This is a genomic window from Leisingera sp. ABM4_060, assembly GCF_056158765.1.
This window is the reverse complement of the sequence record NZ_JBSWTX010000001.1, coordinates 2,501-117,843: the sequence shown is the minus strand read 5'-3', so window position 1 is coordinate 117,843 and position 115,343 is coordinate 2,501. Positions and strand designations below refer to the sequence as shown.

Here is a 115,343-nt window from a genome sequence, read left to right as displayed (position 1 = left end):
TCAGCAGGATGCTCTCCTTGCCGCGCTGCGCGTGGATGCCGAAGACGACGGTGTTCCAGGGGTCCACCGACGGCTCCACCGCCTGCACCAGCGTCACCTCGGCGCCGTAGCGCGCCAGGGTCGAGCCGATGGTCGGACCGGCGATCACATTGGTGAGGTCGACGACCTTGAGCCCGTCGAGCCAGCCCCTGCCCTCCCAGCCGCCGGAACCGCCGCGTTCAGGCTCCGCCAGGAGTGCCGCCAGATCGGCCTCCACAGCGCTGGACTTCTGCGCCGCACCCTCGTCGCCGGACAGCCAGGCCACATTGCCCATCTGCCGCATGGGCCCGTGTCTGGCGTCCTCCACCTGCAGGATCAGGCCAGAGGCCAGGGCGTGCGGGTCATGCAGCCATTCTTTGGTGAAACGCTGCGCCGTGGCGGGGGCTTTGGCGGTGCCGAACAGCGCCTCCCACTCATGCGAGGGTTTGGTCAGAAAGGCCTGTTTCATCGCCGTGGAGACACGTTCGCGGTCGGACGGCCCCACCGGGTAGTTGCGCATCGACCACTCGGCGGGCCAGTCCTTGGTGTCGAGATAGGCGGAGAAATCCGGCAGTTCATCGGCCAGCGCTTTCAGCCCCAGGGTCTCCAGCACCCGGCGCGGGTGGGTGGCGACCGAGCCGCTCACCACATAGAAACCGCGTCCGTCGGCACAGGTATAGGTTCGGTAGAACGGGTCGAGGAACTCCGACAATTCCTCAAACGCCAGGTTCATCGGCAAGCCTTCGGCTGCGCGGCGGTCCAGCTCCACCTCGCGGGGGGATTTGTAACGCTCGGGATAGTGCTCGATCTGCTCGCAATTATAGACCAGCCCCTCTAGCAGCGCGGCCGCCAGCGGCACCTCGATATGGTCGCCGCCGTTCTGTTCCCGGGCGTTCAGCGCGAACAGCACCGACATTGCACCAAAGCTGGCGCCATAGGCCGAGGCCAGGGTCAGCGGCGAGAACGAGGGGTTGATGCCCATGAGGCGACGGTTCAGCCCCATGTCGGTGAACTGGCCGGTGTACGCGGCAATCACCGCCTCCCACGCGGGCAGGTCCGCGAGTTCCGCATCGGTGGAGGCAAAGCCCGGCAGCGACAGGTACACCAGCTGATCATTGGCAGCGCGCAGCACCTGCGGTCCGAGGCCGAGGCGGTCCATCACGCCGGGGCGGAAGTTCTCGATCACCACGTCGGCACGTTTGGCAAGCGCGATGGCGGTGGCGCGGCCCTCGTCCGATTTCAGGTCCAGTTCCAGCGTCTGCTTGCCCCGCGACAGCATGTCGAAGGCCGGGCCGTCAAAGCCGGTGCCGCCGGGCGGGGTGATGCGGATCACCTCGGCGCCCATGTCGGCCAGCATCATGCCCGTCAGGGGGCCGGCCAGGTAATGGCCGAAGTCAAGAACGCGAATGTGGGAGAGAGGGCGCTGCGGCATGGGGTGGTCTCGCCTGTTGTCCGTTGAAAGGGTAAGTCCGGCCCAGATTATCTTTGCACCCGCCAATATCCACTGGTCAAAACCGCATGGCCTCCCTAACATTTCCTGATGGAACGCTCGATACGCCCCACTGCCGGATCGCTGAATGCCCTTTTGGTGCTGGAGGTGGCGGTGCGCCATGCCAGCCTGTCGCGTGCCGCGGCGGAGCTGGGGCTTAGCCAGCCTGCGGTCTCGCGCCATATCAAGGCGCTGGAAGACCGGCTGCGCCAGCCGCTGTTTGAGCGCAACAACAACCGGATCACCCCCACCGCCAATGCCGCCCGGCTGGCCGATGCCATTGCGCTGGGGCTGGGCCATGTGGATCAGACATGGACCGAAATTCTCGCGGCTCCGGACACCGGCGAAGTCACGCTGGCCTGCACCTTTGGCTTTGCCGACCAATGGCTGATGCCGCGGTACTCGGACCTGCGCGCTTACCTGGATGGCAACAGGGTGCGGGTGGTGACCACCGACCAGCTGGGCGATATCGACCTCTCCCAGCTGGACGCTGCGGTGGTCTGGGATCCGTCCCGGATGCCCGACCGCCCCTATTTTCCGCTGATCCCGGCTGAAGCGTTCCCCATCTGCAGCCCCGGCTTCCTTGAGGCGCATCCCGAAGCAGCCACAGATATCTCGCAATTGCCGCCGGAGCTGTTTTTGCATTTCGACCCGGGCTTCCTGACCTGGCAAAGCTGGTTTGAACAGGCGGGCCTTGCGCCGCCGCAATTCGGCACGGCAGCCGAATTTGACGCCTACCCGTTCCTGCTGCAATCGGTGCGCCGCGGCGAAGGCATCGGCCTGGGATGGACCGGCATTGTCGACAATGCGCTGGCCTGCGGCGAGATCGTGCGGCTGGGGCCGACGGTGTCGGACCGCGCCCACAGCTATTTCCTGCAGCACCGGATGCCGGGCAGCAGCGGCAGCGCGCTGGAGCGGATGCTGAAATGGTTCAAGCTGGAGGCCCAGGTCGGCTAGGCGGAACGGAAGAGGGCCGGAGGATGTCTCCTCCGGCCCTTTTTGTGCTTTTGCTGCCAAGCTGGCTTTATTCGGCAGGTGCGCCTTCTGCGGCCTTCTCACGCTGACCGTCGCGGAACAGCGCCTTGGCCAGCGACACGCACATCAGGCCCATGACCATGGTGAAGGGCAGCGCGCCGATGATCATCGCGCTTTTCAGCGCTTCCATCGGATCGGCGCCGCCGTTCTGCTTGCCTGCGAACAGCAGGGTGCCGATCACCGCGGTCAGGATCAGGCCCCAAACGATCTTGTGCTTGTTGCCGATGTTCTGGTCGCCGCCGGACATGATGGTGTTCATCACCAGGATGCCGGAGTCCGCCGAGGTGACCAGGAAGGTCATGATCAGCACCACGCACATGATGGTGATGCCGGACAGCAGGCCGCCGTCGATCATGCTTTGCAGGGTCACGAACAGCTTGGCGGTGTTGGAGGCGCCGATGATGGCACCCTCGGCCGCGCCGTTCAGTTCCAGGTCGATGGCGGTGCCGCCCAGGATGGTCATCCAAGCAAAGCAGACCAGCGCCGGTGCGAACACACAGCCGATGATGAACTCACGCACCGAGCGGCCGCGCGAGATGCGCGCCAGGAACAGACCCACGAAGGGCGAGAACGCGATCCACCAGGCCCAGTAGAAGGTGGTCCAGCCTGCCTGCCAGCCGAACTGGCGCTGTGCTTCACCGGCTGCGTAGGATGCTGCCAGAACGTCGTCGGACAGGGCAGCCGCTTCGCCTTCGAGGCCGGACTTGAAGCCGTCGAAGGAACCCCAGGCGTTGGTTGCACCGCCGCGCAGGGCGTCGGCATAAGGTGCTGCTTCCGCCGGAAGCGCTGCTGCGAAGTCAGCCGCCGATTGCGGGCCGTAGGCGCCGAAGCTCAGCGAGGTGAAGTGCAGGATGTAGTCCACGAGTGCCGAAGCGTAGGAGCTCATGGCGAACGCAAAGGAACCGAACACCACGAAGGTCAGCAGCAGGATGATCGACAGAACCAGGTTCAGGTTCGACAGATACTTCACGCCGCGGCCCACGCCGGAGACAGCCGAGATGATCGACAGGCCCATGATCGCAAACAGGCCGGCCAGCAGGCCAACGGTGCCCGGTGCAGGCGCGTCGCCGCTCATGTCCATCATCCATTCCATGCCGGTGATGGCATAGACGCCGTCAACGAACTGGGAAACCCCAAAGCCGATGGTCACGGAGACGCCCAGGATGGTGGCAACAACACCCAGCACGTCAACGACGTGGCCCAGGAAGCCGTTCATCAGCTTGCCGAACAGCGGCGTCAGCGCGGTGCGGATGGTCAGCGGCATGTCGCGGGTATAGGCGTAGTAGGCCAGCGACAGGCCGGTCACCACGTAGATCGCCCAGGCGTGAAAGCCGTAGTGCAGGAACGTGTAGCGGAAGCCCGACTGCACGGCTTCTTCGGTGTTGGGCGCAACATCCTGCGCCAGCACCACCGGGTTGGAGCCCCAGAGGCCCAGCGGTTCAGCGGTTGCAAAGACCATCAGGCCAACGCCCAGGCCGGCGCCGAACATCATCGAGAACCAGGAGAAATCCGAGAACTCCTTGCCCTGGCCCGGGCCACCCATGATCCGCTTACCGGTTTGCGGCAAGGCTGCGACCACAAACAGGAAAAAGGCGAAGAAGCCGACGATGATGATGTAGAAGGCGTTGAAATCCTCCAGGATCCGCCAGTTCAGGCTGCCCAGCACGCCGGTGGCGTTTGCCGGCCAGACCAGCGCCCAGAGAACCAGCGCAACCATGATCCCCTTGCTGAGCAAGGCAATCTCCAGGCTGTGCCCTTGATAAAACCCGCTTGGAGACGTCTTGATCTCCAAGTCGGTAAACGGTTGTTTTACTGACATGCGTTTCCTCCCATTCGCACGTGCCGCACCGGGGTGCGGGATTTCCGGCGGTCTTGCGGAACCGCCGGGGTTGGCGTCAGCCCAGCAGGGCCTTGATCTTTTGCAGCGTTGCCGCGTTGACCGCGACGCCCTCTTCACGGGCCAGCAAGCGCTTTGCCCGCCGCCCGTCTCCGGGCAGATGTGCGCCGGCCTGGCCGCGCACCGCTTCCACGATCCCGGCCAATCCGGCACCAAAAGCGTCATTTGATGTCGCTGACGGGTCGATTGCGATGAACATTTGGCCGGTTTTCGGCGGGCCGCCTGCCGTGCCCGAGAAGGGCGAGGCGTTGATGCCGAGGGTTGCGCCGGTCAGCGCGGCGGCCAGGACTTCGGTCAGCAGCGCAACGCCCACACCCTTGTAGCCGCCCGAAGGCGCCATCGAGCCCTTGAGGCCCGCATCCGGGTCGGTGGTCGGGTTGCCGTCGGCATCCAGCGCCCAGCCCAGCGGGATTTCCTTGCCCTCGCGGGCGTGTTTCATCACTTCGCTTTTGGCGATGGTGCTGGCGCTCTGGTCGATCAGCAGTTCCGGCTCGCCGTCTTCGCCGGGCACTGCGATCGAGAACGGATTGGTGCCAACCACCGGTTTCTTGCCGCCCGAGGGCGCGATCGAGGCCGGTGCGTTGGTGAAGCCCAGGCCGACCAGCCCGGCACGCGCCAGGCGGGCGGTGTGATAGCCCAGAACACCGCAGTTATAGCTGTTGCGGATGGCCAGAACCGCGATGCCCTGCTCGCGGGCGGCGGGGATCAGCGCCTCAAAGCCCTGGTCGATGGCGGAATGGGCAAAGCCGGTGGCAGCATCCACCGCCACCACGCCGGGACGCGGGCGTGCCAGTGCCGGAACCGCCTGCCCGTCCACCTTGCCGCATTGCACATGCTCGGCATAGATCGGGATATAGGCCAGGCCGTGGCTGGCGACGCCATCCGCCTCGGTCGCCGCAGTGGCAACCGCCAGCGGCCGGGCGTTGGCCTCGGAGGTGCCGGCAGCGACCAGGGCGCGGAAGGCGATATCCTCGATCTCGGCGAGGGACAGGGTTTTGGTTTCGGTCATATCGGGGCCTCTTCAGTCGTTGTCGGACAGACCGGCACCCGCGCCGAGACGGCGCGACTCCTCGGTCGCCGGAGCGTAGGTTTTATGGGCAAAACGGTTGAGCACGGCCCAGGCCGCCTCATCCGGTTCCGCGCGGGTGTGGAGCGGGCGGGCGGCGGTCACGCTGCCTGCTGCACGGACGGTCAGGCTGGCAGCGGCCTCCGCAAGGGTGCCTTCGATCTGCAGCGCGCTGCCATCGGTCACCGCCTGGAACCCCTCGCCCTCTACCGCGACGCAGGTGCCAAGCCGGCGTGCAGCCAGGGCCGCAAAGGGCAGGATCATTGCAGGCTGTGCAACCGGCCCCATGGATTGCGGTGCCTCTTGCAGGCGCCCGGCACAATCCGACAGCGCAGCGCCGGTGGCCAGCGGGCAGAGCGGCGCGTCAGCCGTCCAACCGCCTTGCAGGCTGTGCGGCGCGTGGGCCGTCAGCTCAGCGGCAAAGCCCGCGTCCAGCAGCCCGGCCAGCACCGCAGCACCGTCCAGCCCCTGCGCGCAGAGCCAGCGGGTGGCCTTGGCGGCTTCCTCAGCCAGGCCCCAATCGTATCCGGCCCCGCGCGCGGCGCGTTTGGCGGTGGCTTCCACTTCGTTCAGCGCATAGCTCATTGGTCTGCCTCCGGGTACACCCACAGGTCCGCATTGGCGGTGGTCAGATCGTCGGGGTAAGGCGCGCCCGCATACATGCAGATCCGCACCCAGCGGTCCGAGCGCGGGTCGAAATGGGTGGCGCCGAAGAACGAGAGTTTCGCCCGCAGCATGTCGATCGGCAGCACCCGGTCGCTGATGGTGTTGCTGCGGATTTCGCCGTAAGGCGCCACTTGGCTCATCTGCGCCCGGCGCACGGTGTGGCGGTGTTCCGGGTGGCGCAGCAGGAAGGCTGCAACGGGTTCATCCCCGTCCCAGTCCGCCAGCGCCGCGTGCGCCAAGGCAGCATCGCGGGCCGGGGCCAGCGGCTGCTCATATTCTGAGATGGGCTCTTCAAAGCGTTCGCCCATGCGGGGTTCCAGCTTCTCTTCGGAGACATACCAGGCGCGGGCACAGTTTTCGCGCTCCGCCCAGTCCAGATCCAGCGCCCAGGCAAAGCTGCCCTCGATCAGTTGCCGCACCTGTGCAACAGGCATTGCGCCGTCGATGATGAAGGCATCTTTGTTGGCATCGGCCATGCAGTCAGCGAGATCGTCGACCAGCCCCGCATAAGGTTCCAGGATCAGCGAGGCCGCCAGTTCCTGGCCCTCCAGGCTCAGCTCGGCCTCGCTCCAGCGGATCAGCCGGTCCCAGGGGTGATCGTTCAGCAGATCATCTGTGGCGACCCAGGCCGCCAGCGCCTCAAGGTCCTTGTGCAGGCTTGCCAGCTTCTCGATCTGCACCGGATGTTCGGAACGCCAGCGCGCAGCCGACAATTCACTCCGCCGCAGCATCCGGCGGAAGCAGGCTGCTTCGTCAGCCGATGCGGTTTCGACCGAACGCACCCGGGCAATCGCTTCTTCGCGGGCCATGATCCAGTTGTTGAACAGCACCGGGTGGTTGACGATGTAAGGCGCCATGCCAAGGCCGGTGGAATTGCCGATGCCCAGCCGCCGCGCGGTTTCCGGCGCCAGCGGCACGGCATTATCGCCGCCCTTGGCACGGGCCATGTACTCGACCAAATCGCGGACAAAGGCGCGGGTCAGGAAGACAGAGAGCATTTCGGCCTGGAACGGCGCGTTCAGCTCTTCGCGGCCGGCAATCACCTCGCGGTCTGCGGCGCCCAGCTTGCCTGAGCCATAGACGGCGGTGGTGCGCATCAGATAGCCGACAGCCTCCACTTGTTCCGGGTCCGGCTGCCGGCCCTGCGACAGCGCGTCGACAAAATGCGCCCAGAGACGCACAGAACGGTTGGCGCGGGAGACGGACAGGGATTTCTCGTTGACCCGGCCTGCCTCCTGGTACGGCACATTTTGCGAGAGCCGCTCAATATCCGCATCCGTGGGCACCCCGTCAAACAGGGTAAAGGTCGCATCCCAAGCCGTGGCAATCACCCGGTCCGAGCGCATTTCCGGCGGCAGGTCGTGGGCGAAGGCAATCAGGGAATAGGTCCGCGCAGGGCCGGTGGCGGTATAGACTGCCACGCCGACGCCCTTGGCATCAATATCGAACTTGGGCCGCGCAAAGCTCCAGTTTTCCCGGGCCATGCGCCGTGTCAGCACCCGCATGAAGCTGAGGCGGCACTGATGCAAGGAACCGAGCCGGCTGAGGCGCATCACCTGCGCCGGATCCCGTCGTGATATTGTTGTCTGCGCGGATGTTTCCATGACCTATCCCTTTGGGCCAAAGTTTTCGGCAAAGAACCGGTACCAGTTCCTGCCCATGATGCCGCTGACCTCGTCATCGTTCATGCCCGTCGCGCGAAGGCCCTCTTCGATGTTTCCAAAGTCGCGGTTGTCCTTGAACCAGCTTGGCATTTCCGGGAAACCCGGAGCGGCGGCCGATCCTTCGCCGTAATCGATTTCCTTGCTCCAGCGGCCGACGCGCATCCATTCCACGACGCTGTCGGGCTGGTCCTGGCAGAGGTCGGTGCCGATGCCGAGGTGCTGCACGCCGTATTTGTCGGCAGTGCGGGCAATCATCTCGCAGAAGCTTTGCAGGGTGCAGGCGCCCTTGTCCTTGAGGTGGTGCGGATAGACCGAGAAGCCCAGCATGCCGCCATGGCCGGTCACCGCGCGGATCACATCGTCCTTCTTGTTGCGCAGCGCGGGCGACCATTCATGCGGGTTGGCATGGGTGATGGCGATGGGGCGGGTGGAAATCTCCGCCGCCTCGATGGTGGAGCGGTCGGCGGAGTGGCTCATGTCCACCACCAAGCCCACCCGGTTCATTTCCTTGATCACCTGGCGCCCCATGCGGGTGATGCCGGGGTCCTCGGCCTCGTAACACCCCGTGGCCAGCAGCGACTGGTTGTTGTAGGTGAGCTGCATGAAACGCGCACCCAGGCTGTGCAGGATCTCGACCAGGCCGATGTCATCCTCCATCGGCGAGGGGTTCTGGAAACCGAAGAACACCGCGGTGCGCCCCGTTTCGCGGGCCTTGTCGATGTCAGAGGCCCACTGCCCCTTCATGATCAGGTCCGGGTACTGCTCGAACCAGCGGTTCCACTTCTCGAAGTTCAGAACCGTCTCGCGGAAGTTTTCGTGATAGGCGATGGTGACATGGATCGCGTCCACGTTGCCCTCACGCAGCTGGCGGAAGATCTTTTCCGACCAGTTGGCATATTGCAGGCAGTCGATACGGTATCCGGTCATTCATGCACCTCGGTTTTCAAATCCAGCGCCCGGCCTCTTTCAGGCAAGGGGCAAGTGGCGCCCGCCCCGGGGGAGAGGCAGGACGGGCGCTTCGGTAAACTGGCAGGCCGGCTGCACGGCGCTGCCAGGGTTCCTTGATCAGACCGGCTTGCCGGCGCTGATGTAGGCGGTCTTGACGGTGGTATAGAATTCCGCCGCCGCCTTGCCCTGCTCACGGGGCCCATAGGAACTGTCGCCGCGGCCGCCGAAGGGCACGTGGTAGTCGGTGCCTGCGGTCGGCAGGTTGACGGTCACAACACCGGTGCGCGCATTGCGGCGGAAATGGGTGGCGCGGGCCAGCGACTGGGTCACGATGCCGGAGGTCAGGCCGAAGTTGGTGTCATTCACCACAGACAGCGCTTCGTCATAGCTGCCGACCTTGATCACAGAAGTCAGCGGCGCAAACATTTCCTCGCGGTTGATGCGCATGTCGTTGGTGGTGTTCAGGAACACGCCCGGGGACATGTAGAAGCCCTCATGCGGCATCTCCAGGCGCTGGCCGCCGCAGGCCAGTTCCGCGCCTTCGGAGGTACCCAGATCGACATAGGCCAGGTTTTCGTTCAGCTGCTGCTCACTGACCACCGGCCCCATCTGCACGCCCTCTTCCAGCGCGTGGCCCACTTTCATCGCCTGTGCGCCCGCCACCAGTTTCTCAACAAAAGCGTCGTGCACGGCTGCGTGGACCACGAGCCGGGAGGAGGCGGTGCATTTCTGGCCGGTGCCGCCAAAGGCGCCGCCCAGCGCCAGGGTGACGGCCAGATCCAGGTCGGCGTCATCCATCACGGCCAGCGCGTTCTTGGAGCCCATCTCCATCTGCACCTTGGTGAGGTTCTGGATAGCGGCAGCCGCAATGCCCTTGCCCACCGGCACCGAGCCAGTGAAGGAGATCGCGTTCACCTTGGGGCTTTCGACCAGGCGCTGGCCGATAGAACGACCGGACCCCATCACCAGCGAGAACAACCCTTTGGGGATGTCCTGGCGCTCGATGATCTCGGTCAGGGCGACGGCAGAAGCCGGGGTGATGTTGGCCGGTTTCCAGACCACGGCGTTGCCATAGCAAAGTGCGGGCGCGATTTTCCAGGAGGCGGTGGCGGTCGGGAAGTTCCAGGGGCTGATGATCGCCACCACACCCACCGCCTCGCGGCGCACGTCTACCTCGATATCGGGCCGCACGGAGTCGGCGTTTTCACCGATCTGGCGCAGGCACTCGGCGGCGTAATAGGTAAAGAACTGGCCGGCACGGTAGACTTCGCCCTTTCCCTCAGCCAGCGGCTTGCCTTCTTCGCGCGACAGCAGCGTGCCCAGTTCCTCGGCGCGCGCCATCAGCTCGTTGCCGATGTTCATCAGGACCGCCTGTTTGCGCTCCAGACCGTAAGCCGCCCATTCGCGCTGCGCGACTTGAGCCTGATCCAGGGTCGTTTCCAGCTGATCGGCGCGGGCCTGGGCAAACATGCCGACCAGGTCGCTCAGATCCGACGGGTTGCGGTTTTCGATTTCGCTTTCGCCAGCCAGCCATTCGCCGGCAATCAGGTTCAGTTTGGTCACGGTACGGGCCCCAGATGCTGAAATTCAGGTTTGCAGCAGGATGGACTTCCGCCCCCGCATCAGTCAAACTCAATAAACTGAACGCAATTTCAATATTTCTGAAGTCATGGCCCTGAAGATCGAAATGCTGCGCGCCTTTTGCACCGTGGCGCAGACCGGCAACCTCTCCGAGGCGGCCAACAGGCTGGGGCGCACCCAGTCTGCTGTCTCGATGACACTGAAACAGATGGAGGACCATCTGGGCAAGAAGCTGTTCGAGGGCGAACGCAAGAACCAGCTGTCGCCGCTGGGGGAGCAAGTCTTTGAACTGGCGCAGAAACAGGTGCGCCAGTTCGATCAGACCGTGCAGAGCATCGAAATGGCAGCGGAGGCGATCCACGGCCTGATCCGCATCGTCTCGGTGCCGTCGGTCGCAGCGCTGGTGTTTCCATCGGTGCTGGAGCACATGACGGAACGCTACCCGGGCCTGAAGGTCGAGCTGCGCGATACCGACACCCAGCAGGTGCTGGACGCGCTGGCCGAGGGCAAGGCGGATATCGGCATCGCCTCGGGCTATCACCCGGTGAACGGCGTCAAGGCGGTGCCGCTGTTCGAGGACCGGTTCGGGCTGGTCTGCTCCACTGACCACCCGCTGGTGCTGCAGGAGCACCCGCCGGTGATTGCCGATATCACTGGTGCGTCTTTCGTCCGCAATGCGCTGTGCGATCTGATCCGGAACGAACGTTTTGTCGCGGCCAGCGGCTCAGCCGATGTGACGATCCACAACACCCACTCGCTGATCACTATGGTGCGGACCGGCAAATGGGTGACGGTGCTGCCGCAGACCGTGGCCCGTTTCATGCCGGAAACCACCGCCTTCCGCCCCATCGCCGACCTGCCGGACAAGCGCGAGGTGTATCTGTACCAGCGCGAACGCAGCCGCTTTGCGGCGCTGACAGAGGAATGCTGCGCCTTTATCCGGTCCTGCGATCTGTCCACGGACCTGCCGGCCTGAGGTACAGCAGTTTAGTTCTTGGCTGCCCGCAACCGGGCCGCAATACTGTCCAGCCCGTCCGTCAAAGCTCTGCTGCCACCTGCGCTGTCGAAAACCCGGAACAGCTGTTCGTTCAGCCCGCCCGGGGTTGAGTGCCCTTCACGCAGGGCGCTGAAACTGCTGCCGGTATCTGCCTCAGCCCGCTTTGCCAGCCCGCTAAAGACACCCGTCAAATAGGCCTGTGCGCCCTCTTCGGAGCAGCCTTGCGCCGCCAGCCAGCCCGCCGCGGTTTCCAGCACGCCGAAATAGGCACCCATCAGGGCGCTGGCTGCGGCATAGGCGTCAAATTCCTCAACTGTCTTTGCCGTGACAGCCGTTCCTAGCCCGGCAAACAATCCGGATAGCACCCGGTCCCGCGGGTACAGCACCGTCACCCCGCGCCGCTCAGCCACTGCGGGCAGCGGTATGGCGCGGGTGAGCTCCACCTCCGCACCGATCCACTCGCGCAAACGCTCATGAGTGACGGTTGCAATCAGGCTGACCACCTTCTGACCCGGGCGGAAGGTCAACGGCCGCAGCACCTCCTCTGCCACTTGCGGCAGCACCGCGAGGAACAGAATGTCCGCCTGATCCGCAATCTCCTGATTGTCCGCTGACACTTGCACCTGAACTGAGGCCGCCGCCAGCCGGGCAGAGACCGCGCGGCTGCGCTCGGACAGCAGGAACTCATGCGCAGCATCTTCCTGTTTCAATAGGCCTGTTACGATGGCTTCGGTGATCACACCGGTACCGATAAAGCCGAATTTCATGCCCCTGCCCTCCTCAAATCCGTCCGGTGGTGCCGCGCATAATTGGCTCCAGCTCACAGCACAGTTTGAACGCCTCCGGCGCCTCTGAGGTGATATAGCTGGTGAAGCGTTCGCCTGCGAGTGTGCCGATGGTTTCCGCTGGGATCCGCACCGTGGTGAGGCCCGGCTCGATGTCCGCCGAGCCTTTGAAGTCGCCGATCCCCATGATGGACAGTTCATCCGGCACCCGCAGCCCGCATTTCTGCGCCCCGTAGAGCGCGCCCTGGGCGATCACGTCATTGCCGCAGAGCAAGGCTGTAGGGCGCGACGGGCCGGATAGCAGCTCCAAGGCCGCCTGCTTGGCCTGGGAAACACTGTAGGGGGCCTCGGATTTCCGCTCGCCGGGCACGGAAATACCATGGGTTTCAAGCACTTCCATTGCCGCCGTCAGCCGGTGCCGGGCCCGGTCATTACCGCGGGTGTCGGGAAAGATCAGACCAATGTCGCGGTGGCCCAGCCCTAGCAGATGCTCTGCCGCCATTCGGCCCGCCTGCCGGTTGTCGGCGCCAACGCAGGGCAGCTCCGCATCCTCCGCGTAGTTCCAGATCGCCATAGCCGGGGTTTCCTGCTGTGCGATCAGCCGGGCGGTGGCGTCGGAATGCTCCAGCCCGATCAGCGCCACCCCGTCGACCCGGTGCTCCATCAGCTTGCGCACCATCGCGTATTCCCGGTCCAGATCATAGCCATGCGAAGCCAGCAGCAGGGTAAAGCCGGCCCGGTCAATGGCATCCGAGAACGCCTGGATCACCTCGGCGAAAATCGCGTGGTTGATGGTCGGCACCACCAGCCCGATGGTGCCCGAGCGTTTGCCATGCATCATCTGCGCCGCGCGGTTGCGGACATAGCCCAGTTTCTGCACCGCGCGGGTGATCTTCTTGCGAGTCGCGGGGCTGACCAGATCAGGGTGGTTGAAGGTGCGCGACACTGTCGAAGGCGACACTTTGGCCGCCTTTGCCACCGCGATGATATCCACGTTACCCTTTTGTTTTGGCGCCATAATCCCCCCTCCTCCGGCAAGATTTATGAAAACGTTTGCAATACTATTTTCATGGCCTAACCTGTTTTGTCAACAAAAGCAAAAGCGCGATCAGCCGGGTTGGGAGGCCCCGAATGGACTTCATATTTTACTTCGGAGACGTATTCTCACCGCTGTCATTCCTGCTGCTGCTGGGCGGCACGATTGGCGGGCTGATCCTAGGGGCAACCCCGGGGCTTTCCCCCACTATGGCAGTGGCCCTGCTGATCCCCTTCACCTTCCACTTGGAGGCGGTTCAGGGCCTGATCCTGCTGGGCGCCGCCTATACCTCCACCGTGGCGGGCGGCGCGGTCAGTGCGATCCTGCTGAAGATCCCCGGCGCGCCTGCAAACATTGCCACCACGCTGGACGGCCACAAGATGGCCAAACAGGGCAAAGGCGCCAAGGCTTTGCAACTGTCCTTCCTCGCCTCGGCTGTGGGCGGCATCTTTGGTGTGCTGCTGCTGATCTTCCTGACGCCGGTTCTGGCGGAGTGGGCGTTGGCCTTTGGCCCCTCGCATCTGTTCTGGCTGGCCATCCTAGGTGTCACCGTGATCGGCTCGCTGGACTCGGCCTCGGTGGTCAAAGGCCTGCTGTCCGGCTGCATCGGGCTGTGGCTCGCCACAATCGGCTTTGACGACATCATGGGCGCCCAGCGCTTTATCTTCCACCCGTCGCTGGGTGGCGGCATCAATATCATTGCGGCGCTCATCGGCCTGTTTGCCATTCCGCAGGTGCTGACCATGTTCGCCAAGGGCCGCCGTGCACAAGGCGCTGAGGTGATCGAGGTGCAGAAACACTCGGTCCTGGACGCCACCCGTGAGCTGCTGCGCCGCCCGCGTGCCCTGGGCATCGGCACCATCACCGGCTCCATCATCGGGCTGATCCCCGGTGTGGGCGGCCAGATTGCCGGGCTTGTGGCCTATGACCAGACCAAGAAATTCTCCTCGGAGAAGGAGAAATTCGGCCAGGGCCACAGCGAAGGCGTGATCGCCGCGGAATCCGCCAACAACGCCATGGTCGGCCCCTCGCTGGTGCCGCTCTTGACCCTGTCGATCCCCGGCAGCCCCACCGCCGCCGTGCTGCTGGGGGGCTTGCTGATCCACGGCATCTTCCCGGGCTCCGACCTCTTTGACAATCACCCGGATGTGGCCTGGACCTTCATCAACTCGATGCTGGTCGGCCAGGTTCTGATGTGCCTGTTCGGTCTCTATGTGGCGGGCCTCGCCGCCCGCGTTGCCCAGGTGCCGCAATCGGTGATGGCTGCCATCGTGCTCGCCCTGTCCGTCTTTGGCGCCTACTCGGTGCAAAGCTCTATGGGCGACGTCTATGTCATGGCCTGCCTTGGCATCGGCATGTATTTCCTGGAGCGTTTCGGCTTCTCCGCCGCGCCGCTGGTGCTGGGGCTGATCCTGGGCCCGATCGCGGAATCGAACTTCATCCAGGGCGGCATGATTGCGGATGCCACCGTCGGCAAGGCCAGCTACTTCCTGTCCGGCGGGCTGAACATCTTCCTGATCGCCGTGGTCGTCGCCTCCATCGCCTACTCGGCCTGGATGGAGCTGCGGACCCGCCGCCACACCACCAAAGAGGAGGCGCAAGCATGAACCGGTCTCAGCATGTTCTTGGCTCCGGCCTGGTCTTTGCCGTCGGCATCTGGGTCGCCTGGGTCAGCTATACGCAACAGCCCGCCGAAGCTTTTCTGTTCCCGCGCCTGATCGCCTCGGTCTTTGTGGTGCTGGCAGGCTGGACCTTCGGCAAGGCGGTTCTGGGCCTCAGCAAGGTCGGTTCCGGCATCTCGCGCACCTTGTTTCTGAACATGGTGCCGGGGCTGGCCGTGATGCTGATCTATGTCTTCTGGGCCGCCAAGGCGCTGGGGTTCTACACTGCCACCGCCATCGCCTTTTTCATCCTGCTGTCGCTCTACGACCCCGCACCGCATTCCGAAGGCAAGACCTGGGTCAAGCGGGCGCTGATCACCGTGGTGTTCGTGGCGGTGATGTACGGCCTCTTTGCCAAGCTGCTGAGCGTCTACACCCCGCGTGAAATTCTGTTCTGACCGGCTTGAGAACGGTCCGAAACCAATAGGGAGGAGAAGAAAATGAAGAAACTGATTGCAAGCGCCGCCATAGCGCTGATGGGCCTGGCGAGCATCGCCATGGCTGAGGACTACCCGGAACGCCCGATCATGATGATGGTGTCCTACGGCGCCGGCGGGGCCACCGACTTCCAGGCCCGGATCGTCACCATGACTGCCGGCAACGAGGACGCGCTGGGGATGCCCATTGCCATCATCAACAAGCCCGGTGCAGGCGGCCGTGTCGGCTGGAACTGGTTTGCAACCCAGGCCGAGGCGGACGGCTACACACTGGCGGCCTACAACGTGCCCCATTTCATTGCCCAGTCGATCAAGGGCGGCGTATCCTATTCCGCAGACAGTTTCGAACCCATCGCCAACTGGGGCGCTGACCCCGCTGTCTTTGTCGTGGCGGCTGACAGCCCGTTCAACTCGATGGCGGATGTGGTCGCCCATGCCAAGGAGAACCCGGGCAAGCTGACCTTCTCCGGCGCCGGCCTGTTTGTCGGCCACCACATCGCTGCGCTGCAGATCGAAAAGGCAGCTGGCGTGAAGATGGCCTATATCCCCACCAAGGGCGGCGGCGCGGCGGCGATGAAGGCCGTCATCGCCGGTGAGGTGATGGGCGGCATCAACAACCTGTCCGATGCCTTCCGCGCGCAGGAAGCCGGCAACGTCAAGATCCTCGGCGTCGCCGACCTCGCCCGTTCCGACTTTCTGCCCGACGTGCCCACCATGCAGGAGCAAGGTCTGGACGTGGACAATTCCTCGGTCAATTTCCGCGGCGTGATGGTGCCCAAGGGCACCCCGCAAGAGGTGATCGACGCGCTTGCCGCTACCGTGCCTGACATGTTCGCCAATCCGCGCGTTGCCAAGAAGATGCAGGCCGGCGGCTCGCCCATGCACATCATGACCCGCGATGAGGTCAAGGAGATGTGGGCCGCGCGCGAACAGACGCTGAAGGAACTTCTGGCCGGGCTCTGATCCCCACCCCTCCGGCCGAAACCCTCCGGGGCAGCGCCCCTGCCCCGGACAATCAATCGAGGAAAGACATGACCGCTCAGGACGCACTCGCCTCCGGCATCGCCGAGGTGGAACAGATCGTGGCGCGCGCCCGCACCGCCCAGCAGGCTTTCGAAGCCAGCGGCAGCCAGGCGCTTTATGACAAGGCAGCTTTGGCGGCAGGCTGGGCCATCATGGAACCCGCCCGCAACCGGAGCCTGGCCGAGCTGGCAGTGGAAACCACCGGCCTCGGCAATGTGGTGGACAAGATCACCAAGAACCACCGCAAGACGCTGGGCCTGTTGCGCGACATCGCCGGGGTGCAGACACACGGCATTGTCAGCGACGACCCGGAAACCGGCATCACCGAGATCATGCGCCCCATCGGCGTTGTTGGCGCTGTTGTCCCCTCGACCAACCCGGCCGCCACACCCGCCAACAACATCATCAACGCGCTGAAAGGCGGCAATGCCATCGTCGTGGCCCCCTCGCCCAAGGGCGTCGCCTCCTGCGAGTTGCTGCTCTCCTACATCCATACGGAGTTCGCCAAGCTGGGATTGGACCCCGACCTGGTGCAGATGATCCCCGCGCCCGGCTCCAAGGCCAAGACCCAAACGCTGATGGAGGCCGCCGACCGGGTGATCTGCACCGGCAGCCAGAACAACGTCCACCGCGCCCAGTCCTGCGGCACCCCCGCCGTGGCGGTCGGCGCCGGCAATGTGACCGTGATCGTGGATGAGACCGCGGATCTGGCCGAGGCCGCGGCCAAGATCACTGCTTCCAAGTGTTTCGACAACGCGACCTCCTGCTCCTCGGAAAACTCCGTTGTGGTGGTGGATGCGATCTATGACCAGTTCATTGCAGCGCTCGCCCGGGAAGGCGGCGCGCTGGTGCCTGAAGCCGAGGCCGGCGGCATCATCGCCAAGCTCTGGCCGGAGGGACACCTGAACCGCGAAGTCATCGCCCAGGACGCCGGCAAGATGCTGGCCGCGCTTGGCCTGGATGGCAAGGTTCCCGCCGACACAAAGTTCCTGGCGGTGGAAACCAAGGGCATCGGCCCGGACCACCCGCTGTCCGGCGAAAAGCTGAGCCGTATCCTGGCTGTCTACCGGGCCGCGGATTACGCAGAAGCAAAAGCCACCGCTGCCTGTATCCTTGACTATCAAGGCGCAGGCCACTCCATCGGCATCCACACTGCTCTGGACGAGCGCGCCGTCGAGATGGGCCGCGAAATGCCCACCTGCCGGGTGATCGTCAATCAGGCGCACACCTTTGCCACCGGCGGCGCCTTCACCAACGGGATGCCGTTCTCGCTGTCGATGGGTTGCGGCAGCTGGGGCGGCAATTCGATCGACACCAACCTCAACTGGCGCCACTTTGTGCAGAGCACCAAGGTCGTGCGGGAAATCCCCTCCCGCGAACCAGCGCTGGAGGAGATATTCTCCAGCTACTGGGCGGAGGCGGGCCAATGATGGAGCCGCCCAAGGGAACCATCCGCGACTGGCTCGACACACGCGCAGAGGAAGGCGGCACCGGCTTTGTCTTCCCTGACGGCGCGCCGGATCTCTGCTGGCAAGAACTGCGCGATACCGCCCGGGACATCGCCCGCGCGCTGACTGCCAAGGGCATTGCCAAGGGCGAAAGCGTCGCCATCCTGCACCCGAACGGGCGCGAGGCATTGGAATGCCTGTTCGGCGTGCTCTACGGCGGTTTCCGCGCCACCATGATCAACCTGGTCGCAGGCAACAGCGCCGTCGCCTATGCCCTGCAGCACAGCGGCGCCCGCATTGCCTTTGTGCACGCCAGCCAGGCCGAACTGTTCGAGCAGACTGCCGATCCGTCCATCCTCTCCCCATTGGACAGGCCGGCAGCCCCTGGTGGTCCGCCGGCAGGGCTGCACCCGCTCTCTGCCGGCGACCACGCTTTGCTGATGTACACCTCCGGCACCACCGGCCAGCCCAAAGGCGTGGTGCATACTCACGCGAGCCTCTTGGCGGGCGGCTGGACCACAGCCGTGGCACATAAGCTGAACCCCCAGGACCGCGGCCTCTGCGTGCTGCCGATCTACCACATCAACGGGCTCTGCGTGACGGTGATGGGCGCGCTGATCTCCGGCGGCTCGCTGGCGATGTGCGAACGCTTCTCTGCCAGCCGCTTTTGGGCCCACGCGGGCTGGTCGCAAGCCACTTGGTTCTCGGTGGTGCCCACCATCATCTCGCACCTGTTGCATTCGGAACTGGACCCGGTCGACAGCACCCGCGCCCGCATCCGTTTCGGCCGTTCGGCGTCCTCGGCGCTGGCTCCGGATGTGCAGCGTGCGTTTGAGGACCGCTTCGGCATTCCAATCATCGAAACCATGGGCCTGACTGAAACCGCCGCCCAGATCCTATCGAACCCTTTGCCTCCCGGCACCCGCAAAATCGGCTCCCCCGGGGTCGCCTATGGTAATGAAGTCGCCATCCTCGACGCAAACCAGCACCCCGTAACCGATGGCAGCGAAGGTGAACTGGCGGTGCGCGGGCCCAATGTGATGCTGGAATATCTCAACAACCCCGAAGCCACCGCCGGAACCTTCACACCGGATGGCTGGCTGCGCACCGGCGACCTGGGGCGGATCGACGCTGACGGTTACGTCTTTGTCACCGGGCGCCTGAAGGAGCTGATCATCAAGGGCGGCGAAAACATCGCCCCGCGCGAGATCGACGAAGCGCTCTATTCCCATCCCGATGTGATTGAAGCCGCCGCCTTTGGCCGCCCCTGTGCAAGCTATGGCGAGACAGTGGAGGCGGCAGTGAAAATCCGTGCGGGCTCCAGCCTGACGCCGCTGGAGCTGATCGAGATCTGTCACAGCCAGCTTGGCAAGTTCAAATCGCCGGACGAGGTGCATTTCCTGGCAGATCTGCCCAAGGGGCCCTCCGGGAAAATCCAACGAAACAAAATCCTCGGTGCGATCGAAAACCGCTGATGGCCCTTAGAAAAAGGTCAGCGCCCCTGCCCCAATGTTTCGCGCGCGAAACATCCGGTCAGCATTGCTGACCGGTCCGCCGCGCCGCAGCGCGGCGCCGGGCCCAACCGGTGACGGGGTTCCAAAGGAACACCGGAACCGGGCGGGAGCGCTTCCTTTCAGTTGTGCCGGAAGACCTCAGTCCAGCCCCTCATAGCGGGCATTGGCTTCCTGCAGCGCGGCTTTCAGCCCCTTCTCGACAGTCAGCTTTGAAAACGCCTCATATTCCGGCACCGGCTGCGCCCCCAGGATGGCAACCTGTTCCAGGTAATAATCGGTGGCGGTCTTCAGCCCCTGCATCTCATAGACCCGGTTGAGGTACATCTTGTGCATCCGCTGCATCTCCCGCGGCATCCGCGCCATCAGCAGCGCCTTTTTCTGCGTCGCTTCCTTCAGCTCCTCCAGCGGCACCACATCGGTGATCAGCCCCATCTCCTTGGCTTCAGCCGCAGTCAGCTCACGCCCCGTCAGCAGCAGGTCCTTGGCGGTCTTCATGTTGACCAGCCATGGCAGGAACATGCAGTGGCCGGAAATGCCATAGCGCACCTCGTTATAGCCGATGCGGGTATCATCGGAGGCAATGGTGATGTCGCAGAACAGGCTCAGCTCAAACCCCTTGCCGATGGCGATGGAGTTCACCGAGGCAATCACCGGCTTGGTCACCCGCCAGGGCGTGGTGAACTCATCAAACTGCTTGAAGTAATGGGCGCGGTATTCGTAGATCGAACTGCGGTCCTCCTCCGCATCCTCATCAAGGTCATGCCCGGCACAGAAGCCGCGGCCTGCGCCCTGGATCACGATCACATTGACATCGTCATCGGCATCGGCGCGCTCCAGCCCGGCTTGCAGTTCGGCAATGAGTTTCAGGTTCATCGCATTCAGCTTTTCCGGCCGGTTCAGGGTCAGCCAGCAAATATGGTCGGCGTCGACCTCGTAGATCAGATGGGTGTAGTCGGTCATGGCTCAGCCTTTCAAGGTCAGGACCGCGTCGGCAACCACCGCGCGGGTTTGGGTGAGCAGCAGCGGGTTCACTTCCAGCTCTGCAACTTCAGTATGTTCAAAGGCGAAGGCGCAAAGCGCTTCGATGGCATCCAGGGCTGCGGTCAGGTCCGCCGCAGGCCGGCCGCGGTAGCCAAGGATCAGCGGCGCCAGTTTCAGGCTTCGCAAAGCCGTTTCGATATCCGCACGCGGCGCGGGCAGGATCAGGGTGGCGGTGTCCTGCATCAGCTCCACCGCGATTCCGCCAATGGCCAGCGTCAGGGTGCAGCCGATGTCCGGCACATGGCGGATGCCAGCCAGCAGCTCTCCAACAGGGTCCTGTATCATTTCCTCGATCAGGAAGCCTTCTGCTTCAAGATTTTGTTCAGCGAGGCGGTCTGACATGGTGCTGAGGGCAGCAGGCAGGTCATCCGGCGCAATGTTCAACGCCACGGCGCCTGCCTCGGTCTTATGCAGCAGACCCGGCACAATGGCTTTCACCGCGCAGGTGCAGGGGATCTCCGGCAAGCCGTCAGTGCCTTGCACCACCCACTGGCGCGGTACATCGAGACCACTCTCCGCAAGCCAAGATTTGGCCTCCGCTTCACTCAGCGCCCCGTCCGGCGGCAACGCCGGGCTGCCCCCGTCCGCCCCCCCGGGCGGGGGCAATACCCCCACCCGCGGCCGGGGGCCGCCCTCAGCACACATGAGCATCGCCTCGGGATCCTTTCTCTCCCGCGTCGCGCCATAGCGCGCCGCATGAGCAACCGCCCGCAACCCGTCCTCGATCCCCTGCAAAGGTGCCATGCCGCTGGCGATCATCCGCTCCCGCACCGAACGCGGCAGCGCCTCGGCCAGGGTATTGACAAAGGCCGCCGGGCGGTTCCCCTTGGCCGCGGCCAAAGCGCCGGTGGTGGCGTCCCAGGTCGACATGTCCCAGCCGCCTTCGGGCGGGTAGCACATCACCTGGGCAAAAAGGTCATAATCATCCCGCGCAAAGGCCTGGTAGATCGGCAGCTGATCGCCTCGCGGCCAGCCATGGGCATCGGAGATATCCAAGGGGTTCGCCGGGCCGACATAGGCAGGCAGGACCGCATCAAGCGCGGGCGCGGTCTCAGCCGAGGGCGGTACCATCTGCAGCCCCGCCTTTTCAGCAATATCGCCGCCCAGCACCGCATAAGAGCCTGATGAGGTGATAAATCCTGTCTTCATGCCTTTGGGAATGGGGGTGTAGCTCAGCATCTTGACGGTTTCGATGGCTTCTGAGGGCGTCGTCGCCTCGATCCAGCCGAAGCGGCGGAACAGGGCCGAAGCGACCTGCGCATCCCCTGATAGAGAGGCAGTATGGGATTGTGCTGCCCGAGTCCCGGCCTCGCTACGCCCGCCCTTGATCGCAACAACCGGGATCCGGTTGCGCGCTGCCTTGGCGGCGGCCTGCGAGAGTTTCGCAACGTCAGCAATGCCCTCGAAATAGACGTTCACCGCGCTCACCCGGGCATCATCCAGCACCGCGTCCAGCATGTCGGCAACGCTCACCATCGCCTGGTTGCCGAGCCCGATCATATAGGCGATGGGCTGCGAACGGTCGGCGCAGCCAAGATCGCTCAGGTAGGCGCCGCCGTTGGAGATCACCGCCACGCCTTTCTGCGGTGCGTGATTGCCGAAGTGATCCATCATGAAGGCGCTGCCATCCAGGAAATTGGCAATCCCCGGACAATTAGGGCCGATCACCGGCATCTCTCCGGCGGCCTCGATCATCTCTACTTGCCGCGCCGCGCCATCGGCGCTTTCGGAGAAGCCGGAGGTGATGCAGACCACCCCGCCGCAACCGTTCCCGGACAGGGCGCGCACGGTTTCGATGACCGCCTCCTTGGGGATCACCAGGATGGCGAGATCCGGCACCCAAGGCAGGTCCGCCGCTGACGGCACGCAGGCCAACCCGGCAATTTCTGCCCGCTTGGGGTTCACCGCCATGGCCTCGCCAGTGAAGCCATTGGCCTTCATGTATTCGATTGCGGGGGCAATGCCGCCGCCGCCGAACCAGGCCACGCGGGCCGGGTTCAGCATCCGTTTCAATCGCTCTGCCTTGGTCACAGGCTGTACTCCGCCACTGGTTCGCCCAGCACGTCCGGGTTGACCTCAACGCCAAGGCCAGGCGCGCAATCATCCGGCACTTTCACCCGGCCGTTAACCACCGGGAACGGGTTCTTCACCACCGGCACCGCGGGCAGGTGGTAGTCGTAAAGGCCAAAGGTTGCCGCCGCAGGCAGCCCCTGCGCCAGGTGGGACACAGCCGCCAGGGTCAGACCGGTGCCGTAGAAATCCTCAATCCGCATCGGGATGCCCAGGCGCAGGCCGGTTTCTGCCAGATGGCGGTGCTCGGAGATGCCGCCGGTGCAGCCCATCTTGAGCACCGCGGCATTGATCACCCCATCCTCAGCCGCGCGGATAAAGCTGTCCTGATCCTCGATCGCCTCATCCAGCATCAGCCCCAGCCCCGTGTGGCGGGCAACGGTGCGGCATTGTTCATAGGTCTCGCAGGGCTGTTCGATCAGCGGCGCCAGATCGCGGACCAGCGGCATCACCTGCATTGCCTGATCGACGGTCCAGGCGCGGTTTACATCGAACCAGCAACGCTCATCCTCGCGCATGGCCCGCTGACAGGCACGGATGCGGGCGATCTCCAGCTGCGGGCTGCCGTGGCCGATCTTGATTTGGAACAGCTTGTAGCCTTGGGCGCGGAACTCCTCGATCTGGGCCACCTGCTCCTCAGGCGAGGCGGTGTTCACCAAGCACAGAACCGGCATGTCCTCAACCACGCGGCCGCCCCAGAGGTCGACCAGCGGAAGGCCGCGCGCCTTGCCCGCGAGATCCCACAGCGCCATGTCGATCACCGATTTCGTCGGCTTGTGGCCGCGCATGGCAAAGCGGATGTCTTCCATCCGGGCGCGGTGGTTCAGCGGGTCCTGCCCCAAAAGCGCCGGTGCAATCAGCTCAAGCCCCGCGCGGGCAGATTGCGGCGAGGTCGGCAGGTAGTAGGAGGGTGCGGTCATGGTTTCGCCCCAGCCAGACACGCCTTCGTCGGTGTCGACCCGCAGCACGGTGGTTTCCAGCGGGATCTCCATGTTGAGGGTCTTGGTGTAGCGGGTCTCGACCCCCCATTTGTCCAGCACCACGCGATAGACGGTGAGTTTGGTGATCTTCATGTCAGGTCCTCCCCGGACGCGTCCTGTGGCGGGATCAGCACCATGCTGCCCACATGGTGTTTCTGCAGGAATGCCTCCTGCGCGGCAGCGATTTCAGACAGCGGCCGGGTGGCCGCCACAGCTGGTTTCAGCCCGCCCGCGTGCAGGATCTCGATCAGCCGCGGGAAGGTCTCTTGCAGGTAGGCGGTGGAGCCGAAGAAGCTGAGGTTCTTGAGGTAAAGCGTGCGCAGATCGAGAGTCACATTCGGCCCGGCAATGGCGCCTGCGGTGACATAGCGCCCGCCGCGCCTCAAGAGTGAGAGGTACTCGGCAAAGCGCTCTCCGCCCACCACATCGGCGATCAGGGTGAATTTTCGCCCCTCCGTTGCGGCCAAAGCGGCGCCTGCGTGATTTTCAGCGTCCCGGCCGATCACATGATCCGCGCCAATGGCCCGCACGTCCTCCGCTTTAGAGGCACTGCAAACGGCCACCACTTCGGCACCGCAATGCTTGGCGATCTGAATGAGGAAAGTGCCAACCCCGCCGGAGGCACCGGTGATCAGTACCACGTCGCCGGCCTTGAGGCCTGCCATCAGCATCATGTTCATCGCGGTGCCGCCGGAACAGGGCAGCGTCGCCAGCTGCGCGTCCGTGAACGGCAAGTCATCTGCCACCGTTACCGCATTGCGGGCGGGCAGCCGGGTGAACTGGGCAAAGGCGCCGTCGTGCTCCGAGCCCAGAAAGCCTGCATTCTCCAGCCACTCCGGGTCTTCCGGGTCATAGATGTACGGCGCGCAAACCACACGCTCGCCAATGCGGGCCGGGTCCATTCCCTGCCCCACAGCGGCGATGCGGCCGACGCAATCGGCCCCTTGGATGCGCGGGAAACGAACGTCCCCGGCCCAGTCCCCCATGCCGCCCTTATCGACACCAAAGCCCGCCTGCCCGCCGGCTTCGGTGGTGCCGTCGCCGACACCTGAGTTATACCAGCCGGTGCGGGTATTGATGTCGGTGTTGTTCATGCCTGCGGCAGTGACGCGGACCAGCACTTCACCCGGCCCCGGCTGAGGCACCGGGACGTCGGTACGGTACTGCAAGCAATCCAGCCCGCCATAGCCGGTCAGATGCACCGCCGCCATTTGTTTGGGGATCATGACTTTGCCTCCTGCTCTGCTTCCGCCCGGAACTGGCGCTGGAGCGTGCGGATGCGCGAATGCAGGTCGTCGCGGTCGGCGTAGATGCCCTCGATGAACCGCGTGCCGCCCTTGGCGTCATACCCGGCCCGCCCGTGCAAAGCGCGGCGGTTGTCGAAGGCCAAGAGGTCGCCAGGTTCATAGCGGAACACCATCTCGTAACGCGGATCCTGCGCCCGGGCGCAGAAAGCGCGGTAGGCCTTGTAGGCGCGGGCCTGCACTTCCAAGGGCGCCTTCAGCGGTCCACGCAGGAAGGTGTTGTAGCGCACGCCGGTGATGTTGCCCCTTGCATCGGTCTCCACCACCGGGCCGCGGGCGCGGTAGTCCGAGCGCCGGGCGCGGTTGCTGTATTCCCAGACATCCGTCACCAGCGAGTGGAAATGCTCTGGCTCCTCCTCCCGCATGTCCTCGGCGACCTGGTAGGCGTCCACATAGATACCCTCGCCTCCCGTAGTGGTGTTGTCCCGTGTGTAAAGAAACTGCAGCCCGTGCGGGGTTTCCCGGGTCGGCATGTCGATATGCTGCAGCAGCTTGTCCGGGGTGAAGGCCTGGCTGTCGGGGTCGTCCTTGATCTCCAGCACATACTGGCGGCCGAAGTTGCTTTCGCGGACTGGACCGATGCGGGTGACGATCTCCTCCAGCAGCCCGTCCCGCTGCGGCAGCCCGCGCAGCCGGGCCACGCCATAGTCGCGCAAGGCCTCCAGCCATTGCAGAAAGACACGCGGGTTTTCCAGCGCCTCGGGGCCATCAAACGTCAGCGGCTCCATCAGATCCTCGCCCCGCCACAGGATTGGCGGTGCAGGCTCCTCCTCGCCGAACCAGGCGGTGCCGCGCAGCCAGCCGGGATGATAGGCGCTGGCGGTGCCGTCGGAGAAGTGCACTTCCACCGCGCCGCTGCCCAGGATCGCCGCGGCAGTGATCGCCACCTCCGCCGCAATCCCGTTCGGAGAGATACACATCTCCCGCGCCTTGGGATGGATCGTCGCCGGATCGGGGCTGTTTTCGCGCAGCAGCAGCACGTGGTGCCGGCTGGTCAGGCCATCCGACCAGGCCACCTCCAGCGCCTCGCCCGTGTGGTGCAAACGCCCGGCAGTGTGGTCGATCGGCCAGACGTCAAAATCCGGTGTCCAGGGCAGCTCGGTCATGTTCTCTCCTCCACTGCCAAAGGATGTTAGGAACAGTGCAGCAAAACCGCTTGACCTGTTTTAGCGATTTTCTAACGTAAATTGACAAACTGCCGCGAGCCGCCATGCCCCAAGCCGACATTGTCCTGACCGGAAACTTCCCGATCCTGTCGCTGACGCTGGTGACCGAACCGCTGCGGGTGGCCAACCGCGAGAGCGCGGGTACGCTGTGGCGCTGGCGGTTCCTGTCGGTGGAGGGCGGTTCCCTGACCAGTTCCAGCGGCATTGAAATCCCCACCGAAGCGCTGGACAGCAACAGCGCAGACGTGGTGCTGCTGCTGTCATCCTACCACCCTGAGACAGCAGTCGCCGGGCCATTGCTCAGCTGGCTCAAACGGCGCGCGCGCGAGGGCGCGGTAATGGGCTGCGTCGACACCGGGGCGCTGATCTTTGCCGAGGCCGGGCTGCTGCGCACCCGCCCGGCCGCGGTGCATTTCGAGGCGCTGCGCGGCTACCGCGAGAAATTCGGCGGGGAAATGTTTGCCGACCGGCTGTTCGATGTCTCCGGCAACCGCTGCTCAAGCGCCGGAGGGGTGGCCACCTTCGATATGACTCTGGGGCTGATTGAGCATTTCAACGGGCGGCAGCTGGCGGACCGGGTGGCCGAAATTCTCACCTACCGGCCAACCAAGCACGGCGGGCCGCAGCAACGGCTGCTGACCGATACCTCGCTGGCGCGGCTGGACCGCAATCTGGCCAAGGCGGTCGACCTGATGATCGCCACCCTTGACCAGCCTATTCCCATTGCGGTGATCGCCGCCCGCGTCGGCGTGCCGCTGTGGACCCTGGGGCGGCTGTTCAAGCATCACCTGAAAGAGACGCCGGCAGGCTATTACCGCAACCTGCGGCTGGCCGAGGCGCGCAACCTGCTGCTCAATTCCAGCCTGCGCATCGGGGAGATCTCCAGCCTCTGCGGCTTTGAAAACCCCGAAAGCTTTGCCCGCGCCTACAAGCGGAAATTCGGCAAGTCAGCTTCCGCCGCGCGAACTGCACAGCCGTCGCCGGGGACCGCGGCGGAGGTCCTTGGCAGCGGCGGCTGTCAGGAATAGCTGGCTGCCGGTGCGCCCAGTACGCCGAAATCCGGGACGATCCCCAGACCGGGCGCATCCGAGGCGGTCATCTTTCCGTTCACCCGCTGCGGTGCCCCCGAGGCAATCGTCACCGTGCCATAGCTGTTGAAATCGGTGGCCGAGAAACAGAACTCCTCCGGCGTTGAGCGCGCCAGATGGGCAATCGCCGCGGTGGTGATGTCACCGCCCCAGGTGTCCTCGATGGTCATCGGAATGCCGGAGGCGACACAGAGGTCGCGCATCAGCTTAGCCCGGGTCAGGCCGCCGACCTTGGAGATCTTGAGGTTGATCACGTCCATTGCATCCTCGGAAATGCCGCGCACCAGCATGCCGGCACCGTCGATCACCTCATCCAGCACAAAGGGCAATCCGGTGCGGCGGCGGATCGAGACGCTTTCCTCGTAGGTGGGGCAAGGCTGCTCGATATAGACATCAAGATCCTGCACCGCCGCGACGACCCGCGCCGCCTCGTGCCGGGTCCAGCCGGTGTTGGCATCGGCCACCAAAAGGTCCGACGGTTTCAGCGCGGCGCGGGTGGCCCGGATGCGGTCAATATCGTCATTGGCCGCGCCGCCTACTTTGAGCTGGAACTTGGTGTAGCCCTCAGCCGCATAGCCTTCGATCTTGGCGGCCATCTGCTCCGGGCTTTCCTGGCTGATCGCCCGGTACAGGGAAATCTCGCCCTGGGCAGCGCCGCCCAAAAGGGTATAGACCGGCTGGCCGGTGGCCTTGCCCAGCAGGTCCCAGCAGGCGATGTCAACCGGCGCCTTGGCATAGGGGTGGCCGCGCAAGGCCGCATCCATCCGCCGGTTGATGCCGCCGGTATTCAGCGGATCCTGCCCGATCAGATGCGGCGCCAGTTCCTGCAGCCCCGCCCGGACGCCCAGCGCAAAGGACGGCAGATAAGCCGAGCCCAGCGGGCAGCATTCGGCATATCCGGTCAGCCCCTCATCGGTTTCGATGCCGACAACCGTGCTGTCGAAGACGTCGATATAGTTGCCATTGGACCAGCTGTAGCGGCCTTCCTTCAGCGGCAGGTCAACCTGCCAGACCTTGATCGCGGTGATTTTCATGAACGTTTCCTCACTTCACCTTGGACAGGAATTTCTGCAGATGCTCCGACTTCGGAGCGCCGAACAGCTCTTCGGGCGGGCTGATTTCCTCCATGATGCCCTGGTGGAAAAACGCCACCCGGTCCGAGACTTCGCGGGCAAAGCCCATCTCGTGGGTGACGCAGATCATGGTCATGCCCTCCTCGGCCAGCAGCCGCATGGTGTCGAGCACCTCGCCCACCAGTTCCGGATCCAGCGCCGATGTGGCCTCGTCGAACAGCATATAGCTGGGCTCCATCGCCAGGGCGCGGGCGATGGCCAGGCGCTGCTGCTGGCCGCCGGACAGGGCCGAAGGGTAGTTGTTCAGTTTGTCGCCCAGGCCGACATGCACCAGCTGTTGCTCGGCAATTTCGCGCGCCCGGGCCTTGTCCAGCCCGCGCACGATGCGCGGCGCCAGGGCCACGTTTTCCAGCACAGTCAGATGCGGGAAGCTGTTCCACTGCTGGAACACCATGCCCAGGTTCTGGCGCAGCGTATTGACGTTGGTGCCCTTGCCATGCACGTCGGTGCCGTCCACCAGAACACAGCCCTGCTGGATCATCTCCAGCGCGTTGATGCAGTACAGGAGTGTGGATTTGCCGGAGCCCGAGGCGCCGATGACGCTCAGCACCTCGCCTTTCTCCACATCCAGATTGATGCCTTTCAGCACATGCAGAGCGCCGAAATACTTATGCAGATCGCGGATTTCGATCATTGGGTCCACCTCTTTTCAAGCCGCGCGGCGTAGTGGGAAATCGGGTATGACAGGGCAAAGTAGAACGCCCCTGCGATGGCCAGGATCAGGAAGGTTTCCTGGGTGCGGGTAATCAGGATCTGGCTGGCCTTAAGCAGTTCCACATAGCCCAGCACCGACACCAGGGCGCTGTCTTTCATGACGCCCAGCGCGACGCCGATCCAGGCCGGGAACACGGCGCGCAGGCCGATCGGCCAGACCACATACCGCATGTCCTGCCAGTAGCTCATGCCAAGGCTGCGGGCGGCGCGGCGCATCGGGCCGCCGACCGCCTCGATGCCCGCCTGCGCCACTGTGGCCACATTGGCCGAGGTGTAGACGATCAGCACGATCAGCCCGGCCTCGAACGGGTTCAGCCGCAGGCCGATCATCGGCGCGAAGTTGAAGAACAGCACCAGCTGGATGATCAGCGGCACCGAACGGAACACATCCAGCACCGGCGCCAGGGTCAGCGCCCCGGCCCTGCGGCTGACGCTAAGCAGCCAGCCGAAGACAACGCCCATGGCACTGCCGAAGGCAATGGCCAGGATGGAAATCCACAAGGATTTGAGTGCGGCTTCGCCCAGGAACCAGAGGTCGTTCAGCGTGAAGCCGGAGAAGAAAGTTGCGGTAGGTTGCATGCCGGCCCCTCCTCAATATCTGAACAGGCGCGCGGCCAGCAGCCGGGAGGCACCCAGGATGAGCTTGACGATCACGTAGTAGATCACCGCGGTGACTGCGAAATACTCAAAGATCCGGAAGGTCTTGGAAGCAAAGAACTGGGTCTCACCCGACAGCTCACGGAAGCCCACCAGCATGCCCAGCGAGGAGATCAGCACTGCCCAGACCATCTGGTTGGTGATCGGCAGATAGACGATGCGCAAAACCTGCGGGATGATGATCCGGGTATAGGCCTGAAACGCCGTCATGCCGAGGCTGCGGGAGGCACGGATCTGGGTCTGGGGCACGGCGCCGAAGCCGCCGCGGAAGTTTTCCGCCAGATAGCCTGCGTTGTTGAAGCTCAGCGCCAAGAGCACGATCATATAGGGGCTCAAATGCAGCCCGAAGGAGCCGAGGCCGAAGCCGAAAAAGAACAGCTGAAACAGCGCAGGCGTGTTGCGGGCCAGCTCGACCCAGGCCGAGGCCAGCCATTTGACCGGCCCGGTCATATGCAGCCGGATCAGCGACAGGCCCAGGCCGATCACGATGCCGAAGACGATGGAAATAGCGGCGACCTGCAGGGTCAGCAGCGACGCTTCCAACAGCTCGGGCAGCGCCTTGATCACCGGCCGCCAGTGAAAGTTGTAGTCCACGGGTCTACTCCCTTTGGAACCGCTCCCCGGCCCATGCAGGAGCCGGGGAGCGCGGGTGCCGGATCAGTAGTAGACGCCGGGAATGCGCAGCTCGGGCGCTTCACCGCCGACATATGTGCCCCACAGCTCCTGATAGCGGCCGGAGCGCACCTGATGGGTCACAAACAGGTTGAGGTAGTTCAGCCAGGTGACATCGGTGCGCGGGCCGACAACCGAGGTGTAATCGGTGCCCCAGGGCATCCGCGGACCGGCCACCAGGCTGTCATACTGCTGGGTCACCGGCAGCACCGCGGTGTTTGTGGTGATGCCCGCATCCGCCTTGCCCTGGGCCACTGCCAGAAAGACCTCGTTTTCGGACTGATAGCCCTGGTAGTTGCCCTCTTCGCCCCATTCCTTGGCGATCTTCAGCCACTCCTGCTCGGGGACCGTGCCGACGGCCGCCGCCACCCGCTTGCCGCGCAGGTCCTCAAAGCTTTGGATGCCGGTGTCTGCCCCGACAACAACCTGGGCGTAATAAATCGCATAAGGCACCGAGAAGCCCACGGTCTTGGCGCGCGCCAGCGAATCCGAGGTGCCGCCGAACACCACATCGGCGCGGTTGGTCACGATCACCGGCAGGCGCTCGGCCCATGTCACCGGAATGATTTCCGCCTCAACCTCCAGCGCCGCGGCCAGATCCTTGCAGTAATCGACGTCATAGCCCGCGGGTTCGTTGTTGGCATCGCGGTAGCCGATCGGCGGGAAGTCCAGCACCACACCGCAGCGCAGCACGCCCTCGTCAATCACATCGTCCAGCTTGTCCGCTGCCGCGGCGCCAGCACCAAGCCACAGCGCAGCGGCGGCTGCGGTCAGGATCTTTGTTGCCTTGATCATGTCTCTTCTCCCTGTGTCCACCGGCGTTCCGGCGCAATGGGAGCCTGTGTATCAACTCGAGTTTAATTTGTCGACATTTTAGTCGACAAATAAGTCGACAGAAAACCGGCAAAATCCAAAAGCAATCACTTACACCTTGATACAAAACAGAAAAACGCGCCTAACGGCGCGCTTTTCCTTGTTCCACTTCGTAGGATTTACATTTGGCGGGTCCTAGTATTCCACAGAAAACCCGGTCATTTGCCTGCTGCCAAGATAGCTGAGGAATCGCTGCTGCATCTCGATGGTGTGCTCGCGGGCATAGCGCTCGGCCCGCTCTGGATCCCGGGCTTCTATGGCGGCGATCAGATTGTCATGGCCGCCCAGCAGCTCGACCGGCAGCACATCACCGTAGGATTTGAAATACAGCCGCAGGAACCTGCGCCCGTCGTCCAGCAGCTGGGCATAAGCCTCTTCCAAGTACTTGTTGTTGGTGGCCTGGGCGATGGCGACATGGAAATCACGGTTGCTGAGGATCATGCCCAGCACATCATTGGCCTTCACAGCGTCGACAAAGCGCTGCTGCGCCTCCTTGATCAGTTCCAGCCCGCGTTCGCTGCGCACCTCGGCGGCCAGCCGCGTGGCAGCGCGCTGCACCAGATCCAGGGTGTCGACATATTGCGGAAACTCCTGGATCCGCAGCTGGGCAACAATGGTGCCCTTGTTGGGCAGGGTCTGCAGCAGCAACTCTGACACCAGCCGCACCAGCGCCTCCCGCACCGGCGACCGCGACACACCGAATTGGGTTGCCAGACGCAACTCATCGACCAGCTCGCCGGGCTGCATTTCCAACGACAGGATTTCGTCCCTGAGCGTCTCGTAGATCGTCAGGGCACCAAAGCCGCGCGCATTTTTCCGTTTGTCTGTTGCCATTTATCCAACCCGCCTTTCGGCTTCACTATCCCATCTGACAGGCTTGAATTCAAGCTGGACATCCACGGCTGCCTTTACTGTATACTGATTGTCGGCAAATTTGCATACAAACCGCCGGCATGGCGAACAGGAGATACAGCATGCGCTTCACCGGAATCTACACCCCGATCATCACCCCGTTCCTCGACGACGGATCGATTGATTGGAACGGCTACGCAGACGTCATCGAATGGCAGATTGAAAACGGCGTCGCCGGGGTTATCGTGGGCGGCTCCACCGGCGAGTTCTATGCGCTGTCCAAGGAAGAGCGGATCCAGCAGTTCCGCTTTGCTGCTGAGCGGATCAACGGCCGGGTGGAGCTGATGGCCGGCGTCAACGACATCCGGGCCGGGGAATGCCTGGAGATCGTTGCGGCTGCAAAAGCCGCCGGTGCCCAGTCGCTGCTGGTGGCCGCACCGCCTTATTCGCTGCCCTCCGAGGCGGAACTGGCGCATCATGTCCTCAAGATCGCCGAGGCCGGGCTGCCGATCATGCTTTATAACTACCCGGGCCGCACCGGCATTGAGATGGGCGGGGAGTTCCTGTCGATCGTGTCGCAGAACCCGCTTGTCTGCGCGATCAAGGAATCCAGCGGCGACTATACCCGCCTGCCCTATCTTGCCCGCAACTACCCTGGCATCGAGCTGGTTGTCGGCGGCGAGGAGCAGGTGCTGGAATTCGCCGCCTGGGGCGCCAAGGCCTGGGTCTGCGCAAGCGCCAATATCTTCCCGGCGGAATGCGTGAAATTCATGGAGATCGCCGCCAGCGGCGCCGATCAGGCGCAGGCACGGCAGCTGATGGCGGCCTTCATGCCGCTGATGGGCATCCTCGAACAGGGCGGCAAGTTCCTGCAATGCGTCAAGCACGGCTGCGCCGAACAGGGCCGCCCCTCGGGCATCGTGCGGCCGCCGCTGCTGCCGATGGACGACACGCTGAAGCAGGAGATGAGCAGCATCGTTGCTGCCACCCGGCAGGACGTGAACGCAATCCTCAACGCAAAAGGCTGATCAGATGTCCGATCTTTTGACCAAGGAAGACTATCAGGCGGTGGCCGCAGGGCTCAGCCTGCCCACCGACCCCTTCATCAACGGCGCCTTCCGCAAGCCCAATGCAGGCAAGACGATGGAGACCGTCAATCCGGCCACTGGCCAGGTGCTGGCGCAGATCTCGGCCTGCGACGCCTCCGATGTCGACGATGCCGTGGCCGCCGCCAAGGCCGCTTTTGACAGCGGCAGCTGGTCACAGCGCCATCCCGGAGAGCGCAAGGCGGTGCTGCTGCAGCTGGCGCAGCTGATCGAGGATAACCAGACCGAACTTGCCGTGCTGGAAAGCCTGGAAAGCGGCAAGCCGATCAGCGAATGCGTGCAGACCGACCTGCCAGAGACTATCAGCACCATCCGCTGGCACGCCGAGGCGATCGACAAGCTGTATGATCAGGTTGCCCCGGCCAATGCGGACGGCATCGGACTGATCGTGCGCGAGCCCCTGGGCGTGGCCGGCTGCGTGCTGCCCTGGAACTTCCCGCTGATGATGCTGGCCTGGAAGATCGGCCCGGCGCTGGCGGGCGGCAACAGCGTGGTGGTGAAACCTGCCGAGCAGACCTCGATGACAGCGCTGCGGGTGGCTGAACTGGCGCATCGGGCGGGCATCCCCGCGGGTGTGCTGAACGTGCTGCCGGGCCTGGGTCCCGATGTGGGCGAGCCGATGGGCCGCCATCCGGACATCCAGGCGCTCTCCTTCACCGGTTCGACCGAGGTGGGGCGGCTGTTCCTGGAGTTCTCGGCGCAAAGCAACCTCAAGAAGGTGATCCTGGAATGCGGTGGCAAGAACCCCGCGGTGGTGCTGTCCGATGCAGGCAATCTGGACGCGGTGGCCGAACACGCCGTCTTTGCCGCGCTGTGGAACATGGGGCAGAACTGCACCGCAAACTCACGGCTGATCGTGCACAAGGATCTGGCGGGCGAGCTGCTGGTGAAAGTGCAGGAGAAACTGGCGGAATGGCACACAGGCGACCCGCTGGACCCCTCGAACCAGCTCGGCGCCATCATCTCGCAGGAGCAATACGGCAAGATCCTCGGCTATATCCAATCGGCCAAGGACCAGGGCGCCGAACTGGTGGCAGGCGGCAAGGCCATCGAACGGGACGGCGGATTGTTCATCGAGCCGACGCTGTTCACCGGCGTTACCCCCGACATGACCATCGCCCAGGAGGAGATCTTTGGCCCGGTCTTTGCGATGATGGTTGCCGGCAGCGACGCGGAGGCCATCAAGCTGGCCAATGACACCTGCTACGGGCTGCAGGCCTCGCTTTACACCTCCAACGTGACCAAGGCGCATAAGTTCGGGCGGGCGCTTCAGGCCGGCACGGTGTCCGTGAACTGCTATGGCGAAGGTGACATCACTACGCCCTTCGGCGGCTACAAGCTGTCGGGGTTCGGCGGCCGCGACAACTCGCTGATGGCGCATGACCAGTACACCGAGACCAAGACGTTGTGGATCGACATCAGCGCCGATCCGGCGGCGTGATCCAACCTCATGCCGGCAGCCCTGCGCTGGCGGCATGACCCCCAAAATTGCAAACACTGACCCAGCCAAAAGGACGTCAGCATGCGCTGGAAAAAGACAATCACAATGGTCGAGGCCCATGCCGAGGGTGAAGTCGGCCGCATCGTCACCGGCGGCGTCTTGGACGTGCCCGGCCGTACCATGCTGGAGAAGATGAACCACATCAACCAGGTGGACGACAGCCTGCGCCGCTTCCTGGTGAACGAGCCGCGCGGCTGCGCGCAGATGAGCACCAACCTGCTGCTGCCCAAGACCATCCCCGAGGCCGACGCCGCCTATATGATCTTTCAGGGTGATAAGGCGCATGCAATGTCCGGCTCCAACAGCATCTGCCTGGTCACGGTGCTGCTGGAAACCGGCATGATCGAGATGGTCGAGCCGGAAACCATTGTCACACTGGAAACTCCCGCCGGGCTGGTACGGGCGCGGGCTGCCTGCAAGGACGGCAAATGCGAGCGGGTGAGCCTGGACATGCCGCCCTCTTACGCCGACCAGCTGGATGCGGTGGTCGAGGTTGACGGGCTGGGCAAGGTCACTGTCGACATTGCTTTTGGCGGCATCTTCTACGGTCTGATCGACCCGACGCAGTTCGGCCTGCGGATCACACCAGAGAACGCGCGAAAGCTGGTGGAAATCGGCTGCCGGGTGCACCGGGCGATCAATGCCCAGCTTGTGGTGCGCCACCCACAGCTGGAAGGGCTTGAGGGCATCTCCTACACGATGTTCGTCAGCCACGATGATGACGGCACCATGAAAGGCGCCACCATCCTGCCGCCCGGGCGCATCGACCGCTCGCCTTGCGGCACCGGCAATTCGGCCCGGCTGGCCTGCATGCATGCGCGCGGCCTGGTTGCCGAAGGCTCCACGCACACCGCCCGCTCGATCATAGACAGCACATTTGAGGTGACTGTCACCGGCACAACTGAGGTTGCGGGCCGCCCGGCGATCCTGCCGCGGGTGTCCGGGCGCGGCTGGGTGCATGGTCTCCACCAGATCGGCCTGGACCCTGCCGACCCCTACCCGCTTGGCTATATGGTTGCCGACTGCTGGGGCGACGCCTTTGATTTGCTGAGCTGACATGATGAGCACGGAATTCGGAAAAGGGGCGTCCATCGCGGTGATCGGCGCCGGCATCATTGGTGTGGCAAGCGCCTTGGATCTCGCCCGGCGCGGCTATGAGGTGACGGTTTTCGACCCGGAACCGCCCGGCCAGGGCGGGCCATCCTGGCGCAATGCGGGGCAGATCGGCGCCTCCGACCTGCAGCCGCTCAGCACACCTGGCATTGCCCTGACTGGGCTGCGGATGATGCTGCAAAAAGACAGCCCGCTGCGCATTCCCGGGCTTGAGAAGCTGCGGCTGATGCCCTGGTTCAGGCAGTTCCTGGCCACTTCGCGCGGAGAAAACTACCAGCAGGCCTGCGCAGCGATGACCGCACTGGCGCGGCACGCCTTCGCGGATATGTCCGAGATGCTGGCTGCGGCTGGCATCGCTGGCAAAATGCGCCGCTCGGGCGCGGGCTTCATCTATGACAGCGCCCGGAGCTTTGCTGCCAGCCAGGCCACCTGGGCGATGAAGGCCGAGGCCGGCTTTGCTGCCCATCCGATGACGCGGCAGGATATTGCCGCCCGGCTGCCGGACATCGATGCCAGGTTCAGCCACGGCATGCTGTCGGAGAACTGGGGCGGTGTGACCGACCCGCTGGAAATCGTCCAGGACATTGCCCGGGCGCTGCAGGGCTGCGGTGCGGTCCTCCGGCGCAGCAAGGTCATTGGACTGACGCCTGTGGCCGAGGGTGTCTGCGTGGAAACGGATAGGGGCAGCCAGGTCTTTGACGGGGCAGTGATCGCAGCGGGCATTTCCTCTAAGCAGTTTGCCAAGGCGCTGGGGGAAAAGCTGCCACTGGCTGCGGAGCGCGGATACAACCTGACTTTCCCAACCCCCGGTTTCCGTCTGGAGCTGCCGCTGATCCTGCCGGACCGCGGCCTTGCCATCACCCATCTGGGCGAAGGGCTGCGGATCGGCGGCTGGGCGGAATATGCCGCCAATCCTGGCCGTCCGGAAAATAGGTCTTTTTACAAGGCCCTGTCGCGGATCAGTTCTGAGATCTTCCCAGGCTTGGACCAGACCGGCGCCATCGCCTGGATGGGCAACCGCCCCTCGCTGCCGGACTCAGTTCCGGTAATTTCGCGCTCCCTGCGCACCCCCCGTGTGTTCTACAATTGCGGGCATGGCCACTACGGCCTGTCCAACTCTGCCACCTCGGCCCGCATTCTGGGCACCCTGATTGCAGGCGGGGCGCAGCCCCGGGCTCACCGGGCCTTTGCCATTCAGCGCTTCAATTGAGGCCGCGCCAAACCGCAGACGGGACCTCAGGCCGGGAGAATGAGCCGGGAGAATGGGCCGCAGCCATCGGGAACCGTCCGCATGACCTGTATCGGCAGCTAGGGCTTTGGCCTCAGCTGCCGTCTATTCAGCCGGAGTACCCGATCCGGTAAGGAAATATCTGGGAGGCCGGGTGCATATCCGCACCAATGATGCCAGGCTTGTGGTGGCGGAAAAGGCTGCGCCAATAAGGCTGAATGGTTACGCCTTCCTCCTGCATAATCTCCTGCAGGCGTTTTGATATTGCACGCCGTTTGCCAGCATCGGCAACCGCCAGGGCCTGATCGAGAAGACCATCGAACTCGGCGTTGCTGAAGCCGGATTCATTCCACGAGGCGCCGCTTCGGTACGCAATATTGAGCACCTGCACTCCCAAGGGCCGGTGGTTCCAGTTGGTGGCCGAGAACGGGAACTTGTCCCAGTCGTTCCAGAACGCCGCCGAAGGCACCACGCTGCGCTTGACCTTGAGGCCTGCGTCCCGCAGCTGTGCGGCGGTTGCATCGGCAGTGTCTTTCATCCACCCTGTGTCGATCGAGAAGAGCTCATGCTCGAAATCTGCCATCCCGGCCTCTTCCAGCAGGCGTCGAGCCTCTGCGGTGTTCCTCGAAATCGGCGGCAACTCGGCATATTCCGGGTGGATCGGGGAGACATGGTGGTTCTCGCCCGGGGTCCCCAGCCCGGCATAACCCAGCTCCAGCACCGTGGAATTGTCGACCGCCAGGGCGAGCGCCCGCCGGACCCTTACGTCTGAATAGGGGGCCGTGCCGTCCACTTCCGCCAGCTGCTGGGGCCGCAGCACAATGGTCTGGCCTGTCACGGCTTCGGATTTCGTCCAGCCGAGATCGTCCAGGATGGCGATGAATTCACCGGTGGATTCATAGAGAACATCCACCTCGTCGCTTTCGACAGCCGAAAGAGCGGTGACCATTTCCGTTCCGAAGTCGATGATTTCGACGCGGTCCAGATACGGGCCGCCATAGACAGCGGTACCCCACCATTCTGAATCCTGGATGCGCTCTATCGCCATTTGCGTGCCGACCGCATGTTCCACCAGGCGGTACGGGCCTGTGCCGATGGCGGTGGTGATATCATCCGGGTCAAAGGATGGATGCGCGATCGCGGCGGCATAGTCAGCCATGGACGGGATCAGGGTGATGTCGGAAATGCGCGGCCGCAGCACGATGGTCTGCGGATCCGCGATGCTGACCGCCCCCTCCGCTGCCTGGCCCGTTTCCGGATCGATCAGCGAATTGACCCGGTTGGGCATTCCGTTGCCTTCAACGGTCTTGTCGCACCAGCCCTCGATTGCGCGCGCCACGTCTTCGACGGTCAGATCGTCGCCATTGGACCATTTGACACCCTGGCGCAGGTGAAGGGTGTATTCGGTGGCATCCTCATTGACCTCCCAGCTTTCCAGCAGCATGGGGCGGAACGTGCCATCGGCCTGATACTCCACCAGGCTTTCGAAGAACCCGGTGGTGAGATTGCCCATTTCCACCGTGTCATACATGCGCGGCACACGCAGTTCGCGCACCGGCATCGCAATGCGGACCGTGCCGCCCTGTTTTGCAGCGGTTTCCGCCTGCGCCGGGGCAGGCAGCCCGATCATCGCATAGGCTGCACCTGCGGAAACGCCCATGGCAGTGGCCCGGGAGAGGAATTCGCGGCGGCTCATATCGCCGCCCGTGCATTCCTTTGCCCATTGTTTGGCGGCCGGATGGGCGGCACTGGTCGTTGTCATCTCATTCTCTCCTGTCGGGAAGTGGCTGGTTTTTTTGTTTTCTTTCCTGTGCTTCAGGCGAGTGCCTGATCAGCGGTCCGTTCCTGTTCGATCAGCACTTCAAGCTGCCGCCGGAAGCGCAGCTGGCCGCCGTCGATGGGCAGGTCGATATGGGGGCTTGTCTTGTTCGCCATGCCCTTTTGCACTTCGTTGAGAACTTCGCGGTCCTCTTCAAAGGCGTGTTTCACATCGTCGCTCATCATCTGCGACAAGGCTTCGTCATCGGGCCGGATATTGCGCATCTGGAACCAGTAATACCGGGTGCGGCTTTCGGTTTCCGGTGTCATGAAGTTGTAGCTGTTCATCACAAACGTCTTGTCATCCAGCGGCCCGTCTTCGCCTCCGGTGCCGGCAGGCGTGAACACCGCCCGGATGATGGCATGGCAGGGATAACGCACCTCGTAATGCTGGAGACGGTCGCAATTGCCCTCAAACTCCACGATCTTCTTGTAGAAGGGGGCCGGTTCCACATCCATCATCCAGCGCCAGACCGTAACGCCGTGGTCCTGTTTGGTGATGCGCAGCGGCGTGTCTTCAGTCGCGGCCTGCCCGAAGGAGGACTGGTGAACCCAGGCCACATGAGTGGGGTCCAGCAGATTGTCCGTCACAAACAGGTAATTGCAGTCGATCTCCAATGCCTTGCCGCGGTTCATGCCCCAGGCCGGATCGCCGAATTCCGGAATTTCGAAGATCTCCGACGCGTCTGCAAGCGCCGGATTGCCCATCCAGATCCACACCAGGCCATAGCGCTCCTCAACCGGATAGGCATGGACCTTGGCGTTGGAGGGAATGCCGCCCTTGCCCGGGGCACGCACGCACTGGCCGGTGCAATTGAAGGTCAGCCCATGATAGCCGCATTCCACATCGTCCCCCTTCCGGCGGCCCTTGCTCAGCGGCAGCTTGCGGTGGGGACAGGCATCCTCCAGCGCAACGACCGCTCCGCGGGTGTCGCGGAACATGCAGATTTTCTGTTTCAACAGAACAACCTGCTGCAACTCAGCGGTGATTTCGTCGCTCCATGCTGCGACATACCATGCGTTTTTGAGGAACATTTTCGACCAGGGTCCTTTCAGTGTCGCGCGATCGTTCATTGGGGCTTGCCCATATCCCTCGGCCGGCACCCGGCGCAAAGATTTGGGCTGGCCGCGACGGCCTATTGCCTCTATCTGTGATCACAGTTCGATTCTTCTGTCAAAGGATTTCTGCGATGAACGACGCCAAAGCAGATCAGCTGCATAGCCTTCGCACCCGTCTGGGCGAGCTCGGCCCGCTTGCGCCGGAAGACGGCTATGCGATGCCTGCCAGCTATTACACCTCACCGGAATTTCTGGAGCTTGAGACCGAAGAAGTGCTGCGCCGGGAATGGATGTGCGTCGGCCATATTGGAGAGATCGCAAACCCCGGCGACTACTTCACAACCGATCTGGCGGGCGAGCAGCTCATCGTCTCGCGCGGCATGGACGGCCAGGTGCGGGTGCTGTCCAATGTCTGCCGCCACCGCGGCAACCGGGTTGCCGAAGGGGCGGGAAACACCCGCAAGTTTGTCTGCCGCTACCATACCTGGAGCTACAACACGACGGGCCAGCTGGTCGCTGCGCCGCATATGAAGGGCCAGACCAAATTCGACAAGGCCCGCTGCGGCCTGCCTGAATTTGCCAGCGAGATCTGGAAGGGGTGGATTTTCGTCAACCTCGACGGTCAGGCGCCGCCGCTGGCGCCGCGTCTGGAGGGGTTGAACGGCATCGTCCGGAACTATCACCCCGAAGACCGCTTCCTGGTGTTCATCGAAGAGGACAGCTGGGCCTGCAATTGGAAGGCACTGTTTGAAAATTTCATGGAAGGCTACCATCTGAGCGCCACGCATTTGCACACGCTGCACCCGATTACGCCGACCAAACTGTGCAAGAAAATGAAAAGCGGCGAAGGATGGACAGGCTACCACGCATTCTACGACCCAGCCTATCCGCCGCGCGGCCCGTTTCACCCCGACATGACCGAGGAAGAGCGGAACAATTCGCCGATGTACGGGATTTTCCCGAACCTTGTCGTGGGCATGGCAACGAACTTCACCCTGTTCATGTGCCTGCGCCCGGACGGGCCGGACCGGGTCAAGATCCGCTGGGGCGTCACCGGGCTGGAAGATGACCCGAAGTCGGACAAGGTCCGTGACTATGTGGCCCTGTGCCGGTCGTTCAACGCAGAGGACAAGGAAAAGCTGGAAGCGCTGCAGGAGGCATTGAAAACCCGCACGTACCAGGGCGGGCCATTGGCGCCGGACGATTTCGAAGGCACGATCCGGGACTTCATTGCCTACATGGCGCGGCATTTGGGGCAATAGCCTGCACCTGTTGCACACTCAGCTGTTTCGGGTAAACAGGTGGGTATGTTGCTAACGGTCCCGGCAGAGCCTACCCAGGCAGAAATGTTCTATAGTCAGCTCAAGGAAAAGCTGATGATCGGGGCGTATCTGCCTGGCCAGAAACTGTCGATCCGCACGCTTTCCGAAGAGGTCGGCGTTGGTATGTCGCCGGTGCGCGAAGCGCTGAAACGGCTGGCCTCCGAGCGCGTGCTGAGCAGTCTCGCGAAGCGGTCCTATATCGTCCCCGTCCTGGACCGCAAACGTGCGGCCGATTTGTTCAACCTGCGGGCGCTTCTGGAATGCGAGGCGGCAGTGCAGGCATTGGACCGTATCGACCCAGCTGCGATAGATGCGCTGAATGCCACCATCCTGCGGATGCAGGCTGCGATCTCTCAGCGCCGGTTTGATCAGTACATGATCGAAAACCACCAGTTCCACTTCCTGATTTACCGTCTGTGCGGCAACCTCGACATGATCGCGGTGATTGAACAGTTGTGGATGCAGACAGGCCCGTCGCTGCGTCAGGGGCTGGATGACGGACAACCCGATGGTTCCTGGAGTGATACGCATACGTCTTTGGTGCGCGCACTCGGCAAAGGTGATGCCGTGGCACTGAGATCATGCCTGCTGCGCGATATCCGGTGGGACTGGCTGGACAACGCCAGCTAGACGATTTGGTCTTCACCGCCACCTTAACTACAAAGCCAGCCAAGCCTCCGGGATTTGGAACGGGCAGACGGCACTTGCCCGATAGCCTGCGTGCCTCGCCTGCTGATGCGCCGGGCCGCATCGGGGATGCTGCCAAACGGCCATTGGGCCGTGGCGAAAGGCTGGGTTGCCCCCCTTCTTGAAGACGCCTGTTGCGGCTTAGTCGCAATAACTTAAGAGGCTTCTTGGGCGTATTCCACACCCAAGAAGCCTCATCTTTGCACAGCAAAGGCAGTTCACCGGCTCATGTTCCTACCATAGGTTCAAGTTCTACTGCCGGCAGCCGTTCACCGCCCACTGTCTGAGGTTCACTTTCAAACCTCCGCCGAACGGGTGCTCCTTCACCAGGCTGACAGCCGCCGGGTGATCGATGTAGGTCCGGGCCTGCGCGCACAGGGTTTCAGGCGTCCACTTATGGCAGCTGGCACAGGGTTTTTCCTTCCATACCGCATCGGGCAGATCCGGGACCGGCGGAAACTGCGGGCTTTGGGTCAGCAGATCTGCGATGGTTTGGCCGCGGACATGCTGGTTGCCCAGGAGAAGCCGGGACGTGAAAGACACTGGGGCCGGCGCTTCGGCCTCCTGCTGCGCCATCGCTTGGCGCCGGGCCTCTGCCCGGGCCCGCTGCAAGGCCGTAATGCGGTCTGCGGCCTCGGCGGCAAAGCTGCCCTGCGGGTAGCTGTCCAGATACATCTGATACGCCCCAACCGTGTCATCCAAAGCAGCCATATCGAATATCGCCTGTTCCTCGGTTTGCGCCGCCTGGATGGGCTGGCCGGCGGGCGGCAGCGGGCTGGCCGGTGCGGACGGAGCGGAGGTGTGCATCGTTTCCGCAATCACTGTTTGCAGCAGGCTGCGGGCTTCGGGTTCAAAGCTGCTTCTGGGGTAGGCCCGCAGGAACAGCATCAGCTGAACCGCGTCGCGCGCGGCAGAAACGGTTTGCCAGGCCAGCGCTTCGGCCTGGGCATCGGTTGGCTCAAGCTGCGGCATGAAAGCGAAGTTGCGCACCAGGGAGGATGTGTCCCAAGGAATTTGCAGCCCGCTTGTCTGCTGCAGCACCTCAACCCTCACGCGTTTGAACAGCTGCTCGACCGGCAGGCCTGGCGCGGTCAAATGGCTGGCCAGGCTGGCTGTGAACGGGCTGTTGCCCGTCTCGCCATCCAATGCCACCCCGCCGGGTTCAGTGGAATAGGCCAGGAAGGTGCCAACCGGCGCCTTCATCTCGGCCAGGCCATTGTCGTCCAGTCCTGGCAGTCCCTGGAACGGGTTGTCGCGGCAGGCATCCAGGATCACGATATTGGTGGTGTTCTGCGCCGACGCCATCTGGTGCAAAACGGATTTGGCCTCGATCGCAAGCAGATCCAGATCGGCGGCATCGGACAGGGCAATATCGGCCGGCAGCAAGTAGTTGGCGCCAAAGCTCTGCACCCCGTGGCCGGCATAGTAGAACAGCCCCGTTGCATCCCTGCCCGCAGAGCGCAGCTTGCGGCCGAATTGCGCAATTGCACGTTTCATCTGGATCTGGCTGCCATCCGTGACCCTGGTGACGTCAAAGCCCAGTTCCGCCAGCTTGGCAGACATCAGCCGGGCGTCATTGACCGGATTGTCCAGCGGTGCGACCGCATCATAGGCAGAATTGCCAATCACCAGCGCGATCCTGGGTTCGGCCCAGGACATGGTTGCCAGCAGCAGCCCGGCCAGGCTGCTCAGGATCTTCAGGAAGTATGCCACAGTGCCCAGTATTCCAAGTGAGGCTTCATCAAACTGCGGCTCAGGCGGCAGTCTGGCGGCCGATCTCGTTCAAAGCTTCTTTCAGCGGCTTGCTGATCTGCAGCACAACACCCAGAGGGTTGTTTTCCATCAGGCTGATAAACCTGTTTGCATCCAGATGCGCGGACAGCCGGTCTGCACATTGCCTGACGTCCTGCGCCGCCTTCTGCCGGTCTGCGCCTTCGGCGCTGCCCCAGGCCTTGACCGCCTCGAAAAGCGCCGCGTCCAGCCCATCCAGCACCCCGCCTGAGCCGCCAAAGACCTTTTTGTGGCCGTCAGAGGCAATCCGGCGCAACCGTTCATCGCTGTGCTTCGAAAGCTCTGCCAGCAGCCGTGCGTAATCTGCCTCGACCTCCGTTCGCAGCGTCAGCAGTTTCTTGATCGAGGCGCCAACACCCTTGGCCGCGCCGTTCGAAGCGGGTTGTTCCGCGCCCGCCGGTTGCTGGAGCGCTGCCAGCAGCTTGACCATGGCTTCGCGCGCCTGAGCGGTGCGGCCTTGTTCCAGCAATTTGCCAATGGCGCTTGCCTGGGCGGACAGTTCCTCGTTCCGGCTGGGGTCCTGCTTGATAACCCCCTTGGCTTGTCGCACCAGCACGGTGAACTTCTGCCTCAAATCTGCCAGCCCGGGATCCGCTTCGGCGCCGGTCCCGGTCATGGGCGCTGCCGCCGTGCTGTCATCCAGATCCAACGCCTCGTCGCTGATCATCAGCGTGCCGCTTTCGTCGAAGACTTGCACTTTGCTGAGTTTCGTATTTTTGCGCAGGAAGTCACGCAGCAGCTTCACCACCTTCTTTCCCGGGAGCTCCGTGCAGGTAACGCTCAGCAGCGGCCCCTTAACACTGGCCAGGCCGCTGATGATTTTGGTGCCGCCCACCTCGCGCTTGACGTCCAGGTACAATTTGTCTGCCCCCCTGGTCTTGTGCAGCAGGCAGGCGTCTTCCTTCTTGCCTGCTCCGGCAGCAAAGGCGAAGTTCAGCGTCTTGGTTTTGGCCAGATTCAGGTCTGTTTCCAGCTCTTTGATCTTTTCAGCGTCCATTTTACCTCTCCGTATCTTCGACCGCCCTGCGAAGGGCCCTGGCGCGGTTGGTTACAGGTCCAGCTGCACGTCGCGCAGGATCAGCTCGGCTTGCGCCGCCATGGCATCTGCAACCGCCGCCATTTCATGATGCGGCATCCCGGCCGTCCATTTCTGATCCTTGGGGTTCTCCGGTTCGGATGTTTTGGGGCGGTAGCCATTCAGTGCCTTGATCAGCGTCTCCAGCTGGCTGCTGACTTCGCGGCTGAAGGCCGCGGAGCCTTCGGGGTTCCTAGCTGTCACGGCATCGCGGGCTGCGGGATAGCCGAAGGGGTCGCCGTTGCACAGCTGATGCAGGGATTTGAGAGCAGCATCCGCTTCGGGCGTCAGGCAGCTGTCCTTGGACAGACGCGGGTAGGCATGATCTGCCGCCGCCTGTTTGAACGTTATCCAAGACTTCAGCGTCAGATCCGGCACGCCCGGGTGCCAGTCCTCGGTTTTCGGCACCCGGCGCAGCACCACCGGGTCGTCGCTGTAGAGGGTCTCGAAGTATTTCACCACCGCCGCGCAGACCTCGCTGTCCGAAGCCAGCACCGTGGGCGTCAGGCCGCAGTTGCGGGCAACCTGGCGGGCCACCGGATCCTTGTCCTCGACGATGCCATAAGCCAGCACGCATTTCGCCAGCGTCGAGTTGCCCGAGATCGCCGCCCGGGCCGCCTTGCGGTTGGCCGGGTTCTTCCGCGCTTCGAGATACTTCTTCCAGCCATTGGCGATGCGGGCGCGGCCATGCATCTTGTAACCGAAGTCGGTCAGTGCCTTGGCCATGGAGGTGCCGGCGCTGATACCGGTAGCCGCGCCGGTGGCATCAGCCAGCCGCGCCGATTCCGCGGCGACACCCAGAATTGAGAAGAACGTATTGAACGTCTGCTGGCTGACCTGCACCCCGGCATTGTAAAGCCGCTCGTTGATGGCGGTTGCATAGATCGAATTGCTGCTGGCTGCGAGCGCGGCGTTCTTGCGCCATTTGTCCACCTCGGCGGATTTGCGGGCCAGTGCCACCGCGTCTGAGCCAAGCTGGCGCAGCGCATCGGCAAGCCCTGTCACCGGAAAGATGCGGGTCAGCACCTTGGTGCCGCCCTTGGCGATGGTCTCAATCAGCTTGAGCTTCATTTCCGAAGCTTTGATATCCGCAATCAGCGCCTCCACAGCGTCCACCGATTTCTTGACCGCATCAGGGTCATTCGGGTTGGCAGGCGGTTTGGCGGCCGCGATGACCTGCTCCAGCCGCATCATCTCCTCGTCCAACTCCGCCTTGATCTGCGCCAGAAAAGCCTCGCGCGCCTCGGGCTCGCTCAGCTTTTTCTTCAGCTCATCCAGCGCCGCACCGGTTTTCTCCTGCTCGATCTTGTCCAGCGCCGCCTGAGTATTGGCCTTGACCGCGTCGCTGCCTTCCTTCTTTTTCTCGGCTTCTTGCAGACCTTCAACGATTGAGCGGATTGCGGAATTCACATCCGCCAGATACCCGGCGTGGCCAAAGGCCGCGAGCCCCATCTCGCTTTCGGTGCGCGAAAAACTCGAGCCGGACAGCGCGATCCGGCGCTCAAGCAGGTCTTCGGTGCTGAGCTTCGACAGCTCTTCGGATTCCTCCTCGCTCAGCAAGGTTTCCTTGGTGAACAGGCTGTCCTGCCCTGCACCGGTCGCAGCAGCAGTGCCCAGATGCGCCAGCCCGGCGGTCAGCGAGGTGACAAAGGCCGTCATGTCCGGGGGATCGGATTTCAGCGCCTTGGCAGCGCCACGGACGTTGAGACCCAGAACAAAGACACCGCGGATGCCTTCGGCAAACAGTTCTGAAGTGCCGGGATGCTCGGCCCAGAGGCCGGGGCGGTCGCGTCCTTCGACGCTTTCGTCGGTATGCTCGGTCACAGGATTGTCCGGATTACCGCTGCTGACATTGCCCACGGTCTGGGTTGTCGAGGCCGCCATCGCGGCAAAAGTATCCCCGAGCGAAGCGGCAATGGTCAGGATCGCCTTCTCCCGCGCCTCCGGCGTCTTGGCCTGGGTTGCTGCCACGATCTTCTCGGCGAGCCGGTTGCCCTGGATCAGCGCCTCCAGCACTGCACCGCCGGAGGCGAACCCCTGGCGGTGATCAAAGGAACCGCCGCTTTCCTGGTTGCGCTGACGGTCGGACAGGCCAGCTGCGCTAAGGGCGGAAGCGACGATGTTGCTGGCCACTGCATCGCTGGTCTGCAGCGCAAACTGCAGCGTCTTGGTTTTGCTCTTGTTGTCGTCCTCGCCGTATTTGATCCCCTTTTCGGTGATCGTCAGCCCGGTCGACAGCAGTCCTGAAGACGCCGTCAGCAGCGCCCGCTGCTCGGCCACCCAGCGCGGGTCAGTGAACAGCTGGTCCGACAAACCGCCGATTGCCGCGTCGAGGTTGTTGTATTCGGCGACCAGATGCTTGTGCTCCTTGCTGGCGGCTGCGGCCTCCAGCACCTGTGAGGCGGAGGCATCATCCGGCAGGTTCAGCCCTGTGCGGGCTTCTTCCAACGTGGCGCCCTGGCGGGCGCCCAGCACTTCCTGCTTGGCCTGGATGTTGCGGGTTTCCTCGACGCTGCGGCCGGCAGTGTCCAGATTTCCAAAGGTAATCCCCGCAGAGGCGATGCTGGTTGCCAGCGCCACCGTGTCCTTGGCGATTCCGATCCCCTCCAGCACGGTCTCATACTTGGAGGCACCCAGGCTATGCTCCGCCAGCTTGTCCTCATAGATCTTCGACGCGCCGTCGAACATATGCTTGAAATCGCTGTAGCGGTCCGGAACCAGGTTGGCCGGGATCACCCCCTCACGCACCAGCGGTGTCCAGAGTTCCTGCATGATCTCCTTATCGGTGAACACGCGCTTGCCGCCTTCCTCCACCAGCATTTCGTCCTGTCGTTCCAGGATCTTGGCCATAGCTTCGTGCAGGTTTTTCAGATCATCCGCACCGATCTTGGTGGTGTGCGAGATGTCCGCATAGGTGTCGACCTCGGACTTCATATCGCCGGTCATCCACTTCATCTTGCCGCTGCCCGGCAGTTTGAAGAAGGAGCTGTTGCGGGCCAGCGTCACCTGAAACTGCTGCGCACCGGCGATGAACTCCTTGTCGGCTTCCAGCCGGTCGAGAATGCCTGTGAGCTCGGCGGATTTTTTCTGCGCCTTCTGTTCAGCGGCGGCAAAGTCCGCAGCCCCGCCCTGGGCTGTTTCGAGCCATTCGATCTGCTTGCCGGTATATGCCATTTCAATTCCCTCTTCCGGCAGCAAGGCCGGAGCTTTGCTGGTATCAGGACGCGAGCTGCAGCAGCCGCAGTTCAAGCTGGGTGAGTTCCGTCTGCGCCATGCGCAGATCTTTGGGAGGCGGGCTGAAAGGATGCGCAAGGTAATGCGTCACGGCGGCATTGCCCTCCAGCGCAGCCAGAACCGGCCGCACCAGGCGCAGCGCCTTTTCGCGCGCCGCCTTGCGCTCTTCCAGCGGCTTCTTGGCATCGGCGATGATCTCCACCTGCGTATCCAGACCGTCCAGCGCCAGCGGCGCGGCGACGGTGTCCAGGAAGCTTTGCAGGGCCGCGGCGTCCAGCACGTGCTGCCCGTCTCCTTGCTCCTTGGCGACGGCTGCGGCGAATTGCCCGCTGATATAAGTTTCGGCCTGTTTCAGCCGAGCCGTGCAATTGGCGCTGAATAGGCGCAGCTTTTTGGCGACATCCTCGCGGAAACCGGTGATCTCGCCGCGGATCGCAGCCAGAGACTCGCCCACTGCTGCCAGCCGGTCCATGTTCTCTGCGTGGCTGTGGCTGGCTGCGCTTTCCTTCTTCAACAGCTGCAGCTCGGCCACCAGCTCCCGCAGCCGGCCATGGTCAACACTGTCGGCATCCGCACGCTTGAAACCGCGGCTTTTGTCCTGCACGCGTTTCAGATCGAATTTACCGCGCAGCATCGCCTCCAGCTCTTGCACCATCGGCTTCATTGCCGCTGCAAAGGCGCTGGCATCCTTCTGCTGCTGCTCGAAACGCTCCCGGCCTTTTTTATAGTCTTCGACCATCTTGCCGAAGTAGGCCTTCAGCGCATCGCTGGCACCGCCGCCCCCTGCGCTCATTTTTGCGTATTCTTTCAGCTCAGCCAGTTGCCGCTCGGAATTGCTGACGACACTGCTGATTTTCAGAACCGCCTCGGTAAGCGTTTCGTGAGTGACCGCATTATCCGCCAGCCGGACCGCCTCGTCGCGCGCACGGCTCAGATCGCCGCTGTACCGGGTGGCCTCCTTGTCCAGCATGCCAGCCTCAACCAGGGACTGCAGCAGCCCGTCGGCATGGCCAAGGTCCGCCATGGCGCTGGCAATGCCATCAAACAACGGATCCGCCTTGGCCGCATGCTTGTCGAACTGCTTGCGCTTTTCAACCGCAAGCACGGCATCCTTCTTGAGCGGTTTGTAGCGGCCGGTTTCCAGCTCTGTCAGCTGCCGCAAGGCCTGATTGATGTTGGTGGTCAAATAGGCCGTTGACAGTGTATCAATGTCCCCGGCCAGGCGCAGGCGTTCTTCGATGTAATAGCCTTTGGTGCCGCCGGTTCCCAGTTTGGCCACTTTCTCCGCCAGTTTGGCCAAGCCCTTCTTCATCTGCTCGTATTCACTGGTCTGGCCCTGAATACCTTTCAGAAGCTCTTCGGCCTTGAGCAGTTCTTCTGCTGCGATGTCTTCGACCCCTGCAACGCCTGCGTCCCGCAGACCGTCCAGGAATGTCACGGTTTCCAGCAGCGCCTCCATCGTGGCGCGGGGGATCTTCTTATCGGCTCGGCGCGGGATCTGCACATAGACGTCATGGTCCAGCCCCGCCGCACCGCCGGCCCGTTTCTCCACCCGGCTGTCGTCATTGCGGGTCAGGATGCTGCCCTCCGCATCCGTCCGGAACAGGGTTTTCAAGGCATCCCGCAAGGCCTCGGAGCGTTCGGTAAACTCGGCTTCTGTCCACTCCTGCCGCTTGGCAAACTTGTCCTTTTGCGCCGCCTGGGCATCAAGCTGAACCAGCACGCCAAGGCTGCCCATGACCGAGCGCGCGGTGCTGTTGCGGATCTCTTCCAAATCGTCGCGCAGGCCGTCTGCGGTGTCTCCCAGCCCTTCATTGCCGAGGCTGGTGCAATATGTCCCGATCCGGGCCGCCAGGGAACGGAACTTGCCCGCTGAATTGACCGCAAGCGCTGCCTCCTTCCGCAGCGATTTCCAGGCCGGGTCGTCAGCGGCACAATGCGCTGCAAGCAGGCCGTCGCGCGCCGCGGCCAGCGTCTTCGCCGGGCCGCCGAAGCCCGCACCGCTCAAGGCAGAGACGCCCTTGTCCACAGCATCGCAAAGGGCACGCACCGCCGGGCCGGGCTCTGCCTGCGCATCTTGCGCGGGCAGCGACAGGCGCAAGGCGCGCAGATCGCTGAGGGCGGCCTCTGCCTCGGCCAGGGTGGCCTGCGCGGCGTCGAAACGGCCCAGCTCGCGCTCGGCCTCCGCCTTTTCCAGCAGACGGCTGATCCGGGCTGCCGCTTGCACCAGGGCAGGCTTTGCCTCTGCGGTGTCAGCCAAGGCAGAAATCATGTCCTGTTCTGCCTGCAGATCGGACCCGGCCCGTGCCAGCAGCCGTTCCAGCAGTTCTGGCAGCTGAGACGCGTCACGTTCTTCGGGTCCGCCGCGTTCGGCAAGATCCGCGGCCAGTTCACTCAGATCCATTTCGGTTGTGTCAGACTGCAGGCTGTCCCGGATCTCCTCTGCCACGGTGCTGGCAACGGCCTGCCGTTCGGCCCTGGCACCGCCGTCCGTGCCTGCCCCATCCTGCAGCGGATCCTGCGGCGCCTCTGCCGCTTCGATTTCCTCCAGCGTCCAGCCAAGGGCGCGGTAGACCTCGTGTGCCCAGCTCAGATAGGCAGAGTGTTCCGTGTTTTCAGGCATTTGGCGATCCCGGTAGAGTAAAGGCAACCCGGCAGGCCGCCGCGGGCGGGCCTTCCTTTGCGGATTGCACTGGCAGAATGAAATCAAACGGAGCGGGCCGGGCTTCCTGGCATGGAAGCAGCGCTGGCAGAGATCTAGTGTTTCATGCGTCCGGCACCTTTCGGCATTTCTATTCGCGGGGTCCCCAGGGATCCCCCTTGCCCAAGGCTTAAATCAGAGCAGGAGGCCGCAGCAATTAACGTTCCTCTACGAATGCGTGTATTTTGTTACATTCCCTGGCAGCGGAGAGCGCTGTCTTTGCCCCTCACTGTGGGCCAATGCCCCTCTGACACTTGGGGGAACCGCTCCATGATGCGCAACGCCTCATCGGTGATGCAGTGGCCTTGTTCCGGCATAGGCGGCTCTTTTTCTGTTGATGGGGCGCAGGAGGAAACTGCGGGCTCAATGGAGGATTCCACGGCCTCCATCACGGCACCCCAGGTCATCATCCGGGTAACATCCCCCAATCCAGCTCCGCGCCCCGGCTGGCGGTGTCCAACGCCTCAGTTACTGCCACTACAGGCGCCTGCGTCAAAGGGGCTGCCTTCTTAGTGCTCCGCTTCAATCCAGGGACGCCAAGCTTTCGCGGCACCCTCTTCACCAGCAAGCGTGACTGCTTGGCAAGTCGGATGATCGCAAGTTTCTCCGGCGCGGGATACCTCATATGTGGCCGCCCCATCCCCAAATCCGCCATTTTGAAGCATGTTCGCGAACACGGTTTCCCGTCTCGCCGCAACACGCCATATAGTTGCATACGTCGCAAATTAACACTTTTTAGCCGCAATTAACCGGATCGCCCACCAGATCCATGATTACTACTTATAGGATATAAAATCATTGAGCTGCATCCATGGGTGACATTCTTGTTTGACGTTACGCCTTTCCTGCATATCACACCAAACTCCCGGATCATTTCCCCCGCCAACGATTCAGCACTGGAAAGGCGCATTAGTGAAGATCGGGAAAGTCTTGAAGCGCACTTTGGCGACCTAAAGCTCCACTCAGAAGAAGATGCAGACCTGATCAATGATTTTTGGAAGGCAAGAAGTTTTCCGGTTCTTTCCATCCTATCTCCGGCTATGATCAGTCACGAGGGTAATATCGAATACCCGGGCGACCCCGTCTGCCTTTATCACGGGATATCAAAATCGATTCAGGAAGCGCATGCTTCATTTTCGAACCCGCTTTCAGAAGCAGACGCATATGCCACCTATTGCCCTCAGCTGGGCCGCCTTCCGGATACCGCTTACAGGCTTCGGCAAGGCAGTTCCACGCGCCGCAAACTGACCGGCGAAAGCTGGCAGCTGAACACCGACCAGACGGTCTTTGACCCGCGCGCCTGGAACCCCGGGACCAGGGATGAACTGCTTGAAACACTGGCCGTGCTGAAGCCGGCAATCGTGCTGATCAGCTCGGTCTCCTGCGCCCACCGTTATGCGCTGGCAATGGCCCGCGAAATCAAGGCTTTTGCTCCGCAGACTGTGATCATTCTGGGTGGGCGCCATGCCGACGAGACCGTCAGGTACGACGCGGCGCAGGACATGGTGCACTATGCCTATTCAAGCACCGTCAGGGCGGTTTACGAAGGGCGCGCGGCAGCGGACATCGACTTTGTTGTCTCCCGCGACGGCGCCTATGCTCTGGACTACCTGCTAAAGGCACTGTCGCTGATCTATGACCCTGCAACCGGTGCCATTGACCAACTGTCCATCGCCGAAGCCCTGATCAGCATGGCCGGACGCCATACTCAGGTAAGGGGGCAGTCCGTCATCACCTGGCTGTCGCCGGAGGGGCCGCAGGCGGTCACCTTTTCCGGCCCGCGGTACAGCCTGTCCGATGTGCCGCACGCCTATTACGCCTTTGCTATCCGGGCCCGGTTCCCGATCTTCCTGGACGATGCCGGTGAGGTGATGCGCACGGCGCATGTGCTGACCGCCGACGCCTGCCCCTACCAGTGCGCCTTCTGCTCCGAAGGCATCGGTGTCATGGGCCGCATGAACAAGCTGTCCCGCACCCCAGCGGACACCATGATCGAACGGCTGATGACCCTTGCGGACTATGGGGCGCAGGCCCTGTTCTTTGACGACAGTGTCATGTTCGGCGGCAACATGGCAGCGATACGGGACTTCTCGGCACGGCTCGCCTCAATCAAATCCAGCCTCAATTCCGGGGGCATGCCGCGCCTCCCCGAACTTGCGGGTGTTTCTTCGCAAGGCCATGAAAACCTGCGCAATATGCAGTGGGGCGCCCAGCTCACCGGCGAGTTCCTGTCAACCTTCCGCAGCGAGGAGCAAGGCAGGGATCTGTTGTCTCTGATGGCCGCGGCCGGCTGCACATACGTCTATTTCGGCATCGAAAGCCTTGCCGAGGACGTGATCGCAAGCATCCACAAGCACCGGAAGAAGGGGGAAGGCCAGCAATGGACGGACAAGATCCGGACCTCTCTCCGGCAGGTGAAATCCGCGGGCATCCGCGTCGGCTCTTCTGTCCTGTTCGGCCTGGACGGTGAAAACCGCAGCACCATTGACGAGACCATCAACGGCGTCGCCGCGCTGATCCGGGACGGGCTGCTGGACCTCGCGAGCCCGAACATCATGACCTACCACCCGGGAACGGAAATCACCCGGCTGCACCAGATGAGCAGCAAGCTGGACTACCACTCCACCAAACACGATGTCCGCCCGCCCTACAGCTATTTCGAACAGGCCTTTCCCGGTGTTGTGTCCAAGCACCTGACGGAAGCCGACATTTGGTACATCCACGAGCGCTGCGAGGCCATGTGGGGCACCGTGCGCAATTCCAGCGAAACCACAAAATATCAGGAGGAAAGCTATGGAAATGTCTGAGGTGGGCGTGAAGGCCCTGATGCAATCCAACGGATCGCACGGGGAATGGGCCGGGCTGCATCTGCTGATCGATTTCTGGGACGCGGACAACACCGAAAGCCTGGAACTGTGCGGCCAGGCCCTGCGCGACGCAGCCGAGGCATGCGGCAGCACCCTGCTTGACATGTCGATCCGCAAATACGGCGAACTCGGCGGCGTCTCGGGCATCGGGCTGCTGGCCGAATCACATATCAGCATCCACACCTGGTCAGAATACCGCCGCGCCTCCTGCGACGTCTATGTCTGCGGCCAGTGCGACCCCTACCTGTGCATCCCGGTTCTGAAGAAACTGTTCAACACCGACCAGATCAAAGTTTCGGAAATCAAGCGGATGCTTGAATTCAAGGCATAAATGAAAGGCCGGTAAATTGAAAAAATCTATTTCGGTGGTTAAAGAAACGCGGGCGGGCGAAATGCGGGTCGTCATGATGCCGCGCGAAGTGAATGCATTTGTCAAAGCGGGCTATGATGTTTTTGTCGAACGTGATGCAGGCAAAAACTCTGCCGTTTCCAACAAAGATTACGAGGATGCTGGAGCGCGGCTTGTCGACACTAAAACAGCTTGGTCGGCAAGCCCCTTTGTGGTGAAATACAAATGCCCAAGCCCGGAGGAAACAGGCTTTCTTACGCCGGATACGCACCTGGCAGCGTATCTTCATGCTGAAGGCTCACTGCCCATCTCCAAGGCAATTGCAGATACACGGGCAACCGCATACTCGTTTGAGTTGTTTCAATTGGATGACGGCCAGTATCCGATGCCGGTCTGCGACAACGAAATCGCCGGCAAGCTGGCAGTTTTCCAGGGTGCTTATCACCTGCTGGCCCATCAGGGGGGCAGCGGCACGCTGCTGGCAGACATTCCCGGCAGCAACCGCCCCAAGGTGGTCGTGATCGGCTATGGCAACGTCGGCGGCGCGGCGGCGCGCATGGCAGCCGGACTCGGCTGCGAGGTGACCGTCTTTGGCACCAATCCCTACTGGCTGCGGCGGTTTGAAGCGACGGTGCCCGCCGATGTCGCCTGCCTGCTGAACGAGCCCGAAACGCTGGCAGCCAAAGTCCGGGAAGCCGACCTTGTGATCGGGGCGATCCTGATCTCGAGCTACGACACCCCCACCATGATCGCGCCGGAACTGGTGCAGCAAATGAAACCGGGGTCGGTAATCGTTGACGTAACCTGCGGCTATGGAGAGGGTTACATTCCCAGCGGAACGGAATTCACCAGCTTTGCCAAGCCCGCCTACAAGGTCCACGGTGTTCAGCACATCCTGATCGACGCCCTGCCCGCCACCGTGCCGGTGACCGCCAGCCAGGCCGCCAGCCGCCACATGGCGCCCTACCTGCTCAACATGGGGTCAGCGATTTTTGACGGTGCGGCAGATCCGGTTTCAAACCGCGGCATGATCATCCGCAACGGTGAGTTCGTGCATCCATTGCTGCTGGACACCTTCAAGATGCTGGAACCCGGCCAATGAGCCCGGACACGGTCCAAGGCACCTTCGGATATGCGGACCGGGCCCAGTTCTATGACGCCGAATACCCGGAAACCCGTGACCACGGGTTTCTGGCCTCACAGATTGCGGATCCCCGCAGCAGGGTGCTGATCGCGCCAGGCGGCACCGGCACCACGGCACTGGCTTTGGGCACCGCTTTTCCGGACTGCGTCATACACAGCCTCGACATCGAACACGAAATGGTGGCAGCCGCACGCAGCCGGTTTCAGGCCTCGGGCAACAACAACCTGATCTCAGCCTGGGGCGACATGACCCGGTTGGAAATTGACGGCCCTTTCGACCGTATCTTCGTTGCCCGGGAAGCGTTTCAGATGCTGCCCGATGACAGCAAAGCCCTGGATTGCCTTAAAGCCATGAAGCGGCAGTTGACGAAGGGCGGAAAAATCATACTGGATGTCGCGAATTTTGATGCCCCGGGTGCCCGCTCCGATTTGAACTACTATGACGAGAATCGTTCCAGCGGGGTAAGGTATATGGATTGCAATCGGGAATTCGATGGCGGCTGGGTGACACGCCATGTCACCCAGTTCCGAGACCCATTGGGCCAGAGGCGGTTTCAGTTCGACTACCAGCTGCAGCCCCGCTCCGGCGGATCCGCTGCCGAGTTCAGCGCCCAGCTCACGCTGCGCAAGTACACCCTGCCGTCGCTGGCAGCTCTGTTCGACACGGCCGGATTGTCGGTTTTGCAGGTTCTCGGCAACTACGACGGTTCGGCGTTCACCCCGGACGCCCCCCGCATCTGCTGTCTCCTTCGCTAGTGTAACCGGACCGCACCCATGGAAGCACATCTGCCGTCGCGCCCCTCCGCCAAGGCGCTTGGAACCGCCATCACGGTCATTTTCAGCGGGTTCCTCGCTTTTGCCTACGGCTTCGGGATCTACCTGTTTCCGGTCCTCGGCCCCGACATGCGCCAGGACCTGGCCTTTAGCTATGCCGAAATGGGTTATGTCGCAGCAGGCATACAAGCCGGCTTCATCCTGTCATCAGTGCTGTCGGGCATCCTGGCCCCCAAAGTAGGCGAGCTCCGCTTCATCTTTGCCTCGATGCTGTTTTGCGGAATGTGCCTGATGGCGCTGTCCCAGGTGAGCAGCTCGCTGGAAGCAGCTGCGGTGCTCACCCTGATCGGTTTTGTTCCGGCCGCGACCTGGGTTCCCATGGTTGCCGTCATCAGACGTTACATCCCCTATGAACGGCGCGGCACCGTCTTCGGCTTTCTGTCCGGCAGCGGCGGCTACGGTGCAATCATTAATGGCCAGATCGTGCCGGTGCTGCAGCAGGATCTCGGCTGGCGCGGCATCTGGATGGCCACCGGTTGCACAGTGCTGCTTCTGACAGCTGTCAGTATCTTCCTGTTCCGGGCCATGGACATCACCGATTCCCGCGAGACAAGCGAGGCGCCGGCGGCGGCAGACCCAAACGAGATCAGCAAGCTTGACCGCTCGACGCTGAAAACGGCGGCGCATCTGTGGCTGATCATGATGCTGGGCGCCGCCATTACGATCTCTTTCCAGACGTTCTTCACCGCCTTGATCCGGGACCATCTGGACATCGGCCGCATGCAGGCCGGCAGCATGACCTTCCTGCACGGCTGTGTTGGCATCGTGGCGGCACCGATGATCGGGTTCATGACCGACAAATTCAATGTCCGGGTCTGTTTCATTGCCGTGGCCGCTTTTACCTTCACCGCATGCATGCTCATGTATCTGGCGGACTCGATTGCCTATGTCGCCGTCAGCGCCCTGTTCTTCGGCTTTGCCTTCTATCCCTTCTTCGCCCTGCCCCCGGCCTATGCCAGCAAGACGATGGAGACCAGAACGGCGGTGCGCATCTTTGCCGTCGGCAATATCTTCGTCGGCCTTGGCGCGCTGCTGGGCAACATGTCGGGCAGCGTCATCCTGCGCAGCTTTGGCAGCCTGCCCGCGGTGTTCGCCTGGCTGGCTCTCCTGACGGTCGTTCTGGCGGCTCTGATCATCGCACTCCCAAAAGAAAGAAAGGCGGCCCATGTCCGAACATCCTGATCCTGTCGGCGGCTACATCCAGGGTTTCGGGGCTGGATTTGTGAACCAGCCCGGCAGCCGCCCGCTCGATTTCGCAGGAATGTCGCTGGATGAGGAGCGGGCGGCCTATTTCCAGCGCTATCTCGACGGTTATTACAACGCCGCCTTTATCTATGGCCAAGGCACAGAGCATATCCTTGCCATGGCCGCGCGGTACGCGCCCGGCGGCCATTGGCTGGACATCGGCTCCGGAACCAGCGCCCTGTTCTGGGCCACTGCCTTCAAAGGCATTCGGTCGGTCACCTGCGCAGACCTGGTGCCGGAAGCCCTGTTTGTCTCCGATCAGTTCCGGGCCTCTGGCGCGGTGCCGGCCTGCTATCAGGAAGCCCTCAAGATTGCAGGCAACACCGAAGACACCCTGGCCCGAACCCGGTCGGTTCCCTGGCACTATCATCAGTGCAACATCCTGAAACCCTGGGCACCCTGCTTCCAAGAGCGCCGTTTTGACATGATCACCGCCTATGCCGTCTTTGGGCTGGCCCCGGATCTGGCGGGCTACAAGGCCTGCTTCCGTCACCTTGCCGAGGCCGCAACACCGGGGCAGACGGTATTGGGCGCGGATTGGGTCCGCAGCGGCAGTTTTGTCGCACAGGAAGGTCACGACAACCGCTACGTTTCGGTGCAAACATGCCAGGAAGCAGCGCACGAGGCCGGCTTTTCGGTGATCGAATGCGCCTATCATCCCATCGCGGGGGACCCGCTTTACACCGGTGTCGTACCGTGGGTTTTGAAAGCAGGCGATTGACGGGGAAACAGTTCAGACATGCTCACCAACGGCTTTGCAGGCGCATTTGCAGAAGATCCCGGCGCCTGGATCCAGCAGATCAAACAATCTGCCGATGCCATTCTCCGCGACCTGGGAATTCAGTTTGAAGGCGACCCCGAAACGCTGGAGGCGCTGCGCGGGATTGGCGCCTCCGTTGACGGCGAACGGGTCCGGCTGGACGGAGGGGCACTGCGCGCCATCATCCGCGCATCGGCCCCGGCCCGCTTTGGCCTTCGTGCCCGGGACCCTGCCTTCGACTGCAGCGTCGGCTCGGGCTGCCCGCCGGTCTGCGCCCCGGTCTATGGCCCGCCAAATGTTCTGCTGGCGGATGGCAGGCGCACCATGGGGAGCCGCCAGATCTACCGTGAGCTGGTCTCCATGGCCGATGCCTGCGGCGGCCTGGCTAACACCGGCCACATGCTCTGCGTGATGAACGACATCCCGGAACAGGAGCGCCCCGCGGAAATGGCGCTGGCGCATCTGGAATGCTCGCGGAAACCCTTCATGGGCAGCGTTGCCTCGCCCGAAGCTGCCCAAGAGGTCATCGGCATGCTGCAAGCCGCAATGGCAACCAGGCCTGCCCTCCCAGCCGGGCCGCAAGAGGAGCCGTCCTGCAACCTGCTCCATCTCATCAACTCCACCCCGCCCCTGACCTACAAAGACAACCCGCTGAAATGCCTGCGCACGGTGGCCCAGGCTGGTGAGGGCTGCATGATCACCTCCTACATGATGCTGGGCGCTACTGGACCGGTGACCCCGGCAGGCGCTTTGGCCCAGGGGTATGCGGAATGCCTGGCCGGGCTGGCACTGGCACAAATCTGGCGTCCGGGAACACCGGTGGTCATGGGGCTATTCGGAACTCCGTTTTCGATGCGTTCCATGCAGCCTTTCTTTGGCGACCCCTTAACTCAGCTCATCCAGATCCATGCCGTCGCACTGGCCCGCGATCTCGGCGTTCCCGTACGCGGCGACGGCGGCATCACTTCGGCGCCGGTTGACGATGCCCAGGCTGGATTTGAAGGCGGCCGCGCCACGAACATTGCCCTCACCGCAGGCTGTGATTTTGTGCTTCATGCCGCCGGCTGGCTGGAAAGCGGGCGCAGCGTCTCGATCGGTAAATTTGCCCGGGAGGCGTCGGCCTTGGAAATCTTGTCTAGGTGTTTGATCCCAAGGTTTGATGGTGCGGTCCATTCGATGGAATGGAAGGATGCCCGCCGCTCCGCCAGCCTGCTTACCCGGCGGTCCACGCGGTCCTGACCTTCGCACCCGAGACCAACCTGCTTCAATTCGTTTTCCCACCGAAGGCAGTCATCACGATCCTCCGGGTCCGGAGGCACGATACCGCGCTCAAGCGCGCGGCGTGTTTTCAGGAACCGTTCCAGGCGCTGCCGAATTGCCCGCCGGTCTTTGTCGGCATTGTGGAACTCTGCTTCGATAAACTTGATCTTGGACATGGCTGGCCCTTTCCCGGCGCGCGGCGCCATCTGGCCCCCGATTGCACACAGTGCGTTCGGGAAAATGAAGGAAAGAACCTGGCCAGGTTTGAGTTTCAGTCCTGCTCAATATGGCCATTTCAGTCAACAGGCGCTGCTGATCTTTGGAGGGAAAAGGCACCCCCTCAGCATGCAGAAAGCTAAGGACGTATAAGCCATTGTTTTAAAACAAAACCACCGGCCGAATTTCGGCCGATGGCAATTAACCTTGTGTCAGAATGGCAGACCCCCCCCATCAATGGCAGTTATTTCATGGGTCCGACAACTGACGTCCGACACCAGAACTACGTCTTGTCCGCGTTACTGGTTGTTTAATTTCAATAACTTAGCTTCGCATGCGACAAACGTAAATCCGCCTTCCGACACGCCCAGACCGTTCTGCGGCATGTCCAGACCGTCTTGACCAAGAAGACTTAAATGCGGCTCCGAAACCTGAGCACAAAAAAACCGCCCCTAGGGGCGGTTCGGTTTGGAAAACATGGCGAAGGTCAGCTGCTTTTGGGCCGCCGCCGCTTCCTGCGCTCTTCCTCGTATCTCTGCAAGGCGGTGCCAGTAGCTATGGGCTCACTCCCAACTTCCTCCTGGGCAGTGAACAACTTCTCAGACCCACCATTGGTCGATGGCTGCGATTTCTTCGTCAGTCCATCCGAAGTGATGGGCGAATTCGTGAATAACAACATGCGCGATCAACTCGTTCAGCTCGACATTGCCGCGATCGCGCCATTCCGCCAGGATCGGCTGACGGAAGAGCCAGACAACATCCGGAGGCGGCCCCATGTCGAGAATGGACTTCTCGGTCATGGGAATTCCCTCGTAGAGCCCCGTCAGCTCGTGCGGATCCGCAAAACCAAGATCGTCCAGCATGGTCGGCGCAGGCCACTCGGCAATGCGCAGAATGACGTTTTCTGCAGCAGGCCGGAATGCTCCCGGTAGGGAAGCAATAGTGGCGCGCGCGATCTTCTCGAAATGCTCAAGGTCCTGGTCCATGCACTATATATGGTTTCTTGAAACGGTGTAGTGAACCGCTAAGACCGAGGGGGGAGTCCATATGTCTGGCGCGAACAGTAGCCTCGGCCCAAAGTCGCCATTGGTCACGTTGTCTCGTTGCTGCGGTCGCAGCCCGCTTAACAGACATTCGCTGCGGCAGCGAAGTCGAGCACTTTCTGAACTGGAAGTTCGCGGGACATTTCTGCCGTTCTATTTCCCCTAAACGTAAGCGGCCAGCCAGATAGTAGGTTCGTGGGAAAAACCGCAACTCGCCAAACGTTCGCGCCATATAGAACTCTCCCGTGCTAGAGCGTCTAAGGTTCCCTAGGTTTCAAGCGCCCGTCTTCGGTCAGGTCGCTTTCTCCGTAACCCACGTCCAGCATCATGCGCCGCCGCGCCGTTGGTCGGAGATCTCCATTCGGCATTAGGTCTTCCGGGTCGTACCCTAGGTCCACCACCATCTGGCGCCGCGTCGCAGGTAATGGTGCAACGTCGGGTGTCCAGTGAGGACCGGGACCCCGTCTAATTTGACTTCGATACAAGCGCGGTGCGAGGTGGAACCCAACACACCTCCGCCGCTGTCGTCGTAGTCAAACGGCAGACCATCGCGTTCTGTCACAGCCTCGTAGCAGAGATAGCAATGCCCTATGAAGTCGGCGGGCAATTCCGGCTTTGGCTCTGGCGGGGAATAGGGCTCTGAAGGGTTAAGACGGACCAGCAACGCATCAAGCGCATTGTGCCATTCCTCTGCGTCATCCTCCCACAACTCCGCCAAATCCGACGTGAAGCGAACATGCTTTACCAAAGCCTTGGCTTGGTCCAACGCCTCCCCCGACACGGCACGTAATTCGAGATCCGGCAACTCCGGCAGGTCCGCAGGAGGCCGTCCCAAACCCGCTGCGAGCAAGTCGCAGGCCGCGAGCGCCGCACAGGCCTCGTCGACCTCCAACCTTTCTGGCCGGGCCGAGATCCGTCTCAAGCACTGAGTCGAAATTCGACAGGGCGTCCACATAATCTAAGGCGTCATCGTTGCCGAAACTGCCCGCGCTCCAAGCTCCCATCTGTGTCCTCATGCTGTCGCTTAGTCTCAAAGTTGCACACAAATTCAGGCGCATTTGTGGCGCTTGCTTGGCCCCTGGCTTGCCAGTGAGGTTGCGTGGGCTTGACGGTAAACGCAGGCGGCCCATTGCGGTCCCTCGCCTCAGTAGCTGGTTTCCGCGGCACGGCCCGTCAGAGAAAACATTCGCTGCGCTTGCAAAATCACGCAAACTGCGAACTCACACAGTCGAGGCTTTGCCGTCATTCACGGTTTCGGCTTGAACGACCGGTGTGCTATCCAAGTGACCAACGTTTCCTGAACAGCCCAAGACTGTCTCCTAACCCTGAACTGGCGAACGCAGAGAGTTGACCGGGCCGGTTTTGGCCCGATCTCAAGACAGGCTTCAGCCCGCTCTCAGATAAGGTATTGCGCCTGCGACGTCCGTGTCGTCGATAACGTGGAAATTCGAAATGCTTCCCGATTGTCGGGCCTGACCGTAAGGCGCATAGGCGGGATCTGAGGCGAACCCGTCTAATGCCGCCCGGGACGGAAATTCTAGGATAGCAATCAGAGTGCTGTCCTTCGCGTCGCCTTCGAGGGTCTCGATATTTCCGCTGCGCGACAGATAGCGGCCGCCGTGCTTCTCTACCAGCTTGTGGACGTTTGCGGCATACTCCAGGACCCAACCATCGTCAGTGACCTTGATGTCTGCAATCAGATAAACGCTCATGTTTTCTCTCCTGTTCAGTGGCTCACCAAGTGGTTGCGCCATGCTCTCGAAGATTGCCCGAAGCAACAAAACCGCCGCCAGTCCTGGAACTGGAGCGGACGGTACAGTTCCAGGACTGGTCGCATAGGGAATATTTTTTTTCAGGCAATGGTCTTGAACTTTCCCCAAAGAAGTAGCCTGACCTATGATTAGGAAACGGAAGACCATAGATGGCGACAAGAGGACCAAGCTTCGCTGCGCAGAATCTTCCAGGATTATGCCAAGGGCCTGTCCCCCAAGAAAATCGCAGAGGCGCTCAATAATGAAGGCGTGCCTGCGCCTTCCGGCCGCCATTCGAGCGCCATGGCAACCGCCAAAGGGGCACCGGCGTCCTGAACAATGAGCTCTACAACGGACGGCAGATCTGGAACCGGCTGTGTTACGTCAAGGTCCCCAAACTGGAAAACGTATCTCCCGCCTGAACCCAGAAAGCGATTGGACCATCACCGAGGTGCCAGAGCTGCGGATCATTGACCCAGACCTCTGGGAAGCAGTCCACTGCCGCCAGGGCACGCTGAAGACAAAAGGCACATCGCCCCCGGTCTAGGAACGCCGCCGCCCGAAGACGCTGTTTTCCGGACTGATGGCCTGCGGCTGCTGCGACAGCGGCTTTGCCAAGATCTCCAGGGACAGCTTCGGCTGCTCCCCGGCGCGGAACAAGGGCGCCGCGGTCTGCAGCAACAAGCGCACGATCAAGCAGGCCGATCCTCGAAGTTTGAACGCCTTGTCATGCTGTCTCGTGGCAACTCCTACGATCGGAGTTCCATCTGAATGTCGGATTTGCTTGCGCTGGCAATGCTCTTTCGCGCCTGCCGAGAAAGTCCGCTTCCCGCCCACCTGCACGTGCTAGCCCGCCTGAGTGGTCACCAGGCATGGGACCGCTTCGGGCTGCCTGTCGTCATTCACGCCAGGTGCGGCGAATGCCCGGTCAGAGCCCATTTTACCGAGCGAGCAGTTGCAGCATTTCGCAGCCGCAGCGAATTCCCGCGAGAAAGCCCGGCCCATTGCTGTCCTTCGGTCAAGCAAACGCCGATGCATTGCAGCTTACCGAGAACGGACGTTGGCATTGGTACGCAGCAATTGGGGGTGCCGAAGGCACCTTTGTGGACTTAGTAATCTTTCCCACTTTTCCTCTCAGCATCCAACGCCTGGTATTAGTGATCGGACACCCCTATTTCGAATGCTCCCGAAACTATCGTTAAGGACTGTAGTAAATCGCATCCAGCATGGCTACGCGCGCATCCCAAAGCTCCATTTCAGGACCTGACGGGCGTTCGGAATTGAACCAAGGTGCCTGATGGACGGGTTCGATAATCCTGTCCCAATAGTTATCAAGCGATAGTGTAGTTGGCGAAAAGTTGAGCGCCTTCGCTAGGCCTTTTTTGTTGGGACCATCTACGCAAACAAACAAATCTGGGCGTTTCATCGTGATTAAGCGTGTCGCAGAGCCAATCGGATCCCTGGCCGCAAGAGTTTTTCGGAAAGCTCCGACATACTTCTCAAATTGATGTCGAGTGACGTCACCTCGTTTTGGAATTTGATCCAAGGCTTCCGCAATACCCAGCTTTTTTCGCTCAATAGCCTTTGAGAACACAGTGGCCCGATTCATCGAACCGAACCACCCCCAATCGTGTCCCTCCAGTTTTGCCTCAGCAGCTTCCGCGTTACGGAGAATTCCAGCAACACCTTTCCACTCCGCGACCGAAAGATCCATGAAGGAGCCGCTCTTCGCAAACATCGTTTGGATGACCCGAATCAACTCAATGCGTCTTGCATAATCATGAAATTTGTCTTCTTGCGCGCGTTTGGAAAAATCGTCCCACGACATGGAGGCAAGCTTCGAATCCAGTCGGTCCCATTGATCCTTTTCATTGGGCAGAACTGGATTTTTCGGCCTTGGTTTTTTACTTGCGGCCTTAGCTTGCAGTCGGTAGCTCGTGGCTAGTTCTTTTGTAATGCTACAACGAAACTGTTTATATGCCGCAAGCTGATCTCGAATTTCCTTGAAAACAGTCTCATCGGCATCCCCGTGCATGTAAATGTTCGCTTCTAAATTTCCGCCTAGGCCGCCACGAGTGAAGTTGGCGCTGCCGACGATCGCCGCAGCCGATTTGCCTGTTTGAAAGTAGTATATCTTCGGATGAAAGCATCCAGGCCTGTTTTTCGCGACGAAAGCGTTGGGGACGCCCACCAGCTTATCAATTAGATCAGGGTCGCTCGCTGAAAAATCAACCCCAAATATCACGTTGTCAAATTTTGACTTATTTCTTAGCAATGTTTTCGAAATGGGGGTCCAATGCCCCCAGGCTACGGCCATTGAGATAAGTTCGTGCTCATCGATTAATTTCTTGAGGTGGTGAGATAATTGACTTGCGTCTAATAATTTGACTTTCATCTTCGATCCCATTACGTCACCATCGATTCAGCTTAGGCAATTTTAGAGGCAAGAGAGTCGATAGATCGCACGTGCTCAAGGCCTCACTTCGGCTCCGATCTGCCGTTCCTCGACCTTCCTGTGGCCGCTGCGCGGCATCACCAAAACGGTCATTCGTACCTTTAGTGAGAATTTTCACAATTGCTCATTACCCTTTGGTATCGTTGTTCCAACCAATTTGCTTCCAATCGTGTCCGTCGAACCAAACTGCACCCTCGGATCAACGTGCAGATCAGTTAAGTCCGTTAGTCCATCGCGATCCGAGTTTGAGATCGCTCAGCGTTCAGTTCGATGCCGGACGCGGCTGAAATTGCCTCTCGCGGACAGGGCGCTTCAAAATCCGGTCGAGATCGGCATAGGTGAAGGCCGGCGCGCGGCCGATCAGGAAGGATGGCGCGAATAAATCGATCACCTTCTGACCTGGCTTGAGAGCTTCTCGTATCTCGCGCCGGGCCTGTTTCAGTTGTGTGCTGGAAGGGTTTACGATGCCGTCACGTTGCAAAACAGCCGAGACCATTCGCTCCAGGCGATCCTGCCGCATGCGCCCGATGCAGTAGGTTCTGATGTATCGCAATAGGGATTGAAGAAACAAACCCTGGCAATGAAACAACTGCATGACCCCGCCAAAAGTCGCCTCGAATGCGGCCGTCACATTCGAGGTTCGGTTCATCTCCCGATAGAAGGCCAGGGTTTGCGCCTCGAGGAAGCCGACGCTGATTTCTTTAGGTGGGGCACAGAAGACATAAGCCGGCACGGGTCGTTTCAGGCTCACCTGCCTATATAGATGCAGGCCAAAGCACAGCGCAAAGATGCAGATGAGATTGTTGGCCGTCGCAACATTGAGGGCCCGCAGGTCTTCGATGATCTCGCTCCAGCCGACACGTTCGCCGCTCGGCGCAAGCAGGAGGCCCTCATCGACCGAGCCGTGAGCATCGACGTGGAGCACGGGCCTCAATCCCTGCTCAGCCTTGGCCGACAACTGCAAAAAGAGTTCGCTCAATTCGGCACGATTGCGAACGGCATACACGAAGACGGGGAAACCGCCGGCGGTGGTGGCGAAGCCCTCAAGATCTTCGAGGATGCGTCGACTGGGACCCATTTCCTGTTCCGGCAGTGAGTGGACCCACACGATCGCGTTGGTCTGCAACGTTTCTGAGATCGTGAGGGCGGTGTCCGAGTAGCATATCATTCTGTAGTGTCTCGCCTTGCTCTGGTACCTGCTCTTTGGGCATCAGACATATCGGGGTTGGCCGAGAAGGGTGGAAAGCTCAAGGCGATCGCTGAGCCCGGCGGCTGCTACATGTTGAGCGATGGTGGCGCGCTCGGCTTCTGTAGTGGTCGAGCCAAGCACGATGCGTTCGATTAAAACGGAAAGATCGACGTCTACAAGGATACCGTGTTCGGGAACCAGAACGCCGAATTCCTCGGCTGTTCGAACGGAGATTGCGAGCCGATACTCCCGCTCCCACTCAAAGGCCCTATGCTTGAAGAAGAACCGATCGAGCATAGCAACGCCACGCAAGCGAACCTTGGTCAGGTCGACATATTGGACCGGACCACCCCACAGATCTTCAACGCCATATTCCGGTTTGAGCCGGAAGGGCTTGAAGGCGGCACGGATGCGATCGGGCGTGGTGCAGATCGCTATGCCTTTGTGCTCTCCGGCGTAGAGCTTCCACATGGCATCGCTCTCGTAGGCTGCGCGATGCCAGCAGCTAATCTTAGTCAATCTCTTCAGTTGGAAAAAGGCGTGCTCGGCGCTATCCATTTCGGAGTAGCGCGGATCAGGTGGCGGTGCGTTCAACTGAACGGCGACGGCGCCTTCGAAGGAATTGATGAACTGGTTGGCCGATGCAAAATACAGCCAACTCTCCGCCAGTGTTGAAAGGAAGCGCTCGAAGCGAAAATACTTCCAGAGCGTCTCGTTGCCCTCGGCGGCAGCATCGCCAATCTTGCGCAAAATATACTCCCAGTTTCAGCACCGCTTACGTAGTGTTCAGCTCTCAAGTAGACTTCCCGTAACATACTGGAGGAAAAGCGCAATGCTCCACTTATGGGGTGACGATTCCCAGTGATCTGCGTCTGGGGAATCGGGTGGTTGCGCAGTCGCCCGCTGATGCTTCGGGGAAGCCGTAAGCAGTCGTCAGTAAGACAATGTCAGTGACCGCCTTCTTCGCATCTCGGTCATTCATGCGATCCGCAGCGAACGACTGGTATCCGCCCTGTTTACACGAGTACCGCGAACGGCTCTTTGCCATTTTCCAAATCAAGCTTTCGCTTGTTTCCATGCAGCTGCCCCAAATCAACCTTTCCCATGACAGTTACCGGTGCAGCCTCTATTTTGGGGGCAGGGAGACCCGGATGACACGTTTCGAAGCTTTGCAGGAGCAGCGCAGGCAACTGCATCTGAAGGCGGCAAAAGCCGCCTGGCAGACAATTCATTCGGAATTGGCACACAAAGGGATCGCACATGAGCTTTTCGGATCCCTCGCTAAGGGGGACTTCCGAGAGCACTCGGACATTGACCTAATGATCCTGGGCAAGCTGTCTTGCGGGGAGCGCGCAATGGTCCGCAGGTTCGCGGAAGACACCGCTTCAAACGCCCGGGTCAAACTGGACCTGCACTTTGCGGAAGACCTCACTGAAAGGACGCTGTCGGCCCTTCTTGAGCATTGAACTTCAGGCTAGGTCGCGTTGACAACAGGAGGTCATACTGGGTTGAGCGGCAAACAATATTGGGCTCAAGGAATTGCAAATGACTGCGGAAAGCAATCCAGTTTCGCATGTACCCACCCAGAAAGCGAGGAAGGCGGAGCACTAGCTCCGCCTTCTCTGATTGGTGAGGTACTTTGCCGCCCAAACGGACAGTTCTACAGCGCCGTAGAAGCCTAGATCAAAAACCCGTTTTTTGTCGCAAAGACGCAGTTCCGCTGTCGGACGTCATCAACGACAATCAGCTGCGTCCCAAATCACCCGCATTTCGAATGGCCGCAGCTGCGGCAGGTCATGCAGCCTTCGACCATTTGCATGTCAAACTGGCCACAGCTGGGGCAGGCCTTGCCGCGCGGGGCGTTCAGGTTCACCACTTGCGCCTGCGGGTCGGATTTCAACCCCATGCCCTCGCCTTCAAGGAAGCCGGTCTTGACCATGTGGGTCTCGATCACACCTCCGATGGCTGCCAGAATTGAGGGGATGTACTTGCCCTGCACCCAGGCGCCGCCGCGCGGATCGAACACCGCTTTCAGCTCCTCGACCACAAAGGACACGTCGCCGCCGCGGCGGAAAACGGCAGAGATCATCCGCGTCAGCGCCAAAGTCCAGGCGTAGTGCTCCATGTTCTTGGAATTGATGAACACTTCGAACGGGCGGCGGTGGCCGTTGATGATGATGTCGTTGATGGTGAGGTAGATCGCGTGCTCGCTGTCCGGCCACTTCAGCTTGTAAGTATGGCCTTCCAGCGACTGCGGGCGGTCCAGCGGTTCGGACATGTAGACCACTTCGGCGCTGTCGCTTTCGTGCGGTGCCTGCGCGGTTTCGCCCGGCGCGGTGTCGGCGCTTTCGCTGACCGACAGTACCGAGCCGGTCACATCGTTCGGACGGTATGTGGTGCAGCCCTTGCAGCCTTGGTCCCAAGCCTGCATGTAAACGTCCTTGAAGTCATCAAAGGAGATATCTTCCGGGCAATTGATGGTCTTGGAGATCGAAGAGTCGATCCACTTCTGCGCCGCCGCCTGCATTTTCACATGGGCCGCAGGGCTCAATGTCTGGGCGTTCACGAAATAGTCCGGCAGCTTGGCGTCCGCGCCAAACTTCTCACGGTACATCTGCACTGCGTAGTCGACCACTTCCTCTTCGGTGCGCGAGCCGTCCTTCTGCAGCACCTTTCGGGTATAGGCATAGGCAAACACCGGCTCAATGCCTGAGGACACGTTGCCTGCATAAAGCGAGATGGTGCCGGTCGGCGCGATCGAGGTCAGCAGCGCATTGCGGATGCCATGCTCGCGGATCGCGTCGCGCACGTCCTCGTCCATGTTCAGCATATTGCCGGATTTCAGGTACGCCTCAGCGTCAAACAGCGGGAAGGCGCCCTTTTCCTTGGCCAGGTCCACCGACGCCAGATAGGCGGCGCGGGCAATCGCGTGCAGCCATTCGTCGGTTTGACGCGCCGCCTCGTCGGAGCCGTATTCCAGTCCCAGCATCAGCAGCGCATCAGCCAGGCCGGTGACGCCCAGGCCGATCCGGCGCTTGTTCTTCGCTTCCTGCGCCTGCGCCTCCAGCGGGAACTTGGAGACGTCCACCACATTGTCCATCATCCGGACTGCGGTGGCGACCAGCTCCTGCATTGCGGCCTGATCCAGCTGCGCGTCACCCTCGAACGGGTTGGACACCAGCCGCGCCATGTTGATCGAGCCCAGCAGGCAGGCGCCATAGGGCGGCAGCGGCTGCTCGCCGCAAGGGTTGGTGGCGCAGATGTTCTCGATATAGTTGAGGTTGTTGGCCTTGTTGATGCGGTCGATGAAGATCACGCCCGGCTCGGCATAGTCATAGGTCGCCTGCATGATCTTGTTCCACAGGTCGCGCGCCTGGACAGTATGATAGACCTTGCCGTCGAACTGCAGCTCCCAGGAGCCGTCCGCCTTCACCGCTTCCATGAAATCATCGGTGACCAGCACCGACATGTTGAACATGCGCAGCCGCGCCGGATCGGATTTGGCGGTGATGAACTGCTCGATATCCGGGTGGTCGCAGCGCATGGTCGCCATCATTGCGCCGCGGCGCGAGCCTGCCGACATGATGGTGCGGCACATTGCGTCCCAGACATCCATGAACGACAACGGGCCGGAGGCATCCGCCGCCACCCCTTTTACATCCGCGCCGCGCGGCCGGATGGTCGAGAAATCGTAACCGATGCCGCCGCCCTGCTGCATGGTCAGCGCTGCCTCTTTCAGCATGTCGAAGATGCCCGACATGCTGTCCGGCACGGTGCCCATCACGAAGCAGTTGAACAGGGTCACCTGCCGCGCGGTGCCCGCACCTGCGGTGATCCGGCCTGCGGGCAGGTATTTGAAATCCTCCAGCGCGCCAAAGAACTTCTCTTCCCAAGCCGCCGGCTCCGTTTCCGCCCGCGCCAGATCCCGGGCAATCCGCCGCCAGCTGTCTTCGACAGTCACATCGATCGGCGTGCCGTCGGCCTGCTTGAAACGGTACTTCATATCCCAGATCTGCTCGGCGATGGGGGCGGCAAAGCGGCTCATGTCGTGGTCCTTTGAGTCGTTTAGGCGTCTATGGGTCGCAAACGGCAGAGGCGCTGCACCGGAGGTCCTCCGGCAGCGAATCCGCCATTCGTTAAGGCTTTCTTGCAGCAAAAGCGTGGACAAACACAATACCTTGAAGTCAGGGATCCGTAAACTACTATATACTGACGAAACTATGGACGACTCTGTGGGGAACCTGTGGATAAGCGCGTGAACCTTGTGAAGCTTTCCGTGGGCACTGAAAGTGTCGACGGCCTGATGGCCTGGCAGCAGATGCGCCGGCGCGAACTGCCGGAGGGGCTGCCGCGCCATGTCACCCGCATGTGGCCCAAGCGCGAAGAAGAGATTCTCAACGGCGGCTCGATCTACTGGGTGATCAAGGGGCTGATCCAATGCCGCCAGCGCATCCTGCGGATGGACGAAGTCACCGGCGAAGACGGCATCCGCCGCTGCGCCATCATTCTGGATCCGGAGCTGCACCGCACCCACACGGCACCGAAGCGCCCGTTCCAAGGCTGGCGGTACCTGAAGACCGAAGACTCGCCTGCCGATCTGCCCGCCGGCAAAGGCCAGGAAGACCCCCTTCCCCTGGAATTGTCGCAGGCCCTGGCCGAGATCGGAGTGATCTGAGGCAGCTTGCTCCCCCCGCGGCAGCCTCGCCAGCGCCGGGCGTCAGCCCGGCGCCCGGCCCAACCGGGGCGGAGGCATCTTTGATGGCTCCAGCCCCGGGCGGGAGCACACCGGCAGGTGATCTTTGAAAGAGACCAGGAAGTGTCGTTTCGGCGGCAGCGTGCCCGTCCTCGCTTCCCGCCCGAGGCCAGTGTGGTGCACTGAGTATTTTTACAAAGAAGAAGCCTGAAGGGACCAGCGCTTCTTCTTTGCTCAAATACTCAAAACCACCGGGCGCCGCGGGCGATGGCAGCGCTTACTTGCGGTGTTCCAGCAGGTCCAGCAGCGTGTTCAGCGCCGCCTTTTCATCGGCTGCATATTTCGCCACCCGGCTGCGCCACAGGGTGGCCTGCGACTTCAGCACCAGACCGTCGTTCAAAAGCTTCAGGTGGTTGGCCCGCAGCGTCTCGCCGGTCGAGGTGATATCCGCCACCATTTCGGCGGTCTCGTTCTTCACCGTACCCTCGGTTGCCCCCTGGCTGTCGACCAGCTGATAATCCGCCACCCCGGCCTCGGTCAGAAACTCCCGCACCAGGCGGTGGTATTTGGTGGCAATCCGCAAGCGGTGGCCGTGCTGCACCCGGAAGGCGGAGGCTGCCGCGTCCAGGTCATCCAGCGTGTCCACATCGATCCAGAACTGCGGCACCGCCAGGATCAGATCGGCATGGCCGAAGCCCATCTCCGCCAGGCCTTCGACCTGCTGTTCGAACCGCGGCAGTTTCTCCTGCACCAGATCCGTGCCGGTGACCCCCAGGTGAATGCGCCCCGCCGCCAGCTCGCGCGGGATCTCCCCCGCCGACAGCAGCACCAGCTCCATGTTCGATACCCCTTCGACCGCGCCGGCATATTCCCGGTCCGACCCGGTGCGCGACAGCGTTACGCCGCGCTTGGCAAACCAGTCAAAGGTCTTTTCCATCAGCCGCCCCTTGGACGGCACCCCAAGCTTCAAACTCATGCCCGGGCCTCCTCAAGCTGCAGCATCAGGTCGGGACGGATCACGCCGCCCACGGCCGGGATCTCTTCGCCCTCCCCCAGCTGCCGGGTCAGCGCATCGTAGCGCCCGCCGCCCGCCACCGGCGTCAGGTCGGGCCGGGCTTCGGCGTAAAAGCCAAAGACAAACCCGTCATAATACTCCATCGAGGTGCGCCCGTAGGAGGCCTCGAAATCGAGGTTTTCCACATCCACCCCGCGCGCTTTCATCGCCGCAGTACGCGCATCCAGCCGGTCCAGCGCCGGGTTGATCTGCGGCAGGTCCACCGCGATGTCGCGCATTTGCTCTGTGGCAAAGGGCACAGTCTCGCGCACCGCCATCAGCGCTTCCAGCGCCAGCAGTTCATTCTCGGCAATCACCGGCGCCTTGGAATCTTCGCGCAGCGCCTCGATCCGCGCCTGCACTTCCGACGCCCGGCGTTTGCCGATCTCCACTGCCGAACCGGTCAGGTCGCCCTCGGTTTCAAGCAGCTTCTTGCGGCTCTCCGGCACCGGCGCCCGGCCCGCAAAGCGGTCCAGCAATGCCCGGAACCGCCGCGGCCGCCAGATGTGGCGCATCAGCGCGGCCTTGCGTTTTTCCGTGGTGTTCAGCCCCTGCACCGCCGCCATCAGAATGCCGATGTCGCCGGTTGCCGCCCGCAAGGGCAGCCCGCGCACCTGCAGGGCAAACAGGGAAAACACCTCGGCATCCGCCGCCGCTGCATCATCGCGCTCAAACACCTCATAGCCGACCTGCAGGTATTCATTGGACCGGTCCGGATCCATCTCCTGACGGCGGAACACCTCGCCGGAATAGGTATAACGCGCAGGCTCGGCGCCATGGCGCATATGCGCCTCCACCACCGGCACGGTGAAATCCGGGCGCAGCATCTGCTCACCGCGCAGCGCATCGGTGGTCACATAGGCGCGGGCACGGATGTCCTCGCCGTAAAGATCCAGCAGAGTTCCCGCCGGCTGCAGCAGGGGCGTATCCACAACTTGGGCGCCCGCGGCCTCGAAGCGGACCCGCAGCTGTGCAGCGCGGGCCTGAATGTCAGAACGAAGCGCCATGATCAGCCCTGCCCGTCCAGGATGTCCCGCACCTTGGCAACCAGCCCGCTGCGCGGCACTTCGAACTGGCTGGGGCGTTCCTTCCACTCTTCCAGCGTCGCGCTTTCGGCGATCTTGGCGCCCAGGATCAGGTCCTTGATCTGCACCACGCCGTTTGCCTTCTCGTCGCCGCCCTCAATCACGGCGACCGGAGAATTCCGCTTGTCCGCATATTTCAACTGGTTGCCGAAGTTCTTGGGGTTGCCCAGATAGACCTCGGCCCGGATGCCCGAATTGCGCAGCTCCGCCACCATCGCCTGGTAATCCGCCATCCGGTCGCGGTCCATCACGGTGACGACCACGGGACCCGTTGCCTCGGCACTCAGCCGGCCTTTGGCATGCAACGCCGCCAGCAGCCGGTCGACACCCACCGAGACGCCCACCGCAGGCACTTCCTGCCCGGTGAAGCGTTTGACCAGCCCGTCATAGCGCCCGCCGCCCGAGACTGAGCCGAACTGCCGCTTGCGGCCTTTCTCATCGAGGATCTCGAAAGTAAGCTCCGCCTCAAACACCGGCCCGGTGTAGTAACCCAGACCGCGCACCACCGAGGGGTCGATCTCGATCCGGTCCTTGCCATAGCCGCCCGCAGCCAGCAGCTCGCCGATCTGCTCCAGTTCGGCGATGCCCTCCTGGCCGACCTTGCTGTCACCAACAGCGGCCCGCAGGTTGGCGATGGTCCCAGCTGCATCCGCCGCCTTGGAGGTCAGGAACGCCAGCACCGGCGCGGCTTGGTCGTCCGACAGGCCAACGCCATCAATATAAGCGCCAGAGGCATCCAGCCGGCCCTTGCCGAGCAATTCACGCACACCGCTTTCGCCGACCTTGTCAAATTTGTCGATGGTGCGCAGCACGTTGTCTTTAGCTGCCTGATCCTCACCAAGCCCCATGACGTCGAGCACGCCATTCAAGACTTTGCGGTTGTTGACCCGCACCAAGTAATCGCCGCGCGGAATGCCAACGGTCTCGAGCGTGTCCGACAGCATTGCGCAGATTTCCGCATCCGCCGCCATGGACGCCGTGCCCACGGTATCCGCATCGCACTGATAGAACTGGCGGAAGCGCCCCGGCCCCGGCTTCTCATTGCGCCAGACCGGCCCCATCGCATAGCGGCGGTAAGGCGTCGGCAAGTCGTTGCGGTGCTGCGCATAGACCCGCGCCAGCGGCGCCGTCAGGTCATAGCGCAGCGCCATCCAGTCGCCGTTGCCGTCCTCTTCGGTTTCCTGCCAGGCGAACACGCCTTCGTTCGGGCGGTCCACATCGGGCAGGAACTTGCCCAGCGCCTCAACGGTTTCCACCGCCGAACTTTCCAGCGCTTCAAACCCGTAATGATGATACACACCCGCGATGGCCCGCAGCATCTCGCTGCGCTGGGTCACCTCCGCACCGAAATAGTCACGGAACCCCTTCGGCGTCTGCGCCTTGGGGCGGGGCTGTTTCTTCACTTTGGCCATCTGAGGCCTCCTCACGGGTAGCGGTTTCACTCGCGTGGCGGTCTAACGGAAGCGGGTCGCAACAGCAAGACAGAGCCGCCGCTGCCCGGCGCCGCACCTCTGGGAAAACACCACGGCATACGCTCCTTCTTCTGGCTTTAAATATCCCTGCCGGAGGCCCGCAGGATTTCCGCAGGAAAACCTGCGCCTGCAGCATCCGCCCCATGGACCCAGGGCCGCAATGCCCCTATGACAGAGCCGCACCCGCAGGAGACACCCCATGCAGCATCTGGAAGAGCAAATCGCCCATCTGACCCGCAGCGTGGAGGAGATGAGCGACGTGATCGCCCGCCAGCAGCAGGAGATCGACCTGCTGACCCGCCGCGTTGCCATGCTGATGCAGCGCGAGGCCACCCGCGAGCAGGACGGCACCGGCGGCGTGGTCTTTGCCGACGAACGGCCGCCGCATTACTGATCCCTGCCCCGCAAACCACGGTTTTCCTTGATCCCTGCGCCCGCCCCGCGCAGGCTGTCACTTAGGTATTTTGTGACAAGTGATTGGGGGACACGGCCATGGCACCGTCCAACGACCCGGTGGAATTCGTCGAAAAGGGCGTCGGCAAACTGCATGCGCGCATGCTCTACTACCTGAAAACCATCTGGAAGCGCATCCGCGCCCTGCTCACCCCGCTCAGCAAATTCCTGAAAAACCTGATCTCCGGCGCCAAATCCCTGGCCAAGACCGTCGGCAAGGCCGCGGTGAAACAAGTCACTTCCGCCGCGCAGTACATCCTGAAGCTGATCGACCGGGTTGAGCAGACCCTGAAAAGCCTGGTGAAGCTGGGCAAGCGCATCCTCGACACCATCCGCAAGAACGCCGACCGCACCCGCGTCATCCGCATTCTGAAAACCGTGATCCGCAAATATGTCGAGATGATCCGCCAGGTCTGGGGCTGGATCCGCGAGATCTGGGACGAGCTTGGCGTGCTCGACACCGCGCTCTCGGTGATCAGCCGCTTTGCCTCTGTCCTGCAAATGGTCTTCCGCTGGATCCGTGACCTGACCGGCATCCTGGGTGCAGTGAAAAAGGTGAAGTCGCTTTTGAAAAAGGTCCTGAAAACCCTGCGGCTGGAGGTGAAGGAAGCGATCCGCCTGCTCAAGGACGTCGCCAAGCTGCCGGTGCCCAAGGAGGCCTAACGCCTGCGGCGGGCGGGGCAAAAATTTTTAAGTAAAATTTTTGGTCGGAAAATTTGCAATTTTCCGGCGCCGCAATCCTGAGAGCCCCCGCCCAGAACAGGCTGCCGCAGGCCCAGGGCGCTACGCGCCGTTGTTCCGGCCAAGGTTTATCCAACTGACTCAAACATCACATCCGTGCGCAAAGCGTATTTCACGCCAGACTGCACGGGATCGCCCCTGTGGGACAACGGATGATGAAAGAACAGAGCCTTGCCGGTTGCAGGCCGAATGATGAAGTCTGCAAATCGGAAAGGCGAGAACACATCCGCAAAACTGGTACCGCCTCCCTCAAAACCTTCGTTGAGGTACACCATCATGGTGAAACGGCTGACAGCGCCGTCAGCACTGCAGTGCTCACCATCCTGATGCCAGTCAAAAAAATGACCTGGAAGATAACGGTACAGCCGAAACCGCTCGTTCAGCCCTACAGCGACCGCACCATTGAATGGTACGGAGAAGGAAGGTTTCACTTTCCACCACAAGGAACCGGCAAGCGTTGGGTCATCAAAGATCACCCGGTCATTGTTCCGGATATCCGGAACAGTCTCGACACCACGTTCAGTGTTGATCGTCGCATTTTCGAACCCAAGTTCATGAGCCCGAACGATCATCTGCTTGCAGAAATCAGCCGATACGAATTCAGCCGCTTCAAAGACGCGGTCATACAATACTTTTGGAATGCTCACAGTTCTTACTCCGGAATGACACTACGAAATCTCGTCAAAGTCATGCCGGAGGCATCAATGATGCCGACCCCGTAAAGGAACGTGGTGGCAACAAGGTTTATGCACTAGCTGTTTCATGCCGCCACCGCTATCCGCGCTCAGACCTTCTGTCAATCCTCGCGTAAATCCTAGATCTCCTCCACGTCCAGCACACCTTCCAGCGACTTCAAGGCACCCTTGATCTGCGGGTTGATCGGGAAGGCCTGGCCCAGGTCCATCTCCACATCGCCGGGCAGCGCGGGGTCCTGCAGGTACATGTAGACCTCGCCGCGCGCGGCGTTGCGGGCGGCGGATTTGGCGTCCTCCAGCACCTGGGCCACGGTGCCCACGGCGGCGGCGTCACTCACATAGACCCGCAAGGAACTGCGCCCGGCATCGGCAATGGCGCTGTCCACCGGACCAACCGAGCGCACCAGCAGTTTCAGCTGGTCGCTCTCCATCGTCGCCTCGGCGGTGATCACCACCTTGGAGCCGGTCTCCAGATACTCGCGGGACTTCTCCAGAACCTCAGAGAACAGCGTCACCTCAAAGGCGCCGGAAGGGTCCGATAGCTGGGCAAAGGCAAAGCGGTTGCCGCGCGCCGACTTGCGCTCCTGCCGCCCGGCCACCACGCCGGCCATCTTGGCAATGCAGGCGCCGCGCTCTGCCTTGGCGGTGACCTCGTCCAGCGTCATCACATCCTTGCGTTTCAGCGCGGGCATATAGTCGTCCAGCGGGTGCCCCGAGAGGTAAAAGCCGATCGCCTTGAATTCCTCAGACAGACGCTCGGCCGGCAGCCAGTCCGGAACCGACGGCAGGCGCGGCTCCGGCAGGTCCTCACCCGCCTCGCCGAACAGCGACACCTGGCTGGAGGCGCGCTGATCATGCACCGCGGCGGAGTAATCCACCAGCGCGCCAAGGCTTTCGAACACCCGGCGGCGGTTTTGATCAAGCTGATCAAACGCCCCTGCCCGCGCCATCATCTCCAAGGGCCGCTTGCCGACCTTTTTCAGGTTCACCCGGCGGGCAAAGTCGAAGAGGTTCACAAAAACCCGTTCGTGACCGTCCTCATTGCGCGCCTCGGTCACCAGCCGCATCACGTCGACACCGACGTTCTTCAGCGCGCCCAGCGCATAGACCAGCTCGCCCTTCACCACATTGAAGGTCGCCATCGAGCGGTTGACGCAGGGCGGCACGTATTTCAGCTTCAGCCCCTTCTTCACCTCTTCGAAGTAGATCGCCAGCTTGTCGGTGAGGTGAATATCGCAGTTCATGACGCCGGCCATGAACTCCACCGGGTGGTTTGCCTTGAGCCAGCCGGTCTGGTAGCTGACCACCGCATAGGCCGCCGCGTGGGATTTGTTGAAACCGTAGTTGGCGAATTTCTCCAACAGGTCGAAAACCTCAGAGGCCTTTTTCTTGTCGACCCCGTTCTCCGCCGCGCCCTTCTCGAATTTCGGGCGTTCGGCGTCCATCGCCTCCTTGATCTTCTTACCCATCGCCCGGCGCAGCAGGTCGGCGCCGCCAAGGGTATAGTTCGCCATCACCTGGGCGATCTGCATCACCTGTTCCTGGTAGACGATGATGCCCTGGGTTTCTTCCAGAATGTGGTCGATGAGGGGATGCACCGAGGTGATCTCGCGCATCCCGTTCTTCACCTCGCAGTAGACCGGGATGTTCTCCATCGGGCCGGGCCGGTACAGCGCCACCAGCGCCACGATGTCCTCGATGCAAGTGGGTTTCATGCGCTTCAGCGCATCCATCATGCCGGTGGATTCCACCTGGAAGACCGCCACCGTCTTGGCCCGGGAATAGAGGTCATAGGTGACCTTGTCGTCCAGCGGAATGGCGTTGATCTGGTTCTTGGCGCCCTCCGGCGGCTCATAGAGCTGGGTGCCATCCTCGGCGATATGCAGGTCGCGGCCCGACTGAAAGATCAGGTCCATGGCGTTCTGAATGACGGTCAGGGTTTTCAGGCCCAGGAAGTCGAACTTCACCAGCCCCGCCTGCTCCACCCATTTCATGTTGAATTGGGTGGCCGGCATGTCGGAACGCGGATCGCGGTAGAGCGGCACCAGCGCGTCCAGCGGCCTATCGCCAATCACCACGCCCGCCGCGTGAGTACCGGCAGAGCGCAACAGCCCTTCCACCTGCATGCCGTATTTCAGCAGCCGGTCGACAACCTCCTCGTTCTCCGCCTCCTCGCGCAGCCGCGGCTCTTCCTTCAGGGAGTCCACGATGGACATCGGCTTCACGCCCTCAACCGGGATCAGCTTCGAGAGCCGGTCCACCTGGCCATAGGGCATCTGCAAGACCCGCCCCATGTCGCGCACCGCCGCCTTGGACAAGAGCGCGCCAAAGGTGATAATCTGGCCCACCTTGTCGCGGCCGTATTTCTCCTGCACGTATTTGATCACCTCCTCGCGGCGGTCCATGCAGAAGTCGATGTCGAAGTCGGGCATCGAGACCCGTTCCGGGTTCAGGAAGCGTTCGAACAGCAGCGAGTATCGCAGCGGGTCAAGGTCGGTGATGGTCAGCGCATAAGCCACCAAGGAGCCCGCACCGGAACCCCGCCCCGGCCCCACCGGAATGTCGTGGTCCTTGGCCCATTGGATAAAGTCGGCAACGATCAGGAAGTAGCCGGGGAAGCCCATGCCCTCGATGATGCCCAGCTCGAAATCGAGCCGCTCCTGGTATTCCTCGACACTCACCGCATGCGGGATCACCGCCAGACGCTGCTGCAACCCGTCGTTGGCAATACGGCGCAGCTCCGCCACTTCGTCATCGGCGAACTTCGGCAGGATCGGGTCGCGCCGGTAGGCCATGAAGGCACAGCGCCTGGCGATCTCCACCGTGTTTTCAACCGCCTCCGGCAGGTCGGCAAACAGCGCGACCATTTCCTCCTGGCTTTTGAAGTAATGCTGCGCGGTCAAGCGGCGGCGCGGCTCCACCTGGTCGACATAGGCACCTTCGGCGATGCAGATCATCGCGTCATGGGCCTCGTACATTTCCGTGTTGGGGAAATAGACGTCATTGGTGGCGACCAGCGGCAGGTCCAGGGAATAGGCCATCTCCACATGGCCGCGCTCGGTCGCCTTCTCCGCCTCCGGCTGGCCGTGCTCGCCCGGATGGCGCTGGAGTTCCACATAGAGACGGTCCGGGAAGACCGCCTTCAGCCGCTGCATCAGCGCTTCCGCCGCCGGGCGCTGGCCCATTTGCAGCAAGCGCCCCACCGGCCCGTCCGGCCCGCCGCTGAGGCAGATCACGTCGCCCGCGTTCGCCTCCAGCTCCTCCAGCGTCACATAGGGCAGCTCCCCCCCTGCCGCAGATAGAGGCAGGAGTTCAGTTTCATCAGATGCTCATACCCCGCCTCGCTCTGCGCCAGCAGCACCAGCGGCGCCGGCGGCTTGGGGCGTTCGCCCGGTGCAGGTTCGGTAAACCGCAGGTCCACCTGGCAGCCCATGATCGGCTGCACACCTGCACCGCTGGCGGCCACCGAAAACTCCAGCGCCGAGAACAAGTTGTTGCTGTCCGTGACCGCAATCGCGGGCATTCCGTGCTTCTTGCACAGGTCCGGCAGCTTCTTCAGCCGCAGCGCCCCCTCCAGCAATGAATATTCGGTATGGGTGCGCAGGTGTATGAATCGGGGAGAGCTTGTCATGCCGCCACGCTATCTTATTGGCGGCTCAGGGCGAAAGAGCCAACTGCCCCGCGGCCTATCGCAATAGCGGAACAGCCCCGCCGATTTTCAGGATATTTTTGAAGCTGTTTCGCCCCTCCGGAGCAGCCAAACAGAAACATGCAGGTAAAAAGCATAAAAAATAATGGGCTACCCGCTGCATCCGCAATTTTCTTGCGCCGCGGCATACTGCACTGCAGCGCCGGTTTTCCTTGCTTTGACAAGGACCTGCTCCCTAGGCTGGTCTCAGCAAGCAACAAACAGCCCGCCTCTCCTTCTACGCCGCATCGAAGGGAGGCACATCGGGTCAACAGGGTAACGCGGCGGGTCCCGGGAAGATGGCACTCACCTTTCGTCCGAACGGTGAAGACGTCCGTATCGCTGACGCAGACCCTTCAGCCATGCCGCTGGACTGGTTGCGCAAAGAGAAGGGCCTCACCGGCACCAAGGGAGGCCGCAACGAAGGCGGTTGCGGCGCCTGCGCCGGCATGGCGGCGGGGGCGCCGCCCTTGATGCTGGGCACCCCAGCCCGGCCGGCCCTCAGCGATACGGTGCCCGCCTCTTGTGAGGCCCACCCTGCGCTTGACGCCGGGATCATCGCCCGCCCGGCTTCTCCGCCCCCGATATCAGCGCCCATGCCAATGTCCGTGAAACGCATCCTTGCCAGTGCCCGCAGCCAGGGGATCGCCCCCGAACCGCAGCTGGCGGACGGCTGGATGATCGAGCCGGTCCACCGCGCCTCCTGCCCGGTCTGGATCTGGGGCGCGGGCCCTGCCGGCCGGGCGCTGGCGGATGTGCTGGCGCCGCTGCCGGACATGGAGATCACCTGGGTGGACACCGGCATGGACCGCTTTCCGGCGCAAATTCCGGAAAGGATCACCGCGGTTCCTGCCGCTGAACCTGCGTTACTGGTGCCCCATGCGCCTGAAAACGCGGCACATTTGGTGCTGACCTATTCCCATGCGCTGGATCTGGCGCTATGCCACGCGCTGTTGGAGCATCATTTCGCCTTTGCCGGGCTGATCGGCTCCAGAACCAAATGGGCGCGGTTCCGCTCGCGTCTTGCCGCCCTGGGGCATGCGCCCGGGGCAATCGCAAGGATCACCTGCCCGATCGGCGATCCGCAACTTGGGAAACATCCGCAGATGATTGCGGCCGGCGTGGCAGCCCAGCTGCTGCGGCAAGGTGAAAGAGACGAACAGAGAGAGGGCGCACGCGCGTGACTGTACCATTGCTGAGCCTGCAGGGCCTGACCAAGGCCTACCCCGGAGTGGTGGCCAATGACACTGTCTCCTTTGACATCGGCGAGGGCGAGGTGCATGCGCTCCTCGGCGAGAACGGTGCTGGGAAATCGACGCTGGTCAAGATGATCTATGGCCTCGTGAAGCCCGACAGCGGCCAGATGCTGTTGCGCGGCGAGGCCTTTGCCCCGGCCGAGCCGCGTGCCGCACGCGCCGACGGCATCGCCATGGTGTTCCAGCATTTCTCGCTGTTCGACGCTCTGAACGTGGCCGAGAACATCGCGCTGGGGATGGAGAACCCGCCCGAGATGCGCGACCTGGCCGCCCGTATCCGCGAAGTTTCAGAAACCTACGGCCTGCCGCTGGACCCGTTCCGCACCGTCGGCGACCTGTCCGCCGGTGAGCGCCAGCGGGTCGAAATCATCCGCTGCCTGCTGCAAGATCCGAAACTGCTGATCATGGACGAACCCACTTCAGTCCTGACCCCGCAGGAGGTCGATATCCTGTTCGAAACACTGCAGAAACTGCGTTCCGAGGGCACCTCGATCCTCTATATCTCCCACAAGCTCGAGGAAATCCGCACCCTCTGCGATCACGCTACCATCCTGCGCCTGGGCAAGAACGTGGGGGAATGCACGCCCTCTGAGACCTCAGCCCGCGACATGGCGGAGATGATGGTCGGCAGCACCCTGCAAACACCGCAGCGTGAAGCCCGCGAGTTCGGTGACGTGGCGATGGATATTTCCGGCCTGTCGGTGCCCGCGCCTTCGGCCTTTGGCACCGCGCTCAAGAATGTGCATCTGACCGTGCGCAAGGGCGAGATCCTCGGCATCGGCGGGGTGGCTGGCAATGGCCAGGACGAGCTTCTGGGGGTGTTGTCGGGCGAAACCCTGACCGAAGCCGACGCGGTGAAACTGCATGGGCAGCCCATCGGCAGGCTGGGCCCCACCGCGCGGCGCCAGCTGGGCGTGCTGGCCGCGCCAGAGGAACGCCTCGGCCATGCCGCCGCACCGGACATGAGCCTGACGGAAAACGCCATGCTCACCGGCTCGGTGCGCGAAGGGCTGGAGAAGAACGGCTTTCTCGACTGGGGCAGGACCAAGGACTTTGCCGAGCGCATCATCAAGGCCTTTGACGTGCGCACCCCGGGTGCCGGCAATGCGGCGCGGTCGCTGTCCGGCGGCAACCTGCAGAAATTCGTGATCGGCCGCGAGGTGCTGCAGGACCCGGATGTGCTGGTGGTGAACCAGCCGACCTGGGGCGTCGATGCCGCCGCCGCCGCCGCCATCCGCCAGTCGCTGCTGGATCTGGCCGCCAAGGGTGCGGCGGTGATCTGCATCAGCCAGGACCTGGATGAGCTGATGGAAATCTCCGACAGCTTCGCCGCCCTGAACGAAGGCCGCCTGAGCGCGCCGCGTGAGGCTATGGGCCTCACCGTGGATGAGATCGGCCTGATGATGGGCGGCGCCCACGGCATGGAGGTGGCGCATGTCTGAGAATTCGGAACGCCTCCGGCGGGAGTATTTTGGGAAAGATGAAAAGGGAGCCGCTTCATGATCCGGCTTGAGAAACGGCCGCAGCCGTCGCGCGCCTGGTCGATGGCAACGCCGCTGGTGGCGGTGCTGGCAACGATGCTGTTTGGCGGGCTGCTGTTTGCCGCGCTCGGCAAACCGCCGGTGGAGGCGATCCGCACCATTTTCTGGGAGCCGCTGTTTGGCGAATTCTCCTTCTATTACCGGCCGCAGCTGCTGGTCAAAGGCGCGCCGCTGGTGCTGATCGCCATCGGCCTGTCACTGGGCTTCCGCGCCGGCATCTGGAACATCGGCGCCGAAGGCCAGTATATCATGGGCGCCATTTGCGGCGCCGGTGCGGGCCTTGCCTTCTATCCAGCCGAGTCCTTCTTCATCTTCCCGCTGATGGTCCTGGCCGGCGCGCTTGGCGGCTGGGCCTGGGCAATGATCCCGGCGGTGCTGAAGACCCGCTTCGGCACCAACGAAATCCTGGTCTCGCTGATGCTGGTCTATGTTGCCGAGCAGTTCCTCGCCTCGGTCTCACTGGGCCTGTTGAAAAACCCCGAGGGCTTCGGCTTCCCCGGCTCGCGCAACCTGCAGTCCTGGGACAGCGCCCATAACGCCGAGCTGATCGCAGGCTCCGGCATGCACTGGGGCGTGGTGGCGGCGCTGATTGCAGTGATCTTTGCCTATGTGCTGTTGAACCGCCACATGACCGGCTACCACATCCGCCTGACCGGCGAGGCGCCGCGGGCTGCCAAGTTTGCCGGCGTGAACCCCACCCGGCTGGTGCTGTTCTGCCTCGGCACTTCCGGCGCGCTGGCAGGCCTTGCCGGATTGTTCGAAGTCTCCGGACCCTCCGGCCAGATCACCATCGATTTCAATGTGGGCTACGGTTTCACCGCGATTATCGTCGCTTTCCTGGGCCGCCTTCATCCGGTGGGCATCCTGCTGGCGGGCGGGCTGATGGCGCTGACCTATATCGGCGGCGACATCGCGCAGTCGAACCTGCAGCTGCCCGCCGCCGCCATTCAGGTCTTCCAGGGGATGCTGCTGTTCTTCCTGCTGGCGTTTGACCTGCTCACAAACTTCCGCATCGCAATCGGCAAGCCGGAGGTGGCGTGATGCCGGGACCCGTTTTCTGGTGGGGGGCCGCCGCCGCAGGCACAATCCTGCCCTGGACGTTCTTTGCGTCGTATTTTGTGCAGAACGGCCTGTCGCCTGTGCATTTCCTCCTGAGCCTGTTCGAAAACGGCGCGGCCGCAGGCTTCTCGGTGGACGTCATGCTGTCAATTCTTGTGTTCTGGATCTGGTCATTCTTTGACGCCCGGCGCGAAGGGGTGGCCCGCTGGTGGCTGACCCTGCCCGCGGGTTTCTGCGTGGGCCTTTCCCTGGCCCTGCCCGTCTATCTTGCCATGCGTGAATTGAGGAGCGCCTGAAATGGATCTTTCTGCAATCAATCCGGTCCTGCTCATCGCCTCGCTGATGGTGGCGGCAACCCCGCTGCTGCTGGCGGCCATCGGCGAACTGGTGGTCGAGAAGTCCGGCGTCCTGAACCTCGGGGTTGAGGGGATGATGATCGTGGGCGCCATCGCGGGCTTTGCCACCGCGGTGGAAAGCGGCTCGCCGCTGCTGGGCTTCATCGCTGCGGCCATCGCAGGCGCCGCGCTATCGATCCTCTTTGCGATCCTCACCCAGTTTGCCCAGGCAAACCAGGTGGCCTCCGGCCTGTCGCTGACACTGTTCGGGCTGGGGCTGTCGGCGCTGATGGGGCAGTCTTATGTCGGCATCAAGCCGCCGCAGATGGGCGACATCCACATCCCGGTCCTGAGCGACCTGCCTGTCGTTGGCCCGATCCTGTTCGGCCATGACATCATCCTTTACTTCGGTATCGCGCTGACCGCCGCTGTCTGGTGGGTGCTGAAATATTCCCGCATCGGCCTGGTGCTGCGCGCGGTGGGTGAGAACCACGATGCCGCCCATGCGCTTGGGTACAAGGTGATCAAGATCCGACTGCTGGCGATCATGTTCGGCGGCGCCTGCGCGGGCCTTGGCGGCGCCTACATCAGCCTCATCCGCGTCCCGCAATGGACCGAGGGCATGACCGCCGGCATCGGCTGGATTGCCCTGGCGCTGGTGGTCTTTGCCAGCTGGAAACCCTGGCGCGCGCTGCTGGGTGCCTATCTCTTTGGCGGCGTCACCGTTGTGCAGCTCAATCTGCAGGCCGCAGGCGTTGCCATTCCGGTCGAGTATCTGGCAATGTCGCCCTATCTGATAACGATCATTGTTCTGGTTATCCTTTCCGCGGACAAAAGCAGCGCACCTGCCGCGCTTGGCCGCAACTTCCACGCCTCCCGCTAGCGGGGGGCTTTTCACTGCCCCGGGAGCCCCGGGGCCAATAGATCCAAACTGGGGAGCAATTTGATGAAACTGACCAATCTTCTGACCAGCGCCGCCGTGGCGCTTGGCCTGACCGCAGGTGCGGCGATGGCCGACACCACCAAGGTGGGCTTTGTTTATGTCGGCCCCGTCGGCGACGGCGGCTGGACCTATGAGCACGACCAGGGCCGCAAGGCGGTTGAGGCCGAGTTCGGCGACAAGGTCGAAACCGTCTACGTTGAAAACGTCGCCGAGGGCCCGGATGCCGAGCGCGTGATGACCCAGATGGCGCTGGAAGGCGCCGACCTGATCTTCACCACCTCCTTCGGCTACATGGACCCGACCATCAATGTCGCCAAGAAATTCCCCAATGTGAAGTTCGAGCACGCCACCGGCTACAAGCGCGCCGACAACGTCTCGACCTATTCCGCCCGTTTCTATGAGGGCCGCGCCGTGCAGGGCACCATTGCGGGCCACATGACCGAGAGCAACATCGTCGGCTACATCGGCTCCTACCCGATCCCGGAGGTCGTGCGCGGCATCAACTCCGCCTATATCCACGCCAAGAAGGTGAACCCAGACGTCCAGTTCAAGATCGTCTGGGCCTTCACCTGGTTCGACCCGGCGAAGGAGGCTGACGCCGCCAAGGTGCTGATCGAACAGGGCGCTGACGTGATCCTGCAGCACACCGATTCCACCGCGCCGCAGGCCGCCGCTCAGGCCGCGGGCAACGTGATCACCTTCGGCCAGGCCTCCGACATGGCAGAATACGGCCCGAAACCGCGCGTATCCTCGATCATCGATGACTGGGCGCCCTACTACATCGCCCGCACCAAGGCCGTGATCGACGGCACCTGGGAAAGCAAAGACACCTGGGACGGCATCGGCGCCGGCATGGTGGGCATCGGTGAGATTTCCGACGCGGTTCCCGCTGACGTCAAGGAAGCTGCTTTGGCAATCAAGGCCTCGCTGGCCGACGGCACCTACCACGCCTTCACCGGCCCGATCAAAAAGCAGGACGGCTCCGACTGGCTGGCAGAGGGCGAAACCGCCGATGACGGCACCCTGGCCGGCATGAACTTCTATGTCGAAGGCCTGGAAGGCGACATCCCGCAGTAACCTCTGCGGTTTTCGGACATGGAAAGGCCCGCCATCCGGCGGGCCTTTTCTGTTGCGGGCAAGCCGCTGATTTTCCTAACGGACTGCTGACACACCCTGTCACGGCTTGCAGTTAGACCCGCCCGGTAATCAGCCGGCTGCATTATTGGCCCGGCTGCCTCACCAGCGGATTGGAGATTGCCCATGAAAATGAATTACTTTGTTGTTGGAACCAACGACATGGACGCCTCAGTCAGATTTTACAGCGCACTGTTCGAAGAGACTGGATTTACACAGGTATGCCCAAGCGAACGAATGACCTACTGGCTGCGGGACGATTTTGCCTTTGCAACCGCCCTGCCCTTTGACGGCGGGCCTGCCAGCAATGGCAATGGAACCATGGTGGGGTTCAGCGCCGGCTCAGCCGAAGAAGTAACTCGTCTTTATGAAAAGGCGCTCAGCCTGGGCGGCACCTGCGAAGGGGCTCCAGGCCGGCGCGGACCGCGGTTCTCAGCATATGTCCGGGATCTGGACCGAAACAAACTCTGCTTCTCGGACTGACCCCTCGGCCTTCTGACGGGGCCGCGGCTGTTCACAAACCGCGGCCTCTCTGTTTCAAAGTCACGAACAGGCGACCGGGACTGCAAGCTGCACCGCAACGCCGTCCTGCCGCTCGATCCGGGCATTGCCGGGCACTTTCGGCCCTACGCCTCAGCTGCAGCTGTTCAAAACTCCGGACATGATTGTTTCGTAGTCAGACTGGAAAGAGCTGCTCTCTGGATCCAGATCGAAGACCCTAAGGCTAGCTTGAGCGAATCCCAAACACTCATACTCCCGGAATGCTCCGAACATGTTGGCGCGAATACTCTCCTCGGACTTCGATGGCCTTTGCAAATGATACGCCTTAACAACAAGATCTCTTTCTGCGGGTGTCATCGTTAGGCATGCCGACAGATGGTATCTGGCCTTGGCTTTGTCGAAACTCGCTTGGGATCGTGTGGAGCTGTCGGCCAAAGCCAGAACCGATCCGACATGCTCAGCCTGTGCCATGATCCAAAGAAAGTACTTGTTGAATGCGTCGGTTTCAGCCTGAGCAAACACCGGGTCGATGCCGATCGGATTGGTATCCGCCCAAAGGTCCGGTTCAAACGCGGTGAGAGCTGACCATTCAGCCGGACAATTAGCTGCAGCGATGTCGGTCCGGCTGATTGTATCCAAGCCCTGCCCGTACGAAGCGGTACTTGCTAACAATACAGCTGCCCCCGTTGCCCAGAAAGCAACTTGATTTTTCATGACTCTGTGTCCGTTGTGCCAGATGAAACCAAGGGGCAGAACACCCACCGGTTTTCACTCACGAACAGGCGACCGGGACTGCAAGCTGCACCGCAACGCCGTCCTGCCGCTTGATCAGGGCATTGCCGGTCACCTGGCAGCCCGACAGCTCTGCCACATGGGAATAAAGCTGTTTCAGCGCCTCCTTGTCGGAGACCACCAGATATTTCAACTGCAGGCTGATCTTGAACAGCACCGCAAAGCTGCTGCCGTCGACGGTGACAATCCGGAACCTGGCTCGCGACTTGCCCAGGTGGGTTTGCGCCGCATAGGGCGACTTCCGCTTTGAGCTCATATACCCCATCGCCGTCTGCGCCGCCGCCCGTCCCGACGCAGGCGACCCGCCTGCCTGGTAGCGCGCGCTATGGGCGACCAGCCAGGGCGCGCCGGTCCGGGTCTTGTGCAGGCCGGGCCGCATGGCGGTGGTGAACTGCCCGGCCTCGGCCAGGGCTGCGGTGCGGTAATCCGGCGTGCCCGCTGCAGAAGCCTGCGCTGCCGTCTGGGTGCCGTACCCGGTCCGGGTCGCCGACCAATAATCGGGCTGCTCCGGCGCCGAACAGGCTGCCAGAACCGCCGCAACTCCAATTGCCAGTATATGTCTCACGCCTGCCGCTCCATTGTCATGCAGGGATAGGCTGACAGGTAAATCGGGCTGCAATATGGCGAACCGCCGGCCGGAACCGAACGCTCTTCAGACCACCCGGTCAAGCGGCGCATTTCGGTACAGCATCCCGACCTCATCAGCCGCGCCCCCAGGACCGGCACCAATAGCTGCGGCCTGGCTGAGATTGCGCAGTGTGACCGCGGAACCGTTGGCAAAACGCACTGTCATGCTGTCGCCCTCACGCGCAACGGAATAGCCCGCGGACCCGTCTGTCTTCAGCATCACCATGGCGCCCGCGGCCAGATCCACAGTGTCATGGCCCTGCCCAGGCGCGCTGTAATCCAGCGCCACCGTGCCGCCGTCAATTGTTATGCTGTCATCCCCGGCCCCGCCGCTGATGGCAAAACTGCCGGCCGTCTTGATATACATCCGGTCATTGCCCGCGCCGCCGTCTGCACCTGTCAGATGAACCGCTGCAAAGGCCAGGCGCTCCGCTGCAGTTGGCGGCAGCCCGCCGCCTCTGTTCATCATCTGCCATTCATACCCCGCATACGGGCGGGACAGGTCGCCGCTGGCGGCCACGACAGAGATCGCATCATCCCCGGCGCCGCCGGAGATCCCCGAGGCGACCACGGCCTCCACCGCGATGGCATCATTGCCGTTGCCGCCATCTATCTGCGAGGCATAGCCCGCGCGCAGGCTTATGGCGTCATGCCCATCGCCCGCCTGGATCTGATGCGCCTGGCGTGCCTGAATGGCAATGGCATCATCGCCGCCGCCGGTTGACACCTCCAGCACCCGGCGCGCCGACACCGACAGGCTGTCCGCATTGGAATATGTGTTCATGTGCGCCTTTACATAAGCTCCATTCCCGCCGGAGATCGTCGTCACAACAGACGGGTCGGCATCGGTGTAAACCCTGCGCACCTCGTCGCCGCTCAAGCTGACCGCATCCGCCCCGTCACCAGTGAAAATGCCGGTCAGCTTCTTCCCGCGGGCGGAAACCGCATCCAGCCCGTGCCCGGTATCGATCATGCCGCGTTCGAACGCCACTGACAAACCCAATACATGGGCGGGAATCTTGTGAATTTTCTGCAGAACCGAATTCGCCAGCGCATCACCGGTGTCCTGCATCCCCAGAAGCTGCGCGGGAATGCTGCGTTCCTCCTGGCCATTGGACAGGCGGACGATGGCAGCCCGCATCGCCTTGGCCTGTTCGCGGTAGTGCTCTACGTTTTTACTGACACCGGCATCCGCCGGCGCATTCGAGATGACAACAGCATCAGATGGCTGCCGGGCCAGCCATTCCGCATGTTCCTTTTCGCGCAGGCGCTTTTCCGGATCCCGGAACTCAGCATCCTCCGGATCAAGCGCCAAACGCCCCGTAACCCGCGCCGAGGCGGACTGCGTTTGGGCAAGCAGAAAACTGACACCAGACACCTGGTCATTGCGAATGGCGGACATAACACACTCCAGCTACGGAAAAACAAAATCAATCCAGAGGCGATACTGTCAAACACCCCTCCCTCTCAGGTTAATGCTGCCGGCACAGGGACGCCGCCCATTCATTCCTGCTTCCCTGCCGCCCGCCCCTATGCCAAGCTCCGCGCCATGACCCAGATTCTGACCAGTCCCGACGGAACCCCGGCCAGCCGCTTTGCCTTTGGCTGCATGCAGTTCGGCGGCCGCGCCGATGAGCGCCAGTCGGCAGAGATGTACGCCGCCAGCCGCGCCGCCGGCATCACCCATTTCGACACCGCCTGGGTTTATACCGAAGGCCGTTCGGAACAGCTCCTGGGGGAGCTGATCAAGGCTGAGCGCGACCAGCTGCTGATCGCCACCAAAGTGGGTTATGAAGGCGGCGCAGGGGCTGCCAACATGCGTGCCCAGCTGGAAACCTGCCTGAAGCGGCTGCAGCTGGACATGGTCGACGTACTCTACCTCCACAAGTTCGACCCGGACACCGGCTTGCGTGAAACCATGGATTGTTTTGCCGCCCTCAAAGAGGAGGGCAAGATCCGCTACACGGGCCTGTCGAACTTTGCCGCCTGGCAGGTGATGAAGGCGCAGATGGCCGGTCTGGCGTCCGGCACAGCCGTGGACATCCTGCAGCCGATGTATTCGCTGGTGAAACGCCAGGCCGAGGTCGAGATCCTGCCGATGTGCGCAGATCAAAGCATCACCGCGGTGCCCTATTCCCCCTTGGGCGGCGGGCTGCTGACCGGCAAATACGCCGCGGGCGGCACCGGCCGCATCACCGAGGACAAGGGCTACAGCACCCGTTACAGCCCTGCCGTCATGCATAAAACCGCCACGGCCCTGGTGGAACTGGCCGCCCGGCGCGGGGCTGATCCCGCCACCCTCGCCGTGGCCTGGGCCGCCGCCCATCCAACCGCACCGATGCCGATCATCTCGGCCCGCAATGCACAGCAACTGCGGCCCTCGCTGGCCGCGCTGACCTTTGAAATGGACGCAGATCTGTACCGGGAGATCGAGGCGCTCAGCCCGCGCCCGGCCCCCGCCACCGACCGTCTGGAAGAACAGGAGCGCTGACCCCATGCAGGATTTCCTCGTCATCGGCGGCGGGCTGGCGGGCACCGGCACGGCGGCAAAGCTCTCGGAACTCGGCAGCGTCACCCTGCTGGAGATGGAAGAGGCGCTTGGCTACCACGCCTCAGGCCGCTCTGCCGCGATGTTCGCCGAGACCTACGGGCCGCCGCCGGTGGTCGCCCTCTCCCGTGCCAGCGCTGGGCATCACCAGGCCCTGGGCTGCCTGTCGCCGCGCGGCTTCATGCTGGTGGGCGGGCCGCAGAACGCCGAGGTCTATGCTCATGGGCTGAAGGAGCTGGATCTGGAGCCCATTTCCGGCGCCGAAGCCCGCGCCAAGGTGCCGGTCCTGCACCCCGAACGCGTCACCATGGCGGGTTTTCACGCCGATGCCCAGGACCTCGACGCTGACCTGCTGCTGCAAGGGTTTGCCAAGGCGGCACGCGCCAATGGCGCGGTGTTCCGGACCCGCGCGCCTGTCTCCGCGATCACCCGCACGGCATCAGGCTGGCAGGTCACCGCAGGCGGCGAAACCTATGACGCCAGGCAGCTGGTCAACGCCGCCGGCGCCTGGGCCGACCGGATCGCCATTCTGGCCGGCGTGACCCCCATCGGCCTGCAGCCCAAGCGCCGCTCGATGGCGCGGCTGCCTGCCCCCGGCGGCCATGACGTCAGCACCTGGCCGATGATCATGGGCGCGGGGGAAACCTGGTACGCCAAGCCCGATGCCGGCAAACTGCTGGTGTCTCCGGCCGAGGCCGATCCGGTTGATCCGCATGACGCCTATGCCGACGACATGGTGCTGGCCGAAGGCCTGGCCCGCTACGAGGAAAACGTGACCGAGCCGGTCACCCGGGTTGAGACCAGCTGGGCCGGCCTGCGCAGCTTTGCCCCCGACGGCGCGCTGGTGCTGGGGCCGGACCCGGCCCACCCCGACTTCATCTGGAGCGCAGGCCAGGGCGGCTACGGCGTCCAGACCTCTCCCGCTGCGGCGCGGCTGGTGGCGGATCTAGTGGCTGGGCAGCAGCCGGAGCTGGACGCGGGCACTGTTGCGGCCTTGTCGCCTGCGAGGCTGCGCTGATGCCGGTGCGGTCAGTCCCCGGCGCGGCGTCCGTCGCCGCGCCCCAGGACGGCAAGCTTTTTGCCCCCGCTGCCGCCCGCAATGCAGAGGTGCTGTGCGATCTGCTGGCAGAGGTTGCCCCAGAGCAAGGCAAAGCGCTGGAAATCGCCAGCGGCACCGGCCAGCACGCCGTGGCCTATGCCGCCCGCCTGCCCGGCCTGCAATGGCAGCCGACAGAAGTGGACGAAATCCGCTGCGCCAGCATCCAGGCCTATGCCGCCGAAAGCCGGCTCGGCAACATTTCCCCGCCCCTGCCGCTTGATGCCACCGCCCCCGGCTGGGGCGCAGAGCACCCGGGCCAGGATCTGATTGTGCTGGTAAACCTCCTGCACCTGATCAGCACGCAAGAGGCCCGCACCCTGATTTCCGAGGCCGCCGCCGCCCTCGCACCCGGCGGGCGCTTTGTGATCTACGGCCCCTTCATGCGCGGCGGCGAGCTGACCAGCGACGGCGACCGCAATTTCCACGCGGCCTTATCCGGCCATGACCCTGCAATAGGCTACAAGGACGACTTCGACACCATCGGCTGGCTGCAAGCCGCCGGGCTGGAGCTGTTTCAGGCGGTGGAGATGCCCGCCAACAACCTGGCGCTGATCGCTGCAAAGCTTGGTCTCTGACCTGTATCAAAGCCGCCGCCTCAACAGCCGCATACACATTTGGAAACAAGAATGTGAAAACAGGAGGCACAGGGCATGACCATCCAGAAAAACTTGCAGGGACCCGCAGCTGGCTGCGCAACCTGAACGGGGCAATCCCCGAAACTGCTCAGGCCTGTGGCGCGTTTGGCAAAGCGGTAAAGCAGGGCGGTGTGCCGGCAGCACCCGGTCAGTTTGCTCATGATCTGCCTCCCTCTCTATCTGGCCGGCTGAATTCCGGCACGGAATTCAGCCCGGAAAACACGTGTTTTCCGGCTAAAATTCCGCGCCGGAATTTTACATGCTAGCCGCCGGCGCGCACCTCACGCAGCCCCTGCAGCACCTGGCGGATCTGCTCCAGCGCCGGGTTGTCCGGGAGGTACAGAACCTTGCAACCGAGATGGATCTGCGGCGCACCCTCGACCCTATGGATCTGCCCCGCCGCCAGCGCCTCTGCCGCCATATAGGCGGGAAAATACCCCATGCCGCCGCGTTTCATCAAATAGCGCAGGCCCATCGGCGCATTGCCCAGCACGATATGCTGGCGGCTGCGCTGCGGCAGCACCTGCTGCAGCCGGGCGGTGTATTCATTGCCAAATTCCAGATTGATAAACAGCGGCAATTCATCCCTCCCCAGCCGCAATGGCCGGTCCGACACCAGCACCAGTTCCTCCGGCGGCAGCTCCTCCACCCCCAGCCTTGTGCCCGCCGGCGCCTCGTTCACGATCGCCAGGTCCAGCAGCCTGCGCGCCACCGCCTCTGCCATGTTCAGCCCGTGGTCATAGTTCAGCGTGAACGGCACTGTGCCCTGCGAACGCTCCAGCCACACCGCCACATCGACCAGCAGCGGATCCCAAACCGACAATTGCGCTCCCATCCGCAACGACACCCGCCCCGCCAGGCTGGCCCGCAGATCGCCCGAGACAAACTCCCAGGTGCGGATCATCTGCTCGGCATAGGGCAGGAACTGCCGCCCCGCCGCACTGAGCCGCGTGCCCCCCGGCCCGCGTTCGAACAGGCTGGCGCCCAGCGCCTCCTCCAGCGCCTTGATCCGGGCGCTGACCGCGGTCTGGGTGATGTTCAGCGCCCGCGCCGCGCCGTGAAAACTGCCGGCGGCTTCGATGGCCAGGAAGGTCTCAAAAGCGTTGATTTGCATAGTGATCATTATTTCTGCTCAGATTGAGCAAATCAATTCGTTTTCCTGCTCAAATCGCTTCCGCTACGCTCCGGCCAGATCAACCAAAGGACTCGCGACATGCTGGACAAAAGCCATAAGCCAACCTGGACCAGTTTCGAAGACGCCACGGCCGAAGACTGGGCCGCGGTGGAAGCCTATGAGGAGGCCTATAACGCCGCCCTGCCCGACCGCATCCTGGACGCCATCCGGTCGCTGGACGAGGACTGGACCCCCTACCCGGTGAACCGCTACCAGCACAGCCTGCAGGCCGCGACCCGTGCCTATGAGGACGGCGCCGATGATGAGATCATCGTGGCCGCCCTGGTGCATGACACCGGCGACATCCTGTCCCCCTACAACCATGGTGAGCTGTCGGCGGCAATGATGAAGCCCTATGTCAGCGAGAAGACCTACTGGATCCTCAAGCACCACTGCGTGTTCCAGGGCTTCTACTACAACCACCATTTCGGCGGCGACCGCAACGCAAGGGACAAATACCGCGACAGCCCCTATTGGGAAGACTGCCGCTATTTCTGCGAGAAGTATGACCAATGCGCCTTTGACCCGGACTACCCGACCAAGCCGCTGGAGTTCTTCGAGCCGATCCTGCGCAAGGTGCTGTCGCGCGGCTGGGGCCATATGGAACTGGCCGAGACCGCAAACGGCAAAGGCTGAGACACCGGGGCGCCTCCTCTCCGTGCCCCGCCTGGCATGGGCCAGGCCGCGCCCCTCCCGGCTCCCCGCTGGGGGGGCGTTTTTCTTTGGCGGCAGGGACTGTCCCGCACTCAGGTCTCCTCGTCCTGCCAGTTTCTTGCAATCTCGCGCACCTGCGCTCGCCGCCCGCGGGCCACCGGCACCCGCACCCCTTCCTGCAGCAGCAGAATGTCGCCCTGGCTGCCGCGTTTCAGCCCTGCCACCGCCGCACGGGCCACCCACCAGGAACGGTGAGGCTGAATGCCCGCCTCCTCCGGCACCTGCGCCAGCAGATCGGCCAGGCGCCCGCGCAGTGTCAGCTGGCCGGTCCGGGTGGCGATCCGCAGATAGTGCTCTTCCGACTTCACGTAACGCAGCTCCTCAAGGGCAAAGGCCTTGCCCCCAAGGACCACCACCCGCGGCTCTGCGTCCGCCGTGACGGCGGGCTCTGCAGCCGGAGGGGGCGCCGCAGGCGGCTGCGCAGGTTCCGCCGCCTCTTTCTGGCGCTCGGCAGACCGGTGGTACAGCCCCAGCCTCAGGCTGGCGTCGATATGGGGCAGAATGAACAGCACCAGCAGCGATTCAAATGTAAAGCACAGCAAAAGATTATAGGGCATGTGCCGCATCAGCTCCGGCACGCTGAAGGCCTTCAGCGTATATTGCGCGGCCATTCCCATCACCACAACCGTGGTCAGCAGCATTGCAATCACCGCCGGAACCACCCGGAACAGCCGCACCACCCGGCCGCCCGGCGCAAACGCCAGCCAGGCCGTCAGAACGGTTGAATAGACGGTGACATAACAGGCCACGCACACCAGCCACAGCAGCACATTGGCGGCCATGTGCATACCATCGGCCCGGTACCCATGGGTGTCAAAGGCCGTCAGCAGCAGCACCACCGCCGCGGTGTAATTGAGGAATATTCTGGTCCGCAGGACCTGTTTCATTTCATGCAACGTGAACTGCGGCGGGTCCCCGTACATGTCAAAAAGCAGCACTTCGCGGCTTTGCAGGTTGTTCTTAATTTTTCCCAAACCTATCAAACCCTTGTAAATGGTTGCATTTTCAAGAGTGGCCGGGGGCGGTTTCTTCAATCCTTGTATTGCCGCACAAGAAGAGATTGCCTCCGCGCTCAATCTCGCCTGGTCATCAGCACCTCCCTGTTCCGCAAGACGGTTTTCCTATGCGCCAGTTTGTTCCGGCAGATTTCGAAAAAGCCTCCAATGACCTGCAGCAGTTGCAGAAACACTATTTTACCGCCGGCTGCCGAGAGGAGCGCGCCGCTGCCGAGGCCGCCATTGCTGCAGCCCTTCGCTGGATTGAAACCGCATTGAGCAGCTTTGAGATGCCCGGGGACAGCGGCCGCTAGACCGCCGCCTGCCTGCGTTGCTGCCCGCTTTGGCAGGACGCTGCCGGCATTGGCCCGCCAACTCCCGTCCTGACCCCGGGAGCCACCCGGATGTCCGGCGATCCCCATCCGCCTTTTGACACATGAGATGCTCATAAATTCAGCATAGACAAAGGTATTCCCAAAAAGGAATGGATGAAAACCATGCTGGATGCGGGAAAATTTTCCCGCCATTCCCCTGGGCTTACGGACGGATTGCGCTAGGTGTGCCGGAATTCAACGCGAATTCCGGCCATGAAAAATCGATTTTTCATGGGTGTTTCCCTCGCAGGGAAACGGCGCCGCGGTCCGTCCGGGCTCCGCAGCCGCGTGACCAAGAGCCGCCCCGGACGGGCATCCGGAGCGGCAGGGGTCACGCATACTGCTGGGGATTGGCTTCAGCTGCGCGCCATGGCGGCCTGGTAGTGCTCCAGAAACGCCATGATCGGGTGTTCCGATTGCGAAGAGCAGATGGCATCCACCACCAGCGGCCCGGTGTCGAAACCGCCGGATTCCAGCCCGCGCTGCACCGAATCCACGATCGGCCCGTCCTCGGCAAAGGTGGTGGTGCGGTGCTGCAGGATGATCTCTTCCTCCACCGGGTTCGGGGTTGCCTCGGGCAGCCACCAGTCGACCTCGATCCTGGTCCTGTTCACCCCCATCGGCTTCCAGCGGTAGGTGTTCACGATACCGCCCGGGTAAACCTGCAGCGCCACCAGCGGGAAAAACCACCAGGTCAGGAACTTGTCGGTCTTGGCCTCCGGGTCGGCGACATAGGAATAGCTCTTCTTTTCGTCGGGCCGCGCAGGCGAGACATGGCGGATGCCGTAATCATAGCCGCGGGTGCGGTAGGCCTCCGGGTCCACCACGCCGGTGGTCAGCGTCTTGTGCACCACTGCGCAGTGGTAGCATTCGTTGAAATTCTCGGCGACCACCTTCCAGTTCGCGCTGGCCAGCCGCTCGGTCCGCGCCGCCCGGTGATAGCTGGCCAGGTTGGGCGCATAGTCCTCGATCTCCGGGATTGCCTCAGCCGCCAGCACGGCAAAGGGCACAGCCTCTGCATCCAGGTTGACCAGCACCAGGCCAAAGAACACTTCCACCCGCACCTGCCGCAAGCGGTGCTGCGATTTGTCGAAACCTGGGAAGTTCGCCGCATTGGGCGCCGCGCGCAGCTGGCCCGTGGTGTCGTAGGTCCAGGCGTGATACGGGCAGGTCATCTTCCTGGCGCAGCCCTTGCCCTCCAAAAGCTCGTGTCCGCGGTGAATGCAGACATTGTAAAACGCCCGGATCTCCCCGTCCTGGCCGCGCATCACGATGACGGAGGTGCCGGAGACATCCTCCACCACGTAATCGCCTGCACCCGGAATATCATTGGCATGGCCGATCAACTGCCAGGAGCGGCGGAAGATCTTCGCCTTTTCCTCGGCAAACAGCGCCTCATCCGTATAGCTGCGGGCCGGAAGGGTGGTGTAGACACCGCCGGCAAAGCTCATTTCCCCCATTTTTTCTCCTCCGGGCAATCTGGCTGAAGGGGAATCTGCCGTCCCGGCCGGACGGCTTCGCCTTCAATCCCGTCCAAGGCGTCGGAAACAGAAGGCCTGTTTGCGGCGCGCGCGCCGGTTTTAGACCCTGATATCAACGGCTTGTGAGGATTGATGACGCATGCGTGAAATCCGCCGGATTTTTGCGCCGGAAATCCGGGGCGGCTCCGTTTCAAAAGGGACACACCGTCGCAGAGAATTGACCAAAGGACCTGACCATGAAGACGCAAATCCTCATCACAGCCATGATCACCGCCGTTGCCCTGCCCGCTTATGCCGGCGGCGGCCGCCTCAAGGCGATGGATCTGAACGGCGACGGCAAGGTGACCGTCTCCGAAGCGGTGGAGGCCCGGGTGGCCAAGTTCGACGGCGCCGACACCGACGGCAACGGCGCGCTGGACAAGGCAGAGCACACGGCGATGCTGGACGCCCTGAAAAGCCAGCGCAAACGCGGCGGCGGCAAGCGGGCGGAGGGCGCCGATCCCTTCGCCATCACCGACGCGGACGGCAATGGCAGCATCTCCAAGGCCGAATTCCGCTCGGTCGCGGAGCAGTTCTTCACCCGCGCCGACGCCGACGGCAACGGCGAGCTGACCCGCAGCGACTTCCGCGCCCTGCGCAGCCGGAACAGCGGCTGACCCCCGGCCGCCGGTCCAGGCAGCGCCGAAGCAAAGACAGCAGGAGGCCTTGCGCCGCACTCCGTGCGCCGCCACGGGGGCCAGGCAGGCCGCGCCGGAGGCGCGGCCTGCCTGGCCCAACCGAACCCTTCGGATTTCATATCCGAACGGGGCCGGGCGGGAGCGCCGCGCGGAGTGTCCAGCCTGACGGTGCAGCAGGCCCTCCGGAACCATCCGCAGACTGCAAGCCTCACCCCCCGGGCAGGCGGGCGGCCAGGAAATCCACGAAGGCGCGGATTTTCGGCGCCAGATGGCGGCGGCCGGTGTAAACGGCGCTGACCGGGGTGCTGGGCGGATCAGACGGAAAGTCCTCCAGCACAGGCACCAAGGCACCGCGCTCCAGTTCTGCCTGCACGCTCCACTCCGGAATCATGATGATGCCGCAGCCGGACAGCGCCATTTCCTTCAGGAACATCAGGCCGTTCGCCTGCACCGGCCCGGTGACTGCAACCTCGTGCACCCCGTCCGGCGCAGCAAACCGCCACACGGCCTGATCCGCGCCGGTGCGGAACGACAGGCACTGGTGGCCGGCAAGATCCGCAGGGTGGTGCGGCGCTCCGTGGCTTTCCAGATAGGCCGGGCTGGCGCAGAGCTGTGAACGGCTGGTGAAGATCCTGCGGGCCACAAGACCGGAATCCGCAAGCTGCCCCATGCGGACCGCCAGGTCGATCCGCCCTTCCACCAGATCGGCAAGCGAAGCAGAGAACAGCAGCCTGGTTTTCACCTCTGGGTACAGGCGCAGGAATTCCGGCAGCAGCGGGGCAATCAGCGCCACGGCCAGGTCCGGCTCAACGGTGATGGTCAGCACACCCGACGGCGCTGCGGCCAGCCGCGCAATGCCGCTGCGGGCCGCGGCCATCTCTTCGGCGGCGCGTTTGGCATGGCGATAGTACAATTCGCCGGCTTCTGTCAGGCTTTGCTTGCGGGTCGTGCGCTGAAACAGGCGCGTGCCAAGATCCTTTTCCAGCTGCTGGATCTGGCGCGCCACAGACGAGGGCGCCACCCCTAGCGCCCGCGCAGCCGCCGAGAAACTGCCCGCTTCGGTCACGCGGACAAACAGGTTATCGGCAGCTTCCGGGTTCATCTTTGCACTTTTCGCACAGATCCTTTGCAATTCAACATCTTTTTGCAAGAATGGGCCTTTGCCATATCCCTCCTGCAAACCGTTACCCCGGACAGGAGACCCCGGACCATGACCAAACTGCTGTTTATCAAAGCCTCCCCCCGCGGCGCCGAGTCAAAATCAGGCGCGCTGGCAGAGGCCTATCTGGCCAGGCTGCAAGAGACGTCGCCGCAGATCGAGACGGACATCCTGGATCTGTCCCTTGAGACCCTGCCGGACTACGGCGGCGACAAGGTGGCCGCCAAGATGAATGTCATCACCGGCCAGGATCAGGACGCCCCGCAGCGCACCGCCTGGGACCAGATCGCCGCCATGGCCCAGCGCTTTGTCAGTGCCGACATCTATCTGATTGCCACGCCGATGTGGAACGGCGGGATCCCCTACAAGCTGAAGCAGTACATTGACCTGATCCACCAGCCGGGCCTGCTGTGGGGGCTGGATCAGGAGACCGGTTACTTTGGCCTGCTGGAAAACAAGAAGGCCGTGCTGGCCCTGACCAGCGGCGCCTATGGCCCGGACATGCCTTCGCCTGCCTTTGGCGTCGATTACCAGTCCTCTTACCTGCGGTTCTGGCTGAACCAGGCCGGCGTGCAGGACATCCGGGAGCTTCGCTTTCAGCCGACTTTGCTGACCCAGGACCCGGACGGAGAGTTCCAGAAAGCCGCCGCCGCAGCGATGGCGCTGGCGTCCTAGACCATCCTGGGAAGCGGAAACAAAAAAGCCCCGGCTTGCAGGCCGGGGCTTTCTTGGTTTTCGGGGTCAGAGATCAGCCGTTCTGGCGGATGGTCTCGTTCTTCGGGTCATAGGGGCTGTCGCAGGTGACGACCGCATCCCACAGCTTGTCCTGGATCTTGACCTGCAGCTTGGTGCCTTCCACCGCGAACTCGGGCTTCACATAGCCCATGCCGATGGATTTCTCGAAGGCCACCGAATAGCCGCCGGAGGTCAGGCGGCCCACACGGGTGCCGTCTGCGGCATAGAGCGCCTCGCGGCCCCAGGGATCGGCATCTTCCGGTCCGTCGATCAGCAGGGTGCAGCACTTCACGCGGACGCCGGTCTCGACCAGCTTGTCCTTGCCGTGGAAGTCCTTCTCCAGATCGACAAAGCGCGGCAGGTCGGCTTCCAGCGGGGTCGCGTCGCGGCCCAGCTCGTTGCCGAAGGCGCGGTAGGATTTCTCCTGGCGCAGCCAGTTCTGGGCGCGCGCACCCACCAGCTTCATGCCGTGCTTCTCGCCAGCCTTCTCCAGCAGGTCGAACAGGTAGTTCTGCATCTCGATCGGGTGATGCAGTTCCCAGCCCAGTTCACCGGTGTAGGCAACGCGGATCGCATTCACCGGGCACATGCCCAGTTCGATCTGCTTGGCCGACAGCCAGGGGAAGCGCTTGTTGGACAGGGCGGTTTCCGGATCGGCGTCGACGATCACCTCTTTCAGCACATCGCGGGACTTGGGGCCTGCGATGGCGAAGACGCCCCACTGGCTGGTCACATCCTGGATCTCGATGTAGCCGAACTCCTCCATCTTGTCCTCAGCCGCCTTGCGCAGGAAGTCCGCGTCATATTCGGACCAGGCACCAGCGGAGACCAGATAGTAGTTGTTCTCGCCGTTGCGGACGATGGTGTATTCGGTGCGGGTGGTGCCATAGACAGTCAGCGCGTAGGTCAGGTTGATGCGGCCGACCTTGGGCAGCTTGTTGCAGGTGAACCAGTCCAGGAACTGGGTGGCACCGGGGCCTTTGACGACGTGCTTGGTGAAGGCGGTTGCGTCAATGAGGCCAACGCCTTCGCGGATTGCCTTGGCTTCGTCCACGGCATGCTGCCACCAGCCGCCGCGGCGGAAGGAGCGGGCGTCGTGGTCGAAGGTTTCCGGTGCGTCCAGCGGGCCGAAGTAGTTCGGGCGTTCCCAGCCGTTGACCCAGCCGAACTGTGCGCCGCGGGCCTTTTGGCGGTCGAACGCAGGCGCGGTACGCAGCGGGCGGGCTGCCGGGCGCTCTTCGTCCGGGTGGTGCAGGATGTAGACGTGCTCGTAGCACTCTTCGTTCTTGCGCGCGGCGAACTCGGTGGTCATCCAGTTGGAGGAGTAGCGTTTCGGGTCGAGCGACGCCATGTCGATCTCGGCTTCGCCGTCCACCATCATCTGCGCCAGGTAGTAGCCGGTGCCGCCAGCGGCGGTGATGCCGAAGGAGAAGCCTTCCGCCAGCCACATGTTGCGCAGGCCCGGCGCCGGACCGACCAGCGGGTTGCCATCGGGGGTGTAGCAGATCGGGCCGTTGAAGTCGTCCTTGAGGCCGGATTCGGCGCAGGACGGAACGCGCTCTGCCATCGCCATGTACTGCTCTGCGATCCGGTCCAGATCCAGCGGGAACAGGTCGGCGCGGAAGCTGTCCGGCACACCGTGCTCGAACTGTGCAGGCGCGCCGCGCTCGTAGATGCCCAGGATCCAGCCGCCGCGCTCTTCACGGGCATAGGATTCATTGTCGGCGTCGCGCACAACGGGGTGCTCGGGGTTGCCGGCTTCGCGCCATTTGACCAGCTCGGGGTCCTTGTCCATGACGATGAAGGTGTGCTCGACCGGGATTGCCGGCATCTTGATGCCCAGCATCTTGGCGGTGCGCTGTGCGTGGTTGCCCGATGCGGTCACAACGTGCTCTGCGGTGATCACCACCTGCTCGTCGGAGGGCACCAGGTTGCCGCCCTTTTCCACCATCTTGGTGCAGGTGACTTCCCAGTGGGTGCCGGTCCAGTGGAAGGCATCGGCCTGCAGCTTGCGCACGATCTCGACGCCGCGCTGACGGGCGCCTTTGGCCATCGCCTGGGTCACGTCTGCCGGGTTAATATAGCCGTCTTCGGTGTGGTAGATCGCACCCTTCAGGTCGCCGGTCTCGATCAGCGGCCAGCGCTCCTTGATCTGCTCCGGGGTCAGCCATTCATAGGCGACATCGCAGGTTTCTGCGGTGGAGGCGTAGAGCATGTACTCGTCCATGCGCTCCTGGGTCTGCGCCATGCGCAGGTTGCCCACCACGGCGAAACCTGCGTTCAGGCCGGTTTCCTCTTCCAGGGTCTTGTAGAAATCGACCGAGTACTTGTGGATGTGGGTGGTCGCATAGGACATGTTGAACAGCGGCAGAAGGCCGGCCGCGTGCCAGGTCGAGCCGGAGGTCAGCTCGTCACGCTCGATCAGCATGACGTCGTCCCAGCCGGCCTTGGCGAGGTGATAGGCAATCGAGGTGCCAACGGCGCCGCCGCCAACAACAAGTGCTTTGACTTGGGTTTTCATTCTCCGGCTCTCCAGCTTTATGAGAATTCTTGGCTTTGGTTTATGCCGGAGCGGAAGGAAGCGCGCAAAATCCATCCGACGCAAAAACCGCAAAAACCGACCTGCTGCGTCGCAGAGCGAGGGAATTCACGCCGGTTTTGCCGGAAATGGCATTTTCAGGCAGCAAAAAGGGGGCAGCTGCCCCCTGCTGGTTTTCCACGTCTGCCGGCGGCTGTGTCAGCAATCGGCCACGTTGCCGCGGCGGATGCAGATGGGTTGCGGCTCCTCGGGCTGCGGCGCCTCGGCAACCTGCTCGCCGCCTGAAAGCAGGCTCTTGCCATAGCTGGCCACCTCGCCCCAGACAGAGCTGCCGCCCGCAGCACCCTCAGGCGTCTGCTCCGCGCGCAACCCGGCCCGTTCGGTGCGCACCCGGGTGATGCGCTCGCGGACAATCTCGGCGTATTGCGCGCTGCTCAGCTGGCCCCAGCCAAGACCTGCGTCGCGGGTCTGGAAGTAATAGTCGGCGCCGACCACGCCCTGAGTGCAGAACACCACGATGCCCGCTGCCTTTTTCAATCCCATGGCCGCTCTCCAGATCTGCGAAATGACCGGGTTTTACCCCAGCTTGAATTCTGGCGCGCAATTGCGGCAGATTTCCGGCATTTCGGGGGAGGTTCAGGGCAATGCGCCTGATCCGGCCCGGGACCCTGCCCTGCCGGTTGCTGCTGCATCTTGTTTGCTGATCTTAAGCGGGGTGCCTGTCAGCGGTAAGGAATGGCGGCGCCGCCAAGGAGGCGGAGGCGGGACGGGAGGTTCCTCCCGCACGCTGAACGTTGTCTCTGCGTGCCCTTGCCAAAGGGCCCTGTTCCAAGGTGCCGGGGGTGTCAGTCCCGGCGGGGATCGCGATCGGGAGAGATCATGGCACAAGCGGCTTAACCTGGCGTGAGCGGGGCGTGCGCCGGGTCCGCAACGGGACGAGTTTGCCGCAGGCGGCGGGCTCCCGCGCCTGAAGATGGCCCCTGCGGGACCATATTACAGCCTTGGGCCGGGCGCTGCTTGCGCAGCGCAAGGGGAGAGGAGGCTGAGACCCGCTTAAGGGCAGGTATGCCCTTAAGCGGGTTTGCACTTTTGAAGAGGGTTGCGCGACAAGGGCAGACGGTGCTGCGCGGCCTTGACCCGCGGACTGCCGGGCGCTGCCGCGCCGTGCGCCAGCACGGCGCCCGGCCCAACGGGAGCAGGCGCATCTTTGATGCGCCTGGCGACGGGCGGGAGGTTTTCCTGCCTGCAGCCCTGCCACTCACATCTCCAGGATTTTCCCCGGGTTCATGATGTTCTCCGGGTCCAGCGCCGCCTTGATGGCTGCCATGTAGCGGGTGGCCTCGCCCAGCTCCTGCTGCAGATAGGGGCGCTTGCCCTGGCCGATGCCGTGCTCTCCGGTGCAAGTGCCGTCCATCGAAATTGCCAGTTCATTGAGCCAGCCGACAAAATCGTCCGCCTTCTGCCGCTCAATGCCGCTCTCCATGTCGATCAGCAGCAGCGCGTGGAAGTTGCCGTCGCCCACGTGGCCGACCACCGGCGCCATCAGCCCCATGCTTTCGGCCTTTTCGCGGGCGGCGCCGACGCATTCCGCCAGCCGCGAGATCGGCACGCAGACGTCGGTGGAGATCCCCTTGGCACCCGGGCGCAATTGCAGGCTGGCCCAGTACATGTCGTGGCGCGCCTGCCAGAGTTTGCTGCGCTCCTCAGCCGTTGAGGTCGCCTCGATGTCGAAGCCGCCGAATTCCTCCGCGATAGAGGCGAACATGTCCGCCTGCTCGACCACGCCTGCATCCGAGCCGTGAAATTCCAGCAGCAGAAGCGGGTTCTCTGGCAGGTCGAGGCCGGAATAGGCATTGGCGGCGCGCACGCTGAGCGCATCCAGCAGTTCGATGCGGGCCACCGGAATGCCGTATTGGATCGTCATCATCACCGCGCGGCAAGCCTCATCCACCGAGCGGAAGGAGCAGCGGGCGGAGCGGATCGCCTCGGGGATGCCCTGCAGCTTCAGGGTCAGTTCGGTGATCAATCCCAGGGTGCCTTCGCTGCCGACCAGCAGCCGGGTCATGTCATAACCCGCCGAGGATTTCCTGGCCCGCTGGGCAGTGCGGATCACACCGCCGTCGGCCATCACCGCCTCCAGCGCCAGGACATTGTCTTTCATGGTGCCATAGCGCACCGCATTGGTGCCGGAAGCCCGCGTCGCCGCCATGCCGCCCAGCGAAGCATTGGCTCCGGGATCAATCGGAAAGAACAGGCCCTGGTCGCGCAGATAGGTGTTGAGCTGCTCGCGGGTGACGCCGGGCTGCACCACCACGTCGAGATCCCCGGCATGCACCGCCAGGATCTTGTCCATCCGCATCATGTCGATGCAGATGCCGCCGGCGGGCGCGTTCACATGGCCCTCCAGCGAGGTGCCGGTGCCAAAGGGAATGACCGGCACGCCAAACTCGGCGCAGGTCTTGATAATCTCCGCGACCTCTTCGGTGGAAGTTGGGAAGATCACCGCATCGGGGGCCTGGTTGGTGATCCAGGTGGTGGTGTGGCCGTGCTGCTCGCAGATTGCCTGGCCGGTTTGCAAACGGTCGCCAAAGCGCGGTTTCAGCGTCTCGATGGCGGCCGCGATTCCGGCTTCGTTGCGCGGCAGTGAGGTGGCTTGCACCATGGCGGGTCTCCTTGGACGGCAGGCGTCCGTTGGGGAAGTTTACGTGTTAACCTACGCGCCGCAACGGTTGTGCCGCAATACCCACAAGCGGGTAGGATTTTACAGAGCCCAAAGGGCTGCGCCTGCCCGGCCTTGCGGCCAGGCGGGACTGTGTCAGCCGCCTAGCGCTATCCCCTCACGCCGGGGATCGGCGGCGCCTTTCAGCACATCGCCGATCTCAATTGCATGCAAGCCCGAGTTGAGGTCGCGGATATTCACCTCATAGCCCATGCCGGACAGCGCCTCTGCCAGCCCTTCGGCGCTGGTGCCTGCTTCCAGATCATAGGTGCCGAAGCGGTTGACCAGATGCGGCAGCGCCAGCGCTTCCTGGATGTTCAGCCCCCAGTCGGCCCAGGCGACGATGGATTTCGCCACATAGCCGATGATCCGGCTGCCGCCGGGGGAGCCGATAGCCAGCACCGGCTTGCCGTCCCGCAGCACAATGGTGGGCGCCATCGAGGAGCGCGGCCGCTTGCCCGGCTCCAGCCGGTTGGCAATCGGCACCCCGTTCACATGTGTACGGAAGGAAAAATCCGTCAGTTCATTGTTCAACAGGAAGCCGCCCGCCATCAGCCGCGAGCCAAAGGCGTTCTCGATGGTTGTGGTCATAGACAAGACGTTGCCGTATTGATCCGCAACGGAAATATGCGAGGTCGAGGGCAGCTCTATCGACTCGTCATCGGCCAGCAGCGCGTGGTCGAACTCAGGCGATCCCGGCGCCACCTCCGGCAGCGCATCACTGCCTTGCAGCAGCTCTGCCCGGCTGGCCAGGTAATCCGCCGCCACCAGCCCATGGGTGGGCACTGGCACAAAATCACTGTCTGCCATGTAGCGGCCGCGGTCGGCAAAGGCGAGGCGAGAGGCATCGCCAATCAGCCGCCAGGCCTCAGCGCTTTCGGGACCCATCTCAGCGAGGTCATAGTTCCCCAGCATGCCCAGAATCTGCCCCACAGTCAGTGCCCCGGAGGACGGGGGCCCCATGCCGCAGGCCTCGAAATCGCGGTAGGCGGCGCAAACCGCCGGGCGTTCCTTGACCTGATAAAGCGCCAGATCAGTGGCCGACAGCACGCCTGGGTTGCCGTCGGCAGTTGAAACTGTGCGGATGATCTCTGCCGCGATGGGGCCTGAGTAAAACGCCTCTGCCCCGTCCTCCGCCATAGCCCGCAAGGTGGCGGCGTAATCCGGGTTCAGCAGCACGGCCCCGGCTTCGATCGGATCGCCATCGGGCAAGAAATACCCAGCCGTGGCCGGGAAACGCGCCAGCCGCTCGGCGTCGCGTTCCACCAGCCCCGCGAGGCGCGGGGAGACGGCAAAGCCGCCCTCAGCCAAGGCAATCGCCGGTTCAAACAGCGATGGCCAATTGGCACGGCCCCAGCGCCGGTGCGCGGCTTCCAGCAGCGCCGGCGTGCCCGGCGTGCCGACCGAACGGCCGCCCACCACGGCGTCAAAGAACTGCAAGGGCTCGCCATTTTCATCCTGAAACAGCGTCGGTGTCGCCGCCAGCGGCGCGGTTTCGCGCCCGTCCAGCGTGGTCAGCTCGCCGGTGGCACCGTCATACCAGACCAGAAAGGCGCCGCCGCCCAGGCCCGAGGATTGCGGCTCCACCAGCCCCAGCACGGTCTGCACAGCCACCATCGCATCCGCAGCCGTGCCGCCTGCGCGCAGCACCCGGGCACCAGCCTCCACCGCATGCGGATTGGCCGCTGCAACCATCCAATTTTCCGCCGCAACCGGCTGGCCTGCGTTCCTGGCCGCCAGTGCGGCTGCGACTTGCTCTGAAACCGCCTCAAAGCTGCCGGCAGTTGCTGCCTCGGGTGCCACGGAATCCGCGGCTTCCTGTGCATTGGCCGCGCCTGCAACGGCAAGGCAGGCCAGAATCAGATGTCTCATGGAAATTCCCTTTCTCAAATTCCGGCCCGGCCTTGGAGCTGCTACAGCATCGACGGCACAACCTGGTCGGGCGGGCGGTGGCCGTCCTCGAATGTCTTGATGTTGAGCAGCACCTTCTCACCCATCTCGATCCGCCCTTCGAGGGTCGCCGACCCCATATGCGGCAGCAGCACCACATTGGGCAGCTCGCGCAGGCGCGGGTTGATGTCGGTGCCGTGCTCATAGACATCAAGGCCGGCACCGGCGATCTCGCCCGCCCGCAGCATCCGGGTCAATGCGTGCTCGTCGATCACTTCGCCGCGCGAGGTGTTCACCACCACCGCCGAGGGTTTCATCAGCTTCAGCCGCCGTGCGTTCAGCAAGTGGAAGGTCGAGGGCGTCGACGGGCAGTTCACCGAGATCACATCCATCCGCGCCACCATCTGGTCGAGGCTCTCCCAATAGGTGGCCTCCAGCGCGGCTTCCGTCTCGGCCCGCAACCGGCGGCGGTTGTGGTAATGCACCTGCATGCCAAAGGCCGCGGCGCGTTTGGCCACCGCCTGGCCGATCCGCCCCATGCCCAGAATGCCCAGGCGCCGCCCGGCAATCCGCCCGCCCAGCAAGGCGGTCGGCGCCCAGCCCTGCCAGTCGCCTTTCTGCATCACGGCCAGCCCTTCGGGCATCCGCCGCACCACCGCCATGATCAGCGCCATCGCCATATCGGCGGTGTCGTCGGTCAGAACGCCCGGCGTGTTGGAGACCAGGATGCCCCGCTGCCGCGCCGTCGCCACATCGATGTGATCAACGCCTGCACCGTAATTGGCAATCAGCCGCAGCTGTTCGCCCGCCTGGCCCAGAAGCCCCGCATCAATGCTGTCGGTGACGGTCGGCACCAGTACATCGGCCGCTTTCACCGCCGCCACCAGCTCCGCCCTGGTCATCGGCGTATCATCCTCGCGCAGCTGCACGTCGAACAGCTCGCTCAGCCGCGTCTCCACCGGTTCCGGCAACCGTCGCGTAACAACAACACTCAGTCTGTCTCTTGCCACTTGCGCTCTCCCTCGGGCTTTTCATTACCTGCGCCGCCATGGCATCATGGCGCTGGACGCGGGCAGGCACAAGAACCCGCGCGCATTCCCCTGACCGCAACCGGAAAATTGCCGGGGCCGCCAGGGAAAATACGGGCGCAGGACCGGAACAAAGAGGCTGGGCGCAACCCGGCTGGGCAACGAAGAGGCGAGCAGGCAGTGAGAAAAGCGGCAATGGCACTCCGCCATCTGGCAGCGGCAGCGGTATCCCTGGCGCTGGCGAGCGCCGTTTGCGCCGCCGAATCCCGCGGCCCTGTCACCAACCTGCCGCTGCCCCGCTATGTCTCGATGAAGGCGGCCAAGGGCAATGTGCGCCGCGGCCCCTCGCTCACCCACAAGATCGACTGGGTGTTCAAGCGCCGCGGCATGCCGCTGGAAATCACCGCTGAATACGGCCACTGGCGCCGGGTGCAGGACCGCGACGGCGCCGGCGGCTGGGTGCATTATGCGCTTCTGTCAGGCGTGCGCACGGTACTGGTGGAGGAGGACATGCTGACTGTGCATGCCCGCCCCGATACCAGATCGCCGGTCAGCGCAGCCTTCGAGCTCGGTGTGGTGGCCCGCCTCGGCGAATGCGGCAGCGAGTGGTGCGAAATCTCGGCCGGCGGCTACAGCGGCTGGGCACCGAAGAAAAAGCTCTGGGGCGTCGCCCCGGGCGAGCTGCGCGAATAGCCCTTCAGCTCTTTCATCTTTCCGCAAATACTCCGGGGGAGCTTGCCGCCAGGCAAGCGGGGGCAGCGCCCCTCCCCCGTCTCACCTACTGCCGCGGCAATCCGCGCGGACCCGGAAATGCACCGCACCATTGCACCTGCAGCAATCCTGTTTTACATGGGGGCGATACCAATGGCTTCCCAAGCCGGTTCCGGCCCCGTTTGATCGCGCCGGAGCACCACTGGAATAACCCTCCGGCGCGGGCCTTCCTTGCGCTGACGTCATAAACGCCTCCGAGATCGCTGAAAGGTTGTGAAACATGGCAGAAAACAAAAACCCGGATATATTGTATACCATTGTAGACGAAGCGCCTGAGCTGGCATCGGCCTCTTTCCTGCCGATCATCCGCAAGTTCGCGTCCGCCGCCGGCGTTTCGGTCGGCACCAAGGATATTTCGCTGGCGGGCCGCATCATCGCCGCCTTCCCGGAGAACCTGTCTGAGAATCAGCGCCAGAACGACGACCTGGCCGAACTGGGCCGGCTGGTGAAGACCCCGGACGCCAATGTGATCAAGCTGCCGAACATCTCTGCCTCGGTGCCGCAGCTGACCGCGGCTATCGCCGAGCTGCAGGGCCAGGGTTTTGACATTCCGAATTACCCGGACGAGCCTGCCAATGACGCCGAAAAGGCCGTCCGCGCCCGTTACGACGCCATCAAGGGCTCGGCGGTGAACCCGGTCCTGCGCGAAGGCAACTCCGACCGCCGCGCCGCCAAGGCCGTGAAGAACTTCGCCCAAAAGAACCCGCATTCGATGGGCGCATGGTCGGCAGACAGCAAGACCAAGGTCTCGTCGATGCCGGGCAACGACTTCTATGCCAACGAAAAATCCGCGACCATCACCGCCGCGCAGGCCGGTGAGGCGAAGATCGAATTTGTTGCCAAGGACGGTGCTGTCACCGCGCTGAAAGACGCCTGGCCGCTGGAAGAAGGCACCGTGGCGGATGCGACCTTCATGTCGGCACGCGCGCTGGCCGCTTTCCTGGCAGACGCCATCGAGGACACCAAATCCGACGGCACCATGTTCTCGCTGCACATGAAGGCCACCATGATGAAGGTCTCCGACCCGATCATCTTTGGCCACGCGGTCAAGGCCTGGCTGGCGCCGGTGTTCGACAAATTCGGCACCGAGCTGGACGCGCTGGGCGTCAACCCGAACTCCGGCCTGGGCGACCTGCTGGCGCGGGTCAAGGACAACGCCGGCATCATGGCCGCCATCGAGGCCGTCACCGCAGAGCGCCCGTCGATGTATATGGTCGACAGCGACAAGGGCATCACCAACCTGCATGTGCCGTCGGATGTGATCATCGACGCCTCGATGCCCGCGGTGATCCGCGCCGGCGGCAAGGGCTGGGACCAGACCGGCGCCAAGGGCGACACCAACTGCGTGATCCCCGACCGCTGCTATGCGTCCGTCTATGACGAGACCATCAATTTCTTCAAGGCCAACGGCGCGCTGGACGTGACCACCGCAGGCGCGGTCGCCAACGTCGGCCTGATGGCGCAGAAGGCAGAGGAATACGGCTCCCACCCGACCACGTTTGAGGCCCCCGCCGACGGCACCATCCGTATCGTGCTGGCCAACGGCGAAACGCTGCATTCGCATGACGTGGAGGCCGGCGACATCTGGCGTTCCTGCACCGTCAAGAAAGCCCCGATCGAGAACTGGATCGAACTGGCGCGCGACCGCCAGCGGCTGACCGGTTCCGAGGCGATCTTCTGGCTGGATGCAAACCGCGCCCATGACGCCGAGCTGATCAAATACGTGCAGCCCGCGCTGGAGGCGGCCGGTGTGGCAGACAAGTTCCAGATCATGGCGCCGCGCGAAGCGACCCGCCAATCGCTGGAAACCATCACCGCAGGCAAGGACAGCATCGCCATCACCGGCAACGTGCTGCGCGACTACCTGACCGACCTGTTCCCGATCCTGGAGCTGGGCACCTCGGCCAAGATGCTCTCGATCGTGAAGCTGATGAACGGCGGCGGCTTGTTTGAAACCGGTGCCGGCGGCTCGGCCCCGAAGCACGTGCAGCAGCTGGTCGAGGAAAACCACCTGCGCTGGGATTCGATGGGTGAATTCTGCGCCCTCGGCGAGTCGCTGAACTTCCTCGCCGACAGCAAGGGCAACGCCAAGGCCGGCGTGCTGGGTGCCGCGGCCGAGGACGCGACCCAGGGCATCCTGGACCACAACCGTTCGCCCTCCCGCAAAGTGGGCCAGCCCGACAACCGCGACAGCCACTACTGGTTTGCCCGCTTTTGGGCCGAAGCGCTGGCGGCCCAGGACGGCGACGCCGAACTGGCCGCCTTCTTTGCCCCCATCGCCGAAGAGCTGGGCGCCAAGGAAGAGCAGATCCTGGCCGAACTGGCCGCGGCGCAAGGCCCGGCAGCCGAGATCGGCGGCTACTACCGCCCGAATGTCGAGCTGAAAGCCAAGGTGATGCGCCCTTCGGCAACGCTGAACGCAATCATCGGCTGATAAGCGGCCAAATCACAGAAACTGGAACGCCCGGAGCATGCCCGGGCGTTTTTCTTTGCCCAGTTCTTTCTTGACCTGCAGCCCCGTTCGCGCCCAGACAGGGCTGCAGAGCAGACAGAGAACGCAAAACCCATGCCCAAACGGGGAAGTTTCCGCAAACTCAACCACCTGCGGCAGCTGGACAGCGCCAAGAAGCCGCTGATCGTGCATGCCGAAGAGGCCTGGTTCCGCCACATCCTGGAAGGCGGCAACCAATTCTTTGAAAAGATCGGCGCCAGCGCTGCTGCCTATGGCTACAAACCGCTGCTGCTGCATGCGGAGGACATCCTGTCGCTCGGCCTGCTGGCCTCGGACCATTTGCAGATCGTCATCGGCCCCAAGCGGCCAAAGGGCCCGCGCATCTTCCATGCCCAGCCCGGTTATCTGCGGGGGTTCTGGTATCTGGACCCCAAGGGCTATTACTGGAACTCAAGCGTGGCCGGGCTGGCATTCCGGCCGGACGACGCGGATGCCGAAGCCGCGCGCGCGTTTGTTGAGCGGCTGCGCGCCCATTTCATCGGCCGCAACAAATCGAAACGGGCGCAAATCCCGCGCAGCAGTGCTCCCCTGCCGCCGGCTGCGGCGGCGGTTTTTGTCCAGAACATCGAAGGCTACAATCCGCCGGTGCATTATCTGACCACGCAAGAGATGATCACGGCCGCCTGCGAAGCGGTGTCCGGCCGGGTCTATGTCAAGCCGCACCCGCTGCAGGACCGCGCCGCGCGGCAAAGGGTTGAGATGCATTGCGCCGGGCTGGCCAATGCCGAGCTGAGCAATGCCAGCGTCCACGACCTGATCGCAGCCTCGGACGTGGTGGTCTCGCAGAATTCGGCAGTGGGGCTGGAAGCGCTGATGCAGCAAAAAGCGGTGGTTACCTGCGGCCGCAGCGACTACCACCACGCCGCCACTGTCTGCCGCCGCCCGGAAGACATGCGCAAGGCCCTTGCAGCCGCGGGCGAAAACGCCCGCAGCTTCCCCCATGCGCAATATCTGCATTGGTTTCTCGGCCGCTGCATGCTGGAGCCCGGCAAGGCGGATTTTGCCATTCGTGCCTGGTCGCGTCTTGTTGCGGGGGTTTCAGGCGCCGTGGGGTGATGGCGGGCTTTGCGCGGTGCCTGCGGCGGGGCGTATTTGGAACCGGAAAGAACCAGGGCCTCCGGACCCGCGGCCGCGCCGGAGGAACAGTTCCGTTTTCACGCCCGGGGCAAAAGAAACCCCGCCGCTGCGGAGGCAGGGCGGGGGTTTTCTGTTTCATCGTATAAGAGAGTTTTTTGGATTTTACTAGGTTTGGCGGTGACCTACTCTCCCAGGGCTTGAGCCCAAGTACCATCGGCGCGGCAGTGCTTAACTTCCGGGTTCGGGAAGGGACCGGGTGTTTCACTTGCGCTGTAGCCACCAAACCGAGAAAAATCCAGATGCCTTCGGCATTTGGATTTTCTCGGTTCGCGGTCGGCAGCGTGTTTACGAAGTAAATACGCGAGAGACCGCCCAGGAGTTATGTCACGAAGACGTTTCCAAATGCAGGAGGCAATACAATCAACATGTCCAAGTGTTTGTTAGGGATGTGTTTGCTTGTTTGGTTTTGAGTAACACTGTCTGTTACTGGATCAAATCAAGCCTATCGGGCGATTAGTACCGGTCAGCTGAACGCATTGCTGCGCTTACACCTCCGGCCTATCGGCGTGGTGGTCTTCCACGGCCCTCAGGGATACCTTGTTTTGAGGGGGGCTTCCCGCTTAGATGCCTTCAGCGGTTATCCTGTCCGATCATAGCTACCCTGCACTGCTGCTGGCGCAACAACAGGTCCACCAGTGGATCGTTCACCCCGGTCCTCTCGTACTAGGGGCAACTCCTCTCAAGTATCCTACACCCACGGCAGATAGGGACCGAACTGTCTCACGACGTTCTAAACCCAGCTCACGTACCTCTTTAAACGGCGAACAGCCGTACCCTTGGGACCTGCTCCAGCCCCAGGATGAGATGAGCCGACATCGAGGTGCCAAACACTGCCGTCGATATGGACTCTTGGGCAGTATCAGCCTGTTATCCCCGGCGTACCTTTTATCCGTTGAGCGATGGCCCTTCCACGCGGGACCACCGGATCACTATGGCCGACTTTCGTCTCTGCTCGACTTGTCAGTCTCGCAGTCAGGCTGGCTTCTGCCATTGCACTCAACGAGCGATTTCCGACCGCTCTGAGCCAACCTTCGCGCGCCTCCGTTACTCTTTAGGAGGCGACCGCCCCAGTCAAACTACCCGCCACGCAGGGTCCCGGATCCGGATAACGGACCGCGGTTAGACATCAAGAGTGCGAAGGGTGGTATCTCAAGGGAGGCTCCACCGGGACTTGCGTTCCGGTTTCGATGCCTACCACCTATCCTGCACATCACAATCCTGATGCCAGTGCGAAGCTGTAGTAAAGGTGCACGGGGTCTTTCCGTCTAACCGCGGGAAGCCTGCATCTTGACAGGCAATTCAATTTCGCTGAGTTGATGTTGGAGACAGCGGGGAAGTCGTTACGCCATTCGTGCAGGTCGGAACTTACCCGACAAGGAATTTCGCTACCTTAGGACCGTTATAGTTACGGCCGCCGTTTACCTGGGCTTCAATTCGGAGCTCTCACCCCTCCTTTTAACCTTCAGGCACCGGGCAGGCGTCAGACCCTATACGTCGCCTTGCGGCTTCGCAGAGCCCTGTGTTTTTAATAAACAGTCGCCACCCCCTGGTTTGTGCCCCCGGATCCAAGTTGCCTTGAACCCGGGCCTCCTTCTCGCGAACTTACGGAGGTATTTTGCCGAGTTCCTTCAACATCGTTCTCTCAAGCGCCTTGGTATTCTCTACCAGTCCACCTGTGTCGGTTTAGGGTACGGTCTGACAGGAGGGCTATTTCCAGGGACTGATCAGCAGCCCGCTCAATCCGATAAGAGCGAACTACCTTCACAATCCGTCACCACTCCACGGCCCAGGAATATTAACCTGGTTCCCATCGCCTACGCCTTTCGGCCTCGGCTTAGGGGCCGGCTTACCCTGCTCAGATTAGCTTTAAGCAGGAACCCTTGGACTTTCGGCGAGAGTGTCTCTCACACTCTTTGTCGCTACTCATGTCATCATTCTCGCTAGTGATCTCTCCACCGGATGGCTCACGCCCCGGCTTCATCGAAAGCCTCTCTCCTCCAATGTATCCGAAGATACTAAGGAGGAATGAGACTATGTCACACTACGCTCTGCTACCATGCACTATGTGCATCCTCGGCTTCGGCTCATGGCTTGAGCCCCGTTACATCTTCGCCGCAGGACGTCTTATTTAGACCAGTGAGCTGTTACGCTATCTTTAAAGGATGGCTGCTTCTAAGCCAACCTCCTGGTTGTTTTGGACATCCCACCTGCTTTCCCACTTAGCCATGAATTGGGGGCCTTAGCCGGAGGTCAGGGTTGTTTCCCTCTCCACTACGGGCGTTAGCACCCGCAGTGTGTCTGCCATCCAGTACTCCCGGGTATTCGGAGTTTGGTTAGGATCAGTAAGCCTGTGGGGCCCCATTACCCATCCAGTGCTCTACCCCCCGGGGTATTCGGATGACGCTCTACCTAAATAGATTTCGCAGAGAACCAGCTATCTCCGAGTTTGATTGGCCTTTCACCCCTAGGCACAGCTCATCCCGATCTTTTTCAACAGATGTGGGTTCGGTCCTCCAGTGCGTGTTACCGCACCTTCAACCTGGCCATGCCTAGATCACTCGGTTTCGGGTCTGATCCCACGAACTCATGCGCCCTATTAAGACTCGCTTTCGCTGCGCCTCCGCCTAGCGGCTTAAGCTTGCTCGTGAGACCAAGTCGATGACCCATTATACAAAAGGTACGCTGTCAGCCCTCAAGGGGCCTCCAACTGATTGTAGGCGTTCGGTTTCAGGTACTGTTTCACTCCCCTCGCCGGGGTGCTTTTCACCTTTCCCTCACGGTACTGGTTCGCTATCGGTCAGTAAGGAGTACTTAGCCTTCGGAGGTGGTCCTCCGGTCTTCGAACAGGATTTCACGTGTCCCGCCCTACTTAATACGTCCCTCAGAGCTTCCCATACGGGGCTGTCACCCGCTCTGGCTGCGTTTCCCAACGCATTCTGGTCACTCATCAGGCTCGGCTGGTCCGCGTTCGCTCGCCACTACTAACGGAGTCTCTATTGATGTCCTTTCCTCCGGGTACTTAGATGTTTCAGTTCCCCGGGTTTGCTCTTAAAGACCTATGTATTCAGTCCTTAAGTACCTGGTTAAACCCATTATTGATCACCAAAGGTAACAATAACGGACTTTCAGGTGGGTTCCCCCATTCAGAGATCCTGGGATCAAAGCCTATTCCCGGCTCCCCCAAGCTTATCGCAGGGTATCACGTCTTTCATCGCCTCTTACTGCCAAGGCATCCGCCAAACGCCCTTCTCGCGCTTGATTTGATCCAGAAAAAGACAGTGTTTCATGCCACGGTGCGGAAGCTGGTAAGAAACCGCACCCTTATTCTGAACCAAAAAGCAAACTATCCCGCTCCCGGTCATGTCGGTGACCAGGAACTTGTTGCATGATCGTCAGATCATGCGGGTTAGTGTACTTGACTTGGACAACACTGCCGTTTCAGCAAGGCAAACCAAGGGGCGTCTGAGGAAAGCGACGCGGTCCAAGGCTTGCATCATACCCGAAGGTAATCAGCACCTCACTGAG

93 protein-coding genes, 2 rRNA genes and 1 pseudogene (1 of these 96 cut by a window edge) are annotated in these 115,343 nt (G+C 62.6%); 43 read left to right on the top strand and 53 right to left on the bottom strand.

Annotated elements, in window-relative coordinates:
- Window positions 1-1,450, bottom strand: the 5' portion of a protein-coding gene (locus tag ACXAEH_RS00500; RefSeq protein WP_475030543.1) for a CoA transferase. The gene continues 1,016 nt to the left of window position 1, outside the view; the window shows 1,450 of its 2,466 coding nt (coding positions 1-1,450); the start codon lies at window positions 1,448-1,450; its stop codon lies beyond the left edge, outside the window.
- A gap of 108 nt (window positions 1,451-1,558) precedes the next feature.
- Here ACXAEH_RS00500 and ACXAEH_RS00495 point away from each other — a divergent pair, with 108 nt between their 5' ends.
- Complete coding sequence (locus ACXAEH_RS00495; protein ID WP_475030542.1) at window positions 1,559-2,464, top strand: LysR family transcriptional regulator; 906 nt, start codon at window positions 1,559-1,561, stop codon at window positions 2,462-2,464.
- 67 nt (window positions 2,465-2,531) lie between these two features.
- Here ACXAEH_RS00495 and ACXAEH_RS00490 read toward each other — a convergent pair whose 3' ends face one another.
- From ACXAEH_RS00490 to ACXAEH_RS00465, 6 genes are all read right to left on the bottom strand, one after another.
- Window positions 2,532-4,361 (bottom strand): BCCT family transporter, encoded by a 1,830-nt coding sequence (locus ACXAEH_RS00490; protein WP_475030541.1) that lies wholly within the window; start codon window positions 4,359-4,361, stop codon window positions 2,532-2,534.
- A 76-nt stretch (window positions 4,362-4,437) separates the two neighbouring features.
- Window positions 4,438-5,448 carry an Ldh family oxidoreductase gene (locus tag ACXAEH_RS00485; protein WP_475030540.1) on the bottom strand — a complete coding sequence of 337 codons (1,011 nt, stop codon included), beginning with the start codon at window positions 5,446-5,448 and terminating at the stop codon, window positions 4,438-4,440.
- Between the two features lie 12 nt (window positions 5,449-5,460).
- Window positions 5,461-6,090 carry a DUF3726 domain-containing protein gene (locus tag ACXAEH_RS00480; protein ID WP_475030539.1) on the bottom strand — a complete coding sequence of 210 codons (630 nt, stop codon included), beginning with the start codon at window positions 6,088-6,090 and terminating at the stop codon, window positions 5,461-5,463.
- Window positions 6,087-7,775: a hypothetical protein gene (locus tag ACXAEH_RS00475; protein ID WP_475030538.1), complete on the bottom strand. Its 1,689-nt coding sequence runs from the start codon at window positions 7,773-7,775 to the stop codon at window positions 6,087-6,089. Before ACXAEH_RS00475 ends, ACXAEH_RS00480 begins: the two co-directional genes overlap by 4 nt.
- Before the next feature lie 3 nt (window positions 7,776-7,778).
- The gene (locus ACXAEH_RS00470) at window positions 7,779-8,762 is read right to left on the bottom strand and encodes a membrane dipeptidase (RefSeq protein WP_475030537.1); all 984 of its coding nucleotides are present in this window, start codon (window positions 8,760-8,762) and stop codon (window positions 7,779-7,781) included.
- Window positions 8,763-8,900: 138 nt separating this feature from the next.
- On the bottom strand, window positions 8,901-10,346 hold the full coding sequence (locus ACXAEH_RS00465; RefSeq protein WP_475030536.1) for an aldehyde dehydrogenase family protein: 1,446 nt from the start codon (window positions 10,344-10,346) through the stop codon (window positions 8,901-8,903).
- Between the two features lie 106 nt (window positions 10,347-10,452).
- Between ACXAEH_RS00465 and ACXAEH_RS00460 the strand changes: the two genes are divergently transcribed.
- On the top strand, window positions 10,453-11,340 hold the full coding sequence (locus ACXAEH_RS00460) for a LysR family transcriptional regulator (RefSeq protein WP_475030535.1): 888 nt from the start codon (window positions 10,453-10,455) through the stop codon (window positions 11,338-11,340).
- An 11-nt stretch (window positions 11,341-11,351) separates the two neighbouring features.
- Here the strand turns inward: ACXAEH_RS00460 and ACXAEH_RS00455 are convergent, their stop codons facing one another.
- Together ACXAEH_RS00455 and ACXAEH_RS00450 are read right to left on the bottom strand one after the other, a co-directional pair.
- Window positions 11,352-12,128: a pyrroline-5-carboxylate reductase gene (locus tag ACXAEH_RS00455; RefSeq protein WP_475030534.1), complete on the bottom strand. Its 777-nt coding sequence runs from the start codon at window positions 12,126-12,128 to the stop codon at window positions 11,352-11,354.
- 13 nt (window positions 12,129-12,141) lie between these two features.
- A complete protein-coding gene (locus tag ACXAEH_RS00450; protein WP_475030533.1) occupies window positions 12,142-13,164 on the bottom strand; it encodes a LacI family DNA-binding transcriptional regulator in 1,023 nt (340 codons plus the stop codon).
- A gap of 113 nt (window positions 13,165-13,277) precedes the next feature.
- On the opposite strand from ACXAEH_RS00450, the gene ACXAEH_RS00445 reads away from it, so the two are divergent.
- From ACXAEH_RS00445 to ACXAEH_RS00425, 5 genes are all read left to right on the top strand, one after another.
- A complete protein-coding gene (locus ACXAEH_RS00445) occupies window positions 13,278-14,789 on the top strand; it encodes a tripartite tricarboxylate transporter permease (protein ID WP_475030532.1) in 1,512 nt (503 codons plus the stop codon).
- Complete coding sequence (locus ACXAEH_RS00440; protein WP_475030531.1) at window positions 14,786-15,241, top strand: tripartite tricarboxylate transporter TctB family protein; 456 nt, start codon at window positions 14,786-14,788, stop codon at window positions 15,239-15,241. The genes ACXAEH_RS00445 and ACXAEH_RS00440 overlap by 4 nt, the downstream gene beginning before the upstream one ends.
- A gap of 42 nt (window positions 15,242-15,283) precedes the next feature.
- A complete protein-coding gene (locus tag ACXAEH_RS00435; protein WP_475030530.1) occupies window positions 15,284-16,243 on the top strand; it encodes a Bug family tripartite tricarboxylate transporter substrate binding protein in 960 nt (319 codons plus the stop codon).
- Between the two features lie 68 nt (window positions 16,244-16,311).
- Window positions 16,312-17,733, top strand: a complete 1,422-nt coding sequence (gene sauS, locus ACXAEH_RS00430) for an acylating sulfoacetaldehyde dehydrogenase (RefSeq protein WP_475030529.1) — start codon at window positions 16,312-16,314, stop codon at window positions 17,731-17,733.
- A complete protein-coding gene (locus tag ACXAEH_RS00425) occupies window positions 17,730-19,226 on the top strand; it encodes an AMP-binding protein (RefSeq protein WP_475030528.1) in 1,497 nt (498 codons plus the stop codon). The genes sauS and ACXAEH_RS00425 overlap by 4 nt, the downstream gene beginning before the upstream one ends.
- Window positions 19,227-19,403: 177 nt before the next feature.
- Here the strand turns inward: ACXAEH_RS00425 and ACXAEH_RS00420 are convergent, their stop codons facing one another.
- From ACXAEH_RS00420 to ACXAEH_RS00400, 5 genes are read right to left on the bottom strand one after another with little or no spacing between them, the layout of a single operon-like run.
- Window positions 19,404-20,225, bottom strand: a complete 822-nt coding sequence (locus tag ACXAEH_RS00420; RefSeq protein ID WP_475030527.1) for an enoyl-CoA hydratase/isomerase family protein — start codon at window positions 20,223-20,225, stop codon at window positions 19,404-19,406.
- A gap of 3 nt (window positions 20,226-20,228) precedes the next feature.
- Entirely contained in the window at window positions 20,229-22,337 is a 2,109-nt protein-coding gene (locus tag ACXAEH_RS00415; protein WP_475030526.1) for an acetate--CoA ligase family protein, read from the bottom strand.
- Window positions 22,334-23,449: a mandelate racemase/muconate lactonizing enzyme family protein gene (locus ACXAEH_RS00410; protein ID WP_475030525.1), complete on the bottom strand. Its 1,116-nt coding sequence runs from the start codon at window positions 23,447-23,449 to the stop codon at window positions 22,334-22,336. Before ACXAEH_RS00410 ends, ACXAEH_RS00415 begins: the two co-directional genes overlap by 4 nt.
- A complete protein-coding gene (locus ACXAEH_RS00405; protein WP_475030524.1) occupies window positions 23,446-24,582 on the bottom strand; it encodes an alcohol dehydrogenase family protein in 1,137 nt (378 codons plus the stop codon). Before ACXAEH_RS00405 ends, ACXAEH_RS00410 begins: the two co-directional genes overlap by 4 nt.
- Window positions 24,579-25,766: a TauD/TfdA family dioxygenase gene (locus tag ACXAEH_RS00400; protein ID WP_475030523.1), complete on the bottom strand. Its 1,188-nt coding sequence runs from the start codon at window positions 25,764-25,766 to the stop codon at window positions 24,579-24,581. The genes ACXAEH_RS00405 and ACXAEH_RS00400 overlap by 4 nt, the downstream gene beginning before the upstream one ends.
- Window positions 25,767-25,870: 104 nt before the next feature.
- Between ACXAEH_RS00400 and ACXAEH_RS00395 the strand changes: the two genes are divergently transcribed.
- Window positions 25,871-26,854, top strand: a complete 984-nt coding sequence (locus ACXAEH_RS00395; RefSeq protein ID WP_475030522.1) for a GlxA family transcriptional regulator — start codon at window positions 25,871-25,873, stop codon at window positions 26,852-26,854.
- Here the strand turns inward: ACXAEH_RS00395 and ACXAEH_RS00390 are convergent.
- The 6 genes from ACXAEH_RS00390 to ACXAEH_RS00365 all read right to left on the bottom strand — a co-directional run bounded on the left by ACXAEH_RS00390 (window position 26,845) and on the right by ACXAEH_RS00365 (window position 31,797).
- A complete protein-coding gene (locus ACXAEH_RS00390; RefSeq protein WP_475030521.1) occupies window positions 26,845-27,948 on the bottom strand; it encodes a cis-3-hydroxy-L-proline dehydratase in 1,104 nt (367 codons plus the stop codon). The genes ACXAEH_RS00395 and ACXAEH_RS00390 overlap by 10 nt on opposite strands.
- Before the next feature lie 10 nt (window positions 27,949-27,958).
- Window positions 27,959-28,681: an amino acid ABC transporter ATP-binding protein gene (locus ACXAEH_RS00385; protein WP_475030520.1), complete on the bottom strand. Its 723-nt coding sequence runs from the start codon at window positions 28,679-28,681 to the stop codon at window positions 27,959-27,961.
- A complete protein-coding gene (locus tag ACXAEH_RS00380; RefSeq protein ID WP_475030519.1) occupies window positions 28,678-29,340 on the bottom strand; it encodes an amino acid ABC transporter permease in 663 nt (220 codons plus the stop codon). Before ACXAEH_RS00380 ends, ACXAEH_RS00385 begins: the two co-directional genes overlap by 4 nt.
- 12 nt (window positions 29,341-29,352) lie before the next feature.
- Window positions 29,353-30,012: an amino acid ABC transporter permease gene (locus ACXAEH_RS00375; protein WP_475030518.1), complete on the bottom strand. Its 660-nt coding sequence runs from the start codon at window positions 30,010-30,012 to the stop codon at window positions 29,353-29,355.
- 63 nt (window positions 30,013-30,075) lie between these two features.
- Window positions 30,076-30,885, bottom strand: coding sequence for a transporter substrate-binding domain-containing protein (locus ACXAEH_RS00370; RefSeq protein ID WP_475030517.1), 810 nt, complete (start codon window positions 30,883-30,885; stop codon window positions 30,076-30,078).
- A gap of 213 nt (window positions 30,886-31,098) precedes the next feature.
- Window positions 31,099-31,797, bottom strand: a complete 699-nt coding sequence (locus tag ACXAEH_RS00365; RefSeq protein WP_475030516.1) for a GntR family transcriptional regulator — start codon at window positions 31,795-31,797, stop codon at window positions 31,099-31,101.
- Window positions 31,798-31,937: 140 nt separating this feature from the next.
- On the opposite strand from ACXAEH_RS00365, the gene ACXAEH_RS00360 reads away from it, so the two are divergent.
- From ACXAEH_RS00360 to ACXAEH_RS00345, 4 genes are all read left to right on the top strand, one after another.
- Window positions 31,938-32,843 carry a dihydrodipicolinate synthase family protein gene (locus ACXAEH_RS00360; RefSeq protein WP_475030515.1) on the top strand — a complete coding sequence of 302 codons (906 nt, stop codon included), beginning with the start codon at window positions 31,938-31,940 and terminating at the stop codon, window positions 32,841-32,843.
- A 4-nt stretch (window positions 32,844-32,847) separates the two neighbouring features.
- Window positions 32,848-34,362 (top strand): aldehyde dehydrogenase, encoded by a 1,515-nt coding sequence (locus tag ACXAEH_RS00355; protein ID WP_475030514.1) that lies wholly within the window; start codon window positions 32,848-32,850, stop codon window positions 34,360-34,362.
- Window positions 34,363-34,443: 81 nt separating this feature from the next.
- Window positions 34,444-35,478, top strand: coding sequence for a proline racemase family protein (locus ACXAEH_RS00350; RefSeq protein WP_475030513.1), 1,035 nt, complete (start codon window positions 34,444-34,446; stop codon window positions 35,476-35,478).
- A 4-nt stretch (window positions 35,479-35,482) separates the two neighbouring features.
- On the top strand, window positions 35,483-36,745 hold the full coding sequence (locus tag ACXAEH_RS00345) for an NAD(P)/FAD-dependent oxidoreductase (protein WP_475030512.1): 1,263 nt from the start codon (window positions 35,483-35,485) through the stop codon (window positions 36,743-36,745).
- 127 nt (window positions 36,746-36,872) lie between these two features.
- On the opposite strand, the gene ACXAEH_RS00340 is transcribed toward ACXAEH_RS00345, so the two are convergent.
- Both ACXAEH_RS00340 and ACXAEH_RS00335 read right to left on the bottom strand, forming a co-directional pair.
- Complete coding sequence (locus tag ACXAEH_RS00340; RefSeq protein WP_475030511.1) at window positions 36,873-38,525, bottom strand: ABC transporter substrate-binding protein; 1,653 nt, start codon at window positions 38,523-38,525, stop codon at window positions 36,873-36,875.
- Window positions 38,526-38,578: 53 nt separating this feature from the next.
- The gene (locus ACXAEH_RS00335) at window positions 38,579-39,616 is read right to left on the bottom strand and encodes an aromatic ring-hydroxylating dioxygenase subunit alpha (protein ID WP_475030510.1); all 1,038 of its coding nucleotides are present in this window, start codon (window positions 39,614-39,616) and stop codon (window positions 38,579-38,581) included.
- A gap of 155 nt (window positions 39,617-39,771) precedes the next feature.
- Here ACXAEH_RS00335 and ACXAEH_RS00330 point away from each other — a divergent pair, with 155 nt between their 5' ends.
- Window positions 39,772-40,902 carry an aromatic ring-hydroxylating oxygenase subunit alpha gene (locus ACXAEH_RS00330; protein WP_475030509.1) on the top strand — a complete coding sequence of 377 codons (1,131 nt, stop codon included), beginning with the start codon at window positions 39,772-39,774 and terminating at the stop codon, window positions 40,900-40,902.
- A gap of 84 nt (window positions 40,903-40,986) precedes the next feature.
- Entirely contained in the window at window positions 40,987-41,592 is a 606-nt protein-coding gene (locus ACXAEH_RS00325; RefSeq protein WP_475030508.1) for a GntR family transcriptional regulator, read from the top strand.
- 309 nt (window positions 41,593-41,901) lie between these two features.
- Here ACXAEH_RS00325 and ACXAEH_RS00320 read toward each other — a convergent pair whose 3' ends face one another.
- From ACXAEH_RS00320 to ACXAEH_RS00305, 4 genes are read right to left on the bottom strand one after another with little or no spacing between them, the layout of a single operon-like run.
- On the bottom strand, window positions 41,902-43,362 hold the full coding sequence (locus tag ACXAEH_RS00320) for a caspase family protein (protein WP_475030507.1): 1,461 nt from the start codon (window positions 43,360-43,362) through the stop codon (window positions 41,902-41,904).
- A 40-nt stretch (window positions 43,363-43,402) separates the two neighbouring features.
- Window positions 43,403-44,437 (bottom strand): hypothetical protein, encoded by a 1,035-nt coding sequence (locus tag ACXAEH_RS00315; RefSeq protein ID WP_475030506.1) that lies wholly within the window; start codon window positions 44,435-44,437, stop codon window positions 43,403-43,405.
- Between the two features lie 51 nt (window positions 44,438-44,488).
- Entirely contained in the window at window positions 44,489-47,689 is a 3,201-nt protein-coding gene (locus tag ACXAEH_RS00310) for a hypothetical protein (protein WP_475030505.1), read from the bottom strand.
- A gap of 43 nt (window positions 47,690-47,732) precedes the next feature.
- The gene (locus tag ACXAEH_RS00305; protein WP_475030504.1) at window positions 47,733-50,372 is read right to left on the bottom strand and encodes a hypothetical protein; all 2,640 of its coding nucleotides are present in this window, start codon (window positions 50,370-50,372) and stop codon (window positions 47,733-47,735) included.
- A gap of 1,118 nt (window positions 50,373-51,490) precedes the next feature.
- Here ACXAEH_RS00305 and ACXAEH_RS00300 point away from each other — a divergent pair.
- The 7 genes from ACXAEH_RS00300 to ACXAEH_RS00270 are packed head-to-tail and all read left to right on the top strand — an operon-like array spanning window position 51,491 to window position 58,887.
- Entirely contained in the window at window positions 51,491-53,257 is a 1,767-nt protein-coding gene (locus ACXAEH_RS00300) for a B12-binding domain-containing radical SAM protein (RefSeq protein ID WP_475030503.1), read from the top strand.
- A complete protein-coding gene (gene speD, locus ACXAEH_RS00295; RefSeq protein ID WP_475030502.1) occupies window positions 53,244-53,648 on the top strand; it encodes an adenosylmethionine decarboxylase in 405 nt (134 codons plus the stop codon). The genes ACXAEH_RS00300 and speD overlap by 14 nt, the downstream gene beginning before the upstream one ends.
- Before the next feature lie 34 nt (window positions 53,649-53,682).
- The gene (locus tag ACXAEH_RS00290; RefSeq protein ID WP_475030501.1) at window positions 53,683-54,768 is read left to right on the top strand and encodes an NAD(P)-dependent oxidoreductase; all 1,086 of its coding nucleotides are present in this window, start codon (window positions 53,683-53,685) and stop codon (window positions 54,766-54,768) included.
- Window positions 54,765-55,565 (top strand): class I SAM-dependent methyltransferase, encoded by an 801-nt coding sequence (locus tag ACXAEH_RS00285; protein WP_475030500.1) that lies wholly within the window; start codon window positions 54,765-54,767, stop codon window positions 55,563-55,565. The genes ACXAEH_RS00290 and ACXAEH_RS00285 overlap by 4 nt, the downstream gene beginning before the upstream one ends.
- Window positions 55,566-55,583: 18 nt before the next feature.
- Window positions 55,584-56,825 carry an MFS transporter gene (locus ACXAEH_RS00280; protein ID WP_475030499.1) on the top strand — a complete coding sequence of 414 codons (1,242 nt, stop codon included), beginning with the start codon at window positions 55,584-55,586 and terminating at the stop codon, window positions 56,823-56,825.
- Window positions 56,809-57,609 carry a class I SAM-dependent methyltransferase gene (locus tag ACXAEH_RS00275; RefSeq protein WP_475030498.1) on the top strand — a complete coding sequence of 267 codons (801 nt, stop codon included), beginning with the start codon at window positions 56,809-56,811 and terminating at the stop codon, window positions 57,607-57,609. The genes ACXAEH_RS00280 and ACXAEH_RS00275 overlap by 17 nt, the downstream gene beginning before the upstream one ends.
- Window positions 57,610-57,627: 18 nt before the next feature.
- Entirely contained in the window at window positions 57,628-58,887 is a 1,260-nt protein-coding gene (locus ACXAEH_RS00270) for a trimethylamine methyltransferase family protein (protein WP_475030497.1), read from the top strand.
- An 836-nt stretch (window positions 58,888-59,723) separates the two neighbouring features.
- Here the strand turns inward: ACXAEH_RS00270 and ACXAEH_RS00265 are convergent.
- From ACXAEH_RS00265 to ACXAEH_RS00255, 3 genes are all read right to left on the bottom strand, one after another.
- Complete coding sequence (locus ACXAEH_RS00265; RefSeq protein WP_475030496.1) at window positions 59,724-60,110, bottom strand: metallopeptidase family protein; 387 nt, start codon at window positions 60,108-60,110, stop codon at window positions 59,724-59,726.
- Window positions 60,111-60,555: 445 nt separating this feature from the next.
- The gene (locus ACXAEH_RS00260) at window positions 60,556-61,122 is read right to left on the bottom strand and encodes a DUF4259 domain-containing protein (protein WP_475030495.1); all 567 of its coding nucleotides are present in this window, start codon (window positions 61,120-61,122) and stop codon (window positions 60,556-60,558) included.
- Window positions 61,123-61,552: 430 nt separating this feature from the next.
- Entirely contained in the window at window positions 61,553-61,879 is a 327-nt protein-coding gene (locus ACXAEH_RS00255; RefSeq protein WP_475030494.1) for a DUF1330 domain-containing protein, read from the bottom strand.
- Window positions 61,880-62,113: 234 nt separating this feature from the next.
- On the opposite strand from ACXAEH_RS00255, the gene ACXAEH_RS00250 reads away from it, so the two are divergent.
- Both ACXAEH_RS00250 and ACXAEH_RS00245 read left to right on the top strand, forming a co-directional pair.
- The gene (locus ACXAEH_RS00250) at window positions 62,114-62,254 is read left to right on the top strand and encodes a recombinase family protein (RefSeq protein WP_475035494.1); all 141 of its coding nucleotides are present in this window, start codon (window positions 62,114-62,116) and stop codon (window positions 62,252-62,254) included.
- Between the two features lie 283 nt (window positions 62,255-62,537).
- Window positions 62,538-62,768: a hypothetical protein gene (locus ACXAEH_RS00245; protein WP_475035492.1), complete on the top strand. Its 231-nt coding sequence runs from the start codon at window positions 62,538-62,540 to the stop codon at window positions 62,766-62,768.
- Between the two features lie 348 nt (window positions 62,769-63,116).
- Here the strand turns inward: ACXAEH_RS00245 and ACXAEH_RS00240 are convergent, their stop codons facing one another.
- From ACXAEH_RS00240 to ACXAEH_RS00230, 3 genes are all read right to left on the bottom strand, one after another.
- Window positions 63,117-64,325, bottom strand: coding sequence for a phospholipase D family protein (locus ACXAEH_RS00240; protein ID WP_475030493.1), 1,209 nt, complete (start codon window positions 64,323-64,325; stop codon window positions 63,117-63,119).
- A 310-nt stretch (window positions 64,326-64,635) separates the two neighbouring features.
- Window positions 64,636-65,541 (bottom strand): hypothetical protein, encoded by a 906-nt coding sequence (locus tag ACXAEH_RS00235; RefSeq protein WP_475030492.1) that lies wholly within the window; start codon window positions 65,539-65,541, stop codon window positions 64,636-64,638.
- A 42-nt stretch (window positions 65,542-65,583) separates the two neighbouring features.
- Complete coding sequence (locus tag ACXAEH_RS00230) at window positions 65,584-66,312, bottom strand: DUF2971 domain-containing protein (protein WP_475030491.1); 729 nt, start codon at window positions 66,310-66,312, stop codon at window positions 65,584-65,586.
- A 401-nt stretch (window positions 66,313-66,713) separates the two neighbouring features.
- Between ACXAEH_RS00230 and ACXAEH_RS00225 the strand changes: the two genes are divergently transcribed.
- Window positions 66,714-67,028, top strand: a complete 315-nt coding sequence (locus ACXAEH_RS00225; RefSeq protein WP_475030490.1) for a nucleotidyltransferase domain-containing protein — start codon at window positions 66,714-66,716, stop codon at window positions 67,026-67,028.
- Between the two features lie 293 nt (window positions 67,029-67,321).
- Here ACXAEH_RS00225 and ACXAEH_RS00220 read toward each other — a convergent pair whose 3' ends face one another.
- Window positions 67,322-69,607, bottom strand: coding sequence for an adenosylcobalamin-dependent ribonucleoside-diphosphate reductase (locus ACXAEH_RS00220; RefSeq protein ID WP_475030489.1), 2,286 nt, complete (start codon window positions 69,605-69,607; stop codon window positions 67,322-67,324).
- Between the two features lie 198 nt (window positions 69,608-69,805).
- Between ACXAEH_RS00220 and ACXAEH_RS00215 the strand changes: the two genes are divergently transcribed.
- A complete protein-coding gene (locus ACXAEH_RS00215; RefSeq protein WP_475030488.1) occupies window positions 69,806-70,237 on the top strand; it encodes a DUF1489 family protein in 432 nt (143 codons plus the stop codon).
- A 295-nt stretch (window positions 70,238-70,532) separates the two neighbouring features.
- On the opposite strand, the gene hisG is transcribed toward ACXAEH_RS00215, so the two are convergent.
- From hisG to hisS, 3 genes are read right to left on the bottom strand one after another with little or no spacing between them, the layout of a single operon-like run.
- Window positions 70,533-71,231 (bottom strand): ATP phosphoribosyltransferase, encoded by a 699-nt coding sequence (gene hisG, locus ACXAEH_RS00210; RefSeq protein ID WP_475030487.1) that lies wholly within the window; start codon window positions 71,229-71,231, stop codon window positions 70,533-70,535.
- Window positions 71,228-72,316 carry an ATP phosphoribosyltransferase regulatory subunit gene (locus ACXAEH_RS00205; RefSeq protein WP_475030486.1) on the bottom strand — a complete coding sequence of 363 codons (1,089 nt, stop codon included), beginning with the start codon at window positions 72,314-72,316 and terminating at the stop codon, window positions 71,228-71,230. The genes hisG and ACXAEH_RS00205 overlap by 4 nt, the downstream gene beginning before the upstream one ends.
- Before the next feature lie 2 nt (window positions 72,317-72,318).
- On the bottom strand, window positions 72,319-73,806 hold the full coding sequence (gene hisS, locus ACXAEH_RS00200; RefSeq protein WP_475030485.1) for a histidine--tRNA ligase: 1,488 nt from the start codon (window positions 73,804-73,806) through the stop codon (window positions 72,319-72,321).
- A 259-nt stretch (window positions 73,807-74,065) separates the two neighbouring features.
- On the opposite strand from hisS, the gene ACXAEH_RS00195 reads away from it, so the two are divergent.
- Together ACXAEH_RS00195 and ACXAEH_RS00190 are read left to right on the top strand one after the other, a co-directional pair.
- Window positions 74,066-74,260, top strand: coding sequence for a SlyX family protein (locus ACXAEH_RS00195; RefSeq protein WP_475030484.1), 195 nt, complete (start codon window positions 74,066-74,068; stop codon window positions 74,258-74,260).
- Between the two features lie 98 nt (window positions 74,261-74,358).
- Window positions 74,359-74,982, top strand: a complete 624-nt coding sequence (locus tag ACXAEH_RS00190; RefSeq protein ID WP_475030483.1) for a hypothetical protein — start codon at window positions 74,359-74,361, stop codon at window positions 74,980-74,982.
- A 146-nt stretch (window positions 74,983-75,128) separates the two neighbouring features.
- Here the strand turns inward: ACXAEH_RS00190 and ACXAEH_RS00185 are convergent, their stop codons facing one another.
- Entirely contained in the window at window positions 75,129-75,707 is a 579-nt protein-coding gene (locus ACXAEH_RS00185; protein ID WP_475030482.1) for a 2OG-Fe(II) oxygenase, read from the bottom strand.
- Window positions 75,708-75,874: 167 nt separating this feature from the next.
- Window positions 75,875-79,386 (bottom strand): annotated as a pseudogene (dnaE, locus tag ACXAEH_RS00180) (DNA polymerase III subunit alpha).
- Window positions 79,387-79,742: 356 nt separating this feature from the next.
- Here dnaE and xdhC point away from each other — a divergent pair.
- The 7 genes from xdhC (at window position 79,743) to ACXAEH_RS00145 (ending at window position 86,194) form a co-directional block, all read left to right on the top strand.
- Window positions 79,743-80,627: a xanthine dehydrogenase accessory protein XdhC gene (xdhC, locus tag ACXAEH_RS00175; RefSeq protein WP_475030481.1), complete on the top strand. Its 885-nt coding sequence runs from the start codon at window positions 79,743-79,745 to the stop codon at window positions 80,625-80,627.
- A complete protein-coding gene (locus ACXAEH_RS00170; RefSeq protein WP_475030480.1) occupies window positions 80,624-82,141 on the top strand; it encodes an ABC transporter ATP-binding protein in 1,518 nt (505 codons plus the stop codon). Before xdhC ends, ACXAEH_RS00170 begins: the two co-directional genes overlap by 4 nt.
- Window positions 82,142-82,198: 57 nt before the next feature.
- Window positions 82,199-83,281, top strand: coding sequence for an ABC transporter permease (locus ACXAEH_RS00165; RefSeq protein WP_475030479.1), 1,083 nt, complete (start codon window positions 82,199-82,201; stop codon window positions 83,279-83,281).
- Entirely contained in the window at window positions 83,281-83,595 is a 315-nt protein-coding gene (locus ACXAEH_RS00160; RefSeq protein ID WP_475030478.1) for a DUF2834 domain-containing protein, read from the top strand. The genes ACXAEH_RS00165 and ACXAEH_RS00160 overlap by 1 nt, the downstream gene beginning before the upstream one ends.
- Before the next feature lies 1 nt (window position 83,596).
- Window positions 83,597-84,517, top strand: coding sequence for an ABC transporter permease (locus ACXAEH_RS00155; RefSeq protein WP_475030477.1), 921 nt, complete (start codon window positions 83,597-83,599; stop codon window positions 84,515-84,517).
- A gap of 63 nt (window positions 84,518-84,580) precedes the next feature.
- Window positions 84,581-85,654: a BMP family ABC transporter substrate-binding protein gene (locus ACXAEH_RS00150; RefSeq protein WP_475030476.1), complete on the top strand. Its 1,074-nt coding sequence runs from the start codon at window positions 84,581-84,583 to the stop codon at window positions 85,652-85,654.
- A 183-nt stretch (window positions 85,655-85,837) separates the two neighbouring features.
- Complete coding sequence (locus tag ACXAEH_RS00145) at window positions 85,838-86,194, top strand: VOC family protein (RefSeq protein WP_475030475.1); 357 nt, start codon at window positions 85,838-85,840, stop codon at window positions 86,192-86,194.
- Window positions 86,195-86,344: 150 nt separating this feature from the next.
- On the opposite strand, the gene ACXAEH_RS00140 is transcribed toward ACXAEH_RS00145, so the two are convergent.
- From ACXAEH_RS00140 to ACXAEH_RS00130, 3 genes are all read right to left on the bottom strand, one after another.
- Window positions 86,345-86,926, bottom strand: a complete 582-nt coding sequence (locus ACXAEH_RS00140) for a hypothetical protein (protein ID WP_475030474.1) — start codon at window positions 86,924-86,926, stop codon at window positions 86,345-86,347.
- A gap of 58 nt (window positions 86,927-86,984) precedes the next feature.
- On the bottom strand, window positions 86,985-87,569 hold the full coding sequence (locus ACXAEH_RS00135) for a hypothetical protein (RefSeq protein ID WP_475030473.1): 585 nt from the start codon (window positions 87,567-87,569) through the stop codon (window positions 86,985-86,987).
- Between the two features lie 87 nt (window positions 87,570-87,656).
- Entirely contained in the window at window positions 87,657-89,033 is a 1,377-nt protein-coding gene (locus ACXAEH_RS00130) for a hypothetical protein (protein ID WP_475030472.1), read from the bottom strand.
- A gap of 147 nt (window positions 89,034-89,180) precedes the next feature.
- Here ACXAEH_RS00130 and ACXAEH_RS00125 point away from each other — a divergent pair, with 147 nt between their 5' ends.
- The 3 genes from ACXAEH_RS00125 to ACXAEH_RS00115 are packed head-to-tail and all read left to right on the top strand — an operon-like array spanning window position 89,181 to window position 91,853.
- On the top strand, window positions 89,181-90,122 hold the full coding sequence (locus ACXAEH_RS00125; RefSeq protein WP_475030471.1) for an aldo/keto reductase: 942 nt from the start codon (window positions 89,181-89,183) through the stop codon (window positions 90,120-90,122).
- Between the two features lie 4 nt (window positions 90,123-90,126).
- Entirely contained in the window at window positions 90,127-91,197 is a 1,071-nt protein-coding gene (locus ACXAEH_RS00120; RefSeq protein ID WP_475030470.1) for an NAD(P)/FAD-dependent oxidoreductase, read from the top strand.
- Window positions 91,197-91,853, top strand: a complete 657-nt coding sequence (locus ACXAEH_RS00115; protein WP_475030469.1) for a DUF938 domain-containing protein — start codon at window positions 91,197-91,199, stop codon at window positions 91,851-91,853. The genes ACXAEH_RS00120 and ACXAEH_RS00115 overlap by 1 nt, the downstream gene beginning before the upstream one ends.
- Before the next feature lie 322 nt (window positions 91,854-92,175).
- On the opposite strand, the gene ACXAEH_RS00110 is transcribed toward ACXAEH_RS00115, so the two are convergent.
- The gene (locus tag ACXAEH_RS00110; protein ID WP_475030468.1) at window positions 92,176-93,036 is read right to left on the bottom strand and encodes a LysR family transcriptional regulator; all 861 of its coding nucleotides are present in this window, start codon (window positions 93,034-93,036) and stop codon (window positions 92,176-92,178) included.
- A gap of 90 nt (window positions 93,037-93,126) precedes the next feature.
- On the opposite strand from ACXAEH_RS00110, the gene ACXAEH_RS00105 reads away from it, so the two are divergent.
- Entirely contained in the window at window positions 93,127-93,723 is a 597-nt protein-coding gene (locus tag ACXAEH_RS00105; protein ID WP_475030467.1) for an HD domain-containing protein, read from the top strand.
- Window positions 93,724-93,833: 110 nt separating this feature from the next.
- Here ACXAEH_RS00105 and ACXAEH_RS00100 read toward each other — a convergent pair whose 3' ends face one another.
- The 3 genes from ACXAEH_RS00100 to ACXAEH_RS00090 all read right to left on the bottom strand — a co-directional run bounded on the left by ACXAEH_RS00100 (window position 93,834) and on the right by ACXAEH_RS00090 (window position 96,630).
- Window positions 93,834-94,775 carry a LytTR family DNA-binding domain-containing protein gene (locus ACXAEH_RS00100; RefSeq protein WP_475030466.1) on the bottom strand — a complete coding sequence of 314 codons (942 nt, stop codon included), beginning with the start codon at window positions 94,773-94,775 and terminating at the stop codon, window positions 93,834-93,836.
- A 98-nt stretch (window positions 94,776-94,873) separates the two neighbouring features.
- Window positions 94,874-95,323 (bottom strand): hypothetical protein, encoded by a 450-nt coding sequence (locus ACXAEH_RS00095; protein WP_475030465.1) that lies wholly within the window; start codon window positions 95,321-95,323, stop codon window positions 94,874-94,876.
- 203 nt (window positions 95,324-95,526) lie between these two features.
- Complete coding sequence (locus tag ACXAEH_RS00090; RefSeq protein WP_475030464.1) at window positions 95,527-96,630, bottom strand: aromatic ring-hydroxylating oxygenase subunit alpha; 1,104 nt, start codon at window positions 96,628-96,630, stop codon at window positions 95,527-95,529.
- A 257-nt stretch (window positions 96,631-96,887) separates the two neighbouring features.
- On the opposite strand from ACXAEH_RS00090, the gene ACXAEH_RS00085 reads away from it, so the two are divergent.
- Window positions 96,888-97,307, top strand: coding sequence for an EF-hand domain-containing protein (locus tag ACXAEH_RS00085; protein WP_475030463.1), 420 nt, complete (start codon window positions 96,888-96,890; stop codon window positions 97,305-97,307).
- Between the two features lie 229 nt (window positions 97,308-97,536).
- Here ACXAEH_RS00085 and ACXAEH_RS00080 read toward each other — a convergent pair whose 3' ends face one another.
- Window positions 97,537-98,430 (bottom strand): LysR family transcriptional regulator, encoded by an 894-nt coding sequence (locus tag ACXAEH_RS00080; protein WP_475030462.1) that lies wholly within the window; start codon window positions 98,428-98,430, stop codon window positions 97,537-97,539.
- A gap of 108 nt (window positions 98,431-98,538) precedes the next feature.
- Here ACXAEH_RS00080 and ACXAEH_RS00075 point away from each other — a divergent pair, with 108 nt between their 5' ends.
- Window positions 98,539-99,162, top strand: coding sequence for an FMN-dependent NADH-azoreductase (locus ACXAEH_RS00075; protein WP_475030461.1), 624 nt, complete (start codon window positions 98,539-98,541; stop codon window positions 99,160-99,162).
- Between the two features lie 73 nt (window positions 99,163-99,235).
- Here ACXAEH_RS00075 and ACXAEH_RS00070 read toward each other — a convergent pair whose 3' ends face one another.
- The 5 genes from ACXAEH_RS00070 to ACXAEH_RS00050 form a co-directional block, all read right to left on the bottom strand.
- Window positions 99,236-101,743, bottom strand: a complete 2,508-nt coding sequence (locus tag ACXAEH_RS00070; RefSeq protein ID WP_475030460.1) for a GcvT family protein — start codon at window positions 101,741-101,743, stop codon at window positions 99,236-99,238.
- Between the two features lie 216 nt (window positions 101,744-101,959).
- Window positions 101,960-102,304, bottom strand: a complete 345-nt coding sequence (locus ACXAEH_RS00065; RefSeq protein WP_475030459.1) for a hypothetical protein — start codon at window positions 102,302-102,304, stop codon at window positions 101,960-101,962.
- 715 nt (window positions 102,305-103,019) lie between these two features.
- Window positions 103,020-104,423: an FAD-binding oxidoreductase gene (locus ACXAEH_RS00060; RefSeq protein WP_475030458.1), complete on the bottom strand. Its 1,404-nt coding sequence runs from the start codon at window positions 104,421-104,423 to the stop codon at window positions 103,020-103,022.
- 153 nt (window positions 104,424-104,576) lie between these two features.
- On the bottom strand, window positions 104,577-106,352 hold the full coding sequence (gene ggt / locus ACXAEH_RS00055; RefSeq protein ID WP_475030457.1) for a gamma-glutamyltransferase: 1,776 nt from the start codon (window positions 106,350-106,352) through the stop codon (window positions 104,577-104,579).
- A 41-nt stretch (window positions 106,353-106,393) separates the two neighbouring features.
- On the bottom strand, window positions 106,394-107,380 hold the full coding sequence (locus tag ACXAEH_RS00050) for a 2-hydroxyacid dehydrogenase (RefSeq protein WP_475030456.1): 987 nt from the start codon (window positions 107,378-107,380) through the stop codon (window positions 106,394-106,396).
- Window positions 107,381-107,593: 213 nt separating this feature from the next.
- Here ACXAEH_RS00050 and ACXAEH_RS00045 point away from each other — a divergent pair, with 213 nt between their 5' ends.
- From ACXAEH_RS00045 to ACXAEH_RS00035, 3 genes are all read left to right on the top strand, one after another.
- Complete coding sequence (locus tag ACXAEH_RS00045) at window positions 107,594-108,091, top strand: SH3 domain-containing protein (RefSeq protein WP_475030455.1); 498 nt, start codon at window positions 107,594-107,596, stop codon at window positions 108,089-108,091.
- Between the two features lie 298 nt (window positions 108,092-108,389).
- On the top strand, window positions 108,390-110,603 hold the full coding sequence (locus ACXAEH_RS00040; protein WP_475030454.1) for an NADP-dependent isocitrate dehydrogenase: 2,214 nt from the start codon (window positions 108,390-108,392) through the stop codon (window positions 110,601-110,603).
- A gap of 132 nt (window positions 110,604-110,735) precedes the next feature.
- Window positions 110,736-111,737, top strand: coding sequence for a capsular polysaccharide export protein, LipB/KpsS family (locus ACXAEH_RS00035; RefSeq protein WP_475030453.1), 1,002 nt, complete (start codon window positions 110,736-110,738; stop codon window positions 111,735-111,737).
- 190 nt (window positions 111,738-111,927) lie between these two features.
- Here the strand turns inward: ACXAEH_RS00035 and rrf are convergent.
- Window positions 111,928-112,042: ribosomal RNA gene (gene rrf, locus ACXAEH_RS00030) — 5S ribosomal RNA — on the bottom strand.
- A gap of 208 nt (window positions 112,043-112,250) precedes the next feature.
- A 23S ribosomal RNA gene (locus ACXAEH_RS00025) occupies window positions 112,251-115,079 on the bottom strand.
- Between the last annotated feature and the right edge of the window lie 264 nt (window positions 115,080-115,343).

Bases quoted from the DNA above. Each gene is read 5' to 3' on its own strand.
- ACXAEH_RS00495 (WP_475030542.1), top strand. From the start codon at position 1,559: ATGGAACGCTCGATACGCCCCACTGCCGGATCGCTGAATGCCCTTTTG.
- ACXAEH_RS00490 (WP_475030541.1), bottom strand. From the start codon at position 4,361: ATGTCAGTAAAACAACCGTTTACCGACTTGGAGATCAAGACGTCTCCA.
- ACXAEH_RS00485 (WP_475030540.1), bottom strand. From the start codon at position 5,448: ATGACCGAAACCAAAACCCTGTCCCTCGCCGAGATCGAGGATATCGCC.
- ACXAEH_RS00480 (WP_475030539.1), bottom strand. From the start codon at position 6,090: ATGAGCTATGCGCTGAACGAAGTGGAAGCCACCGCCAAACGCGCCGCG.
- ACXAEH_RS00475 (WP_475030538.1), bottom strand. From the start codon at position 7,775: ATGGAAACATCCGCGCAGACAACAATATCACGACGGGATCCGGCGCAG.
- ACXAEH_RS00470 (WP_475030537.1), bottom strand. From the start codon at position 8,762: ATGACCGGATACCGTATCGACTGCCTGCAATATGCCAACTGGTCGGAA.
- ACXAEH_RS00460 (WP_475030535.1), top strand. From the start codon at position 10,453: ATGGCCCTGAAGATCGAAATGCTGCGCGCCTTTTGCACCGTGGCGCAG.
- ACXAEH_RS00455 (WP_475030534.1), bottom strand. From the start codon at position 12,128: ATGAAATTCGGCTTTATCGGTACCGGTGTGATCACCGAAGCCATCGTA.
- ACXAEH_RS00450 (WP_475030533.1), bottom strand. From the start codon at position 13,164: ATGGCGCCAAAACAAAAGGGTAACGTGGATATCATCGCGGTGGCAAAG.
- ACXAEH_RS00445 (WP_475030532.1), top strand. From the start codon at position 13,278: ATGGACTTCATATTTTACTTCGGAGACGTATTCTCACCGCTGTCATTC.
- ACXAEH_RS00440 (WP_475030531.1), top strand. From the start codon at position 14,786: ATGAACCGGTCTCAGCATGTTCTTGGCTCCGGCCTGGTCTTTGCCGTC.
- ACXAEH_RS00435 (WP_475030530.1), top strand. From the start codon at position 15,284: ATGAAGAAACTGATTGCAAGCGCCGCCATAGCGCTGATGGGCCTGGCG.
- sauS (WP_475030529.1), top strand. From the start codon at position 16,312: ATGACCGCTCAGGACGCACTCGCCTCCGGCATCGCCGAGGTGGAACAG.
- ACXAEH_RS00425 (WP_475030528.1), top strand. From the start codon at position 17,730: ATGATGGAGCCGCCCAAGGGAACCATCCGCGACTGGCTCGACACACGC.
- ACXAEH_RS00420 (WP_475030527.1), bottom strand. From the start codon at position 20,225: ATGACCGACTACACCCATCTGATCTACGAGGTCGACGCCGACCATATT.
- ACXAEH_RS00410 (WP_475030525.1), bottom strand. From the start codon at position 23,449: ATGAAGATCACCAAACTCACCGTCTATCGCGTGGTGCTGGACAAATGG.
- ACXAEH_RS00405 (WP_475030524.1), bottom strand. From the start codon at position 24,582: ATGATCCCCAAACAAATGGCGGCGGTGCATCTGACCGGCTATGGCGGG.
- ACXAEH_RS00400 (WP_475030523.1), bottom strand. From the start codon at position 25,766: ATGACCGAGCTGCCCTGGACACCGGATTTTGACGTCTGGCCGATCGAC.
- ACXAEH_RS00395 (WP_475030522.1), top strand. From the start codon at position 25,871: ATGCCCCAAGCCGACATTGTCCTGACCGGAAACTTCCCGATCCTGTCG.
- ACXAEH_RS00390 (WP_475030521.1), bottom strand. From the start codon at position 27,948: ATGAAAATCACCGCGATCAAGGTCTGGCAGGTTGACCTGCCGCTGAAG.
- ACXAEH_RS00385 (WP_475030520.1), bottom strand. From the start codon at position 28,681: ATGATCGAAATCCGCGATCTGCATAAGTATTTCGGCGCTCTGCATGTG.
- ACXAEH_RS00380 (WP_475030519.1), bottom strand. From the start codon at position 29,340: ATGCAACCTACCGCAACTTTCTTCTCCGGCTTCACGCTGAACGACCTC.
- ACXAEH_RS00370 (WP_475030517.1), bottom strand. From the start codon at position 30,885: ATGATCAAGGCAACAAAGATCCTGACCGCAGCCGCCGCTGCGCTGTGG.
- ACXAEH_RS00365 (WP_475030516.1), bottom strand. From the start codon at position 31,797: ATGGCAACAGACAAACGGAAAAATGCGCGCGGCTTTGGTGCCCTGACG.
- ACXAEH_RS00360 (WP_475030515.1), top strand. From the start codon at position 31,938: ATGCGCTTCACCGGAATCTACACCCCGATCATCACCCCGTTCCTCGAC.
- ACXAEH_RS00355 (WP_475030514.1), top strand. From the start codon at position 32,848: ATGTCCGATCTTTTGACCAAGGAAGACTATCAGGCGGTGGCCGCAGGG.
- ACXAEH_RS00350 (WP_475030513.1), top strand. From the start codon at position 34,444: ATGCGCTGGAAAAAGACAATCACAATGGTCGAGGCCCATGCCGAGGGT.
- ACXAEH_RS00345 (WP_475030512.1), top strand. From the start codon at position 35,483: ATGAGCACGGAATTCGGAAAAGGGGCGTCCATCGCGGTGATCGGCGCC.
- ACXAEH_RS00340 (WP_475030511.1), bottom strand. From the start codon at position 38,525: ATGACAACGACCAGTGCCGCCCATCCGGCCGCCAAACAATGGGCAAAG.
- ACXAEH_RS00335 (WP_475030510.1), bottom strand. From the start codon at position 39,616: ATGTTCCTCAAAAACGCATGGTATGTCGCAGCATGGAGCGACGAAATC.
- ACXAEH_RS00330 (WP_475030509.1), top strand. From the start codon at position 39,772: ATGAACGACGCCAAAGCAGATCAGCTGCATAGCCTTCGCACCCGTCTG.
- ACXAEH_RS00325 (WP_475030508.1), top strand. From the start codon at position 40,987: ATGTTCTATAGTCAGCTCAAGGAAAAGCTGATGATCGGGGCGTATCTG.
- ACXAEH_RS00315 (WP_475030506.1), bottom strand. From the start codon at position 44,437: ATGGACGCTGAAAAGATCAAAGAGCTGGAAACAGACCTGAATCTGGCC.
- ACXAEH_RS00310 (WP_475030505.1), bottom strand. From the start codon at position 47,689: ATGGCATATACCGGCAAGCAGATCGAATGGCTCGAAACAGCCCAGGGC.
- ACXAEH_RS00305 (WP_475030504.1), bottom strand. From the start codon at position 50,372: ATGCCTGAAAACACGGAACACTCTGCCTATCTGAGCTGGGCACACGAG.
- ACXAEH_RS00300 (WP_475030503.1), top strand. From the start codon at position 51,491: ATGATCAGTCACGAGGGTAATATCGAATACCCGGGCGACCCCGTCTGC.
- speD (WP_475030502.1), top strand. From the start codon at position 53,244: ATGGAAATGTCTGAGGTGGGCGTGAAGGCCCTGATGCAATCCAACGGA.
- ACXAEH_RS00285 (WP_475030500.1), top strand. From the start codon at position 54,765: ATGAGCCCGGACACGGTCCAAGGCACCTTCGGATATGCGGACCGGGCC.
- ACXAEH_RS00280 (WP_475030499.1), top strand. From the start codon at position 55,584: ATGGAAGCACATCTGCCGTCGCGCCCCTCCGCCAAGGCGCTTGGAACC.
- ACXAEH_RS00275 (WP_475030498.1), top strand. From the start codon at position 56,809: ATGTCCGAACATCCTGATCCTGTCGGCGGCTACATCCAGGGTTTCGGG.
- ACXAEH_RS00270 (WP_475030497.1), top strand. From the start codon at position 57,628: ATGCTCACCAACGGCTTTGCAGGCGCATTTGCAGAAGATCCCGGCGCC.
- ACXAEH_RS00265 (WP_475030496.1), bottom strand. From the start codon at position 60,110: ATGGACCAGGACCTTGAGCATTTCGAGAAGATCGCGCGCGCCACTATT.
- ACXAEH_RS00260 (WP_475030495.1), bottom strand. From the start codon at position 61,122: ATGTGGACGCCCTGTCGAATTTCGACTCAGTGCTTGAGACGGATCTCG.
- ACXAEH_RS00255 (WP_475030494.1), bottom strand. From the start codon at position 61,879: ATGAGCGTTTATCTGATTGCAGACATCAAGGTCACTGACGATGGTTGG.
- ACXAEH_RS00240 (WP_475030493.1), bottom strand. From the start codon at position 64,325: ATGGGATCGAAGATGAAAGTCAAATTATTAGACGCAAGTCAATTATCT.
- ACXAEH_RS00235 (WP_475030492.1), bottom strand. From the start codon at position 65,541: ATGATATGCTACTCGGACACCGCCCTCACGATCTCAGAAACGTTGCAG.
- ACXAEH_RS00225 (WP_475030490.1), top strand. From the start codon at position 66,714: ATGACACGTTTCGAAGCTTTGCAGGAGCAGCGCAGGCAACTGCATCTG.
- ACXAEH_RS00220 (WP_475030489.1), bottom strand. From the start codon at position 69,607: ATGAGCCGCTTTGCCGCCCCCATCGCCGAGCAGATCTGGGATATGAAG.
- hisG (WP_475030487.1), bottom strand. From the start codon at position 71,231: ATGAGTTTGAAGCTTGGGGTGCCGTCCAAGGGGCGGCTGATGGAAAAG.
- ACXAEH_RS00205 (WP_475030486.1), bottom strand. From the start codon at position 72,316: ATGGCGCTTCGTTCTGACATTCAGGCCCGCGCTGCACAGCTGCGGGTC.
- hisS (WP_475030485.1), bottom strand. From the start codon at position 73,806: ATGGCCAAAGTGAAGAAACAGCCCCGCCCCAAGGCGCAGACGCCGAAG.
- ACXAEH_RS00195 (WP_475030484.1), top strand. From the start codon at position 74,066: ATGCAGCATCTGGAAGAGCAAATCGCCCATCTGACCCGCAGCGTGGAG.
- ACXAEH_RS00190 (WP_475030483.1), top strand. From the start codon at position 74,359: ATGGCACCGTCCAACGACCCGGTGGAATTCGTCGAAAAGGGCGTCGGC.
- xdhC (WP_475030481.1), top strand. From the start codon at position 79,743: ATGGCACTCACCTTTCGTCCGAACGGTGAAGACGTCCGTATCGCTGAC.
- ACXAEH_RS00165 (WP_475030479.1), top strand. From the start codon at position 82,199: ATGATCCGGCTTGAGAAACGGCCGCAGCCGTCGCGCGCCTGGTCGATG.
- ACXAEH_RS00160 (WP_475030478.1), top strand. From the start codon at position 83,281: ATGCCGGGACCCGTTTTCTGGTGGGGGGCCGCCGCCGCAGGCACAATC.
- ACXAEH_RS00155 (WP_475030477.1), top strand. From the start codon at position 83,597: ATGGATCTTTCTGCAATCAATCCGGTCCTGCTCATCGCCTCGCTGATG.
- ACXAEH_RS00150 (WP_475030476.1), top strand. From the start codon at position 84,581: ATGAAACTGACCAATCTTCTGACCAGCGCCGCCGTGGCGCTTGGCCTG.
- ACXAEH_RS00145 (WP_475030475.1), top strand. From the start codon at position 85,838: ATGAAAATGAATTACTTTGTTGTTGGAACCAACGACATGGACGCCTCA.
- ACXAEH_RS00140 (WP_475030474.1), bottom strand. From the start codon at position 86,926: ATGAAAAATCAAGTTGCTTTCTGGGCAACGGGGGCAGCTGTATTGTTA.
- ACXAEH_RS00130 (WP_475030472.1), bottom strand. From the start codon at position 89,033: ATGTCCGCCATTCGCAATGACCAGGTGTCTGGTGTCAGTTTTCTGCTT.
- ACXAEH_RS00125 (WP_475030471.1), top strand. From the start codon at position 89,181: ATGACCCAGATTCTGACCAGTCCCGACGGAACCCCGGCCAGCCGCTTT.
- ACXAEH_RS00120 (WP_475030470.1), top strand. From the start codon at position 90,127: ATGCAGGATTTCCTCGTCATCGGCGGCGGGCTGGCGGGCACCGGCACG.
- ACXAEH_RS00115 (WP_475030469.1), top strand. From the start codon at position 91,197: ATGCCGGTGCGGTCAGTCCCCGGCGCGGCGTCCGTCGCCGCGCCCCAG.
- ACXAEH_RS00110 (WP_475030468.1), bottom strand. From the start codon at position 93,036: ATGATCACTATGCAAATCAACGCTTTTGAGACCTTCCTGGCCATCGAA.
- ACXAEH_RS00105 (WP_475030467.1), top strand. From the start codon at position 93,127: ATGCTGGACAAAAGCCATAAGCCAACCTGGACCAGTTTCGAAGACGCC.
- ACXAEH_RS00095 (WP_475030465.1), bottom strand. From the start codon at position 95,323: ATGGCGGGAAAATTTTCCCGCATCCAGCATGGTTTTCATCCATTCCTT.
- ACXAEH_RS00090 (WP_475030464.1), bottom strand. From the start codon at position 96,630: ATGGGGGAAATGAGCTTTGCCGGCGGTGTCTACACCACCCTTCCGGCC.
- ACXAEH_RS00085 (WP_475030463.1), top strand. From the start codon at position 96,888: ATGAAGACGCAAATCCTCATCACAGCCATGATCACCGCCGTTGCCCTG.
- ACXAEH_RS00080 (WP_475030462.1), bottom strand. From the start codon at position 98,430: ATGAACCCGGAAGCTGCCGATAACCTGTTTGTCCGCGTGACCGAAGCG.
- ACXAEH_RS00075 (WP_475030461.1), top strand. From the start codon at position 98,539: ATGACCAAACTGCTGTTTATCAAAGCCTCCCCCCGCGGCGCCGAGTCA.
- ACXAEH_RS00070 (WP_475030460.1), bottom strand. From the start codon at position 101,743: ATGAAAACCCAAGTCAAAGCACTTGTTGTTGGCGGCGGCGCCGTTGGC.
- ACXAEH_RS00065 (WP_475030459.1), bottom strand. From the start codon at position 102,304: ATGGGATTGAAAAAGGCAGCGGGCATCGTGGTGTTCTGCACTCAGGGC.
- ACXAEH_RS00060 (WP_475030458.1), bottom strand. From the start codon at position 104,423: ATGGTGCAAGCCACCTCACTGCCGCGCAACGAAGCCGGAATCGCGGCC.
- ggt (WP_475030457.1), bottom strand. From the start codon at position 106,352: ATGAGACATCTGATTCTGGCCTGCCTTGCCGTTGCAGGCGCGGCCAAT.
- ACXAEH_RS00045 (WP_475030455.1), top strand. From the start codon at position 107,594: ATGGCACTCCGCCATCTGGCAGCGGCAGCGGTATCCCTGGCGCTGGCG.
- ACXAEH_RS00040 (WP_475030454.1), top strand. From the start codon at position 108,390: ATGGCAGAAAACAAAAACCCGGATATATTGTATACCATTGTAGACGAA.
- ACXAEH_RS00035 (WP_475030453.1), top strand. From the start codon at position 110,736: ATGCCCAAACGGGGAAGTTTCCGCAAACTCAACCACCTGCGGCAGCTG.